This is a genomic window from Cohnella pontilimi (assembly GCF_005049045.1).
In the GTDB taxonomy this organism is placed as follows: domain Bacteria; phylum Bacillota; class Bacilli; order Paenibacillales; family Paenibacillaceae; genus Cohnella; species Cohnella pontilimi.
Genome location: NZ_SUPK01000002.1, coordinates 402,427 through 517,769, shown reverse-complemented (window position 1 = coordinate 517,769; position 115,343 = coordinate 402,427). Strand labels below are relative to the sequence as shown.

The following is a 115,343-nucleotide window of genomic DNA, read 5'->3' as shown; positions in this document are numbered from 1 at the left end:
TCCCCTTGACTCAGGTCGTCACCACACGGTGTCTCGATCTCCCAGGCTTTTAGCCTTATCCCCTTCACTCAGGCGGAATTATTTGTGCTGGGTAACTGTCAAGAATGACAAGCAGGAAAAGAACACTTAAGTTAGCTGAGCGGACGGGATAAAGGCCAAAGGTAGGGGTTAGGAGAGGCACTTTTATGTAAACTGAGCCAACGGGATAAGGGTCAAAGGCGGGACAGAGGAGAAGGCACACTTATGTAAACTGAGCGGACGGGATAAGGGCTAAAGGTAGGAGTGAGGGGGGGCACTCTTATGTAAACTGAGCCAACGGGATAAGGGCCAAAGGCGGGACAGAGGAGGAGCGCACTTATGTAAACTGAGCGAAAGGGATAACGGTAAAAGGGGGGATAGAGAGGTTGGTCATCCGTTAAATGCGACAGTTGTAAGAAAAGAAAAACAGCGCTCCCGAAAGGAAGCGCTGAGTTGAGCTGTTACCCTCAAACCTTCGAGGCGGCCGGCTCGAGTTTGTGGACTTTGTCGATCGTACCGCCGCCAAGGCAGACGTCACCGTCGTAGAAGACGACGGCTTGACCCGGCGTGACCGCCTTTTGCGGCTGGTCGAAGTCGACGCGGTATTCGCCGTTGCCGAGTGGCGTGAGTGTAACGCCTTGGTCCGGCTGGCGGTAGCGGAATTTCGCCGTGCAGCGAAGCGGTTGATCCGGCTGCGACGGGCTGATCCAATTGACGCCGGTGGCGGTCAAGCCGACGGAGTACAAGCTGGGATGGTGGTCGCCTTGTACGACGTACAAGATGTTGCGCTCCAAATCCTTATCCGCCACGAACCACGGTTCCCCGCTGCCCGAGCCGCCGATGCCGAGCCCCTGACGTTGACCCAGCGTGTAATACATCAGGCCGTCGTGACGACCTTTTACTTCGCCGGACTCAATGTCCACCATGTCGCCCGGTTTGGCGGGCAGGTACTGGCTCAAGAACTGCTTGAAGTTGCGCTCCCCAATGAAGCATACGCCGGTGCTGTCTTTCTTTTTCGCGGTGGCCAGCCCGGCCTCTTCGGCTATGCGGCGCACTTCGGGCTTCGGCAAGTGGCCGATCGGAAACATGGCCCGCGACAATTGTGCCTGGTCCAACTGATGCAGGAAATACGTCTGGTCTTTGTTCCCGTCAACGCCGCGCAGCAGACGATATTCACCGTCTTTCAACTCGACGCGCGCATAGTGGCCCATCGCCACCATATCCGCACCCAGATCCAGCGCCTTTTGCAAAAACTCGCCGAACTTGATTTCACGGTTGCACATGACGTCCGGATTCGGAGTCCGGCCGCGCCGGTATTCCTCGAGGAAATACTCGAACACTTTGTTGTAATACTCTTCTTCGAAGTTCACCGTATAGTAAGGGATCCCGATCTCATCGCAAACGCGCCGTACGTCTTCGGCGTCTTCCTCCGCCGTGCATACGCCGTTCTCGTCGGTATCGTCCCAGTTTTTCATAAACACTCCGATGACGTCAAACCCTTGCCGCTTGAGCAGAAGCGCCGTAACCGAAGAATCGACGCCGCCCGACATGCCCACGACGACGCGTACTTTGGAAGGGTCCGCAAACCGGTTGTCGTCCATCCGTTTAACCTCCTATCCTGCGGTTAAAGGCCGCATGTCCCATTATTTTATCACAAACAGCCGCCGTACTCACCAGATCTCCCCATTCATGAATATGTCAAGTTTTTTTTGACCACAAAGGAAATAGTTGTGTTAACATAGATGTGAACTGGGGGATTCCCCTTTATCAACCGGATGGGCAGACAGTGAAGAGACAGCTACCATTCCGTGCGCAGGCAAGAAAGCGGGTGTTTTACGTTTGAAAATATCGACTAAAGGCCGCTACGGCTTAACGATCATGATGGAACTCGCGGCCAAATTCGGCGAAGGACCGACGTCGCTGAAAAGCATCGCCGAGAAAAACGGGCTTTCCGAGCATTACCTCGAACAATTGATCGCTCCCCTCCGTAACGCCGGGTTGGTGAAAAGCGTCAGGGGCGCTTATGGCGGATATGTGTTATCCAAAGCTCCTGAAGAAATTTCTTCGGGCGATGTCATCCGTATTTTGGAAGGGCCGATCAGTCCGGTCGATTTTACCGAGGAAGACGATCCGGCCAAGCGGGATTTATGGCTTCGAATCCGGGATAGCATCGCGGATGTGCTTGATTCCACCACCTTGTCCGATTTGATCCAATACAAAGGGGAACAAAAAGACAGCTACATGTTTTACATCTAAGTGAGGGTAACGGCATGACCTCTATTTATTTCGACCACGCGGCCACGACCCCGATGCGGGCGGAGGCGATATCCGCTTACGCGGATGCTGCGGGAGCGGGACCGGGCAATCCGTCCAGCCTCCATGCCTTCGGCCGATCGGCCAGAGGACGCGTCACCGCGGCGCGGGATACGCTCGCGCAATTGCTCGGCTGTTCGCCGTCCGAGCTTGTGTTCACGGGCAGCGGCACCGAAAGCGACAATACCGCCCTGTTCGGCGCCGCCCGAGCCCAACGTGCCAAAGGCCGCACGGGAATCGTGACTTCTTCCGTGGAACACCACGCAGTTCTTCACGCTTGCGACAAGCTGAAGGAGGAAGGGTTCCGCATCACGCTGCTTCCGGTTGACGAGACCGGACGGGTTGCGGTCTCCGAAGCGGAGCAAGCGATTGACGATACGACGGCGGTCGTAAGCATCATGGCCGGCAACAATGAGACAGGCACACTTCAGCCTTATGCCGAGATCGCGCAGATCGCCAAAAACCGGGGCGCCGTCATGCACGTCGACGCTGTGCAGGCGTTCGGCTACGAGCCGATCGACTTGCAGAGCGTGCCGGTTGATCTTCTCAGCGTATCGGCTCATAAAATCAACGGTCCGCAAGGCGTCGGGCTGCTGTTCGTCCGCCGGGGGACACCGTTTCAGCCGCTGCTATACGGCGGTAACCAGGAACGCGCGCGCCGCGCCGGAACGGAGAACGTGGCCGGCATCGCGGCTTTCGCTGAAGCGGCGAGACTTTCCGCAGGCGACCTCGACGCGCGTCGAAGCCATGCCGAACAGATTCGGCAAGCGTTCCTGCAAGCGCTCGAAACCGAACTCGGCCGCGACGCGTTCGTGCTGAACGGGAATGCCGTGCACCGGCTGCCGCACATCGCGAATATCAGCTTTCTCGGCCTCAACTCCGAGACGATGCTGATGAACCTGGACCTCGCCGGCGTGGCCGCCTCGGCTGGCTCCGCCTGCACTTCGGGCTCATTGCAGCCGTCACACGTACTTACCGCGATGAACCTGCCCCGCGAAAGGGTGCAATCCGCCATCCGCTTCAGCTTCGGATTGGGCAATACTACAGCCGAAGCGGAAAAAACGGCGAAAATCGTTGCAACCATTTCGGCGCGGCTACGTAATAGATAGCAGGCGCCCGCGATAGGGGGTGCCGGCGATGCTTCAAGTTCAATTGATGATTGGATTGCCCGTTCTGCTGCCGAGCGGCAAGAGAGTGGGCAAAGTGAAAGACGTCTGGCTTGACGAGTTTTGGTCCATGGCAGGCGTCGTGCTCGACAACCGTGTCTGGTTCCGGAAAGCCGTTCAGGCCGTCCACATGCAAGATATTACGACCTGCGGCAAAGACGCCTTGTTGATTCGCGACAGGCAAGCGGTCGTTACGATGCACAAATCCCGGCTGCTACGTTCGTTTCTATGCGGAGCCGTCCGCCTTAAGGACATGCCCGTATTTACGCTGAGCGGACAGCTTTTGGGCCGGGTTTCGGATGTTTATTTTAAAGAATCGCAGGGTACACCATTAGTAGGCTATGAGCTGACGGACGGTTTCCTTGCGGACGTGCTGGAAGGCCGGCGCCGGCTGTTGATGCCGGACGGGCCCGATCACGTCACCATGGGCGAAGACGCCATTTTTGTGCCCGCGTCGTATGATCGGGTGCTGGAGAGAGACCATACGCGGAATGCGGAAAGTGACAGGTGAATACGGATGATGAGATGCCCCAATTGCAACTCCAAAGATATAGGGAAGATCGGTTCCCATCAATTCTATTGCTGGAGCTGCTTTATCGAATTGACGGTAAACGGCGAAAAAATGTCGGTCTACCAAGTAGAAGAAGACGGTACGTTGAGCTCACTGGACGATCTGTTCTTCAGTGAACCGATGGCTCCTCAAGTACAAGTCAACGGAATGTAAGCGGTAATGCTATACCGCTTTGGCGGAACACCCCGGTTTCCCGATGAGGAGAAGCCGGGGTGTTCTTTCGTCTTCGACGGGTTTAACCGGCGGGACAAGTACATATACTGAAAATGGAACGGTGCCGTGGACTGCCAATTCGGCCGCGAACGTCCGGGGGTGGAGGAATGAACCGGTTTGCCCAAAGTCGGCTGTTCGCCGCTCTTGTCTATATCATTCTCGGTTTTACCGCGCTTTACATGCTCTCGCTCGTTCGGCCCATGCTCTTTTCGGTGTACGGATTCTTTAAAGCGGTGCTCGCTCCTTTCGCGATTGCGATGATCATCTCGTATGTGCTGAATCCGGTGGTGAACCTGCTTCATGACCGGAAGGTGCCGCGAACGGCGGCGGTTTTGCTCATTTACGCCGTTTTCATTACGTGCTGCGTCGTCATCCTGATGAACGTCATCCCGATGTTCGTCAAGCAAGTGGATGAGCTGAACGAGCATTTGCCCGAGCTGACCGCACGTGCGCAGCAGCTGGCCGATCGGTTCAACAACCATACGATGCTTCCGCCCAGCGTGCGGGAAGGGATCAACCGTTCCGCAGCCGGCATCGAGAAACAAATTTCCGAGAGAATCGCCCACTTTCTCAACAATATCGGGGCGCTCGTGAACATGTTTTTCATTGCGATGATCGTGCCGTTTCTCGCCTTCTACATGATGAAAGACATGGATGTGTTCGAGCGGGCGGCGCTGCAATACGTACCGAGGGGCAGCCGCAAGCACGTGGTCCGGCTCATGAAGGATATCGACGAAGCGCTCGGCAGTTACATTCGCGGACAGTTCCTCGTGTCGTTCTGTACCGGAATTTTCGCCTATATCGGTTATCTGATCATCGGCATGCCTTATCCTTTGCTGATGGCCGGCTTCGTGGCGTTGTTCGACATTATCCCTTACCTGGGACCGTTTTTCGGTGCGCTGCCGGCGCTCATTATGGCGACAACCATCTCCTGGAAAATGGCGTTGTTCGTCGTGATCGTCAATATGGCCGTTCAAAACCTGGAAAGCAATGTCGTCAGTCCGCAGGTGGTCGGCAAAACGATGAGAATGCATCCGCTGACCATTATTTTCGTGCTATTGGTCGGCGGGGAGCTGGCGGGCGTGGTGGGGATGATTTTGGCGGTTCCTTTTTACGCCGCGTTAAAAGTAATCGTGCAACACGTTTTTGCATATTATGTCAAGCGAAAAACCGTTTGACAGCGTGGAAACCGGCTCGATATAATTGTAGTGCTTGTTCATAGAGCAAATCGATGACGAGACAAGAGTATCCTATAGACCGCGAACCAGAGAGAAGGTTTCGTGCACTGCCGCCGACTCGGCGCCGGACGCACGGCTGAAAGAACCTTCGGCGCGAAGGATAGGAGAAGCCGGTTTCGGAGTGCGGCCGTACAGCCGCCGGATGGGTCCGTTACAGCCCGCTCAAGGAGATCCGCCTGTATTCGTACATAAGGGCGAGATAACCAGGGTGGTACCGCGAAGCTTATTCGTCCCTGACACGTTCAGGGGCGTTTTTTATTGGCGTAAACCATTGAAGGAGGAAGTTTACCGATGAAACCGATGAAAGCAGCCGAGATCCGCGCGAAGTGGCTCGCGTTTTTTGCAAGCAAAAACCATAAAATCGAGCCGAGCGCATCGCTCGTCCCGCACAACGACCCATCCCTGCTTTGGATCAACGCCGGGATGGCGCCGCTGAAGCCGTATTTCGACGGCCGGATCAAACCCGAGAATCCGAGAATCGCCAACTCGCAAAAATGCATCCGCACCAACGATATCGAGAACGTAGGCAAAACGCGCCGGCACCACACGTTTTTCGAAATGCTGGGCAACTTCTCGATCGGCGACTATTTTAAGGAAGAAGCGATCACCTGGGCTTGGGAGTTTCTGACCGGACCCGAGTGGATCGGCTTCGATCCGGATCGTCTGTCCGTGACGATTCATCCGGAAGACGACGAGGCGTTCAAGCTGTGGAACGAGAAAATCGGCATTCCCGCGGAGCGCATTTTCCGGCTGACCGACAACTTCTGGGATATCGGCGAAGGGCCGTGCGGACCGTGTACGGAGATTTTCTACGACCGCGGTGACAAATACGGCGATCTGAGCGATCCCGAGTGCGTACCGGGCGGCGAGAACGAGCGCTTCCTTGAAGTGTGGAACCTCGTATTCACGCAGTTTAACCACAACAAAGACGGCAGCTATACGCCTCTTCCGAACAAGAACATCGATACGGGCGCGGGTCTCGAGCGTTTCGCTTCCATCGTACAGGACGTCGATTCCAACTTCGATACCGATCTGTTTATGCCCTTCATCGAGCGTACATGCGCCATTGCCGGCGTAAAATATAAGCAGCGCGAAGAATATGACGTCGCTTTGAAAGTTATTGCCGATCATATCCGGACGGTGGCATTCTCGGTGGGCGACGGTGTGCTTCCCTCCAATGAAGGACGCGGTTACGTCATCCGCCGCTTGCTGCGCCGTGCCGTACGATACGGGAAAGTGCTCGGCGTCGACCGTCCTTTCCTGTGGGAGCTGACATCCATCGTCGGAGAGATCATGGGCATTTACTACTCGGAAGTGCTGGAGAAGCGCGAATTTATCGAAAAGGTGATCCGGACGGAAGAGGAGCGCTTCCACGAAACGCTGAGCGAAGGCTTGGCGATTTTGGCGGAGCTGTGCGAAAAAGCGCGCGCAGCCGGTGAAAAGGCGATTTCCGGTCCGGATGCGTTTAAATTGTATGATACGTACGGCTTCCCTTTCGACTTGACGGAGGACTACGCGGCGGAGCAGGGCATGACCGTCGACCGCGAAGGCTTCGATGCGGCGATGGAAGAGCAGCGCCAGCGCGCCCGCTCGGCCCGCCACGAGTCGGAGAGCATGAAGGTGCAGGGCGGCGCATTGTCCGATTACACGGTCGAAAGCGAATTTGTCGGCTATGACACGTTGACGGCTGAAGTCCGCGTGCTGGCGATTGTCGCAGACGAGCGCTTTGTGGACGCCGCAGGCGACGATGAGAAGGTGTTGGTCGTGCTGGATCGCACGCCTTTCTATACGGAAAGCGGCGGTCAAGTGAGCGATACGGGTTCCCTGAAGGGCAGCGGAGTGACCGCGACCGTAACCGGCATGAGCAAGGCGCCGCACGGGCAGCCCGTTCATCATGTTGTCGTGACGGCGGGAACGCTGCGTGTAGGCGATACGGTCGCAGCCTCGGTCGAGTCCGCGGAACGGGCGGACATTGTGCGCAACCATACCGCCACCCACTTGCTGCACAAAGCTTTAAAACAAGTGCTCGGCGAGCACGTGAACCAGGCCGGCTCGTTGGTGGAACCGGAGCGCCTGCGCTTTGATTTCTCTCATTTTGGTGCCATTTCTCCTGAGGAACTGGCGGACGTGGAGCGCCGCGTGAACGAGCAAATTTGGCTCGGCACCGAGCTGGATATCGGCTTCAAGCCGATCGCCGAGGCGAAAGCGATGGGCGCAATGGCGCTCTTCGGCGAGAAATACGGCGATATCGTCCGCGTCGTGCGGATCGGCGACTATTCGCTTGAGCTTTGCGGAGGCTGCCATGTGCGGAACACTTCGCAAATCGGTTTGTTCAAGCTCGTCAGCGAGAGCGGCATCGGCTCGGGCGTACGCCGGATCGAAGCGGTGACCGGACGTCATGCCTATGCCTATTTGGATGAGCAGTTCTCGACGTTGAAAACGGCGGCTTCGCTGCTCAAGAGCAATACGGCGGACGTGCCGAAGCGGATCGAGACGGTGCAGGGCGAAGTCCGCCAGCTGCAGCGCGAGGTCGAATCGCTTCAGGCGAAGCTCGGCCGCCTCGAGGCAGCCGAATTGGCCGGCAGTGCGCGATCCGTCGGAGGCGTGACGCTGCTCGCCACCCGGGTGAACGTCGGCGGAATGGATGCGCTGCGCGGTGTCGCCGACGAACTGAAGGCCAAGCTGGGCTCGGCTGTGCTGGCGCTGGGAGCGGTGGACGGCGACAAGGTGAATCTCGTGGCCGCCGTCACGCCGGACCTGACCGCCAAAGGACTGCACGCCGGCAAGCTCATCAAGGAGCTGGCGGCGATTTGCGGCGGAGGCGGCGGCGGCAAGCCTGAGCTGGCTCAGGCGGGCGGGAAAGATCCGGCCAAGCTGGGCGAAGCGCTCGAAGCCGCGGAACGGCTCGTGCTCGCGCAATTGGCGGGTCAATGAAGAAGGATGAACAAAGGGGACAATTTCCTGTCCGGGCGCGAGTGTGGTATGATGGGACTTAGGAGAGAGAACTGCTGGATTTTCGAAATAGCGAGGTGCCGGAAATGAGCATGGCGGACAAAAACCAACTGGACAAAACGGTCAAATTCGACGTCGTAGCGGATTCGCAGGAGGTATCGTCCCGGGATATCCTGCTCACGGTATACGACTCACTCGTGGAGAAACAATATCACCCCATCAACCAAATCGTGGGTTATCTGCTATCCGGCGATCCGGCTTATATACCCCGTCATAACAACGCCAGAAGCCTGATCCGCAAAAAAGAACGCGACGAATTGATCGAGGAGCTCGTCCGCTTCTATTTGCAGCATCAACGGTAATTCGATGCGCATTCTCGGGCTTGACTACGGAGACCGGCGCATCGGGGTTGCGCTGAGCGACGCGTTCGGATGGACCGCACAAGGGCTGGAGATGATCGAGCGGAAACGGGAAGGCGAGGATATACGCCGGATCGCCGAGCTGGTGAAACAACACGAGGTAGAGGCCATCGTGGTTGGACTGCCGAAGAACATGAACGGCACGATCGGACCGCGTGGCGAAATTTGTATCGCATTTGCAGATGAGCTGCGGCAGACACTATCCGTGCCTGTCCATCTTTGGGATGAAAGGCTGACCACAGCAGCCGCAACCCGTACGCTGCTGGAAGCGGACGTCAGCCGGCGCAAGCGCAAGCTGGTGGTGGACAAAATGGCGGCGGCCCTGCTTCTGCAAAATTACTTGGACGCCCGAGGAAAGTGAGGAAACACGATGAGCGACGAAAAGAAAATGCCCGAAGAAGAGGCGGAAATCATCTATATTCCGGACGATGAGGGCAACGATGAAGCGTTCGAGGTCATCATGCGCTTCGAGCTGGACGACGGCAGCGACCGCAAATATTTGATGGTGGTGCCGGCGGAAGAAGACCCGGACGAAGAGCAGGAAGTGTTCGCTTTCCGGTACGAGGAAGAGAACGACGAAATCAAACTGTTCGCCATCGAAGAACAAGAAGAATGGGACATGGTCGAAGAAACGTTCAACACCCTGATGAACGAATTCGGCGACGCCGAGGCGGATGCTGAGGGCAAGAGCTGATTGACAGGAGGAGCGCCTGCTTGAGTCAAGACGCACATAGGCAAAATCCCGAACCGGGTTCTCTGAAGGACAGCTACGGACCGTTCGTGGAATTAACCGGCGACGGGGATATCACGGTCACTTACCGCATCGAAGCTGAGCTTGCGATTGACGGCCGGCTGTACGCGATTCTGCAGTCGGAGTCCATGCGGGATGAAGGCGATATCGAGGTGTTTCGCGTCGATCGGGACGCGCAAGGCAGCCTTCACCTCGAAACGGTCGAGGACGACGAAGAATGGGAGCGCGCGGCCGAAGCTTTCGATGATTTGCAATTCGGCAGCGACGAACGGCCCTGAAACAGGCGGACGAAGAGCGGGCAACCGCTCTTTTTGCGCATGCGTGGGATTTTTTCGGAGGGGGAACAGACGTGGATAGAGACAATGGTCCGAAAACGGACGGCTGGAAATCGGTTTACGGCAATGAGGCGATTACGGACGGCAGCTCCAAACCGGAGGAGCCGGCGAATGCAGGGGATGCCGGCCAACCGGACCGCGCGGGAGCCGGAGAGGCCGCCGCGGCGACGGAGCCGGCAGTATGGACGCACGGCGGCACGGATGCTTCGGCGAATCGTACGGGATCCCGCTACGGTAACGGCGGAGGGGAAGGCTCCGGCGAATCCGGCCGGCAGGCCATTTACGGCGCGGCGGCCAAGCGGAAACCGCGTGTGCTGCTCTGGTCGTTCTGCATCGCGCTCGGGCTTGTGCTGGCCGTCGTTCTCGGCACTCTTCTCTATGTATGGAACGGACTCCGCCCCGTCTCGGCGTCGGAGAAGCCGGTGCGCGTGACCATCGACAAGGGTATGCGCGCATCGAAAGTGTCCAAGCTGCTGGAGGATAACGGATTGATTCGCAACTCGTTTTTGTTCGGCGTTTGGATGAAGCTTCAGGACGAGGGCTCCAAGTTTCAGGCCGGCGTGTATGAATTGACGCCGGGCATGACGCGGGAGCAAATCGTAGCGAAGCTGAACAGCGGAGATATCGTGGCGGCTGCTTCCGTCCGCTTCACGATACCGGAAGGGTTCACCGTACAGCAAATCGCCGACCGTTTGGCCAAAACGGCCAATGTGAACAAAGAGTCGTTCCTTCAGACGGCCGCGGATCGGGCCAAATGGACCGGCTCGGCGTGGGCGGGCCAAATTCCGGCCGACGTCAATCTGCGCTATCCGCTCGAAGGGTATCTGTTCCCGGATACCTATGAAGTGAGGAACGGAAGCTCGGAAGCCGAAATCATCAACCGCCTGTTGGCCGAATTGGACCGAAAGCTCGACCAGCTGCCGGAGGATTGGCAAACGACGCTGCAGGAACGCGGCATGACAGTTCACCAGATGCTGACGATCGCTTCGTTGGTAGAGCGGGAGGTCGTGGTTGACGAGGAGCGCGCGATCGTTTCGGGTGTGATTCAGAACCGGCTGGCGAAAACAATGCCGCTTCAAATTGACGCCACGATCCAGTACTTGCTCGACAAGCCGAAAGAGAAACTTTCGACGGATGACCTCAAGGTACAGAGCCCTTATAACACGTACTTGAACCCGGGACTGCCACCGGGACCGATCGCCACCCCGAGTCTTAAGTCGATCGAGGCCGCGCTGTATCCGGCAAAAACTGATTATTTGTATTACGTGACGAAAAAAGACGGAAGCAACACGCATTTGTTCGCCGTCACTTACGCCCAGCATCAGAAGAACATCAAGCTGAGCGAAAAAAACGTCAAAAAATAACGGCCTTGCGTGCCCCTCGGCACGCACCGACCCGGCAACCCTGCGGAACCGCCAACATTCAGGCGGGAGAGCGGGGGGGCCGGGTCGAAAAATTACCGGAGGTGCGATACCATGTCTTCCTCTCCCGCCAAACTCCCCGAGCTGCTGATCGCGGCGGGTTCGATCGATCAAGCGGAACGATATATTCGAGCCGGCGCCTGCGCGGTGCTGATCGGAGAAGCCGGATTCGGCATGAGACAGCCGGGTTCGATCCCGGCGGCACGGTTCCATGAAGCCGTTTCCCGCATCCACGCGCTGGGCGCGAAGGCTTACATCAACGTGAACAAGCTGTTCCGCAACGGAGAGCTCCCAGGCCTCCCGGCTTATTTGCGCGCGGCGGCCGAAGCCGGCGCCGACGCCTTGGTATTCGGCGATCCCGCCGTCGTACTGAACGCCCGGGAGTATGCGCCGAACGTTCCGCTGCAATGGAACGCCGAGATGGTTGCGACGAATTCCGCGGCTGCCGCCTATTGGGGCAAACGGGGAGCCGTCCGGGCAGTGCTCGCGCGTGAATTAAACGAAGTGGAAATCGCGGATTTCAAGCGGAACACGACGCTGGAAATTCAAGTGCAGGTTCATGGTACGACCAACATTTATTACTCGCATCGGAACTTGCTTCAGAGCTATATGGAACATCTCGGACGGGAGGCTTCCTTGATCGACCGCGGACCCGATGAAGGTTTATATTTGGTTGAGGCCGAGCGGCCGGGCGAACGGTTTCCCGTTTACGAAGACGACACGGGCACCCATGTGATGAGCCCGGACGACATTTGTTTGCTCGAGGCTCTTCCCGAGCTGATTGCGGCGGGTGTGGACAGCTTTTACATCGAGGCGCTGCTGAAATCCGAATTGTATAACGAAACCGTTCTGAGAAGTTATCGTGCCGCCATGGAGCGCTTTGCTTCCGATCCCGGCGCTTATGAGGCGGATCCGGAATGGCTGGATGCGATTCGGGAGCTGCAGGATCCGGAAAGAGAACTCGGCTTCGGCTTTTTATATAAGGAGCAGGTGTACTGAACATCACCACCTCTCACGGATAGGAGAAGAACGGCATGACGCTGCTGCAACAATCGCCCGGCCTGCGCGGGCAGAGACAAAGGCTGGTCAAGCCCGAGCTGCTGGCTCCGGCGGGCAGTCTGGAGAAGCTGAAATTTGCCGTCCACTACGGGGCGGATGCGGTTTACATCGGGGGCCAAAAATACGGCCTTCGTTCCAATGCGGACAACTTCAGCATCGAGCAGATGAGGGAAGGTGTCGAATTCGCTTCGCGTTACGGAGCCAAGGTGTTCGTTGCGACCAACATTTTTGCGCACCAGGAAGATTTGCCCGGCATCGCGGATTACTTGCGGGAACTAGATTCCGCCGGCATCGCCGCCATTATTACCGCGGATCCAGCGATTGTGGAGACCGCGCAAAAAGTGGCACCCCGGCTGGAGGTTCACCTGAGCACCCAGCAGTCTACGATGAACTGGCAGGCCGTTCAGTTCTGGAAGGAAGAAGGCCTTCCGCGGGTCGTGCTCGCCAGGGAAACGACCATGGACGAAATCCGCGAGATGAAGTCACGCGTCGATATCGAGCTGGAAGTGTTTATTCACGGGGCGATGTGTTCCTCCGTCTCCGGTCGGTGCGTGCTGTCGAACCATTTTACCGACCGCGATTCCAACCGGGGCGGCTGTTGCCAGTCCTGCCGATGGAAATACGATCTGCATGCCGACAACCGGTCCGTGGCGGATCCGGGGCAAAACCTGTTCACGATGAGCTCGAAAGATTTGTGCATGATCCATCACCTGCCGGAATTGATCCAGGCCGGGGTGGACAGCTTTAAAATCGAAGGCCGTATGAAAAGCGTTCACTATGTAGCGTCGGTCGTGAATGCCTACCGTCAGGCCATTGACGCCTATTTTGAGGACCCGGAGGGCTACCTGCTTCGTCCCGAGTGGGTGGAGGAAATCGGCAAAGCGGCCAACCGTCCGCTTAACACCGGCTTTTTTTACGGAACGCCGGGTGCCACGGAACATATTTATGAGCCCGAAGAGAAGCCCGCTCCCTACGATTTTGCCGCCGTCGTTACGGATTACGATGAATCGGCGGGGATCGCGACGGTCCAGCAGCGGAGTCCTTTCCGGCCGGGTATGGAGGTCGAATTCATCGGCCCGGGCGGACGATGCTTTAAGCAAACGCTCGGAGACCTGACCGATGCCCAAGGTCAACCCTTGTCGGTGGCCCGTCACCCTCTTCAAACGGTGAAGATTCATACCGTCCAACCGGTCTCTCCGCTCGATCTGATGCGAAAACGAACGGATTAGTTCCCGTGAACTAAAATTCATCCCGCAAAAAAATCCAAATGCTTCCGCGAAAACTAGAGGATTTTACCTATAACTGTCGAATGAACAGAGATAAAGAAGATCGATGCCGAACAGGGCGCGATCGGATTATCGGTTCGCTCGGCAGTTTTTTTCTACTTGCCTGGAATCGGTATTTTAAAGCCGGAGGGGCATGCACAGATGAAGAATGTTTGGCACAAAATAGCACAGGCGACCGGAGGCATGTGGCGGGCGATTCAATGGAAAAAAGGGCTTAAAGACTTGGGTGAAATGACTCAAGCAACGGGGAAATCGCTCCGCGGGACGAAGCTGCAAAACCCTGTTCGTTCCGTAGGAATGAAACTGTTTTTACTCATTTTTTGCAGCATTCTTGTTTGTGTCGCCTCGTTAGGCTGGTTTTCGTACAACAAATCCAGTTCGATCATTCAGCAAAAAGTTGCGGACGCCAGCGCCCAGACGGCGCAGCAGACGGCCGGGAAGCTCGCGCTGCTCCTCAGCGGTTATGAGCGGCAATCCTTTCAGTTCCTTACGGACATTCAATTTATGCAGTTGCTCGAAAACATGGGACGCGCCAAAGACGACTATGAACTCTACGACACCTCACGCAAGATCACCGAGAAATTGTCCACCGTCTTGATGGCAGATAACAGCTTGGAATCCATCACCATGCTGCCGGATGGGCACGATGGACCTCTCATGACTACGGCCACTACGTCTAAACCGGAAAATATTTCGAAAGCGGTATTGGAGTCGATTAAAGCCGCCGGCGGGAAAGCGGTATGGATTCCGACACAGCCCAATGGCCTGGACGGTGCCAGGTTGGGACCGACGTTCGCGGTGGCAAGGTTTATCAACCAAGGGAAGCCCTATACCTTGATCATTGAAGTAAAAGCCGGAGCACTGTCCGAGCAAATGAGGAGCGTCAGTTTCGGTGAAGGCGACGATACCCATATTGTGGCTCCGGACGGCTCAATCGTTTATGACAAGGATGGAACGGACGGCGAGAAGTACACCAGCCCGATTCCGGCAACCTCCGACACAATCGATTTTCACGGGGAACCCATGCTGTCGGCGGTTGGAACGATCAATACGAACAATTGGAAAGTTATCGGCAATGTTCCAGTGTCTTCGCTTGTTAAAGATGCCAAACAAATCAGCAACCTCACCCTGATCATGTGTGTCGTTGCCGCCGTCATCGCGGCTGCTCTTGGCTTGGTCGTCCTCCGCACGGTCGGCCGCCCTCTCGCACAGCTTCGCACGCTGATGAATGAAGGCGAGAAAGGCAATCTGACCGTCCGATCGACGCTCCGCCAGCGTGACGAGATCGGGCAGGTCGCGGACAGCTTTAACCGGATGATGGAGCAGATCACCGGCCTCGTTCAACAGACCAATCAATCTGCGAAGGAAGTGCTCGAAACCGCCTCGTCTCTGTCTGAGGCTTCCCAAAAAACGGCCGGAGCGGCGAAAGAAATCGCGATCGCGACCGAAGAAATCGCGGGCGGCGCCACGAATTTGGCCGTCGAATCGGAGAAGGGCAGCGAGCTCACCGTAGAAATCGGCTCGCAGGTGCAGAGTGTCATCGCGTCCAACGAGCAAATGGGGAATGCGGCTGGCGAGGTTGAGGAAGCGAGCCGCAAAGGCTCCGACTTCATGGGCACGCTGATCCAGAAAACCGGGCAAACCGAAGACATGACCCGTTCCATGGTCGACAAAGTGGACAAGCTCAAGGACAGCACCCGTTCCATTCGCAAAATATTGGACGTGCTCGGGAACGTCTCCAAGCAAACGAACATTTTGTCGCTGAACGCGACCATCGAAGCTGCGCGTGCCGGCAACGCCGGCAAAGGCTTCATGGTCGTGGCCGACGAAATCCGCAAACTCGCCGATCAGTCACGCCAGTCGATCGGGGTGGTCGGGGAAATCGTGGAGAACATCCAAAAAGAAATTGATGAAACGGTGTCCGTTTTGTCCGAAGCGTATCCGATTTTCCAAGAGCAGATCGAATCGGTGCGGGAAGCAAATCAAATATTCGTCGTCGTGCAGGAGAACATGGGCAGCTTCGCAGATAGACTGGATAAAGCGACCGAGTCCGTCCGCCATCTGGAGGAAGCGCAGTCGACTTTGTCTCTGGCGATGAGCAACGTGAGCTCCGTCGCACAAGAGGCCTCCGCCACTTCCGAGCAGGTCGCTTCGCTGAGCAATGAACAATTGAGTGTCAGCGAAGGGCTCGTGGAGTTGTCCTCCAAGCTGGAGAACGTATCGAACCGGCTTCGCGAGTCTTTGTCCAAATTTACAGTCGCTTGATTCGCGCATAAGAGAGCCGCCTGGGAATTCCCGGGCGGTTTTTTTGTTTTGCTCCGAGCCGTCGATGGAAACGATAGGAGAGAGAAACGGCGGCGGAGGGAACACACCGATGAAGGAATTGCGGATCCGGAGGCTGTTGCAGGTGCTGCTTGCAATCGCGGTTCTGTTCCTGGCGGCAGGAGGCCGGCTGGCCTGGCTGCAGCTGGGATTCGCCGGGGCAATGGCTGCAGAGCCCGCGATAACCAGGCAAGCGGTGCTGCAAAGATCGGACGGGCTTACGGTCGATGATGGGCGGGGGCAGTTTCGGGACCGGACGGGAAGGCCGATTACCGGACTCCCGGTGATGAGTCTGGCCGCATTTCCGAATTATGGCATGCCGAGAGGTACACCGCAAGCGCTGAAGCGGTTGGCGGACTCACTCGGTACTTCCCGGGCGGAGCTGGAACGCTGGCTGCGGGATTTGAAGGAGCCTCGCGTTTGGACGAAGCCGGGTACGCAGTCGGCCGCCGCTCTTTCGGAGGAGCAAATTCGAACCGTCGACGAAACGCGCCTGGTGGGCGTGACCGTGCTTCCATACCGGAACCGTTACGCGCAAAATCTATCCCCCCTGCATGCGATCGGTTACGTGTCGCAGCATCCGGAGCGGCTGTCCCGCCTTTACGCGGAGCGATTGGCTTCGCATCGGCTGCAAGCGACGGATGTCATCGGAGGAGCCGGGTTGGAGAAATCGATGGACCGGCTGCTCAGAGGAGTAGGCCCGTCCGTCGTCCGGCAGCTGACCGATGCCGGACGGCTGCCGCTTGCCGGGCTCGGGCTGCGCATGACGAAGCCGGACAACTCCCACTTTCCGGTGCAAGTGTACACGACGCTCGATCTCGGCATTCAATCCTCGGTCGAACAGGCCATGCGGACAGCCGGTGTCCGCGAAGGAGCCGCGGTCGTACTTGATGCGGCCAATGCGGACATTTTGGCGATGATATCGCTGCCGGGACTGGATCCGCAAAATATCGGAGGCAAAGGGACGGATGAGCGGAACCACGCCATTACCGCCTACCCTCCGGGGTCGGTGTTCAAGATCGTGACGTTGGCGGCAGCGCTGGAAGCTGGCGAAGCCGATCTCGGACAGCAAATCCGATGCGACGGCGAGTATCACCGCTACGGACTGAGATGCTGGCGCCGCGAAGGACACGGACAGCTGACGCTGGAGCAGGCGTTCGCGGAATCGTGCAACGTGGCTTTCGCCGGCTTGGCGGAAAGGCTGGATCCCGCCTGGATCCACATTACGGCACAGCGACTCGGGCTCGGGCGGCAAGTCGGCTGGCGCGCGGAGCGGTTCCTTGACGGCCGTCCGCTGAAGCTGATGGGCGAGGAAGAGGCCGGTGCCGTTTTCCGGGACAAAAAAACGGCGCGAGACGGAGGCGTAAGAGCGGGTACGGGCATCGGCCAGCGGGATGTCCGCATCACGCCGCTTCAAGCTGCCAATATGGTCGTCACGCTGCTTCACGGCGGTCAAGCGGCCGCACCCCGGCTGGTGAAAGAAATTCGTTATGCCGACGGTGAATTCATGGCGGAGCTGCGGCCGCAGCCGGCCCCTTCCAAGTATGGAGAGATCGGCAAAGAAACGGCGGCCGCGGTTCTGAAGGCGATGAGATCCGTGGTGACGGAAGGAACGGCGCGTCAAGCGCTGGCTTCTTCCGTGTGGCCCCTGGCCGGCAAATCCGGTACCGCGGAGCTCGCTGGCGCGCAAAAAGCCCGTAACGACCATTGGTTCGTCGGTTACGGGCCTGTCAATGAGCATCCGCGGTATGCGGTTGCCATACTGATCGAGAATCAGCCGGCGGGTTTGCGAAACCGGGCCGCTTCGGTATTCGGCGACGTCATGGAGCGTCTGCGGCTTCTGGAGAGGAGCGCTCTACCGGATCGTCCGGCCGCGGTATTAACGGAGACACGGTGAATTCGTCGTGCGGAACGCGAATCCAGCGATGAAAGTAGCCCTGATCGTAAAGAGCCTTGAGCAAAATCATGATGATCGGTGCCAAGATCAGACCGGCCACCCCGAACAACGAGAGCGAAATCATCATGAAGGCCAGCATCGTGAAAGCGGACACCCCCACCGTCTGTCCGGTGATGCGGGGCTCCAGGAATTGTCGGGTTGTCGTGACGACAACGAGAAGTACCGTCAACCAAATCGCCAATTCGTTGTCTCCCACAATGAACAGGTAGATGATCCAGGGAATGAACAGCGTGTTGACGCCGAGCAGCGGGAGCACGTCGAAAATGCCGGCGAGAAGCGCGATCGCGAACGCGTTAGGCACACCAAGCGCCAGCAGCGACAGGAAAATGACGGCGAATGTGATACTGATGAGCTTGCCTTGCGCCTTCAAATAAGCGCCGATCCCTTTAAACACATTGTCCCGCAGAAATTGGAAAGCTTTTCGGAATGTTCGGGGCGAGCGCTCCGCTCCGAGACGTTTCCAGTTGTCAATTTCCAGACTCAGGAAGTAAGCGAGAATCAACGCGACCGAGAAATTAAACAGGAACGACGAGGTGGATTTGAGGGAACCGATCAGCCAGCCCAGCAGCAGCACGGCAGCGTTGCTGCCCCATTCCGTCACTTTGGAAATTGCGGTCGTCAGCCTTTCGGCTACATCCGGAGGGAGTGCCTTGTAGCGAGTCTGCAATTCTTCAGTTATGGCGGCGACTTGCTGTGATAACTGGTTTTGATATTTCGGCAGCGCATGCCACAACTGGTCGATCTGCAAATAAAAGATCCAGCCCAGACCGGCGAGGACACCTAGCACGACGATGATAAACAAGAGCATGCTGATGCCTGTGGCGATCGATTTTTTCATCCCCCACCGGTGCAGCCGTTTGGCGAGCGGCTCGATACAGAGGAAGATCACGAACGAAAGAAAAACCGGAGTGGCAATTTGGTACAAGTAGCTGAACACGAACATCGTGAGCCACACGGTAAAAGCGATGACCGCGATGTCGAAGGCCGTGCGCCAATATTTCTGGTAAAACGTGAACATGTTGGGTTTCTCCCTTGTCCATTTTGGAATTAACAAGATGATACCAGTTTTCATGCCCGCAAAAAAGATACGATTCGAAAGCCCCAAGCGGAGGCCGATATGGTAAAATGAAACGAGGCACGAACCGCTTGCGCTCTCAATTTGCTACAAGATGGTGGGGAAGGCATGGAAATCATCCTCTGGATCGGTTTTTATTTTTTTTCTTTTTACGCCCTAATACCGGCGCTTATCAGCCGGATTTTCGGATTCCGGGTCTTTTTGCGCGGCCGGACGGAACGGGAAATCGCCCTGACGTTCGACGACGGGCCGGATCCGGACTATACGCCCAAGCTGCTTGATTTGTTGAAGCGGTACGGAGCGAAAGCCACGTTTTTTGTCGTTGGCTCCCACGCGGAGCAATGGCCGGAAGTGGTAGCGCGAATCCACCGGGAAGGCCACGTGATCGGCATTCATAACTACGTTCATCACTCGAACTGGCTGATGCGTCCCAAAACGGTGAAAAAACAAATTGAGCGCACGTCGGAAATTATCAACCGTATTACCGGCGTTCGTCCGCATTACTATCGTCCTCCCTGGGGGATCGTAAACATATTCGACTACCGCCGGCTGGGCCATCTCCAGATCGTGCTGTGGACGTCCATTTTCGGAGACTGGCGCAAACGCATGGGGGCGGACCGGCTCTACAGGCGCATGCGCCAAAAGCTTCGTCCCGGAGAAGTGTTTGTGCTTCACGACTGCGGCCGTACGTTCGGTGCCGATATCGAAGCGCCGGCCCAAACGATCGTAGCGCTGGAGCGCATTTTGCAGGACGGCCAGCAAGCGGGGTATCGCTTCGTCGGAGTGGATGAGATGATCTCTTTGACGGAAAACTACCAGAAAACCAGGAGGCCAGATGCAATGGCGGCATCCGATTCAGGAACGGAAGAGCGTCCGAAACCGGCTGAGCTCCGGAAGCCGGCACATCGGATCGGTCCATGGAAGAAAGTCGTCGTGAGCGTCTGGATGCTGTGGGAGAAGTTGTTCCACGTGATGTTCCGCTTGCAGAAGGTCGGCGACGATGACAAGTTCAATTTCAGGATTCGAAAATATACCGGTCCGGCTGTGCAGCTTCGCGATAACAAACGGTTAAACCCGGGCGATCTTGTGATGGAGATGCATTTTGAAAACCGGATGCTGTTCGATATGGGCATGAGCTCCCGGTCGTCTGTGCATACCGCCATCCGGCTCATTCGTGAAGTGGAAGGCATTCTGCCTCACATGGCCAGGGCTCTGGATTATGCTCCGAACGGCGATCGTGTGAAGGCGTTATACGGCGTCTCCATGATTCACCGGGGCTCGGAAGGTCTGGGCTTTCAGACGTTTGAATTGCCTCGCGGCGTTTTTTCCTGGATGACCAATCTGTATTTGCGGTTCATGCTCTCGGTCATCAATCCGGAGGGCGGCAAACGCGTAAAGGATTACGGAGAGCGGCTGACGGCCAGAATGCTGATCATGGAGCGCGACGATCTGCTGTCCTGGAAAGACCGCACGGGGAAACAACGCCCTTCGCGTTCGGCCCGCTCGAACGTGCCCGAAGCGGCGGTATCGAGGGAACCCGGCATCAACCCGGATCAGCTAGGGCATTCGATGTAAAGGCAACGGAACCCCCGGCGCAAGCTGGGGGTTCTTGATTTTTCGGCTTAGCGCAGCTATCAGTTCCCCAATTCTTTTCGCGTTATCCCCTTCGCTCAGGTATCAACTCACGATGTCTCAGATTTCCCTCCTTTACGCCTTATCCCCTTCACTCAGGTATCAACTCACGATGTCTCAGATTTTCCTCCTTTACGCCTTATCCCCTTCACTCAGGTATCAACTCACGATGTCTCAGATTTCCCTCCTTTACGCCTTATCCCTTTCGCTCGGGTGGGAGAATTTGCGCTGGGAAATGACCAAAAATGACAACCAGGAGAAGCGGATTATGTTAACTGAGCGGACGGGATAAGGGCCAAAGGTGGGAATCAGGAGAAGCGCACTTATGTTAACTGAGCGAACGGGATAAGGGCAAAAGGTGGGAATCAGGAGAAGCAGTGTATGAGCGAAATAGATACGGTATGAGGGGGAGAAGGAGGGGGAATTGCGGCAATCCAGGCAATCCATTTGGATTGAGAGGTGAAACAAATAAGTCGCCCATTGGGGACGCCTGTCCTTGCCAAACTCAAGTTTGCGTGGAGGCGATCGAACCGATGAAAAACCCCCGTCCATGCGGACGGGGGCGGAGATAAGAGGCGGTTTACATTTTCATGACGCCGCCGGTGCTGGCGGAAGTGACGAGTGCAGAATAGCGGGCAAGGTAACCGCGCTTAATTTTCGGTTCGAAGCCTTTCCATTCGGAACGGCGGCGTTCCATCTCTTCGTCGCTGATTTCGAGCGTCATCTTGTTGTTGTTCATGTCGAGCTCGATGATGTCGCCGTCTTGGACGAATGCGATCGGTCCGCCTTCCGCCGCTTCGGGCGAAATGTGGCCGATCGAGATGCCGCGGGAAGCGCCGGAGAAACGACCGTCGGTGATGAGCCCGACTTTCGCGCCGAGACCCATGCCGACAATTTGCGAAGTCGGAGCCAGCATTTCCGGCATGCCCGGACCGCCTTTCGGGCCTTCGTAGCGGATGACGACCACATGGCCTTCTTTGACTTTCCCGTTCGCGATGCCTGACAGCGCCTCCTCCTGTGAGTCGAAGCAGATCGCCGGACCGCGATGATAGCCGCCGACCGACTTGTCAACCGCGCCGACTTTCACAATGCCGCCGTTCGGCGCCAAGTTTCCGAACAGTACCGCCAAACCGCCGCGTTCGCTGTGCGGGTTGTCCAGTGTATGGATGACGTCCGTATTTTGGATCTCGCAGCCGGCGACATTTTCGCGCAGCGTCTTGCCGGTCACCGTGATGCAATCTCCGTTGAAGGCTCCCGGCTTTTTCAGCAGCTCGTTGATGATGGCGCTGACGCCGCCGGCATTATGCACGTCTTCGATATGATAGTCCGAAGCCGGTGCGATTTTGGCCAGGTGCGGCACGCGGGCCGCGACTTCGTTGATCCGTTCGATCGGATATTCGATGCCGGCCTCATGTGCGAGAGCCAGCGTGTGAAGAACGGTATTGGTGGAGCCGCCCATCGCCATGTCGAGGGCGAACGCGTTGTCGATCGCTTCTTTGGTCACGATATCGCGCGGCTTGATATCCGCTTTGATGAGTTCCATGAGCTGTCTAGCAGAGCGCTTGACGAATTCTTTGCGCTCGGGAGCGACCGCAAGAATGGTGCCGTTGCCCGGCAGCGCGAGGCCGAGACCTTCGGCCAAACAGTTCATCGAGTTGGCCGTGAACATGCCGGAGCAGGAGCCGCAAGTCGGGCAGCCGTAGGATTCGAGCTCCAGCAGCCCTTTATCGTCGATTTTGCCCGCTTGATAGGCACCGACGCCTTCGAACACGCTGGACAAGGAAATGCTTCGTCCGTCGGACGTTTTGCCGGCTTTCATGGGGCCGCCGCTCACGAACACGGTCGGGATGTTGACGCGAAGAGCGCCCATCATCATGCCGGGGGTGATTTTATCGCAGTTCGGAATGCACACCATGCCGTCGAACCAGTGGGCGTTGATCATCGTTTCCACGGAGTCGGCGATGATCTCGCGGCTGGCCAAAGAATAGCGCATGCCGATATGGCCCATGGCAATGCCGTCGTCTACGCCGATCGTATTGAATTCGAAAGGAACGCCGCCCGCTTCACGGATGGCTTCTTTGACCAGCTTGCCGAACTCTTGCAAATGCACGTGGCCCGGAATGATGTCGACATAGGAATTGCAGACCGCGATGAACGGTTTGCCGAAATCCTCTTCCTTTACGCCAGCCGCACGGAGCAGGCTGCGGTGGGGAGCACGGTCAAACCCTTTTTTGATCATATCGGATCTCATTTTGGGGGCGGACATCTCGATTCCTCTCTTTCGCTAAGCAATATCAAAATAATTAACTTTCAGTCTATCATATCGGAAGCGGGATTGACCAGATGAAATGCTTGGCCGAATCGTTCACTTCGTGGGGATTTTAGGCCGTGCCGGGTCCAATAAGGGAGAGTTTCCGAAAAGCGGTTCCAGCCGCGCGCGCTGTGTGCGAAGCGAGATTCCATCGATGTGCCGCCGGTCCATGCGGAGCATGCCGTCTCGGAAAGAAAGGAAAGGCTGCGGGCCGACGGAACAAAACACGACGAAACCTTGGCTGCGCAAAAAAGCGAGCTTGGGATCTTCCGGCGCAACAGAGCTGCCGTACGGATACACAAATACGTCGGTCGAACCGACCAGCGAACCTACTTCCTCCTTCCAGCGCGCCGTATCTCTTTTCAGCCGCGCGAGAGACGATTTTTTCACGTCCATGTGGCCCCAAGTATGAGAAGCGAATGTCCAGCCGTTCTTTCTCAGACGTTGGATCATGTCCAGCGCCTTGGCTTTCTCTCCCTTGTAATTCGGGCTTTCCCTTTCATTGGTCCTATAGCCGAGAACGCCTTCGTAACCGGTAAGAGCGAGAATGCCTTTGGCTCCTTGCCAAGAAAAATCGGGGTGCCGCTTCACGAAATCATCCAACAACGGCACGATCTCCCACTCTCGCGACGACTTTTCTTGACCGTCAGGCGTACGGGCCCAAGCCGTAACACCGTCCTCGCGGTCGGGGACGAGCCGCCAGGCGTTGCCGTTCGCCCTCATGTACTCGTAATAATTGAGATCATCAATGGAGAGGACCAGCGGTTTTTTGCCCGCGGGTAGAGATAATGGCTGCTGTACCGCCGTCAATTTCCCATTTACCGTCTCAAGACGATATAACGAGTGGATGTCGACCAAAATATAATTTCGCTCGTATAACAGCGTCAGCATTTTTTGAAACTCCGGGACGGTGACGAACCAGTCGTCGTAGACGCGTGTTATCGAATCACCGTCGAACGCAAGCTCGGGAAACAGGATGAGTGGATGAAAGAAAATGTGTTCGATGGGACCGTGATAGGGAACGGCCTTAACTTCGGGTTCCTTGGATGGAGATGGGGAAGGAGATGGCGACTGCGGCACAGGATCACCAGTAGGCGCAGCGGAAACCTCCGGCGGTACGGAATGCGGAGCATTGACGGGCAGCGGCGAAGAATTCGAACAGGAGGCAAGAACAAGCCAGGCTGCCGCCAACAACAAGCGCAGAAAAAAGGGGGAGGACAAGGGGATCGCTTCCTTCCGGGGAGGATACTCATTTGACGAGTAAAAACGGAAGAAGTTGGATCCCAAGTATAAACAGTTATTGCCGTCTTTCTGACAGGCGATTAATGGTTATATCGGAGTTCAATCAGAGGTGAATATACGAAAGTGGTTGACCCTGATTGACAAACAAAAACCGCCTCAGTCTTCATGACGAGGCGGTTTGGCTTCCGGGAGCAGGCGGGCGAGGCCGGCAAACGGCAAATTTTCGAAATGCTCGGTTTTATAGACGACTTCCGTTTCGACCTTCGCTTCCTCGCTGATCTTGTTGCGGCGAAACTGCAGCTGGTCGAACAGCTTGGTGAAAATTTGCGCCGTGTTCAGCGCGTCGTCGAGCGCTCTATGGTGAGAGCCGGAGAAAGGAAGTTCCAGCATTTCCAGAGCGGGCTTCAAGCCGAGCTGCTGGTGCTTCTCCAGCTTAAACGCTTTGGACAGCATCTTCTGCAGGTTGTTGTGGTTGAGGATCCAGTCCGTCGAAATGCCGTGATGCCGGCATTCCTGCACCAGCTGCCGATGGTCGTCGGGTCCCCAGGCGATGAGAAAATATTGTTCCGGCCCCATCCATTCCACCCACGAGCGGATCGCTTCCGCCAGCGTGCCGGCGCCGTTCACGTCCTGCTGGGTGATCCCGGTGAAAGCCGTCGTATCCGCTGACAACTGTGGCACGATGACCGGCCGGACGAACGACTGGAACGTCCCGGCCAGCTTCGGGGCTCCGTCTTCCAATTTCAATTTTACGGCACCGATCTCGATAATTTCCGCGACCTGTCCTTTTTTGCGTCTCACAGTCATTTCGAGATCGTATACGATATAAGACACGGTATGCACCTCTAGCTTCATCCGGGGGAAAATGGTGTGCTTTTGTTATTATAGTCTTCCGCCCGATTTTTGTCAGGGCGCAAAAAAAAAAAAGAACTCCGTTTGGAGTCCCAGGTTGCAAGCGGTTTGATGAAGGGGAGCTGGTCTTCAAATCGGGATCCGGCACCGCACAACCGTCCCCCAATGAGTTTTGCTCCGGATGATCAGCCCGTAATTCTCTCCATAGGTGATCACGAGCCGCTTATGCGTGTTGGATAGGCCGATATGCGAGGCTTGCAGCGCGTCGTTGTCCTGAGCCTGCTGCCGCAGCTGCGTCTCCACCTCGCGCAGTTTTTCCCGGCTCATGCCGATCCCGTTATCCAGCACCGTGACGATGAGCTCGTCCCCTGATTTTCGGATTTTGACTTTGATTTTGCAGGGGCCTTCCTTTTCCTTAATTCCGTGATATAAGCTGTTTTCAATTAGCGGCTGCAGCAGGAGCTTCGGTACATTGTACTTTAGGACATCCGGAGAATAGGCCCACTGCACATCGAATTTGTCCTTGTACTGTACCTTTTGAATATCGATATAGCTTTGGGTAAACTTGATTTCCTTCTGCAGAATCGCATTTTTTGGGTTCCCGTCCAGCGCATACCGCAATATTTTAGCCAGGTTGTCGATCATTCGATTGGCTTCATTGGGCTTGCCCGTGAGACTGACGACTTTCCAGGATAGCGTCTCCAACGTATTGAACAGAAAATGAGGGTTCAATTGGGCTTGCAGCGCCTGTAATTCCATGACGCGTGCCCGTTGCTTCCTTTCGGAAAGCATGGCGGTGAGGTAATGCTGCTCAATAAATTTTGTCAGAATGCCGTGCGTGATATAACTGTAGACATCTTTCACCTGCTCCGGCGGCTCGGGCAACGGTTTGCCTTGCTGTGCCAGTTGAAGGATGTTCACGATATGGCGAAGATCGTTGCGGTTTTTGCGATTGAGCATGAATGTAATCGTTGTGCCGATGAGCAACGATATGAGAATAACGCCCAGCGTAATATTCGTCAATGTGTTGGGGGCACTGTACAACGTGCGGCGCGGAACGGTTGAATAGAAAGTCCAGCCGTATTTGTCGGAGTGCGCTTTGAATACGTACAATGGTTCCATCCCAGAGTCCGAGCGATAGATGGAGCCGTAGGGCACACTTGCAAGAGCTGCGGCGTCGGCAGCTTGCGGGAAGCTCGAATTCCCGCTATTGGCCAAAATTTGACCATCCCGGCTGATGATGAAGATTTGTTGGTTTTGCAGGGTGGAGAGCGGATGGAACAAATTCTCGATATACTTGGGATCGATATTGAGCACGATGACGCCGTCTTCCTGTGAGGACAAGGACAGTTTACGGTAAATGGTGATGAGCTGTGTGTCCGTAACGGAAAAGGTGCTTTTTTTTACGCTGCGCATTTCGGTCCATATCAAATTCGGTTCGTTATGGTCTAGATAGCTTTGATACCAGCCGTCGTCATAATACGAATCGACCCTTTCAAAGCCTCCGGATGACGAGGTGATAAACTGTTTTTTGTCATTGTCCAAATAAATATAGATGGAATCGATGAAAGGCCGCGCCATCGCGGGGGCGTCGATGTAGTTTTTAATCGTCGCCAGAGCCGCATAATCGTCCAGTTCGAATTTTGGCTTTTGCAGCAAAGCCTTTAGTCGGACAAACTCGACCGCGTTGGTCATAAAATAGACGTTTAAAGAATCGAGCTCGTTCAGAATCAGCTCCACGTTAGATTTCGTCTGGTTCAGGATGTTCGAGCTTTCCGTCTGGATGTTCGATTTCACGTACTGCTGAATAATAACGCTGGACAAAGTGCCCAGAAGCAAGACCGGAATGAGCGTGGGCAACAGAAAAGTCAGAAAATTTCGCAGCAGCAGGCGGCGTTTCATTTGCGTCATGGGGGACCTCTACTCCGGTTGTCGGTAGCTCTTCGGGCTCACACCGTAAAATTTCTTGAAGCTGCGGGTGAAGTTTTTGGCGTTGCTGTATCCGGTCAATTCGCTGACTTCGTAAATTTTGTAGTCGAGGCTTTCCAGCAGCGAGGCAGCTCGCTGCATTTTGATTTGGTTGACGTAATCGGAGAAGTTCATTTTCGTTTTTTGCTTGAAATATTTGCTCAAATAAAAGGGATTCATATGCACCAGCTTGGCGGCATCCTCCAGCGTCGCCCGATCGAATTGCTCTTCGATATAGGCTTTGATTCGGGCAATGACCTTGTTATCCTCCGCGAGCACAGCCTCTTTAGGCGCAATCTTGCGCTCTTGATCCAACTGCAGCTTGATCTCTCGAAACACTTGCCTCAGTTCATCATGCTGCGTCGGTTTGACGATATAGTTTTTGACACCGTAAATGATCGCCTGCTTGGCATATTCGAAATCTTTGTAACCGCTCAGGAACACAACTTTAACGGGGGAGCCCATCTCATGCAGCTGCCTCGCCACCTCAATGCCTGTCATGATCGGCATACGGATATCGCAGAGGAGCACGTCGATTTGTTCGTCCTCCAGCAGTTGCAGCGCCTGGCTTCCATTCTCGGCCAATCCGGCGACCTCAAAGCCGATTTCCTTCCAGGGAAAGTAGCTGCTCAGGCCGTTTCGGATTTCAAATACGTCTTCGGCGATCAAGAGCCGGTACATAGGCTGCCTCCCTTTGGAAATCCTTGTATTTTCATCTTATCATCGTTTGCTGTGATTTGAAAGCGCTTAAAAGGAGATTCAAAAACGCAAATAGGGATACCTTTTCTAAATTTGTGCCTGAAATTGACCATGAAATGATACAAAATCCCAAATCCGGTTCCTATGATCTTTGGAAGTGATTCTTTATATTAAGTAGCGAAAGGCCGGTATGAACATGAAAAAAGGAGTGAACCGCCATTAAACGATCAGGTTTTAGCATGATGGCATTGGCTTTAGCGGCCGTGCTGCTGTTAGCAGGCTGTTCCAGCTCCAAATCGAATTCATCCTCCAGCTCGCCCGCGGCGTCAAACAACGAGACCAAGCCAGCCGATACGTCCAACGGATCGAAGGAGAAGTTCGTTTTTTGGGACAAGGGAGAAGCGGCCGAAGCGTACAACAAGCTCATGAAAGCGCGTGTGGAGCAGTTCGGCAAGGACAACAACATCGATGTGGAATATGTCGTCGTATCGCAGAACGATTTGAAAGCGAAGCTGCTGGCGGCAATCGAAGCCAAAAATCCGCCGGATTTGATCGTCGCCAACGATCCGGTCGCCAAGCAATTCATCGAATCGGACCAACTGGTTGACACTTCGGACATTATGAACAAAATCGATTTCACGGACGCGGCCAAGAATATCGCCGTCACGAGCGACAAATTTTTCATGGTCCCTCATTCGTTGCAGCTCAACGGCGTGTTCTTACGCAAAGACATTTGGGATCAGCATAAGCTGCCGATTCCGACGACTTGGCAGCAACTTTACGAGGATGCCAAAATCGTCAACGATCCGAAAAATGGATTTTACGCGACGGGACTTCCGCTCGGTGCATCTGGCGGCAACGATGCGGAAAATATGGTGCGTGACGTGATCCGCGAGTACGGCGGCGTCATTATCGACAAGGACAACAACGTTACCGTCAATTCGAAGGAAACGCTGGAAGCCTTGAAGTTCATCGCCAAGTTCTGGCAAGAAGGGCTCACGCCTCCGGCATCCGTAACGTGGGACGATAACGGCAACAACAAAGCCTATTTGGCAGGAACGGTCGGATTCGTCATTAACTCCGCGAGCATCTATGATTCACTGAAGAAAGACAATCCGGACCTGGAGAAGAAAACCATCATGGTTTCGCGGCTCGGCGGACCGATAGGTGAAAGCTTCGTCGCCACCGGCAACGTATTCGCGATTTTCAAGAACGGCAAAGGCACCAAATGGGCCAAAAAGTTCATCACGGAATTTTACGAGAAAGATTTCTACAACAATCTGATCGAACAAGTCGGCGGCAAATACGTTCCGGTCATTAACGGCACGATGGATACGCCGTTCTGGAAAGATCCGAATAACAAAGCGGCCGGCTGGCTCGACATGACGAAATCGATCAAGGGCTCGGGCAACTATCCGGGGCCGGAAGACGATCTCGGCTCCAAGGCACAGACGATGCAGCTCGCGACGAAGGCGGTCGCGCGCATCGTGGTCGAGAAGATGGATCCGCAGAAGTCGCTGGATCAGCTGGAGCAAGAGCTGAAGCAATTGTACGGCAAGAAGTAAGAAAGGGTTGTCCGGCGCACCGTTCAGAGTGAGCGGTGCGCCTTCTTATCACAAAGGTTGGTGATGAAACTTGAAGGCAGCGATCATCAAGCGGCGGAGCGACAAGGCATTGGGTTATGGGCTGCTCATTCCGGTTGCCGTCATCGTATTTGTTATTATTGGGGTTCCTTTTATTAACTCGATTTATCTCAGTTTTACGAATAAAGTCGTCGGCGTAGATCCGAAATTTATTGGCTTCGGCAACTATGCGCATATTTTTTCGGACCCGGAATATTGGAAAGTGCTGAAGAACACGGTTTATTTTACGGTGGGCAGCGTCAGCTTCAAGTTGGTCATCGGATTGCTGCTGGCCGTTGTGGTCAATCAGGCCTTCTTCGGACGCGGCTTTGTGCGCGCCATTCTATTGGTGCCGTGGGCGCTCTCAGGCATGGTCTCCGCAATCACCTGGCGCTGGATGTACGACGATACGTACGGCATCGTCAATGCACTGCTTATGCGATGGCATGTCATTTCGCTCCCGATCGCGTGGACTTCGGATCCGAGTATTGCGCTGATCTCCGTTATTATCGTGAACATTTGGAAGGGGCTGCCGTTCTATATTTTCAGTTTTCTGGGCGGCTTGCAAACGATAGACAGCCAAATGTACGAAGCCGCAACGATCGACGGAGCCGGCAAAATCCGCCAATTTTTCTCGATTACGATCCCGTCCATATCGACCGTCATCTCGATTACCGTGCTGCTGTCTACCATTTGGACGTTCAACAGCTTTGAGATTGTCTACTTGATTACCGGAGGAGGCCCGCTTCACGCTTCGGCGATCATCTCTACGTACACCTATGAGGTGGCTTTCCTGCAAAATCAAATGGGGCAATCGCTTGCGGTAGCCGGTTCCGTCATCCCGATCCTCGTTTTGTTGATCGTGTTTTCGATGCGGAAGCTGGGCAAGGATGACTAAACGGGAGGGACCGGCATGATCTTGAGCACTCGCATGAAAATTCGCAAATATGCCGTTTTGTACGGGGTCAGCGTGATTGCGGTCATTTGGACGCTGTTCCCGATCTATTGGCTTGTCAAATCTTCCTTGACGCCCAATCGGCTGATGTATACGCCAAAACCGAAGCTGCTGTCCGAGCAATGGACGTTCAGCCACTACCAGGAGCTGTTTCACGAGACGGCATTTATGGGATTTATGAAAAACAGCATGTACGTAGCCGTTCTCGTTACCGTGATTTCCGTGGTGATCAGCGTACTGGCTTCCTACAGCCTGACGCGGCTGCGGTTCGTGGGGCGCGGCTTTATGATGAAAAGCATCATCTATACCTACCTGCTTCCCGTCGCCGTGCTGTTCATCCCGATGTATGTGACCATCAGCCGTTACGGCTTGAACGATAACAAAAATGCGCTGCTCTTCGTTTATCCGACGATTGTGGTGCCGTATTGCTGCTACATGCTGATCAGCTATTTCAAAGCGATTCCGAAGGAGATGGAGGAAGCGGCGCTGATCGACGGCTGCAGCCGGCTGCAAACGCTGACGAAGATCATCATTCCCATTGCGTCCCCCGGGATCGCGGTAGTCAGCACGTTCGCCTTCACCCTCTCATGGAACGAGTACTTGTACGCGCTGGTTCTGACGACAAGTCCATCCCAGCAAACCGTCACCATCGGCATTGCCAGCTTTAACTTCGGGGATCAGACAATCTGGGGATTGCTCACCAGCTCGTCCGTGATTGCTTCCATTCCGGCGGTCGTGTTGTATTTTCTGGCGCAGCGCTTCTTAAAGAGCGGACTTGCGGCCGGCGGTGTGAAATAGGAGGGGACGGGAGGATATATGACCATGAATGGAGAATCCGCGCAAATGTCCTTGTCTTCGGCCGAGCATCTCCCGGGGACGCCGGTCATTACAGAAATGTCGGTTGTCCCGGTTGCAGGTCGTGACAGCATGCTGCTCAACTTGAGCGGGGCACACGCGCCATACTTTACGCGAAATATCGTGATTTTGCGGGACAGCGCTGGAAAGACAGGGGTAGGCGAAGTTCCCGGAGGGGAGCGCATTCGCCAAACGCTGGAGGATGCGCGACCGCTCGTAATCGGCGCGCCCCTCGGCCGCTATCATGCGGTTTTGAATACGGTTCGGCAAACTTTCGCGGCTCGCGATCAGGGGGGGCGCGGGGAACAAACCTTCGACCTGCGCATCGCCATTCACGCGGTGACGGCTTTGGAATCTGCGTTTCTGGATTTGCTCGGAAAATTTCTCGGCGTTCCGGTTGCGGCGCTGCTCGGAGATGGGCAGCAGCGAGATGAAGTCGAGATGCTCGGGTATTTGTTCTATATCGGAGACCGCGGGAAAACCGATCTGCCTTATGCGAGCGATCCGGATGCCGATAACGATTGGTTTCGGCTTCGCCATGAGCAAGCGCTGACTCCCGAGGCCGTCGTTCGGCTCGCGGAAGCGGCGCATGAGCGGTATGGCTTTAACGACTTCAAGCTGAAGGGCGGCGTACTGCGCGGAGAGGAAGAAATAGAAGCGGTGATCGCGCTGTCGGAACGATTTCCGCAGGCGCGCATCACGCTGGACCCGAACGGAGCGTGGTCGCTGGAGGAGGCGGTCCGTCTCTGCCGCGGGATGAACGGTATCCTGGCTTATGCCGAAGACCCGTGCGGCGACGAGAACGGCTACTCGGGCCGTGAAGTGATGGCTGAATTTCGGCGGGCCACCGGGCTTCCGACCGCGACGAACATGATCGCGACCGACTGGCGTCAGATGAGCCACGCAATGCTGTTGCAATCCGTCGACATTCCGCTGGCCGATCCTCACTTCTGGACGATGCAAGGCTCCGTCCGCGTCGCTCAAATGTGCCGGGATTGGGGGCTTACCTGGGGATCTCATTCGAATAACCATTTTGATATTTCGCTGGCTATGTTTACCCATGTCGCCGCTGCGGCGCCGGGAAAGATCACCGCAATTGATACGCACTGGATTTGGCAGGAGGGGCAGCGGCTGACCCGGCAGCCGTTTCAGATTGTCGGCGGCAAGGTCGCCGTGCCGGATCAGCCGGGCTTGGGTGTGGAAATCGACGAGGAACAGCTGCGGAAAGCTCATCAGCTATACTTGCAGCAGGGGCTTGGCGCGCGGGATGACGCGGTTGCCATGCAATATTTGATTCCGGGCTGGCAATTCAATCGCAAGCGTCCGTGTTTGGTTCTATAGAAGGATATCGAATGGCAGACGGAGAGGGAAGGTGAGGGACCGGATGGACACGAGTTTTATTCGCGGCGTGATCCCGCCGATCGCAACGCCGGTGGACGCCGACGAATGTGTGGATGATCAAGCGCTTCGCCGTGTGGTGGAACATGTAATCGCGGGGGGCGTGCACGGCATTCTGACACTGGGCACGAACGGCGAATTTTATGGGCTTGACCGGGAGCAGCAGCAGCGGGCGGCCGAGATTACGATCGATCAGGTGAACGGCCGCGTTCCGGTGTATTTTGGCATCGGAGCGATTTCCACGAAAGAATGTGTCAAACTGGCCGGCATGGGGGAAGCGCTGGGCGCACAGGCGATCACGATATTGCCCCCGATGTTCATCACGCTGACCGAGGAGGAGCTTTACCAGCATTTCCGCAGGGTGGCGGAGTCGACCTCTTTGCCGATTCTGCTCTACAACAACCCGGACCGGGTCGGGAACAACATTTCCCCCGGCTTGCTGGAACGGCTGGCCGGCATCCCGAATATCGCGGGGGTTAAGGACAGCAGCGGGGACTTTACGTTGACAGCCGAATATATCCGCAGAACGCGGACTCAAGGTTTCAAGGTGCTGGCGGGCAGGGATACGATGATCCTTGGCTCCTTGGTATATGGAGCAGTAGGATGCGTGGCTTCGACGGCGAATATGGTTCCGGCTTTGGTCGTGGACATTTATCGTCGATTTATGGCCGGCGATCTGCAGGGTGCACTGGATGCGCAATTTACGCTTGCTCCCCTCCGCATGGCCTATAATCTCGGCAGCTTTCCGGTGGTGACGAAGGATGCGATGAATTTGCTCGGCCTTGAGGTCGGGCGTCCGATCGAGCCGATTACTTCCTGCTCGGAAGGGAATCTGGGCAAGCTGAAAGCGGTTTTGCAGCAAATAGGAGCGCTACAATAGGCTGAAAGAAGAGGAGGCGGTCGTCCGATGAAAATCGGTTTTATCGGTCTGGGCATTATGGGCAGACCCATGAGCAAAAATTTGCTGAAAGCAGGTTACGACATCGTTGTTCTGGAGAGAAGCAAAGCTGCCACCGAGCTGACGGCTGCCGGGGCTGGGGTGGCGCCGAATCCGAAGACGCTGGCGGAGCAGACCGACGTCGTGATCACCATGCTGCCCAACTCTCCTGAAGTCAAAGAGGTCATATTGGGAGTGAATGGGGTGATCGAAGGCGCGAAACCAGGCGCCGTCGTGATCGACATGAGCTCGATCGCCCCGCTCGTGAGCCAGGAGATCGCCGGGCGGCTGGAGGAAAAGGGTATCGACATGCTGGACGCGCCGGTGAGCGGCGGCGAACCGAAAGCCATTGAGGGAACCTTGTCGGTGATGGTCGGCGGGAAGCAAGAGGTGTTCGACCGGTGTTATCCGGTCATAAAGGCGATGGCGGCATCCGTGGTACGGACCGGCGAGATCGGCGCAGGCAACGTGACGAAGCTGGCCAATCAGGTGATTGTGGCGATTAACATTGCCGCCATGTCGGAGGCTCTGGTGCTGGCGAGTAAAGCCGGTGTCGAACCGGAGCTCGTTTATCAGGCGATTCGCGGGGGGCTTGCGGGCAGCAACGTGCTGGATGCGAAAGCGCCTCTTGCGATGGATCGGAAATTTGACCCGGGATTCCGAATCGACTTGCATATGAAGGATTTGGACAATGTGCTCGCGACTTCCCATGAGGTAGGTGTTCCTTTGCCTCTAACGGCATCGGTGATGGAAATGATGCAGGCTTTGAAGATCGACGGGATGGGCGATCGTGACCATGGGAGCTTGATTCAATATTATGAGAGAATGGCACGGGTTGAAGTGAAACGCAAGTGAAAAGGATGCACATTGTGATAGCGCCGGATTCATATAAAGGCAGCCTGACTGCGAAAAGAATGCCTGACGCCATGGCGGCAGGCATTCTTTTCGTATTTACGGCCGCCAAGGTCAGCGCAGTTGTCTACAGCCTCACTGCCGAGCCTTATAAAATTCGTGATATAGCTTCATCAGCGCGCGCTTCTCGATCCTCGACACGTATGAACGCGAAATGCCGAGCTCACGCGCGATTTCCCGCTGGGTCCGCTCGTCGCCTCCGCCGTCGAGACCGAAACGGCCGCGGATGACTTCTTGCTCCCGGTCGTCCAGAATGTCGAGATTGCGGTAGATTTTACTTTTTTCGATTTTCAGTTCCACTTTGTCGACGACCTCGTCTGGCTCCGTTCCGAGAATATCCTGCAAAGTGATTTCGTTGCCTTCCTTGTCCGTTCCGATCGGATCGTGCAGGGAAACGTCCTTTCGCGTTTTTTTGAGGGAACGCAGATGCATCAGAATCTCGTTCTCAATACAGCGGGCGGCGAAGGTGGCCAGCTTGGTGCCTTTGCCCACCTGAAAGCTTTCGATCGCCTTAATGAGCCCGATCGTCCCGATCGATATGAGATCCTCCAAGTCTTCTCCCGTATTGTCGAATTTTTTGACGATATGGGCGACCAGGCGAAGATTGTGTTCGATCAGCACGTTGCGGGAATGGGGGTCGCCTTCTCCCATTTTCTTGAGATGAAACGCTTCCTCGTCGTCGGTCAGGGGCTGGGGGAACGCGTTGTTTTTGACATACGACACGAGGAGCGAAAGCTGCTTCAGAAACAGGGCGACGGAAGCGATGAATCCAGGCACGCCAAAGCCACCTCCGGCAGTAGGATCGATGTTGCGGAAAGGAGCATTACCATTGTATGTGGATAATGGCCTATGCGTGCCTGTCATTTTCAAGTATGATAAGCATGATTTTAGGCACGCGGGTCGGAGGAACAGCGGACGAATGAAGAATTACATCGCAGACATGATTGGAGATTTATCACCGGGTGTACGGAGATTTATCGCGACGGAGAGTTTGTTCGGACTCGGCGCCGGGATGTTGGCGCTTATTTTGAACCTGCATTTGCTCGCTCTTGGATTCAATGAAGAGGAGATCGGCAAAGTGACGTCCGTCGGAGCGCTCGCCATGGGTTTTCTCAGCCTGCCCGCCGGTCTTCTCGTGCGAAAAGCCGGAAGGAAAAAAATGCTGGTGCTGGGCATGGCGCTGCTCGCGCTGGGCTTGGCCGGTTTCGCTTTCGGTACGAGCAAGCTGGATGTGATGGCTTCCCAGCTCGCCTGGTCGGTGGGGATGACGGCCGTCGTCACGTCGGAAATTCAGCTGATATTCCAATACTGCCGCGACAAAAAAGAGGAAACGAGAGCTTATTCTCTCCTTTTCGCGGTATTCACCTTATTTACCGGAGCGGGTACGCTGCTCGGCGGGTTTTTGCCGAAATGGCTCGGCGGATCCTCTACCGTGTACCAATACACCTTTCTCGCGGCCGCCGGCTGTTTGGGATTGGCGGCGGTTCTCCGGGGGCTGCTTCTGCCTTCGCAGGCGACAAAAATTCCGAAGGCGGAAAACACCGCTGTGCAGGCTCACGAAACACACGGGGCCGGCGCGGGGAATAAGGTTCCGCTTTTTGTGCTGTGCGTCATTATTTTTCTTTCCGGAGCGTTGTTCGGCCTATTGAATCCTTATCTGAACGTCATTTTGAAGGGGCGGTTCGGCTGGGAGGACGGGGCGATTTCGATGCTGCTTACCGTCTCCGGCGTTTTCTTGTTTTTCGGCTCTTTGCTGGTGCCCTACCTGCTCGAAAAACTCGGGCTGCGCAAGGCATTCGCGGTGTTGTTTGCGGGCAACGCGCTGCTGGCGTTCCTCATGGGACTTACGGTTCCGGCGGCCGTATTTTCCGTCTTGCTGTTATTCCGCGGTGGTTTGTTCACGATGCTCAGCAATGTGATCGACAGCGAGGCGATGTCGGCCGTACCGGAGAACGACCGGAATTTGTTTGCCGGCTTGCGCACGATCGCGCGGAGCTCCGGCAATTCGCTGGCCTCTTACGCCGCCGGATGGATGCTGTCGACCTCCGATTATTCACTCCCCTTTCTCGTGACCGGCTGTCTGTTGGTGCTCGGTTACGGCCTGTATGTTTGGACGGCTCAGCCGATATTGGAGAAGCGGCGGCGGTCCCGCTTCACCTAGTTCGAGAGGAACCGATTCGTCGGTTTCTTTTTTTTGCTCCGGAAATTTCAGAAATCTAAAATTTACGACAGCATCCATATTTCGGTATAATAAGAAAGATACTTTCATTTACATTCGGATTCCATAGGAGGAAAGGGAATGGATCATGCTGCAGCGGCGCAATTACTGGATCGAATTCGTAAAAATATGGAATCTTGCGTCTATGGGAAAAAGGAAGAAATCGCGTGGATGCTGACCGCTTTGTTAGCCGGCGGGCACGTCTTGATCGAGGACGTTCCCGGAACCGGCAAGACGCAGATGGTGAAAGCGCTTGCCATGTCGATCGGCGGAGTGTTTCACCGGATTCAATGCAACCCTGACTTGCTGCCTACCGATATTACCGGTGTATCGATCTATCATCCGAAACAAGAAGAGTTCGTTTTCCGGCCGGGTCCGGTGATGGCCAATTTGCTGCTTGCCGATGAGATTAACCGGGCGACGACCAAAACCCAATCCGCGCTTCTGGAGGCGATGGAGGAACGGCGGGTTTCGGTGGACGGCGCCACTTACGAATTGCCTCATCCATTCATGCTTTTTGCGACCCAAAATCCCATTGATTTCGAAGGGACGTACAGCCTGCCCGAAGCCCAGCTCGACCGCTTCCTGATGAAGATCAAGCTCGGCTATCCGGACGAAGCGTCGGAGCGGCGGCTCGTGCTCGAACCATCGGCGTCCCGCTCCGCAGAGTCTCTCGAGCCGGCCGCCACGGTCGAAGACGTCGCGCGGATGCAGAAGCTGGCCGAAGGGATCCATTTGGATGCCGGCGTCGCGGATTACATGATTTCGATCATCCGCCGCACCCGCTCCCACGCGTCGATCCTTCTCGGCGCGAGCCCGCGTGCCGGTGTCGCCTTGGCGTCGGCGGCCAAAGCCTATGCTTTCTTGCAGCACCGGCCGTTCGTTCTGCCCGACGATGTGAAGGCGATGGCACCGCTCGTACTGGGACACCGGCTGCATGTTCGTTCCGAAGCCCGGATGCAAGGGGCGACAGCCGCCAGCGTGCTCCAGGATGTGCTGAGGCAGCTGCCCGTACCTGTCGGCATGGAGCGCTGAGATGAACCGGATTTCCGTATTCCGCGTTTGGTGGATGGGCGCGTTCTTGTACTTAAGTTCCGCTTTTTATTTACTGTTTCAAGGCGGCAAAACGTCGCTCATGCTTTTCGTCATGCTGAATGCGCTGGCCCTTTACTTGCTGCTCGGCCGGTGGAGCGGCATCGGCGGTGTGCAGGGTACGAGGTCGCTCGGTGCGGACGACGCGCAAATGCCCGTGCTGTCCGCGGGGATGCGGCTCAAGGTGCGTCTAAGAATGCACGTTCCCGGCTTTTGGCCGGTTCCTTACATTATCGTCCGTGACACGCTGGAGCGTCCGAGTTCGCAAGAATCGCAAATTTACGAGCTGTCCTTCGTGCCGGATTACCGGCGCAGGGGCGAAGTGACCTACGAGACGGCGCCGCTGCGCAGAGGGCGATACCGGTTTCAGACAACGGAGTGCTCGACGCGCGATATTTTCGGCTTATTCGAACATCAAGGCAAATTTACCGAAGAGAAGGAACTCTTGGTTTACCCCCGCAAGGTGGAGGTGAGGGACTGGCAGATGCTGCGCCGCACGCAAAGAGGCGTGTTCCAGCAAACCTTTACCTCTCTCTGGGCCCGGGAAACGACGCAAATCGACGGGGTGCGGGAATACATTCACGGCGACCGGCTGTCCCGGATCCATTGGAACGCAACGGCCAAGACCGGGCAATGGAAGTCCAAGGAGTTCGAAAGGGAGGCGCTTCCCCGTTTCGTCATTTTGCTGGATTGCAGCGCCGCTTCGTACCGGTCGGCGGATACGTTCGAGCTGGCCGTTTCGGCGGCCGCTTCTTTGCTTGATTTGATCGTACAGCGCGGAATGCCGCTCGGCTTCGTGTCGTCAGGCAGCAATGCGGCCTGGTTCGGCACCGATCGGGCTCCGGTTTCCCGGGACGACATCCTCCGCCATCTGGTCGAGGTGGAAGCGGACGGCCGGCAGCCGTTGTCCGAATGGATTTGCGAGACGGCCGAGCGGTTCGAGCCGGGCGTTCAGGTCGTCGTCATCAGTCCGCTCGCCGACGAACAAACTTCCCAGGCTTTCGAAGCGTTGGAAGCGAAGAGAATGGCCCCTTGCCTGCTGCATATCTCGGAACCGGTTCCGACGGATGAACAATCGCGCCGGCTTCGGCAATGGCAGCAGTTTTCAAGGGCGAAGCAATGGGATTTCAGTTCGGTCGCCCGGTTGGAAGACCTGCCTAGAGCGCTGGGGGTGGGATCCGCATGAGCCGTTCCTACGCGCAATGGCCGGCCGGGGTGAAGCCTGGCGCCGGTTTTTGGGGCAGCCTGGTCATCGAACGGCTGCATCGCTTATTCGTGATCGTTATTTTGCTTCAATTGATTCAGTGCTTTGGGGATTACTGGTGGAGTGAAACATACAGCGTACTTTACGGCGTTCTGGCGGTGACGGCGGTATGCGAGCTGGCGTTTAGCCGGCATTACGCACTCCGCTTCACGGTGGAAATGTTGGCGGCGATGCTGTTTTCCCTTGCCTACTCTCCCTACTTCGAGTGGGTGGGTTTGCCGGGCAACTGGCACAGCGGGGATCAGTGGGATTATTTCTACCAAAATCATATCGCCTCTCTGCACCCCTTCTTCGAGATGGCGGCGGGAGCGATCCTCTTCGTTCATGCCGTTTCGTGGCTGGGCCAAAAACGCGCCGCGGCGGTCACGGTTCTTCTCTCCGCCATCGGGATTATGGCGACGGTCGATTCGTTTTTTCCGCTGGAGCTGTGGAAAAACATCGCTTGGCTGGTGACGGCCGGACTCGGCTGGCTGGTCGTTCTTCACCTGCGCCAGCTGCGCAGCCGGCATCCCGAAAGCTGGTCGGCGCTCGCGGAACGCCCGCTGGAGCTCGCCCTGCCGGCAGTCGTCGTGATCTCCCTGCTGCTGTTGTCGGGCATCTTCATGCCGCGTGCTCCGGCGCTTCTCGAGGATCCGTACACGATATGGAGCGAAGCGCAGGGCATCGAAGTGCGCTCCGTCGCCGGGGAAGGAGGCGTGCTCAGAGCCGGCACGTCCTTGATCGGCGGCCTCGGTGGAAACGCTTCGTCGGGTTACGGACGGGACGATCTCACGATCGGCGGAGGCTTCGATTTCGACTATTCACCGGTCATGACCGTCAACGCCAGCAGAAGAAGTTACTGGCGGGGAGAGACGAAAGCCGTTTACAGCGGCAAAGGTTGGTCGGATGTGAGGAGCAATGTGTCGGCAGTAGAGCCGAATCCATACGGTATATTGGTCAGGCAGGAGAAGCTTGCGCCCGGCGTGAAGATGGAAAAAGTGACGCAGACCATCACGTTGATCCGGAAAGACCGGATTCCCGTCTTATTCGGCGCCGGGCCGATTACGACACTGATCGATGTGAAGAGCGACGGCAGAGCCAATTTGGGCTGGAATCCGGAAGAATGGGAGCTGCGATGGAGCAGACCGTCCCGGGTCGAATCGTATACGATCGAATCCGTGGTGACCTTGCTGGATCGCGAGGCACTGCGCAAAATCCAGAGCCCGCCGGCCTCTTCGTCGATTGATCTGAACCCATACTTGCAGCTGCCGTCGAGCCTGCCGAAACGGGTATCCGACTTGGCGGCCCAGGTGACGGCATCCGGTACCAACATGTTCGATAAAGCCGATCTTCTGGAAAGCTATTTGAAGAACACCTATCCGTACACGAACGAACCGGACACGAGCAAGCAGAAGAGCGGGGATATCGCGGACGCCTTTCTGTTTGAAATCAAGGAAGGTTACTGCGATTATTACTCCACGGCTTTCGTCGTGATGGCGAGATCCGTCGGCCTTCCGGCCCGTTGGGTGAAGGGATACGCCTCCGGCTACGATCCCGCGCTGGTGGAGCGGGGACGCTTCGCCGGCGAACTGATCAACCCGGACGGCGCTGGCACGTTTACGGTACGCAACGCCGACGCGCACTCCTGGGCGGAAGTATACTTCGAAGGGTACGGATGGATTCCGTTCGAACCAACGTCCGGCTTTACCGTGCCGCGGCCGATTGCGGCGGATACGGCTGCAGTCGACTTGCAGCAGCCGGAAGCTTCGGACACACCGGCTGCCTCCGACCCGGCCGCCGGCCGAATCGCCTGGTGGATGCCCGCTCTCGGTGCGGCGGGGTTCCTGTTCGCAGCCGCATTTTGGATTTTGCGCAAACGCCGGGTGAAAGCGTCCGCGATCTGGAAGCGAATCCGTCATGCCGGATCGACACCGAACCAGCGGATCGTCCGGGAAATGGAGAAGCTGCTGCGATTCATGAATCGCCGGGGGATGCGGAGAGAAGACCACGAAACGATGCGCGAGACGTTCAAAAAATGGGGCGACAAGTTTTCATCGCTGCGGCCGGAATTTGAAGGCATCGTGAACCGGTTCGAGAAAGCCCGCTACGGGCGCCATGGCGGTGCCGAATTGGATGCGAGAGAGTTCGCCGAAGCGGCCGCCAAAATTCGAAAATCGTTCTGATCGGAAAACGGGAAAGTCCGGAGGCGGACTTTCCCGTTTTTTTTGCACGCCCCGATGGGGTATGGTATATTTTGTTCAAGTATGAAAGCCTACGACAGGAGATTTGCGGATGTTTCAACGATTGCTGCCCGATCAAATCGTGCACACCGTTTTCGATATTGATTTGGATGCTTTGCAAGCCCGCGGGGTCCGGGGCATCATTACCGATTTGGACAACACCCTGGTCAGCGCGAAAACGCCGCTTGCGACCCCGGAACTGGTGACGTGGCTGGAACGGGTCAGAACGATCGGATTTAAAGTCGTTATTCTTTCCAACAATAATTCAACCCGCGTTGCCAAATTTGCCGAACCGCTGGACATCCCGTTCGTGCCCGCGGCGCGCAAGCCTTCCAGTATCGCGTTTCGCAAAGCGCTGGACAAGCTGGAGCTGGTGCCCGAGCAGGCCGTGGTGGTCGGCGATCAAATGCTGACCGACGTGCTGGGCGGCCGCAGGATGGGCTTGCATACGATTTTGGTGACGCCGATTGCGCCGGCGGAAGAAGGATGGACGACGCGGATCAACCGGCTGATCGAGAAAATCGCATTGAAACGGCTTCGCCGCAAAGGTCTATGGCCGCAGCAAGGGGGAACGCGCAAATGACGGCATCATCCGCCAAGTTCCGCTGTGCCGGTTGCGGAATCCAGCTGCAGCACGAGCACCGCGAATCGCCGGGCTATGTGCCGGCAAATGCCATGGAGCGGGAACCCGCGATTTGCCAACGGTGTTTCCGGATCAAGCATTATAATGAAGCCTCCTCTGTCACGGTGGATCAGGACGAATTTCTCCGCCTGCTCGGAGGGATCGCTTCCACCGACAGTCTCGTCGTGCACATCGTCGATCTTTTCGACTTTCAGGGCAGTCTCATCTCCGGCTTACAGCGGTTCGTGGGGCACAACCCGGTATTGCTCGCGGTGAACAAAATCGACCTGCTTCCCCTCGTCACCAACTGGAACCGAATCCGCAACTGGGTGCAAAAGCAGGCGCGCGAGAACGGGCTGAGAGTCGTCGACGTCGTGCTGTGCAGCGCCAAGCGCGGGATCGGGTTCGACCGGGTGGTGGAAGCGGTGTCCCAGCTGCGCGGCGACCGCGACGTTTATGTCGTGGGAGCGACGAACGTCGGGAAGAGCACGCTGATCAACCGGTTGATCAAGGATTACAGCGATTTGGAACGGGAGCTTACCGTTTCCCGGTACCCGGGTACGACGCTGGACGCCGTCCACATTCCGCTGGAAGACGGGAAACATATCGTCGATACGCCCGGCATCGTTTACGAGTCGCGGCTCACGGAACTGATCCCGCGCCGCGATCTCGCATCCGTATTGCCGGACAAGCCGCTCAAGCCGCTCACGTATCAGCTGAACGAGAAGCAAACTTTGTTTTTCGGCGCCATGGCTCGATTCGATTTTGTCGAAGGGGAAAGACAGTCGTTCACCGCGTATTTGTCCTCCGCTGTCCCGGTGCACCGGACGAAGCTGGAGCGTGCGGATGAGCTCTACGCCGAGCATAAGGGGAAAATGCTGGCTCCGCCGGATGAAGAGGGACTGGCGGAGCTGCCTGCATGGACGAGACATCGTCTGCGCATTCCCCGAGGCGCCCAGCAGGATATTTTCGTGTCCGGCTTGGGCTGGCTGAAAGCGAACTCCGAAGCGGGAGCGCTTGTCGATGTGTGGGCTCCGAAAGGCGTGAAAGTGTTGCTTCGCGAGTCTTTGATTTGATAAAATGTGCCGTCCGCGGTCTGCGGCAAACCGGGAGAGGGGAACAGTTGCGGCATGGACAGCCACACGGTGTTGTACGGAGTCATCGGGGATCCGGTCCGGCATTCCAAATCGCCGACTATGCTGAACCGGGCTTTTCGGGAATCCGGCGTGAACGGAATTTACGCCGCTTTCCATGTGAAGCCGGAGCAGCTGCAGGAGGCGATCGCGGGCATTCGCGCACTCGGTTTCCGGGGATTGAACGTTACGATTCCCCACAAGGTGGACGTCATGGCCTGCCTGGACGAAATCGACGAGGCTGCCCGGTCGATCGGAGCGGTCAACACGATCGTCCATGATAACGGCCGGCTGATCGGACGCAATACCGACGGGATCGGTTATGTCCGCTCGCTTAAGGAAGAGGCGGAGCCCGACCTGGCGGGCAAGAAGATTGTGGTGCTCGGAGCCGGTGGAGCGGCCCGGGGTATTGTATGGGCGTTAAACCGCGAAGAGCCGTCGGCAATCTGGCTGGCGAACAGGACCTGGGATAAAGCCAAGGAGCTGGCTGGAAGCTTCGACGGCGGTCCGGCCTCCCGTGTGTCGGCTCTTCCGTGGGAACAGGTTCGCGATGCTTGCGCGGAAGCGGACATCGTCGTCAACACGACGTCAGTCGGAATGTCCCCGCATATAGCCGATACGCCGATCGATCCTTCCTGGCTCAAGCCGGGCGCCGTCGCCAGCGATCTGATCTATAATCCGCTTACGACTGCATTTTTGCGTCAGGCGCAAGAACGGGGATGCCGGATTCACGGCGGGCTCGGCATGTTTGTTTACCAAGGCGCATACGCCTTTGAATATTGGACCGGTCTTCCGGCGCCTGTCGCGGCCATGCGGGAAGAAGTGCTGACCTCATTTACAGGAAAGTAGGAAAATCATGATGCTGACCGGAAAACAAAAACGTTACCTGCGTTCGCTCGCCCATCATCTCGATCCGATTTTTCAAGTCGGCAAAGGCGGCGTGAACGACCATCTCATCCGCCACATCGAAGAGGCGATTGAGACGCGTGAATTGATCAAAGTTTCCGTGCTGAACAACTCGCTGGAAGACGCCAGGGAGATCGCGCCTGAGCTCGCGGAGCGTTCGGGCTCCGAACTCGTGCAGGTCATCGGCAAAACGATCGTTTTGTATAAGGAATCGAAGGACCATAAAAGCATCGAGCTTCCGTGACACGGAACAGGAGGTCGGAATCCTATGCGGCGCACCGGTTTGATGGGAGGCACTTTTGATCCGATTCATTTCGGCCATCTAATTGCGGCCGAAGCGGCCCGGGATGCAGCCGGTTTGGAGGAAGTGTGGTTCATTCCGACTTTCGTTCCGCCGCATAAAGGTGAGCCGGGTACCGATGCGGAGACGAGATGCCGGATGCTGGAAGCCGCTTTGTCCGACTCCCCGCATTTCCGGGTAGAGCGCATCGAGCTGACCCGGCAGGGCGTGTCGTATACGATCGATACGGTGACCGCCTTGCGGGAACGGCATCCCGATCGCAGCTTTTATTGGATTGTGGGCTCGGATATGGTGATGGATTTGCCCAATTGGCGAAGACCGGAAGAGGTGGCCGAACAAGTGACTTTCATCGGCCTGGAACGGCCGGGCCAGTCGATCGAGGATCGCGATTTGCCCGACTATATCCGCCGCAAATTGGTCCGCGCTTCGATGCCGCTCATCGGCATATCCTCCACCGAAATCCGCCGGCGGCTGAGGGAACGGCGATCCGTCCGTTTCATGGTGCCGGACTCGGTGTACGAGTTTATACGGAGGAATCATCTCTATGAATCTTGAGGCTTTAAGAGAAGCGACGCGCGCGCAAATGCCTGAAAAAAGATGGACCCATACGCTGGGCGTGGTGGATACCGCTTTGGAGCTGACAAGCCGTTTCGGAGGCGATCCGGCCAAGGCGGAGCTGGCGGCGCTCCTGCACGACTACGCCAAAGCGTGGCCGATTTTGCGGCAAGAACAAGTCATCCGGGAGCAGGGGCTGCCGAAAGAGCTTCTCGACTACGGCAAGGAACTGTGGCACGCGCATGTCGGGGCATGGGTAGTTCGGCACGAGCACGGCATCGAGGACGAAGAAGTGCTGAACGCGATCCGTTACCACACATCCGGCCGGGAAAACATGACGCATCTCGAAAAAATCGTTTGTTTGGCGGATTATATCGAGCCGGGAAGAGACTATCCGGGTGTGCATAAGATCCGGCAACTGGCGGAGCATAATTTGGACGAGGCGCTTACGGCGGGATTGGATTCCACCATCGGCCTGCTGCTGGAGCGCGGGGAGTGTATTTTTCCGCTCACCGTACTGGCACGGAACGATCTGATCCGCCGTCGGAAACAAAAAGAATAACAGGGAGGCTGAGGCATGGCGGGAAAAACGGAGCAATTGCTCAAGGCGGTCATCGACGGAGCGGAGGACAAAAAAGCGAACGACGTCGTGGCGCTGAATCTGCAGGGCATTTCGCTTGTTGCGGACTATTTTGTCATTTGTCACGGGAACTCGGACACACAAGTATTAGCCATCGCGACTGAAATCCGCAAACGCGCCGAGGAAATGGGGATCCGCGTACGTCTCGAGGGAGTGGATACGGCACGCTGGGTGCTTGTCGATATGGGCGACGTCGTGGCGCATGTGTTTCACCGGGATGAGCGGGAGTACTATCATTTGGAGCGCCTCTGGTCGGATGCCAAGGCTGTGGAAAGCGTATGATTTTGGAAGCGGGAACGACCGTTACCCTTCGGGTGCGCCGGGAGACGCCGCCTTACGGCTGGTTCGTGGGGGTCGGCGAAGACGGCGGTCCGGATATTTTACTTCCTTATGGCGAAGCTGTCGTCCGCCGTCCCCAGCCGGGAGACGAGGCGGACTTGTTCCTGTTTCACGACGATAAAGGCCGTCTGACCGCCACACAGCGCGCGCCGCTGATCCGGCTGGGCGAGATGGCGCGGCTCGCCGTGGCGGATTTTCATCCGCGGTTCGGCTATTTTCTCGAGATGGGCATAGGACGTCAGCTTTTGCTGCCGCTTAAGCAGCTGCCCGAAGAGCGCCGGAACGTATGGCCGCAGACCGGGGACGAGCTGCATGTCGTCATGAAGCACGACAAGGAAGGCCGGATGCTCGCCCGTCTGGCGAAAATCGAAGATTTCGAGCAAGTCGTCTTCCGCGCGCCGGGCAGCTGGAAGGGTGAGTGGAAGGAAGCTTGGGTCACCGACGTTTTTCGGGATGGCGTGTTTGTGTTGGTCGAAGGCGGCGTGCTCGGTTACGGCGCTCTGGGCTTTGTTCATGAGTCGGCGATGAGCCGCCCGCTGCGCATCGGAGAGAAATTCAGCGCGCGTGTTACGCAAATCCGTGAAGACGGGCGCGTAACGCTGAGCATGCGACAGCCTAAGGAGACCGGGCGCATGGAAGACGCCGACCGAATCTTGGCTTTCCTGCGCGAACGGCCGGGCGGCGGCATGCCGTATTCGGACGAAACGCCGGCCGACATTATCCAGAAGCGCTTCGGTCTCAGCAAATCTGCCTTCAAACGCGCCCTCGGCAAGCTGATGAAGGATGGTCTGGTGACACAAAAAGCAAGCTGGACTTATTTGGAAGAGGCATCCGGCACCGACACGGCCGAAAAAGCCGGGGAAACGTCACGCAACTGATCCTCGAACGACTGCAAAGACATACGAAAAAGGGGGGGTCACCTTGCGTTCCTACCGAGAATTTGCATCTGTATACGACCGGTTGATGGAGGACATGCCGTATTCGGATTGGATGTACTTCGCCCGGGAATGTTTTGACAAATACGGCATCCCCGAATCGGTCGTCGACCTCGGCTGCGGTACGGGCAACATCTCCATTCCGCTGGCCAAATCCGGCTTTCAGGTATTCGGCATCGACCTGTCGGCCGAGATGCTGGCTGTTGCGCGCAGCAAATGGGACGATCCGGCGCCCGGCCGCGGTGTGCGGGGGGAGCGAGGCTCCATCCGCTGGCTTCAGCAGGATATGCGGGATTGGGACTTGCCGCATCCGGTCGACGCGGTGATCAGCTTCTGCGATTGCCTCAACTATTTGACCGTGAAAGAGGACATCGTGCGGACCTTCAAGCAGACTTACGCCGGCTTGAAACCCGGCGGCTTGTTCGTGTTCGACGTTCACGCGCCGCGCCAGCTCGAAAGGTACGCGGAAGAGCAGCCTTTCGTTTACGATGAAAAGGATGTTGCGTACTTGTGGACTTCGGATTACGATCCCGTCGGCCGGGTGATTCGGCACGATTTGACTTTTTTTGTTCGCGACGAGTCTTCTCCGCCTTTTTCCGGCTTATACCGCAGGTTCGAAGAATCACATGCCCAGCGTGCTTACGATCCGGACTGGCTCGCCGCTCAACTCGCCGCTGCCGGGTTCGAGCTGCTGGACCGCTGCGCCGATTTCGAATGGCAGCCTCCGAACGATAACTCCGAGCGTCTCTTCTTCGTCGCGAGAAAACCGCGAGGCTGAGATACAGTGATAAGGCCGACGGTAGTACGTTTCAGCATGCGCACGCTTGACATCTTTTGCATGCAGTGGCTATAATCATGGCATATCTTTCAGGCTGTGAAGAGGAACAGTAGTCGAAGGGTGTCCCCCAGAGAGCCGGCGGACGGTGCAAGCCGGCGGACGACCGCGACGAACTCGCCTTGGAGCTTCTGCACGAAACGGGCCATGCAATCGGCCCGCCAATTGCGGCGTTTCCCCCACGTTACGGGGCAGAGTGGACGGGATCCCAAGAAGGGGACCGTCAACTAGGGTGGTACCGCGGGAATCGAATCCTCCCGTCCCTAGCGTCGACGCTGGGGGCGGGAGGTTTTTATTTTTCACTGGCAAAGGAGTTTTCGGCATGAGCCACGACCACAACCAACAAGGCTATAATCCCCAAGCCATTGAACCAAAATGGCAGAAGTACTGGGATGAGCACCAAACGTTCCGCACGACGGAAGAACCGGGCAAACCGAAGTTTTACGCGCTTGACATGTTCCCGTATCCTTCGGGTGCGGGTCTTCATGTCGGCCACCCGGAAGGCTATACGGCCACTGACATCGTGAGCCGGTACAAGCGGATGAAGGGCTTTAACGTGCTTCATCCGATGGGCTGGGACGCTTTCGGCCTCCCGGCGGAGCAATATGCGCTGCAATCCGGCCGGCATCCCCGGGATATTACGATTGAGAACATCAACAATTTCCGCCGGCAGATCAAATCGCTCGGTTTCTCGTACGACTGGGACCGTGAGTTCAGCACGACAAATCCGGATTATTACAAATGGACGCAGTGGATTTTTATCCAGTTGTATAAGAGAGGTTTGGCCTATGTGGCCGAGGTGCCGGTGAACTGGTGTCCGGCTCTCGGCACGGTCTTGGCGAACGAGGAAGTGATCGACGGTAAGAGCGAGCGCGGCGGCCATCCGGTCATCCGCAAGCCGATGCGGCAATGGATGCTCAAAATCACCGAGTATGCCGATCGACTGCTGGACGATTTGGAAGAGCTGGATTGGTCGGAGAGCATTAAGGACATGCAGCGCAACTGGATCGGCAAGTCGACCGGCGCGGAAGTGACTTTCGCCATCGAGGGCCATAACGCCGCGCTCACCGTGTTTACGACCCGGCCGGACACCTTGTTCGGTGCGACATATTGCGTACTCGCTCCGGAACATGAACTGGTCAAGACCATTGCATCAATGGAGCAGAAGTCCGCAGTCGAAGCCTATATCGACCAAGCCGCCCGCAAGAGCGATCTGGAACGGACGGATTTGGCGAAAGATAAAACCGGCGTATTCACGGGTGCGTATGCGGTGAATCCGGTCAACGGCGCGAAATTGCCGATTTGGATTGCGGATTACGTGTTGGCCGGTTATGGCACGGGTGCCATCATGGCGGTGCCGGGTCATGACGAACGCGATTGGGAATTTGCCAAAAAGTACGGGCTGCCGATCGTGGAAGTCGTTGCCGGCGGCAATGTCGACGAGGCGGCGTTCACCGGAGACGGCGAGCATGTGAATTCGGGCTTTTTGAACGGCATGTCCACCCCGGATGCGATCCGCGCGATGATCGATTGGCTGGAGGCGCAAGGCAAAGGGCAAGGCAAAGTGACGTACCGCTTGCGCGACTGGCTGTTCAGTCGTCAGCGGTATTGGGGAGAACCGATCCCGGTGCTGCATTTCGAGGACGGCACGATGGAGACGGTTCCGGAAGAAGAACTGCCGCTGCTGCTTCCCGATGTCGATGCGATCGAGCCTTCCGGCACGGGAGAGTCTCCGCTGGCTAACGTGGAAGACTGGCTGTACGTGACCGATCCGAAGAGCGGCCGCAAGGCGCGCCGAGAGACGAACACAATGCCGCAGTGGGCGGGCAGCTGCTGGTACTACTTGCGGTTCATCGATCCGCACAACGAGAAAGAAATTTGCTCACCGGAGAAACAACGAGAATGGCTGCCGGTCGATCTGTATATCGGCGGAGCCGAGCATGCGGTGCTTCATTTGCTGTACGCCCGCTTCTGGCACAAGGTGCTCTACGATATCGGCGTTGTGTCCACCAAAGAGCCGTTCCATAAGCTGGTGAACCAGGGCATGATCTTGGGCATGAACAACGAAAAAATGTCCAAATCCCGCGGCAACGTCATCAATCCGGATGACATCGTTCATGAATTCGGCGCGGATACGCTGCGGGTGTACGAGATGTTCATGGGACCGCTGGAAGCCACCAAACCGTGGAATACGAACGGCGTGGAAGGCGTATACCGGTTCCTCGCCCGGGTATGGAGGTTGTTCGTCGATGACAGCGGCAAGCTGAACGCACGGATTCAGGACGCGGAAGGCGAAGAGTCTTTCCGCCGGACGTGGCACAAAACGGTCAAGAAGCTGACTGAGGATTATGAGGGCTTGCGGTTTAACACGGCGATCAGCCAGCTCATGATTTTCGTCAACGACGCTTATAAAGCCGAAGTGCTGCCGAAGAAAGCGATGGAGAACTTCGTCCAAATGCTTTCTCCGATCGCTCCCCATATCGCGGAAGAATTGTGGGAACGTCTCGGCCATACCGGGTCGATCTCCTACGAACCGTGGCCGGTTTACGATCCGGCGCTCACGGTTGACGCGGAAGTCGAAATCGCCGTGCAGGTGAACGGCAAGATCGCCGACCGCGTGAACGTGCCGTCCGATCTGGACGAAGCGGGTATGCAAGAAACCGCGCTGGCGCTGGACAAAGTGAAGGCGCTGATCGAAGGAAAAACGATCCGCAAAGTTATTGCGGTAAAAGGCAAGCTCGTCAACATTGTGGCGAACTAACCGAGAAAAGGGCGGCCTCTCAGACATCGTCTGAGATCCGCCCTTTCTTTTGTTTAGCAGGTATTCGGGGGCTCCCCCTTACTAACTCCCCAAAAAGTGACGACAGCCTTCGAAGTTGATTCCGATTACTTTTTGGGGACCCCGGTCAGGAAGCTCGTCACTTTTGGGGGATTGAGTTATGGGGGCCCCACTAACCATTTTCATGGCGAATCAGTGCCTTCCGGTCCGAAGAGCGAGTTGTTCACACGTTCGATATCGTCCGCGAATTTCTCGTGGGTGACGTTCAGCACTTTCTGAAAGGCGTCGGCCGTCTCACCGCGCAGCACTTCGAGCGCAGCGGCGGTAATGCCGCCCGGTACGGTCACTTTGGTTTGAAGCTCCTCAGTAGACAAACCGTGTTCCGTGAGCAGCCGCGCGGTGCCGAGAAGCATCTCGGAAGCCAGCGCGTCCGCCTTGGCACGGTCCATGCCGGCGGTCTGTACCGCGGCATCTACAAATTGACCGATCAGGTACGCGAAAAAAGCCGGACCGCAGCTGGACAAATCGGAAGCGGCGCGAACATCCTCCTCTTGGATTTCCACGGGCCGGCTGATGGAAGAGAAAAGTTGCATCAGCCGGGATTTATCCTCAGAAGCCAGACGGCTTCCCCACATACATAACGAAGCTCCAGCACCGGCCGCGTTCACGACGCTCGGAATCATTTTGGCGATTTTACACGGAAGGAGTTTCTCCAGTTGATCCAACATCACCGGACTGGTAATGGAGATGACGATTTGCCGTGCCTTCAGCTCCGGGGTAATCTCCGTCAAAACCGCGCGATAATCGGATGGTTTGACGCACAAAAACAGCAGATCGGCATCCTTCGCCGCTTCTGCATTGGAGGCCGCATGCTGTAACCCGGGAAACCGCTGCGCCAACTTCGCTACCTTGGAGGAAGTTCGGGATGATACCGCGATGTGTTCGGGAAGCATGGAGCCGGCTTGAATGAAAGCTTCGATCAATAAGCTTCCCATGCTGCCGGCCCCGATGAAGCCGATTTTCATCCTCCGTACCTCCTAACCATAGTTCGCTTCCTCCATTGTATGAATTTCGAAAACGAGACATGACGGCTTTCAACCAATGAATAGAAAAAGGAGAGAGGTGCGATGTCCTATCCCGTGAACGGGAGCAAGCGAAGCTTTACGCCGACACGGATGGCCGCATGTGGAATTCTTGCCGCCGGCGGCATCCTGCTGACGTATTCGTTCGCTCAATCGTCTGACGAAGCCATTCCGGGTTGGCAGCCGGTAGATGTGTCTTTGCAGTCTGAACTGCCGACACAGGCTCCGCTTCACCCGCAGAAGGACGCTTCTCCGCCTGAGTCCGTTCCCGCTGCTCCGGCTCCAGCCACAGATTCCTCAAAAGCCGCTGCTCCGGCTCCAGCCACAGATTCCTCCGCGCCGCAAGCGCTGGATCTGAACGCTGCGACTGCTGCAGATCTGGATCGTCTGCCCGGCATTGGACCCGCCAAAGCGAAATTGATCCTGGCTTATCGGGAGTCTCATCACGGATTCGGTTCGGTGGAAGAGTTGCTCCAGGTGAAAGGGATCGGCCCCAAGCTGCTCGATAAAATCCGTCCGCACCTGATCGTGCGCAAAACAGGAAACGCGCCGTAAAGGCCGCAGTATTTACAACCGTGCGAAATATGCGAAAATAGAATCAACTCATTCACCGGAGGTTTTGCACATGCCGTCATCCTCGCGTAAAGACTGGGACACCTATTTTATGGACATCGCCTTCATGGTCTCGACCCGTTCCCGTTGCCCGCGGAGGCATGTTGGTTCGGTGCTGGTTCAGGGAAAGAAGTTGTTGGGCACGGCGTACAACGGCGCTCCGATGGGCGTTCCGGACTGCTCCGAGGCGGGCTGCATGGTCGTCGAAGAATACGAGCAGGTACCCGACGCTGAATCGGGAATCAGCTTGAAAAAGAAGCAGCGATGCATCCGCACGATTCACGCCGAGCAAAATTTGCTCATGTTCACAGACCGGGTTGACCGGGAAGGCTCCACCGTGTACGTCACGGACCAGCCTTGCTGGACTTGCGCGAATATGCTGGCCAACAGCGGCATCTCGGAGATCGTGTATCACCGGATCTATCCCAAAGATTACGAGAAGGTCGCCGCCCTCATGCAGCAGCGCGGCATCCGATTCCGCCGGATCGACGATTACGTCGCGCCTCCCGACACGGAAGCGCAGGTCAGCGGCTCATGACATTTTCGAACGAGGAAGCACCTCCTTCGCCTGACGGCGGAGGAGGTTTTTTTGTGCACCATTCTGCATTTATAAGTTTTACTTGGGCTGAAAAAGAAAACGGAGGAACGCCATGAATCGCAGACCGTTGGTCGCTTTTGTTTGCTGCTGGTTAACCGGCGTATCGATTCCGTCACTTTGGCAAGGGGGTACGCAATTCGTCGTCCTTGCCGCAGCTGCGCTTCTGCTTATCGCAGCACGGCTGGTCGGCCGCATCAACGGCCGCTTGGCCGCAGCTTGTGTCCTGGCGCTCTTACTTGCGTTCGGCGAAAGAATGCTGGTCGACAATGGACGCGTTTCCGATCTTAGCGCTTTATGGGAGACAGAGCAGCTGCCCATACAGGCCGATGTAACGGGCCGGTTGTCAACGGGGGCGCAAGTGGACGGGGATGTCGCCACATTTCAAATGTCGGCGTCGGGCGTCCGTTATCGGCCCTCGGGCGGGGTCCTCCCAATCAGCGAACCGATCCTTGTCCGGGTAAAGCTGAAGACGCCCGATGAACAAATCCGGGCCGCCCGGTGGAAAAGAGGCGATCTCGTCAAAGTTTCCGGCGCGCCGGAGCGACCCGCGGATGCGGGCAATTTTGGCGCCTTTGATTACAAACGGTATCTCGAGCGGCAAGGCGTTTATTGGATATGGTCGGTTCAGGGGGCGGATGGTGTGATCCGCCAAGATGCCGCGGTTCCCATTCTCGTCCGGCCGCTTCGCGCGGTCGACGAACTCCGGACGACCATTGGCGGACTGACAGACCGGTTGTATCCGGGAGACGACGCCGGGTATATGAAAGGATTGGTGGCGGGCATCACGGAAGACATAGACCCCGCGCAATACGATGCGTTTTCACGGCTTGGACTTACGCATATTCTCGCGATTTCGGGACTTCATGTGGCCGTTGTGGTCTTTATCATCCTTCGGCTGGCGGCTTTGGCCGGGCTCACCCGCGAACGCGCGATCGATTTGGCATTCTCCGCGATGCCGGTCTACATGCTGCTCACCGGCGCATCCCCCTCCGCCGTCCGCGCCTGTCTGACCGCCATGATCGCGCTCGCGATGGCCCGCCGGCACCAATTGAAAGACGGGCTGCATTTGCTGGCCGCCGCCGCGCTGATCATGACGGTGTGGGACCCGCACACGGTGGAGAACGTCAGCTTCCAGCTTTCATTTGCGGTGACGGCCGGGCTGCTGCTGTTCACGCCGCTCGTGACGGGGCTGCTCAGCTTTATTCCTTCCAAAATGTTTCGCGAGACGTTGGCTGTCGGCATGACCGCGCAGATCGTCTCGTTCCCGCTATCGGCATATTATTTTCATGGCTTGCACCTGCTGTCACTGCCGGCCAATCTGGTGCTCGTTCCTTTTATCAGCTTTGTCGTCCTGCCTCTCGGCATGGCTTCGGTCGCGTTAGGAGCCGCTTGGTTTCCGCTTGGGTGGTTCCCCGCGAAATTGGCTTCCTACGCGAACATTCTGACGTTCGAGATTGTCCGTCGAATGGACGAGTGGCAGGGACTGAGAACGGTATGGCCGCAAACGGCTTGGCTTTGGGTCATCGCCGCTTTTGGCTTACTCCTCGTTTCGGCTTCGTTGCTGCGGCGGAGGGAAGCGTTCAAACAAGAACAGGAGTGGAGCAGCGCCGAGCTGGAAAAGGAGACCGTACCTCTGGGAACGTCGGCTGTCGGATCGATGCGCATGTTGTATTGGCGCCTCGCCGTCGTGCTCTTATGCTTGTTGTGGACCGGATGGCTGGTTTGGGGCTATCGTCCGGTCTGGCTTGATCGTGACGCTTACGTTCAATTTCTGGATGTGGGTCAGGGGGATGCCATCTTGATCCGTACGGGAAAAGGAAGGCATATCTTGATCGACACGGGGGGAACGGTCACCTTCCGCAAACCGGACGAAGCGTGGCGCGAGCGCCATGACCCTTACGAAGTCGGCCGCAAACTGTTGGTCCCGCTGCTGAGGCAGAGAGGAGTGCGTGAGCTCGATGCGCTCGTGCTGACGCATTTGGACAACGACCACATAGGCGGTGCGGAAGCCGTCATCCGCGGCGTTCCGGTGCGGGCGGTCATTTGGAACGGAACGCGCAAACCGGGTCAGTCGGCGGAACGATTGCTCCATCTGATTCGAGAACGAGGGATTCCTCTCTATGCGGCACGGCAGGGGATGAAATGGCAAGCCGACGCTTCATGTGAATTGGAAGTTTTGTATCCCGGCGGCAGCAGCGCTCCGCCATTGCTTGCTTCTATAGCTGAGCAAAACTTGCAGAGCGTCGTATTGATGATCAATTTATACGGCAGACGCTTTCTTTTTCCGGGCGATCTGGAGTCTTCCGGAGAAGCGGAAGTCGTGGAGGCGGCATCTCATCGCTCTACTGCCACCTCCTCGCGTACTGTAGACGTTCTGAAAGCGGCCCACCACGGCAGTAAAACGTCCACCGGCGCGCTTTGGCTGCATTATTGGAAGCCGGCCCAGGTAGTGGTGTCCGTCGGGCGCCGCAATCTGTACGGCCATCCGCATGAGACGGTCGTTGCGCGAATCCGTGATGCGGGCATTCCGATGTTCCGCACCGACCGCGACGGAGAGATCCAGTACCGGATCCGGCCGGACGGAGCCTTGCAGCGCAGGCAAAAAAGATAGCAAGACCAAATGCTCATTCCTGCCGGACAAAAGACTGTGCGCATGCCGCCATTTTTGCTAGACTGAAAGTATTGTTCCGACGGCGGAAAAGGAATTCCGACCGGAGGTGCAACCTTTCGGGAGGAAAGAACGTCTGGGGGGTTGCAGGGGAGGAGAGGATCTTCTGTGGTGGAGCCGGCGCTGATCAAAGCCGCCCAAGCAGGCGACCGGGAAGCACTCGTTTCGCTGCTCCGCGAGATCGAGCATCAAGTGTACCGCACCGCTTATTATTTGTTAAACCATGAGCAGGATGCGCTGGACGCGGCGCAGGAAGCTCTGATCCGCATTTATACGAAAATCGGTTCTTACGAGGAAAAAGCACAGTTTCGTACTTGGGTGCAGCGGATCGTCACGAACATCTGTATCGACAAGTTCCGCCGCAAACGCCCCTCGGTATCGATCGACGAGCACGAGCTCGTGTTCCAGGCGAGGGACAATGTGGAAGGAGAGGTTCTTTCCGCTTATGCGGCGGAAGAAATCCGCGAAGCGATCGGCAAGCTGCCGGAGCATCACCGAACGGTTGTCGTTCTTCGTTATTTACAGGACTTCTCCTACAACGAAATTGCCGATTCGCTCGGGCTGCCCCTGAACACGGTCAAATCGTACTTGTTCCGGGCAAGGCAGCAGTTGCAAGTTCTACTTCACGATTATCAGAAAGGTGGTGTCCGGGGATGAATTGCGAAGAGGTGATGGAGCTGATGCAGCGTCATATCGACGGGGACCTGAATGCTGAGGAAACGTCGCGCATGCTGGATCATGTCGGACATTGCCCGGATTGCGCCGCCATGCTCCAACGACTGACGAATTTGTCCCGCGGGCTTGAGCAGCTGCCTCGGGTCGTGCCGCCATACAGTCTCGTCGATGCCATTCTTCCGCAGCTTGGAGATTGGGAAACGGAAGCGGCAGGTGCGGAAGCCGCCGAGGAACAAGTCGTCACGGCACCGAGAGCACGCCGGGCCGCCAGGAAACGCAGCGAATGGATCGGGCGTTTGGCGGGGGTTGGCGCGATTGCAGCCGTCGTGCTGCTGCTGTTGATCGGCGGACCGAACTTCCTGCCCATGGGATCGGCTGACAGGAGCAAAGAAGCCGGTTCTGATCTCAACAACGATCGGATAACAACGAAAATGGCCGGCGATAACGGTTCGCCAGCCGCTTCTTCCTCCGGTGCAAACATGGGGGATAGGTCGGTGACAACGGATTCACCCGTAACTTTTGGCGCCTCGACGTCCCCTGAGGATGAGCCGTCAGCGAGTACAAAGAAAGATGTCGGCACGAATCCCGGCGATCCCACGAGCCCGCACCCGGATCGTAATGCGGCCGCGAGTCCGTCTGCCTCGGGCGATCAGACGGTAGAGCCGAGAGCTTCGGCCGACGCGCAAGAGAAGGGTCCGCATGTTCCGTCGACGAACCCTGTCACGCCTCCCCCTACGGCGATGATCATGCAGCAGCCGCCGGACGAGGAGGTGCTGTCGCCCGACGGGCAATGGAGAGCCGTGATTCTCGAAGGTTTATTTCAATTGTTCCGCACGGACGACGGTACGTTGGCGTATGAATCGCCATCGAACGGAGGCAAACGCAGCGGAATCGTGTGGAAAGAAGACAGTTCGGCCGTCACCTACACCTATGTGGACGCCGATGGGAACAAGTCCTTCCGGTACGTAGACGTATCGGAACTGAAGGAAAAGCCGGCGCCGTAAAGCCATTGTCACCTTTTACAGGCCGGGTGCGTATGTTATACCAAGAGTGTCGACGCCGTCCCGAAGGACGTCGTGACGGTCGTTCGCGCACGGTACCATGGGCCGGCCGGCGAACGTTGATATAGATGTCCGAGGACGAAGGGATCATGTCTCGCAGAAGACGTGATCTCTTTGTCGTTTCTATGATACGATAAAGGGGAACGCAAGGAGAGGCAGGAGGAACCGGAATGGAAGCGAGGCAGGTTTTTCGGGAATTGAGGGAAGGAAAAATCCGCCCGTTTTATGTGGCTTTCGGTACGGAATCTTATTTGATGAACGATTTCGCCGAGCGCCTGACGGAGCAAGTGGCTGAGCCCGAACACCGGGACATGGCGGTTGTGCGGTTCGATACGGGGGAAACTCCGCTGGACGGCATCCTGGATGAAGCGGAGACGCTTCCGTTTCTTGTGGAGCGGAAACTGATCCTCGTTCGCGACACCGTATTGTTCGCATCGGGCAAAGAATCATCCAAAATCGAACACCGGCCGGAGCGGCTCACCGCTTATATGGCGCAGCCGATGGACAGCACGGTGCTTGTTTTTATGGTACCGAACGAGAAGCTTGACGAACGCAAGAAGCTGGTGAAAACGGTCAAACAGTACGACGCGGCGGTGAATTTCGCTCCGCTTGCCGCCGATGAGCTCGTCAGCTGGCTGGCGAGAAGGGCGGAAAAGCAAGGGCGCAGGATCGATCCGGCGGCGGTCGAGGAATTACTGCGGCGGGCGGGTACCGACATGCACGTGCTCGCCTCCGAGACGGACAAGCTGTGTCTGCATGCGGGAGCGGAAGGAACAGTGACGGTGGAAGCGGTGCATGCCCTCGTGCCGGTCGCGGCTGAGCAAAACGTTTTCCGCCTTACGGAAGAACTGGCGGCGCTCCGTACCGAGAAGGTGATGACGCTGTATTACGACCTGCTGAAGCAGCGGGAGGAGCCGATCAAGCTGATGGCGCTGCTCGTCCGGCAGTTCCGCAACATGCTGTACGTGAAAGAGCTTGGCGGTCAAGGGTATTCTCCCCAGCAAATGGCCGGGCAGCTCGGACTGCATCCGTACGCGGTTAAGGTGACGGCCGATCAGGCGCGTAAATTTACCGTCGACCGGCTGGCCCGGCTGCTGTCCGAGCTTGCGGAGCTGGATTTTGCCATGAAGACGGGCCAAGTAGAAAAAACGCTGGGGCTTGAGTTATTCCTTCTCCGGACCGCTTCGGCAGGCGCCGGCTAAAACCAAAAGAGCCATCCCTTCACGGGATGGCTCTTTATTGATTCGCAAAAGGCAAGCGATTAACCTTGTGCGGACATGGCGTTCAGCTTTTTGGCCAGACGGGATTTTTTGCGGGCAGCTGCATTTTTGTGAATGAGGCCTTTGGTCACCGCTTTGTCCAATTTTTTCTGAGCCAGGACCAACGCGTCTTTCGCCGCGGTTGCGTCCGTGCCGACGACCGCTTGGTCTGCTTGTTTAACGGCCGTACGCAGTGCGGATTTCTGGGATGCGTTGCGCAGGCGGCGTTTTTCGTTTGTTTTGGTCCGTTTGATCGCGGATTTGATGTTCGGCATTCTTTTCACCTCCTGAAAAACAAGAGTATTTCTCCACACAACTTGTAACATTCTATCATGCAAGGGGGTAAATAGCAAGCTGAACTCCCCACTCCATCCGCATCCGAAAGGGGCTGACTCAAACCCGATGGATCTTGATTTGAGTAACTACAACGTAAGAACGGATCTGGCGCTGGAAGCCAGAGATTTGGCGGCTCCGGGCGGCGGGCAAATCCCCGGACTATGGTCCGAAGACGTGCAGGACGGCGGAGTTTACGTCAACCGCATGCAGATCCAAACACCGCAAGCGTCGCAGCAGATCGGCAAAATGATCGGTCATTATGTCACCCTTGATGTGCCGGGCCTTCGCAAAGGGGACGCCGATCTCCAGGATCGTGTCGCCACTGCTTTCGCGCAAGAATTTGAGGGGTTCCTCAGGCGTGTCGGCGTAAACCCGAACAGCAACGTGCTCATCGTCGGATTGGGCAACTGGAACGTGACCCCCGATGCGCTTGGCCCGATGGTGGTCGAAAATGTCGAGGTCACCCGCCAGTATTTCGAGTTGATGCCCGGTCAAGTAGACCCCGGTTACCGTCCGGTAAGCGCCGTGGCACCCGGCGTGATGGGCACAACGGGTATCGAGTCCAGCGATATCGTGGCCGGGATCGTGCAAAAATCTAGGCCCGATGTCGTGATTGCTATCGATGCTCTGGCCGCCCGGTCGCTGGAGCGGGTCAACACGACGATCCAGATCGCCGACACCGGCATTCACCCGGGATCCGGGATTGGGAACAAGCGGCGTGGACTTACCCGGGAAACGCTCGGCGTCCCTGTAATCGCGATAGGCGTTCCAACGGTGGTATACGCTTCGACGATCGTCAACGATTCGATGGATTTGGTTTTTCAACACATGAAGCAGCATACGAACAATTTCCAGCCGCTGTTCGGCGTATTCGGCGGCATGCAGGAGCAGCAGCGTTTGCAGCTGGTCAAGGAAGTATTACAGCCGCTCGGTCATGATCTCTTGGTCACGCCGAAGGAAATCGATGATTTCATGGAAGATATCGCCAACATTATCGCCAGCGGTCTGAACGCCGCCTTGCATGAAGCGGTCGACAGCAGCAACGTGGCAGCCTACACCCACTAACCGCAAGTGCAGTCGCCAAACCAGCCTTTCGTCTGTTCATCTGGCTCTTTCTGCGTAACAATTGATGAGCCTTAATATGAATAAAGGGAGACCCGGGGTGACACAGCCGCTGCGGGTCTTTTCTTGCATTTCCTATTTTTTGAACGGATCGATTTGCTCTTTTGAAAATATACATTGGACGTCGTAATCTTATAATTTTTGGATTTTAAAATTTCAACAATATCTTCTAGTTTTAGAGGTAATGGAGTAATCTTAGTTTCCCCTGTATCCCGAATGATAACTGCAAATTGGTCATTTGATTTGTTCTTTGCAATGGTAATAAAGGGACTTTTGAAATAGGGCATTGGCGCAACTTCAGCTAAATCTTTTTCTTTTAGAATCGTTTTATATCCAGACGGTGTTAAAAGGGCTTGTGCTTGCAACCATAGGTTTTGAGCCTTGGTTTCCGCAACCCAACAATGAAGTCGTGAAAATACATAAGCAGCAAATGCCAAGTGTTATTTGTATGGACTTCCTCATTATGATCACCTCGATAATCGCCACCTTTGAGTTAGACTTACCTCTTAAACGATCCAGCTCAGCAAAATGTTTAGATTGCAATTAAAACCCCGTTAATTCTATAAATCTTTCAACCAGGATGGTCTATCAGCTGCCTCTCTCTCATATGATTCATTACCTGTACAAACAGAGATTGGTCCCTGCAGGGACTTGGCAGGAGGATGAATCATGAAGCGTATCGTCGTGTCAGTCCATTGGCCGCAGCTGCGGTCGAGATGGCGCAAAGTTCTCGTCACCGGCCGTGCCTATGTTGTCCTAAGCTTCTGTTCCATGGCGGTGTTCGTGCTGCTGGGATTGGCCGGTATGCTGCAAAATGCGGCATCCGCCTCGCCGGTTCAATCAATGAAAGGGTTCGCGTCCTCCGTTTCGGGCTCCTTCTTCCGGTCTCTGCTCGGTATGGAGCTGCCGCATATGCAATCGGATCCGAAAGTTTCCCCGCTGCAGGCGGACCGGGTGGCCGGTTTTCTGCTCCGTTTTCTCACCGAACTGAATCCGAACGATCCGAAAAGTTTGCTGGCCCGCGAAATGCCCGGCATGAGCGCCGATAAATCGGTGCTGCTGCGGCAAGGCTCCGGCGGAGCCGACGAGGCGCCGGTCGATCACAGTCCATGGGAAGACGACGTCACAGCACCAGCCGATTCCAACTCGCCGGTTCCCGGCACACCGGCCGCGCCGGAAGACCGAAGATACTCGGAACAGGGTGAACCCGCCGAGCCGGGAACCGGCAGCGATTCTCCCGTCGAGCCCGTTCGCACAACCGGAGAAAAGAAAGTGGTGTTCATCTATCACTCTCATAATAGAGAATCTTATTTTCCCGAGCTGAAGCCGGGCGCCAAAGATGCAAGCTCCGGCTCCGTCAACGTGACGCTGGTCGGCAAAAGACTTGCGAGCCGGCTGGAAGCCAAAGGGATCGGCGCTTCTCACTCGTCCCGTGATTACCCGGTCACCGTCACGGGATTTAACTACAACTTGTCTTATAAATACTCACTCCAGACGCTCAGCCAAGCCGTGGCAGCCAATCGCAGCCTGAAGTTTTTTTTCGATATTCACCGGGATTCGCAGCGGCGCAGCAAAACAACGGCCACGATCAACGGTGTGGATTATGCGCAGGTGTATTTCATCATCGGGCACCGGAACCCCAGCTGGAAAGAAAATGAGGCATTCGCGAGCAAGATCCACGATATTTTAGAGAAGCAGTATCCGGGGTTGTCACGCGGCATTTGGGCCAAAGCGAACGGCAACGGAGAGTACAACCAGTCGATTTCGCCCGACAGCGTGCTGATCGAAATCGGCGGAGTCGACAACACGCTGAAGGAATGCTACCGGACGGCGGATGTGCTCGCGGATGTGATTGCCGATCTGTACTGGCAGAGTCAGGATGCGGTCAAAGCGGATGCCCAAACAAGCGCGTCTTGAGCGGGCACGGCATAAAAGGATAGGAGGTAGGGGTGCGGTATGCGCAGAGATTCGTTCAAGCTGCTGATCGTGGCGGGGATTGTTGCCTTTGCGGTTTTATATGGAATGGAACTGGCTTCACACGGGATCTCCACGGTCTACGGCCCGATGGATTCCCCTACGGTGGCGGAGGATCCCGCTTCGGCGGAAGAAGATTGGACGCTGCCGCCCCGCCGGACGGCCCCGGATGCATTCGGAGGCGCAGCGGCCGTGCAACCGGAAGCCCCCTATCCTTGGGGCGGTCAAGAAGAGCCCGTCATCCCCCGCAATGATCGGATACCGGTCGTGGACCGGATATCGGGCAAGACCGCGGAAGTACTCCACGGCCTGTCCAGCGGCGGCATCCGGTTTGTCGTTTCCTTGTTTGATAAAATGACGGGCTCCTGATCAAAATAAAGCCGGCCGCTTGACGACCGTGCTTTGGCTGGCATATGATGGTACTAATCCATTTCGATAGGGGAAATTTTGATGTTGGTGTCCGTTCTGATCTGATCAACTCCATATCGCTGCTTAGGGTTCATCGGAAGGCCGCGCGCGCAGCGCAGGTCGAATTTCGTGTCCTCCTGAAGCGGCTTGGAATGGCCAGAGAAGAACCGGAAGACCGCCCTGTCGTACGTTAAACGTATCGGGGAGATCCGCCGTGCTCATTCGGGCACGGCTTTTTTGCGTCTAGGCGCGAATACCCCGCCCCTTAAATCGAATTGGAGGAATACACGTTGAGAGAACATTCCCTGAAAAAATTAGAATATCCCCGTATTGTGGATACTTTGACCGGATATACGTCGACGTACGCCGGACGTAGGCTGGCGGAAGAGATCCGTCCGATGACCGACGTTGCCGTTATCACCCGAAGACTGCAGGAAACCGAGGAGGCACGCTCCTTGCTGTCCCGCGGAGGACATCCTCCGCTTCCTTTGCTTGAAGGGATGGAGACGATCATGGCGCTGCTCGGCACAGGATATGTGCTGTCCGAGCAACAATTCGGCCATCTCGCCCAATTCGCGCGCAGCTGCGGACAGCTGCGGCAATATATGGCTTCCAAGAGAGCGGATGCGCCGAATGTGGCGGGCTATGCGGCGTCGATGCACGATTTGGGCAAGCTGAAGACCGCCATCGAGGAATGTGTCGACCGCGGCAGTATCGTGGACAGCGCCAGTGCCGAGCTGCACAAAATCCGTAAAAAGCTCCGAACCGTCGAGGAACGCCTGCATAAGAGACTGGAAGGACTTTTGTCCAAACATGCGGCGATTTTGCAGGAGCGGCTGGTTAGCCAGCGCAACGGCCGCTACGTGCTGCCGGTGAAGAAGGAATTTCGGAAGCGGATTTCCGGCGTCGTATTGGACGAATCCGCCAGCGGCCAAACCGTGTTCCTTGAGCCGTCCGAGCTGGCCGAGCTGCAAATGGAGCTTTCCGGCTTAAGAGCGGAGGAGCACCGGGAGGAACTGCAAATTCTCGCGCAGCTCAGCGGGGTAGCTGAATCTTATTCACACGAGCTGTCTGTGAATGTGGAGACTGCCGCGCATTACGATTTCCTGTTCGCCAAAGCCAAATGGGCGCTCGCGATCGGTGCGACAGCCGTGGAAATGAACGACGAGGGCGTAATTCGTCTCCATCAGGCAAGGCACCCTTTCTTGCCGGGCAAGCCGGTTCCCCTCAGCTTGGAAATCGGCACAGGCTACCGGTCGCTGCTCGTCACCGGTCCGAATACCGGCGGCAAAACGGTGTCGTTGAAGACGGTCGGCATCTTGACGCTCATGGCGCAGTCCGGGCTGCTTATTCCCGCCGGGGAAGGAAGCCGGCTCGCCGTGTTTCGTTCGGTGGAGGCGGATATCGGCGACGACCAAAGCTTGGATGCATCTCTCAGCACCTTCTCCGCCCATATGCGAAATGTGATCGATATTTTGGGCGTCGCCGGTTCGGGCACTTTGGTGCTGCTGGATGAATTGGCCACCGGGACGGATCCGGGCGAAGGCGTCGGCCTGTCCATCGCCGTTCTCGAGGAGCTTTACCGCCGCGGGTGTCTGGTAATGGCCACGACCCATTTTAACGAAATCAAGGAATATGCGCGGGTGACGCCAGGTTTCCGCAACGCGCGGATGGCGTTCGATGAGGATACGCTGCAGCCGCTTTATCGCTTGGACATGGGAGAGGCGGGAAACAGCTATGCGTTCGTAATTGCCGCCAAACTGGGCATTCCTCCCGGTATCGTGGACCGCGCGCGGGTTATCGCGCACACTTTGAAGCAAGGACGGCCGACTTCGGCGGAGGGCATCCCCGCCGCTATCGCCGAGGGACAGCCGCATCCCCATGCATCACAGCCAAAAGAACAACGCAGCAGAGCGGAGCGGGAACCGGGACAGTTGCCGAATTTTGAGGTCGGAGATGTCGTGTTTATCCCTCAACTGAAAAAAACCGGCGTCATTTACCGGCTGCCCGATGAACGCGGCAATCTGATTGTCCAGGTGCAGAAGGAAAAGCTAACCCTTAATCACAAGCGTGTCCGGCCCTATATCGAACGCAAAAATTTGTATCCGGGCGAGGATTACGACATGGATATCGTCTTCGAATCGGTCGAGAACCGGAAAAAACGCAAGCTAATGAGCAAACGCCACGTCCCCGGACTGACGATCGAGAAGCCGGAAGAAGATGAAAACAATGACGATTGATGGCCTCGGACTCCCTTGATATAATGAAGTGATCGGCTCATTGACGCAAGGGACCGGGTGGAGGTACTCAAATTCATGGCAGAATCTAATGTCAAACAAAGCCATATTCGCAATTTTTGCATTATCGCGCATATCGACCACGGCAAATCGACGCTGGCCGACCGCATATTGGAATATACCGGCGCCTTGACTTCCCGCGAAATGCAGGAGCAGGTGCTCGATTCGATGGATCTCGAGAGAGAACGCGGCATCACGATCAAACTGCAGGCCGTTCGTCTGCAGTACAAGGCGGATGACGGAGAGACGTACACGCTGCATTTGATCGATACGCCCGGACACGTCGACTTTACGTACGAAGTATCGCGAAGCTTGGCGGCTTGCGAAGGCGCGCTTCTTATCGTGGACGCCGCCCAAGGCATTGAAGCGCAGACGCTGGCGAACGTCTATCTCGCCTTGGACAACAATTTGGAGATTTTACCGGTCATCAACAAGATCGATTTGCCGAGCGCGGAGCCGGAGCGCGTGAAGCAGGAGGTCGAGGACGTCATCGGGCTCGACGCCAGCGAAGCGGTGCTTGCCTCGGCGAAGAACGGGATCGGCATCAAGGAAATTCTCGAGCAGGTCGTGTCGAAAATTCCGGCTCCGCAAGGGGATCGGAACAAGCCGCTGAAGGCGCTCATTTTCGATTCCTATTATGACGCGTACAAAGGGGTCATCTGCTTCATCCGGGTGATCGACGGCACCCTCAAAGCCGGTTCGCGCATCAAATTTATGGGCACTGGCGCATCGTTCGACGTCGTGGAAGCCGGCACCTTCCGGCCGCGCGCCACAGCCGTTGACGAATTAGGCCCGGGCGATGTCGGTTATGTGACGGCTTCGATCAAGAACGTCAAAGATACACGCGTCGGAGATACGATCACCGATGCTCAAAACCCCGCGGCGGAAGCTCTCCCGGGATATCGGCGCACCAATCCGATGGTGTTCTGCGGTCTTTACCCGATCGACTCGACCGATTATAACGATTTGCGGGACGCGCTGGAGAAGCTCGAACTGAACGACGCCTCCCTGCGCTTTGAGCCGGAGACTTCCCAAGCGCTCGGCTTTGGATTCCGCTGCGGCTTCCTCGGAATGCTCCATATGGAAATCATTCAGGAACGGATTGAGCGGGAGTTCAACATTCCTTTGATCACGACGGCGCCGAGCGTTATTTACAAGGTGACGCAGACGAACGGCGAGGTGCTGGAAATTTCCAACCCGTCCGAATATCCGGAGCAGGGCAAGATCGAGCAGGTGGAGGAGCCCTACGTGAAGGCGTCGATCATCGTGCCTAACGATTACGTCGGGGCGATTATGGAGCTTTGCCAGGGCAAGCGCGGCGATTTTCTCGACATGCAGTATTTGGACGCCAACCGCGTCACGCTGAAATACGAAATTCCGCTGGCGGAAATCGTCTACGACTTTTTCGATCAGCTCAAGTCCAGCACGAAGGGCTACGCGTCTTTCGACTATGAGTTGACCGGTTACAAGGTTTCCAATCTGGTCAAAATGGACATTTTGCTTAACGCCGAGAAGGTGGACGCGCTGTCGTTCATTGTTCACCGCGACCGGGCATATAACCGGGGACGGGTCATTTGCGAGAAGCTCAAAGATTTGATCCCGCGCCAAATGTTCGAGGTGCCAATCCAGGCGGCCGTCGGGCAGAAGGTCATCAGCCGGGAAACGATCAAGGCGATGCGCAAAAACGTGCTGGCCAAATGTTACGGCGGCGACATTACGCGGAAGCGCAAGCTGCTGGAGAAACAAAAAGAAGGCAAAAAACGCATGAAGCAGGTCGGCAACGTGGAAGTGCCGCAAGAGGCGTTCATGGCCGTTCTGAAACTCGATAACGATTGACGGAGGCGGGCTTCGGCCCGTTTTCTCTCTTATTCGGATAGATCAGGAGGTGTGACGAATGGATACGAAAACACCGTCCGTCGCGGTTCCACCCGTTCATACGTGGACCCCGAGGGCGCTTTATCTTCATATTCCTTTTTGCACGAACAAATGCTTCTACTGCGATTTTAACTCCTATGTGGCGGAAGGGCAGCCGATCGATGCCTATCTCGACGCGATCGAGCGGGAGATGGCGCAAACGGCGGAGCTGCTCCCGCCGGAGCGGATCGAGACCGTTTTCGTCGGCGGGGGTACGCCCACCGTGCTGACTCCGGCGCAGTTGAGGCGATTTTTGGCGGATGTGCGCAAACATTTTCCGCTTGCTCCCGGCGTCGAATTCACGATGGAAGCGAACCCGGGTACGACCGATCCGGCAAAACTGGCAGCGATGCTGGATGGCGGCGTGAACCGAATCAGCTTCGGCGCGCAATCGTTCGACAACGAACTGTTGAAAGTGATCGGCCGTATTCACGAGGCGGACGATGTGGTGAAAAGCATCGCCAATGCGAAGGCTGCGGGATTTAAGAATTTGTCCATTGATCTCATGTTCGGGCTTCCCAATCAAAAGCTCCGGCATCTCGAGGACAGCGTGTCCCGGGCGCTGGAGCTTGATCTTCCGCATTATTCGCTTTACAGCCTGAAAGTGGAAGAGAACACGTTGTTCCATCGCCTCTATGAGCGCGGAGAGCTTCCCCTTCCGGAAGAGGAAGAGGAGCTGGCGATGTACCGTCATCTGATGGAACGTCTCGGAGGCGCCGGTTACCGCCATTACGAAATCAGCAATTTCGCACGACCCGGATTCGAGAGCCGTCATAACACGACCTACTGGCGCAATGAGCCGTATTACGGCATCGGGGCGGGTGCGCACGGTTACGCGCACGGCCGGCGGCATATCAATATCAAAGGCGTTCAGCCGTACATCGATGCGGCCCGCAAAGGGCTGCCGAGGCTGGAAAGTCACGACGTGGACGCGCATGAGGCGATGGAAGACTTCATGATGGTGGGCCTGCGGCTGCTGGAAGGCGTGAAAGCTTCCGATTTCCAGTCGCAGTTCGGGCGGCATGAGTCTCTGGAAGGCAGGTTCGGCGCCACTTTGGAAAGGCTGCTGTCGCAAGGGCTGCTGGAGCGGGCGCTTGTGGAGAACAAGACGGGCTACCGGTTGACGCCGCAAGGCGTTTTTCTCGGCAACGAAGTGTTCGGCGCGTTTGTGTGACTACACCAAGAAGTATAGCGCCACAACGGCCACGGACCCGTGAAACAGCACTTCGAGCCAGTTTTTTCGAGGCAAATGGGTTTGTACGAGGACGTAAAACGAACGGACGATAATGACGATCAGCGCGATCTGAAAAAGGAGCAGCGGCATGTGATCCCCCTCCTTACAGATAGATTCCTAATATTTATGTGAATCAGGCACAAATCATACTGCAGCAAAAACCGCCGGTCCCTTGGGCCGGCGGTTTTGGTGAGGAGCGGGTGCGTGTTTTGCGGCAAGCGGTGGATTACACGGTCGGGCGCAGCCTCGCTAGCAGGCTCGTGCCACCGCCCGCCTGCAAAGCAATAAAATTGCTTTACAGCACGGTTCTCGTCCGATCGTCGGCCTGCAAAGCAAATAAATTGCTTTACAGCACGGTCCTCGTCCAATCTTCGGCCTGCTAAGCGATAAAATAGCTTTACAGCACGATTCGTCCAATCGCACCTTCGCACGAAGCAAATAAGCCTGCGCGACAGTCTTATTTGCCGAACTGCTCGTTCATGCGCTCGTTAAAGCCCACGGATCCGCCCTTGGGGATGCTCAGCGTGCGCCAATCGGCGGATTTGCGAGCTTTGGCGACATAGACCAACTGGCCGGTGTGGTAAGCATAGTGCGAGATTTGGCGATGGATCGCCTGAAGCACGGTGTGGGGCTGTCCTCGGATGGTCACTTCGCGCATCAAGTCTTCCGGAGCCAGCGGTTCCAACGCGCCGAACACGACGCTCCATCCGTTTTCCCAAAGCGCTCGCAGCGCTTCCAGGTCCGCTACATCGTCCACAAATTCATGATCGCGGTTCCGGTACGGCTTCTCCCCGTCCGAGTTCAGGAAATCGGTCCAGCGGGAAATCATGTTTCCGGCCAAATGTTTGACGATAACGGAGGCACTGTTGCTTTCCGAATCCGGAGCCCAGCCGATGCTTTCGTCGTCCAGTTGGGCAAGCGCGCCGTCGCCTAACTTCTTCATTGCGCGAAAATCGTACAGTACCGTTTCAAGCGTATGACGGGCCAAATTTTCATATAGATCGTAACTCATCGGGAACACTCTCCTCTTTTCCCTCATCATAACCGTCTTAGCCCTCTGTTGTCCGAATCATTTTTTTACTCGGCCCGATAAACAAAAAAGAGAAAGAATGTACAATTCACACTTGAGGATTCATTCATCATAATGTATATTTATACACATCAACCTGAGGGAAAGCCGGAGAGAAGGGATCCCGTGAATACGACCATCGCCTGCCGGAAGGCACAACTTTCGGATGTAGAAGCTCTTTACACGCTAATTCAAGGGTACGCGGAGAAGGGCATTATGCTTCCCCGCTCCAGAGAAGCACTGCAGCGGCATATTGAATCGTTCATCGTCGCGGAGGAAGACGGAAGGCTGATCGGCTGCGGCTCCTTGTTCCGGCTCGGTGCCGATTTGGTGGAAATCCGCTCGCTCGGCATGGCGGAAGGCTACAAAGGCAAAGGCCTCGGAAGCCGGATTGTCGACGCATTGATCGAGGAAGCCAGGAATATGGGCGTGCCAAAAGTGATGGCATTGACGTATGCCGTCGATTTTTTCAACAAAAACGGATTCGAGGTGGTCGATAAAGAAATTTTTCCGGAAAAAGTGTGGACGGATTGCGTGCATTGCGCGAAACAAAATTGCTGCGACGAAATCGCCGTCCTCAAGACGCTCGCCTGACCGCCGGGGTGTACGCCCAGGCGGTTTTTTCATGCCCGCGGACCGTCCGGATCGTCCTTGACAAGGACCGGAACGGTTTGGTATTTTTGTAATAGTCATTAGCACTCTTCTCAATTGAGTGCTAACGAGGCGAATAAGCAGCAGCAAGGAGGGAAGCCCAGGATGTTAAGCGAGCGCCAAAAAATGATTTTGACCGCGATTGTAGATGATTACATTCGTTCCGCAGAACCTGTCGGATCGCGCAGCATCTCGAAGCGGGCAGATGTGTCGTTCAGCCCGGCCACCATACGCAACGAGATGGCGGATCTGGAGGAGCTCGGCTATCTCGAACAGCCGCACACTTCCGCGGGACGGGTTCCTTCTAATAAAGGGTACAGATACTATGTGGATCACCTGGTCACCCCGGGCGGCGTTCAAGAAGAAGACGTCCGGAGAATCCGGTCTTTTTTCGCGGAAAAAATGACCCATTGGGAAGACGTGATCGGGCATGCATCGACGATCTTGTCTCAGCTGACGAATTATACGTCGATCGTGCTTGGCCCCGAGATGTTCACCACTTCGCTGAAGCACTTCCAGCTCGTGCAGCTCAACGAACACTCTGCGGTCGCGATCATCGTGACCAACACCGGTCATGTGGAACATCGCCCGGTTACGATCCCGGAAGGAATCGAAATCCACGATCTTGAAAAAATGGTGCGCATGCTGAACGATAAGTTGATCGGCGTACCGTTCATCCGCGTCAAAAGCGTGCTCCACAGCGAAATCGCCAGCGAGCTGGCGCGTTACGTCGACCGCTGCGAGGAGATTTTGAACGTACTCGAGCAATCGCTCGCCGATCAGAAAGATCCCCGCGTGTACTTGAGCGGTGCGGCCAACATGCTGTCGCAGCCCGAGTTCAAGGATGTGGACAAAGCAAAGAATATCCTCGATGTGCTCGAAGAAACGACGAAGCTTTCGCAGCTGTTCTCTTCGGCGCCAGGGGGCATTCAAGTCAAGATCGGTACGGAAAATACGATGGAAGCGATCAATCAGTGCAGCTTGATCACCGCGACCTACACGCTGGATGGACAATCGCTCGGCACGATCGGCATTCTCGGGCCAACACGCATGGAATACGGGAAAGTGATCAGCCTTCTCGATTATTTGTCCCAAGACATCGCGGTTCTGATGTCCCGCTGGTACAAGTAACGAACGTTTGGTATTCGGATGCGGCCCGGAATGTTAGGAGGTGAACGCGGCGTGAAGACGAATGAGACGAAGGAGCAACAGCAGATGGAAGAGCATTTGGAAGAGCGTCAAGAAGAGCGCACGGAAACTTCCCCTGCGGAAGCGGAAGAGACCTCGGCGCAGGATCCGGCCCGACAGCCGGAGGATGACCGTCTGAGCGAACTTCAGCGGCAGGCGGAGGAGAACCATAGCCGTTTCCTGCGGGCACAGGCGGATTTCGACAACTACCGCCGCCGTACTCAGAAAGAGAAAGAAGAGCTGGCGCAATACGCGTCATTGAAGCTTGTCGACCAGCTGCTGCCGGTGCTCGACAATTTCGAGCGGGCGCTGCAGTCGGGCGGGGAAGCGGCGGAATCCCATTCTTTTTCCAAAGGTGTCGACATGATTTTCCGGCAATTCTATCAGGTGCTGGAGAACGAAGGGCTGAAAAAAATCGAGGCCGTCGGACAGCCGTTCGATCCGGAATTACATCAGGCGATCATGCAGGTGGAAAGCGAAGAACACGAATCGGGCACCGTCGTGGAGGTTGTCCAGAACGGCTATTGGATGAAGGACAAAGTACTGCGGCCTGCCATGGTGAAAGTCAGCGGCTAACGACTGCCAGTTTCGATAGGAGGACTTTATAATGAGCAAAGTAATCGGCATTGACTTGGGAACGACGAACTCTTGCGTAGCGGTCATGGAGGGCGGAGAAGCCGTCGTCATTCCGAACGCGGAAGGCAACCGCACGACTCCTTCGGTCGTCGGCTTTAAGAAAGACGGAGAGCGCATCGTCGGTGAAACCGCGAAGCGCCAAGCGATCACGAACCCGGATCGTACCGTGATTTCCGTTAAGCGTCACATGGGTACGAACCACAAGGAAACGATCGACGGCAAAGACTATACGCCGCAAGAAATTTCGGCCATGATTCTGCAAAAGCTGAAAGCCGACGCCGAAGCCTATTTGGGTCAATCGGTCAAACAAGCCGTTATTACCGTTCCAGCCTATTTTAATGACAGCCAGCGTCAAGCGACTAAAGATGCGGGCGCTATCGCCGGGCTTGAAGTGCTGCGGATCGTGAACGAGCCGACAGCGGCCGCTCTGGCTTACGGGCTGGAGAAGAACGAAGATCAAACCATCTTGGTATTCGACCTTGGCGGCGGTACGTTCGACGTCAGTATTCTGGAGCTGGGAGACGGCTTCTTCGAAGTGAAAGCCACGAGCGGCGACAACAACCTCGGCGGCGACGATTTCGACCAAGTGGTCATGGAATGGCTGTCCGGCGAGTTCAAAAAAGAGCACGGCGTCGATCTGCTGAAAGACAAGGCGGCGGTCCAGCGTCTGAAGGATGCGGCCGAAAAAGCGAAGAAAGAGCTGTCCGGCACGCTGTCCACGACGATTTCGCTGCCGTTCATCACCGTGGTTGACGGAGTTCCGCAGCACTTGGAGCTGAATTTGACCCGCGCGAAATTCGACGATCTGACATCCAATCTCGTCGAACGCACGATGGGTCCGACCCGGCAAGCGATGTCCGATGCCGGCCTCACGGCGGCCGATATCCACAAAGTGGTGCTGGTCGGCGGTTCCACTCGTATTCCTGCCGTTGTGGAAGCCATCAAGAAGCTGACCGGCAAAGAGCCGCACAAAGGCGTAAATCCGGATGAAGTCGTTGCGCTCGGCGCTGCGGTTCAAGCGGGCGTACTTACAGGCGACGTGAAAGACGTCGTTCTGCTCGACGTTACTCCGCTGTCCCTCGGGATTGAGACCGCGGGCGGCGTCATGACGAAAATGATCGACCGTAACACGACAATTCCAACCAGCAAATCGCAGGTGTTCTCGACATTCGCGGACAATCAGACGCAGGTGGAAATCCACGTCCTGCAAGGCGAACGTGCGATGGCACGCGACAACAAGACGCTCGGACGCTTCATTCTGAGCGATATCCCGCCGGCTCCGCGCGGTATTCCGCAAATCGAAGTCACGTTCGATATCGACGCCAACGGCATCGTGAACGTAAACGCGCTGGACAAAGGAACGGGCAAAAGCCAGAAAATCACGATCACTTCGTCCAGCGGCTTGAGCAAGGATGAGATCGAGCGCATGCAGAAGGAAGCCGAGCTGCACGCCGAAGAAGACAACAAGCGCCGCGAATTGGTCGAGGTGAAAAACAGCGCCGACCAGCTCGTGTACACGGTGGAGAAAACGATCAAAGACCTGGGCGACAAAGTCGACGCAGGCGAGATCCAAAAAGCCGAAGAAGCGAAAGAAAAAGTGAAAAAAGCCGCAGAAGGCGACAACCTGGAAGAAATCAAGGCGGCGACCGACGAGCTGACCCAAATTGTGCAGCAGCTTTCCGTCAAGCTGTATGAACAGGCCGCTCAAGCGGGACAAGGCGCTCCGGGTGCGGAAGGCGCGGACGCCGGTGCCGGTGCCGCGAAGAAAGAAAACGTGGTCGACGCCGACTATGAAGTCGTAGACGAAGACAAGAAATAAGAAGTAAATCTGGGGGTGGAGAGTTGGCCGACAAAAGAGACTTTTACGACGTTCTCGGCGTGAGCAAGGGAGCCTCCGCGGAGGACATCAAAAAAGCGTACCGCAAGCTCGCGCGCCAATACCACCCGGACGTCAACAAGGCAACGGACGCGGAAGAGAAGTTCAAAGAAGTGAAGGAAGCTTACGACGTCCTGAGCGACGATCAGCGCCGGGCCCGGTACGACCAGTTCGGTCATGAAGACCCGTCCGCCGGCTTCGGCGGAGGCGGGTTCAACGGCGCCGATATGGGCGGATTCGGCGATATATTCGATATGTTCTTCGGCGGCGGCGGACGGCGGGATCCGAACGCTCCGCAGCGAGGCAACGATCTTCAATACACGATGACGATCGAATTCAAGGAAGCGGTGTTCGGCAAGGAAACGGACATCACGATTCCCCGCACCGAAACGTGCGACACCTGTCACGGCAACGGCGCGAAGCCCGGGACGAGGCCGGAAACCTGCTCCGTCTGCCACGGTACCGGCCAACAGGAAGTGGCACAGAACACCCCGTTCGGCCGCATTGTGAACCGCCGCGCTTGTTCGGCGTGCGGAGGGCGCGGACGCATCATTAAAGAGCGCTGTCCGACATGTGCAGGCAGCGGTCAAGTGAAGAAAAACCGTAAAATTCACGTCAAAATTCCCGCAGGCGTCGACGACGGTTCCCAGCTCCGCATGACCGGAGAAGGGGAAGGCGGCCAGCGCGGCGGGCCGCCGGGCGATTTGTACATCGTACTGCGCGTCAAGTCCCACGATTTCTTCGAACGGGAAGGCGACGACATTTATTGTGAGATTCCGCTTACCTTCGCGCAAGCGGCATTGGGCGACGAGATCGAAGTGCCGACGCTAACGGAGAAAGTGAAGCTGAAAATTCCAGCCGGCACCCAGACGGGCACGTATTTCCGCCTGAAAGGGAAAGGTGTCCCGAAGCTTCGCGGATATGGGCAGGGTGACCAGCACGTGAAAGTGACGGTCGTGACCCCGACTTCCTTGACCGAGGAGCAAAAAAACCTGCTTCGTGAATTTGCGGCTACGGCTGGCGAGTCCACGCACGAGCAGCACGGCGGCAGTATTTTCGACCGTATGAAAAAAGCGTTTCTGGGCGACTGATTCCCGGTCGTCCTTCATCAGACCGTCCTTACGGGCCTTACCGGCTCTGGAGGACGGTCTTTTGCGCATAACCTGAACGCTGCGTGTGCAATATAGGGGAGTCAACCATATATTGCCGGAATTAGACACTTGAACCGGCAGAAGGAGGTTCCCCATGAACGTATCCCGAATGATCCGTGAGCCGGTTTACCGACAAGAGGAAGACTATGATCAGCTGCCTATGGGTTCGGCGGAAGACGTGGAATATTCCGAAGAGCTCGCCGACCATGAGGACATCGAAGCGCAGCAGAGGGCGGCCGAAGCCGACCGGCGGGCAGCCGCGTATGAGGGGGACTGACCTGTGGACACCCATACGATACAAGCGCGATTTGCCACGCAGGAAGAGGCCGAGTCTGCGGTGCGCAAGCTGTCCTCGCTGCGCGGAGACCGGTTTCGTCTGGAACGGGAATCCGGCGGGTATACGAGAATGGCAGCATCCGAGATGGCATCCGAGCCAGCGCCGGGTGCCATGAATGCATCCGAGCCGGCGGGCGCTCCCGTACAAAATTTCAGCGGTACACTGGCGAACGAATTCGCCTCCGATGTTGGAACGGCTCCTGCGGCCGCTTTTACTTTGTCGGCGGATGTACCGGCTTCCGTTACGGAGCAGGCCCGCAGGGTGATTCAGGATGCCGGCGGTGAATTGAAATAACCGCCGCGGCGCCAACTGAGTGTAATCCCCGCCCTGCCCCTGTCTGGGCGGGGTATTTTCCTTTGTGGATATTTGAAAAGCTGATAATTGTATTTTCGTATGATAGACTATGGTGGAACTTGCCTCCCAGGCTTGTGATTATATCGATTTAGGAAGTGAAGTTCCCATGATAGATATTCATACGCATATCCTGCCCGGACGGGATGACGGAGCGGCCGATTGGGAGGAGACTTTACGGATGGCGCGTACAGCCGCTGCAGAGGGAATTACGAAGATTGTGGCAACGCCGCACCACGCGAACGGGCACTATTGGAACACAGCGGTCGAGGTAGAAGAGCACACCTTGCGTGCGAATGAGCGGTTAATAGAGGCGGGTGTGCCGGTTACGATTATGCCAGGACAAGAGATTCGGGTACACGATGATCTGTTGGAGGCATGGTATAGGCAAGAACTGCTGCCGCTTGCCGGCTCCAGCTATGTATTAATTGAAATGCCATCCGGACATTTACCGCCGAAGATGGAAGAATTGATTCATGAGCTCAATGTGATGAAGCTAAAACCGATCATCGCCCATCCAGAACGTAATGCGGAAATCATCAAGCAGCCTGGGCGGCTTGCCGAGTTGGTCGAGATGGGAGCTTTGGCACAAGTGACTACACATTCGCTGCTTGGCGGCTTCAGCGGACGCATCCAAAAAACGGCTTGGTCGCTTTGCGAAAGGGGTCTCATTCACCTTGTTTCGTCGGATGCTCATCATCTCCGAACCAGGGGATTCCGTTTGCGAGAGGCATACGATGCGGTTCGCCGCCGTATGGGAGAGCCTTGGGAAACTTATTTTCGAAACAATGCGAAGTGTGTGGTTGAAGACAGACCTTTCGGCAGTAAACCTGCCTCGGCTGCCAATGGCTCAGGTGTTTTACGCCGTGCCATATCCTTTTTTTACAGTAAATAGCATTCATATGACGCTCTTCAAGAACCTGCTCACCGTGTCGCCGCGGAAATGATCGGGTTTTTCTTCTTATGAAGGTTAAAATTTCCGCATTTGTACGTAAAATTTTTCATTTCAAAAACGTTGCATGCCAAGTTGGACTATTTTTTCGTCCCGCTTTTCTAGGACGCTCGTCATTGGTCCTTCCTTGACCCATGCTTTCGCGCGTAATTTCCCATGCGGATAATATGTTTTTCTCGGTGCTGCAAGCATTTTATTTCATTTTGGGATATAAGACCAAAGGTGGAAACTGAACTCGGTAATGAGTGCTTTGATTAGAAGGATGAGAAATTTATCCATGTTAAAATGAGTATATTATCATTCTACTAAGCTCAAAAAATAGGAGCTTATGCTTATGAAAATTCACATGTGAGCCCCTAGAAGCCCTGTCTTTCTTCCCTCAAGAATTTGTTCGACCTGTGGCATACTAAAAACCGAAAGGCATTCACGGTTCGACGAGGTCTGCAGGTAAGTTCATGAGTGGAGGGGAGAAACACAGGTGATGTCTTCGAATTTGGAGCAGAAGCAAGCAAGGCTGAAACAATTTTTGTACAGATTGTCCGAAGATCCTTCTCTATCGAAATCGGCTGGATTGACGGATTGGAGACCGCTGTCCGAACTCCTTCTGATCACCGGTTACCAGTCGCGAAATGAATCCGTTGATATGGCGGAGTTGGTATCCTTGATGTTGAAGAAGAAAGGGCTTGAAGAAGGCTCGGAAGACATGATGGATTACATAGTGAAAGGCGGAACGGTTGATGATTTTATGACCATAGCGAGACATTCGCATCCCTTATCGTAGTTAGGAACTGCTACATGTGGCTCGTTTTGGGCAGAGTCATGCCTAGATGTTCGCATAACGAATAACTATTTGCACTAAAAAATGCAAATCGCGACAATGCCATCTTCGGAGACTCGGTGACGCAGGTGACATCTGCTGAGACTGCAGAGGGAAGTGTGCGAACCCGATAAGCTCTCTGTGTCACCTTGTATGCCCGAAAGTTCTCGAATTGAATAGTGAAATGAAAATATGTCTTCATATCGAATTAAATGCTTAGATAGAGGGCGAATCGTAACGGGGGAAACACGATGGAATTAAAACAATATTGGATGATCGTCAAAAGACGGCTGTTGTTGATCGCGTTGTTGATCACCGTAAGCTGTCTGGCCGTCGGCATTTATTCGTATTACTTCATCCAGCCCAAATATGAAGCCTCCGCGAAACTAATCGTCAATCCGTATAAGGACAGCAGTTCATTGTTACCGAGCATAGACGTCGGATCCATTAACTCCACAATCGGATTGATCAAAACGTATAAAGAAATCATCAAAACGCCGCGACTAATGAAAAAAGTTGTCCATGAGTTTCCGGAGCTTGAAATGTCGTACGGGGAGCTCATCGGCAAAGTAAAGATAAGCTCGGTGAATGAAACGCAAGTCATGTCCATAACGGTTCGGGATGAGTCCTATGTCAGGGCGGCCAAGGCCGCAAACGCCGTAGCGGAAGTGTTTCAAAAAACAGTTCCCGGACTGATGAAGGTCGATAATGTTTCGATTTTGGACTATGCCGATCCGCGGGAGCATCACGCTCCGGTCGCTCCGAATCCCGTGATGAATATTGTCGTCGCGTTCATGCTCGCATTCATGATGGGCGTCGGCATTGCCTTCCTGTTGGATTATTTGGATGACACGATCAGGACCGAAGAAGACGTCGAATCGCTGCTTGGGGTTCCCGTACTTACTTCGATACCGAGGCTAAAGGAAAGTGATGCCACCGAAGGAATTCGCAAAACTCCGATCATGAAAACCGCCGGGAGGGAAAAAAGTGTCTCATTCGACTCCTAAATGGAATCTGATTACGGAAAAAAATCCGCAATCGCCTGTCTCCGAAGCTTATCGGATGCTGCGGACCAATATCGAGTTTTCTTCGGTCGACCGGCCGCTGCAAATCATTTTAATCACTTCGACCAAACCAAGCGAAGGGAAAAGCACAACTTGCGCCAATTTGGCGGTCGCATTCGCTCAAGCCAACAAGCGGGTGCTGCTGATCGATGCCGATCTTCGGAAACCGTCACAGCATCGTATATTCAACAAGTCCAACCGATTCGGCTTGACGACTGCTTTGTTCAATCAACAAGGGTTGGAGGAAATCGTTCAGCATCCCAACACCGACAACCTGGACATCATTTTTTCCGGGCCTACACCTCCCAATCCTTCAGAGCTGCTTTCTTCCAAGCAGATGGCCGCTCTTCTGAAGAGTTGCAGGGAAATCTATGATGTGATCCTAATAGACACTCCACCGATTATTTCGGTAACGGATGCTCAAATCGTGGCGACCCAAAGCGACGGTGTCGTGCTCGTGATCGACTCGGGCAATGTGAAGAAAGAAGCCGTACGCAGAGCGAAGGCGTCTCTTGACCATGTGAAAGCAAAGCTGCTCGGCGCCGTTCTGAATAACGTCCAACGAAATAGCAAGGACTCATACGCCTATTACTATCAAGAAGAAGTAGCGCATACCTCTTCCGAACGATAAACAACCCGGATCGTTAAGGTAATGTCTCCTGCACCTCTATCACCGGAGGCACTCGGTCATGCTGTGGGTCAGCCGACCTTAGACGTTCATCGTCAAGGGTGTGACGTGAGGAAGGGTTCGATGCCCTTGTCATAATAAACAGGATAGGGTGAAGCCAAAGTGAAAAAAGTGACAAAAGCTATCATTCCTGCCGCCGGACTCGGTACCCGCTTTTTGCCGGCAACGAAGGCCATGCCGAAAGAAATGCTTCCAATCGTCGATAAGCCTACGATTCAGTACATAGTAGAAGAAGCGATTGAATCGGGCGTGGAAGAAATCATTGTTGTCACCGGTAAAGGAAAGCGGGCGATTGAAGACCACTTCGATATTGCGTTCGAGCTCGAATATGTTTTAGAGGAAAAAGGGAAATACGACATTTTGGAAAAAGTCAGAAAGTCGTCTCATGTGAATCTTCATTATATCAGGCAAAAAGAGGCGAAGGGGCTTGGGCACGCCGTATGGTGCGCGCGCAATTTTATCGGGGACGAGCCGTTTGCCGTTCTGCTCGGAGACGATATCGTGGAGGCCGAAATACCGTGCACCAGACAGCTGATCGAACAATATGAACGTACGGGGCGTTCGGTCATCGGTGTGCAGACAGTAGGCGTCGATCAGACACACCGATATGGAATCGTGGATCCGGGTCCGGGAAAGGACAATCTTTACGAAGTGAATTCTTTCGTGGAAAAGCCGAAGCTTGGACAAGCACCTTCCAATTTGGCCATTATGGGACGCTATATTTTGACGCCCGAAATTTTCGAATATTTGGGTCGGCACGAAATCGGTGCGGGCGGGGAAATTCAGCTTACCGATGCGATTCAAAAGTTGAATGAAGACCAGGGCGTGTATGCTTACGACTTTGAAGGCACTCGCTATGATGTGGGAGAGAAGATCGGATTTATAATGACGACAATCGACTTTGCGCTTCGGAATCAAGAGCTCAGGCACCAATTGATGACGGGGCTCGAGGAGTTGGTGGAGCGTGAACTAGGCAAACAATTATTCGCCGGATGGAGTGATCGAGCATGAGATCCGGACCCTATCGGGATGAAGCGGTAGTGCGCGGCGCGAATTATTCCTCGAATACGGCGGTGCGGAAAGAAAACCGCGGCGATTCTACGCTGTACTCGATCCTCAAACGTACCATGGACATTATCGTATCTTTGGTCGGATTAATTTTGCTAAGCCCGCTGATCGCCTTCATCACTGTCCTCATCAAATGGGAGGACCCGAAAGGTTCAGTCTTCTTCTACCAGACAAGGATCGGCAAGAACGAAAAGACGTTTCGCATGTACAAGCTCCGGTCTATGTATACGAATGCCGAAGAAATGTTGAAAGATCTGCTTGATCAGAACGAAATCAGCGGTGCCATGTTCAAAATGAAAGACGATCCGCGAGTGACGAAAGTCGGCAAGTTTATACGAAGAACGAGCATCGACGAGCTGCCGCAGCTGGTTAACGTTCTGAAAGGCGATATGTCCATCGTGGGTCCGAGGCCCCCGCTGAGGAGGGAAGTGGCGGAATACACGGAATACGACAAGAAGCGCTTGTCCGTCACGCCGGGCTGCACCGGGCTTTGGCAGGTGAGCGGAAGAAACAATCTCAGTTTTAAAGAAATGGTTGAACTGGATCTTGCTTATATTGAGAAGCGGTGTATTTGGTTCGATATCCAAATTATGTTCCGAACGGTAAAAACCGTTTTCAAATCTCAAGATGCGTTTTAATCAGGAAACGGGGGCGAAATCATGGCAAGAGTACTTCATATCTCGGAGTTTACAAAAGGTGGCATCGAAACCCATCTGAATGAGGTGTTGAAGTACCAGTCGGCAAGTCACGATATTTATCTCATGGCCTCTGAGCAGAATACGAGCCGGGACAGCCTGCGGATCAGTCCTGAGCGGCTGTACCTGTATCCGTACAAGAGGGAGCCGAAATATTTTCTCCGGGCTATGCGGTCGATCCAAAAGAAGATGAATGAAATTAATCCGGATATCGTGCATGTTCACGGAACGTTCGCGGGGTTTTTCCTGCGAACGTTGCTTTTTTTAAAGAGGAAACGCCCCGCCGTTATATATTGCTCGCACGGATGGGCTTTTTTAATGGACACGCTGCCGTGGAAACGAAGACTGTTCGCTTGGGTGGAAAAGGTGCTGTCGCTTCGGACGGATTTCATCATTAACATTTCCCAGCATGAATATCAGATGGCCATGAATTACGGCTTGCCGCCCGACAAATCGGTCGTCGTATACAACGGAGTGTCGGATGCGCTTCCCGCGAATCGTTTGCCGATTGCCGTCAAGAAGGACAAGATCAATTTGCTATTCGTCGGCCGCTTCGACCGGCAAAAAGGCTTCGACCTGCTGCTTGAGGTGTTTAACGAGAATCAGTTCCCGAATGTCAATCTTTATTTGATCGGAGATACCGTATTGAAACGTGTGGATTATCAATATCCCGACAGTGCGGTGAAGATCGGCTGGGTGGACAATTCGGAGATCGACCGTTACATGCAAGCATGCGATGCGCTGATTGTGCCGTCACGCTGGGAAGGGTTCGGTTTAGTCGCGATCGAGGCGCTGCGGAACAAGAAACCTGTCATCGCAAGCAACCGGGGCGCACTTCCGGAAATTATCCTGCACGGCGTCAATGGTTATATTTTCGATTTCGACAAGAAGGAAGAACTGGTCGGCATTATCCAATCGCTGAGCAAAAGTAAGCTGGAGAAGATGGGGCAGACCGGTGGGAAAATTTTTTACCAAAAGTTCCATTCCGATCAGATGAATGAACAAATCGAACGGCTGTATGCGGGTGCGGGGATGGAGCGACGATGAATGCGAGCTGGCTAAGCAGCCCAACGCCGGATGAACCCATTGCTCAGCAACCGGTGAAAGGACAATTCTTTCTCGCTTTATATCTCTGTCTTTTGCTGCTGCTGACGATCTATCAAGATTTCCCGCTTGTCAACATGATCGGCGAAATCGGCAGGTCTCCTATCATTTTGCTGTTTCCTGTTTTTATATTTTGTGAAGTTGCCATGCTGGCCAAACACAAGAAAGTGACGTATGCGTCGAAGCAGCAGAAGTATTTGTTTGCTTTTATTCTTTATTTGAGTTTTGTGAGCATGGTGTATATTCTCGTTCAATTCGTGCAGGGCACTTACAGCTTCGGTACGGAGAACCTGCTCGTCAAATCGATGAAAGTATTGATGTATTTCGTGTTGATCTTGTTCTACATCAGACATATGTACCTGGTGTTCTCGAAAATCAAAAGCTTGAAAGTGATTTACGGCTGCTTTTTCGCCGTGGTCACGCTGCTGCTCGCCATTATGGTTTTGGAGCTATTGAGCATCCCGGATGCGCTGACCTATTTGCATTCGGGGAGCAGTCCGTATTGGAGGGTGAGGCTGCTCACCTCGGAAAGCAGTACGACGGGAACGATAATCGTCGTGTATTCCGCGATCATGGTTTATTTGACCCGGTATTTGAGCGGCGGTTTCGCCCGGACGTTGTCCTTCTTGTATGCGGCCGGCTTTTTTCTCTTCTATACGTCCGTAACAGGTTCGAAAGGGTTTTTAATCGTCATGCTGCTTACGCTTCTCGTGACCATGATCAAATTTCTGGATTTCAGAAAGAAGAAAAACTTCATTTTGCTTATTGCCATTGTTTTGGCCTTGTACTGGTATATTGCCTCTTTCTCTGCAGGGCTTACTTATTCGTTCAGTAACGATATCGAAAACTACACGTCGTCGTATACGCGAATGGGAACGATCATCATTGCACTTGCTACGGTGTTCCATCATCCGCTTGGCGTCGGAACCGGAGCGTATGTGACTTATTTCAATGAGTACATGAATGATGCGATTGAATTGATGTCCCGTGTTACTTACAACGCTTTCGGTTTAAGCCAGATCAATGCCGGGGAGCTGCTTCTGTATGAGGGTTCCGATAAAAATCTGGGCGTGAAATCGGGATTTTTCCAATGGGTGATGTTCGGCGGGATTGTCTCGATCGCGTTCTTCTTCCTGCTGGCCAAAAATCTGATCGTGAAAGTGAAATCCACATCCAGCTTGTTTCTGGCCCTTGTGTTTATATTGTTTTCTCTGATCTTCGTTGCGCTGGAAATCAAATACGAGGTTTGGCTGCTGTTTGCCTTTATCAGCTTTTTTATGGGCCGGAACGAGACGAACCATACCAACATGCCGAGGGTATCGAGATGAAAATACTTGTCGTGTGCAGCGATTTTCCGTTTCCTGCCGACCATGGCGGAAGGGTCGATACTTGGGGAAGAATTAAAGTTTTGTCCGAGCTCGGATGGAAGATTCATCTTGTCGTATGCGGCAAACAACTTCCTTCCGAGACGGACCTGGCGGTTGTCAAAACCTATGTTGAAGAAATCAAGATTTGTTCCCGAAGAAGCAAGTTGGCGGATCTTCTGCATGCGATCCCCATGCAGGCCCGTTCGCGAAACGAGCTGCGATACGTCAACTTCGATGCGGACTATGACTATGTGCTGCTCGAGGGCGACTATGTGTATCCGATTCTGAACAACCCGAATATTCGGAAAGACAACGTCATTCTGCGGGTTCACAACGATGAAGCGGTCTATTTCAAGGCGCTTGCCAGAAGCGCCAAAAATCCGATTCACAAAATGTATTACTACATGGAGAGCGGCAAGTTCGGCCTGCTGCAGAAGAAAATTCTGGAAAAGGTGAACAACTATTTGTTTATTTCCAGCAAGGAGTTTGAAAGCTTCCAGAGGCGACATCCTTCTGCCAACAGCTTGTTTTTGCCGCCGCCTGTCGATAATGCCGCATTTCGTTCCAACACGTTTCAGACCAAGCACGTCGTGTTTATCGGTTCGTTGTTCATGCCGAATAACCGGGAAGCGATCCAATGGTATCTCGAGTATGTTCACCCTCTGATGCTCAAGGAACCGGGTTACAAATTCATCGTGGCGGGCAACAGCAGGAAACAGAGCTTAAGTTGGCTCGAATCGTTCGATTTGACCCATGTGATGATACACGACAGCCCGAAGAGCTTGGACGATATTTACAAAAGCGGGTATTTGTTCGTCAATCCGATGCGGAACGGCGCCGGCGTCAAGTTAAAGACAATCGAAGCGATCCGGAACGGTTTGCCTGTCGTTTCGACGACGATCGGGAATGAGGGCACGGGACTTGCGGACGGTGAGCATATCATGATTGCCGACAAGCCGGACGATTTTTACCGGAAGATCAAGCGGCTGTTCGAGCATCCCCGGGAGGCGAAAGCGCTGCTGGAGTCATCGCAAAATTTCCTGCGGAAGCATTACAACCATAAAGAGGTGCTGAAAGGTTTTATCGAATCGTTAAATCCCGGTTATCCCGTAAAGCAGGTGCTTTGAATGAACGGAAAAACGAACGTCATGTTTGTTACCCACGCGGATCGGAAGGGAGGCGCCGAACAAAGCCTGATCCATTTGATCAATTACTTGGATACGTCAAAATACAATCTTTTTTTGCTCAGCCCTCCCGACACCGCCTATTTGAATGAAATAAGAACGAAGTACAAGCACTTCCCGCTCCGCTTGAACAGCATCAAAAAACGATTCGGCTTCGGCTATCTGGAAACCGTGTTTCGGATCAAGTCGTTCGTGAAGAAACACCGAATCGAGATCGTGCATGCAAACGGATGGCGGGCACCTTGGTATACGGCTCCGCTCAAATTTATGACGAAGTGCAAACTGGTGTGGCATCACAGGGACTATACGCATTTGCGTATGTTTAACCATGTGCTGCCAAGGTTTTTTGACCGGGTGATTTGCATTTCGCGCTTTGTGGCCAACTCTCTGCAAGGCGGCAACAAGACGATCATTTACAACGGTGTCGATCCGGAATTGGCCGTAACGTCAAAAAGCCGTGTCTTTATGCAGGACGATACGCTGGTCATCGGGACATTCGGACGAATTGTGGAGTGGAAAAGATATCATCTCATCATGGAAGCCGTCAAGAAGCTTGCCGACGCCGGCATCTATAACTGGAAGCTGTTCATTGTGGGCGACGCATCCGTGGACGGGTCGGAAGGCTATTTCAACGATTTGATCCGGAAGGCAATCGAGTATGGCTTGGAGGAAAACATTATCTTTTACGGCCACAGCAAGAATCCGCTGGACTTGATGAAAGAGTGCGATCTTACGATTAATTTCTCGCTCAACGAGCCGTTCGGCAGAGTCATCATCGAATCGTTGCTTGCGCAGACGCCCGTCATCGTTTCGGATTCCGGCGGGGCGCCGGAAATCATCCGGGAGACAAGAGGCGGGTTCATCGTGAAGGATGGGGATGTAGAAGAGTTATATCGAACCATCCGGCGTGTGTACAACAAGGCCGTCAACCATCAAGAGCTTTCCAGGCGAGGTCATGCCAGCGTCATGAACGACTTTCACATGAGGATGATCGCCGCCAAGGTAGAGCACACCTACAACTCGATAATGGCGCCGAGCTTCAAGCCGGATCCGGCGGGATGACCGCATGAGCATCCCTTTGCATCAAATCACGATCGGCAAGCTGCTGGCTGTGCTGAAGGGCGCCGTCGTTCTGCCGTTCAAAGCCGACTCCGTCGGCAAACTCAGCCGGATTAGCGGGAAATTGACGGTCAAAAACAAAGGCGAGTTCATTGTCGGACGGAATGTTTCTTTCCACGCCAAACCTTTTCCGTCTTCCATAACGATCGATAAACAGGCCAAGCTGTGGATCGGAGACAACGTGTTTTTCAACTATGGTTTGGATATCGGCTGCACGAAATCGATTCGGATCGGTGACCATACCATCATTGGCCCCATGGTGAACATTATCGATTCGAACTTTCATCCGGTGGATCGGCAGGACCGCTCCCGGAGCAAAGACATTGTCATTTCGGACAACGTCTGGATCGGCAGAGGGGCCGTCATTCTTCCGGGCGTAACGATCGGCCCCAATTCCGTGATCGCGTCCGGCAGCATCGTGACGCGGAGCATACCGGCAAATGTACTGGCAGGAGGCACTCCCGCCAAAGTCATCCGTGATATCGACGTTCCGCAAGATTGGATACGCCGGTTCAACTGATGCTGGAAAGGGGTCTCGGATTGAGGATTAGCGATGTAAAGCATGTCATCAAAAAAGCAAACCGCGTGCTGAGAGGTGCATTCTTTGCGCTCAGAACGACGAAAAGCGGGTCATGGATCCAAGTATCCGGTTCTCATATCGTCTCGAAATGCAAAGATACGAAATTGATACTCGGCGATAAGGTCATGCTCTATGACAGAGTAAATTTTTATCTGGATCAGCCCGGAGCGGAGATCGTGATCGGTGACCGGACCTATATTAACCGCCGGACGGAGATTATGGCCAAGGATTCGGTTCGGATCGGCAAGGCGTGCGCGATCTCATGGGACGTCGTCATTTCGGATACCGACTACCATGAAATTGCCGGCACCTCGTCGACGAAGCCGATCGTCATCGGAGATGAGGTCTGGATCGGCTGCAAATCGACGATTTTGAAAGGGGTGGCGATCGGCAACGGAGCCGTCGTGGCCGCAGGGTCTGTGGTCACGAAAAATGTCCACCCCCATACGCTCGTAGCGGGAATACCTGCGAAGGAGATCAAGCGGGACGTCAGGTGGAAATGATTTCTGCAAGGCTAGGGAGAGTATGGGATGAAAGTATGGATGTGGCCGAAAACGAGCCAGTTGAATCGGTACAGTAATTTATTGTCGGATTCACTGTGCGCCGCAGGTTTGGACATTAGAGATTTGAAGCACGGCAAGCTGATGCTGCACATCGGTCCAACGAAACCGGGGGACATCGTGCACGTGCACTGGGTGCATCATGCGTATCAGCATCGCAATCCACTGTTGTTTATCGTCAAATCTTTCATTTTTGTCTTGACCATGGTGTGGTTGAAGCTGAAAAAGGTTCAGTTGATATGGACCATTCACAACCTGTACCCGCACGAAGTCAAGTTCCGAAAGATGGAGCGGTTCATGCGAACGCTGATTTGCCGATTTTGCGGCAAACTGATCGTCGCTTCCGAGTCGATCAAGAAGAAGGTAATGGCGGAGTTCAACGTGCCGGCAAACAAGATTTACGTTGTGAAGCACGGACATTATTTGGGCGTATACAAACCGCAAGGAGTCGATTTCAGAAGCCGTTACCATATTCACGAAGCTGACGGAGTCTATTTGTTTCTCGGTGCTATCAAAGCATACAAGGGTGTCGAGGACTTGATCGAATCCTTCCAAGCGATCAAAACCCCAAATCGCTATTTAATCATAGCGGGGAAAGCGGACCGTGAGATGGAGGCCTACCTCAAACGCTTGGACAATACCGAAAATATCATTCCGGACCTGCGGTTCATCCCGGATGAAGAGGTGGCCGATCTGATCCGCGCTGCCGACGTCATGGTCATGCCGTACAAAGAAATTACGACGTCCGGTACGGCGATCCTCGGACTGTCGTTCCAGAAGCTGATCGTGATGCCGGAAAATGATTTCATCGACGAGTACTTTCGGGAAGATATGGTCGTCCGTTATGATCCGGCCGACGGCAGCGGACTCGCGAACGCGATGAAAGCGGCCTTAAATGTGAAAAAAGCAGAAACAACGGCCAAGTATGAAGAGGTGCTGAAGGAGTTGGATTGGAGTACGATCGCGCAGAAGATGAAAAACGTTTATCAAGGATGGGAATAGCGATGAAGGTTACGGTTGCGATCTGTTCTCATAACCGGGCCAAGGACACCGGTGAGGCGGTCATGAGCGTCCTTGCGCAAAGTTATGATCCGAATGAAATCGAGATTGTCGTCATCGACAACCGATCGACGGACAATACGGTCCAAGTGGTCAACGACTTGCGGCAACGGCATGGTCCGAGGATACGCTATCTTTTCGAAAATAAGCTGGGTCTCTCGGTTGCCCGGAACCGGGCGATCAGGGAAGCGAAAGGCGAATACATACTCTTCCTGGATGACGATGCGCTCGCTTCAAGCCATTGGGTGCGGCACATGGTCGACGTCTTTGAGCGTGATCCGGCCATCGGCTGCGTCGGCGGCAAAATCGATCCGATCTGGGAGGCCGGGGAGCCGGATTGGGTTCCCGACGAACATCGATCGGTTTTCACCATCCTTGATTATTCCGGGGAAGTGACGGAGATGCCGTCTCCGGCGATTCCTTACGGCGCGAATGTTGCCTTTCGGAAGTCGGTCTTCCGTCATATCGCACCGTTTCGCGAAGATTTGGGACGAGTAGGTACAAACTTGCTTTCGAGTGAGGAAAGCGAGCTGATCGCGAGACTCCGCGATCGCTATAAGGTGTACTACACGCCGTTCGCACGGGTTCAGCACAAAATCGCCAAAGAACGAACGACCAAGAAATGGTTCTTGAAGCGGATTTTTTGGCAGGGGGTGAGCGATGCAGTGAAGCGGCAGGATAGAAGCGTTCTGGCCGTCGCCAAGCATACGGTCCGTATGCTGCAAGCTGTCGCAAAGTCGCTGTTCTCGATTTTTCATTTTAAAACATTCATCCGGCAGGTCGTTCACGTTTATTACCGCAACGGATCGATTATCGGTATTCTGCGCTACAACAGCAGGGGTTGACTGGAAATCATGACACAATTGGCCATTCGTAAAGCGTGGAAAAGCGGCGGTCTTGCCCAGACGATTCTTCGCACCAGCGCAACGAACCTCCTGATCATGGTTGTAAGCACGGTGACCTCGATCGTAACGGCACGCATGTTCGGGGTCGTCGGCAAAGGCGAGTTTTCGGCCATTCTTTTTTGGCCGACGTTGTTGGCGGGGCTCACAGGATTCGGGCTGCCGACTTCGCTGATTTACAACATGAAGCAAAACAAAGGAAGCGCGGGAGACTTTGTACAGGCAGGCTTTCTGTTCCAAATTCCCGTCAGCATCGCCGCCGGCATCATCGCCTGGATTTGGCTTCCGGTCTGGCTGGGGAACTATCCGGATGTCGTCATTGAGATCGCGCGCTGGTACACGGTGTTGATGCTTCCGATCATACTGGGCGTTAATTTGATCGCGGCGCTGGCTCAGAGCACCGGCCATTTTCATGTGTATAACGGCGTACGTTTATATGCTCCGCTGTTCAACGTGGCCGGACTGATCGCACTAGGCGCGATCGGTCATGCAAGCCTTCAAGCGGCTTCGCTTGTTTTTCTGGTGACCAGTGTGCTGGTGATGGTTTGGGCGTTATACAGCCTGCGGGCATTCATTCCTGTCGCTCGGTTCACAGTCTTGGTCAACCGGATGGCGGCGAAGGCCTTGTTCGGATACGGCAGCAAAGTGTTCGGCGTCGAACTTCTCGGCACGCTGTACGCCCAATTCGATAAAATCATCATCCTGTCGATGCTTACCGCGAAGGATCTTGGCCTTTACACGGTCGTCTACGCGCTGTCCCGTGTATTCAACGTCGTTCAGATGGCGATCACCAATGTCATTTTTCCGAAAGTAACCGGCATGGACAAGGATAAAATCATCGCAACGGTCGGCCGGGCGTTTCGGCTGTCTCTCCTTCTCATGACGATCGTCGCCATCCCGAGCCTATTCATCGGACGGTTCCTGTTGTCGCTTTTGTTCGGCACGCCGTTTCTCGAGGCGACAACCGCATTTTACTTGCTTTCCGCGGAATGTATTCTCGGAGGCGGCTCGTGGATTCTGGCTTCGTCGTTCAATGCGATGGGGCGGCCCGGTCTTGTGTTGGCGCGCCAAATGATCGCCATTGCGGTGACGATCGGATTCCTGTTCTTATTCACCCCGATATTCGGACTGAACGGAATCGCGCTTGCTTTACTAATAGGCGCTGTCATCCGGATGATTGTGACCATGGCCGCGATGCGAATCGTCTTCCATGTCCCCATGAGCGGGCTGCTGTTTGAAAGAAACGATTTCCGTTTTTTAGCGGAGCGTTTACAGAGGAAAGAACTAGGCAAAGGAGAGCGTTGAATTGCACATGGCATCGAACGTTCACCCGATGAATGAGCTGAAAAAGCGGCTAAACCAAATTTTAAACGTCATTCCGCAAGGCTCTGACATTTTCTATTTGGATTATCCCGTTCATAGCAACGGCGGAGACTTGTTGATCATGAAAGGCACGGAGGCTTTTTTCAAAGAGCATGACATTCGAGTCCGTGCCCGTTACAGTGTCCTTGATTTTCCCGACACGCTGAAGATTCCGAAAGACCATATCATCGTCCTTCACGGCGGCGGCAACTTCGGCGACCTGTATCCGGCGCACCAAAAGCTGCGAGAGAGAATCGTTGCCCGATATCCGCACCATCGCATCGTGATCCTTCCGCAAACGATATTTTACAGGAAGGAGTCCGAGTTCGACCGAACGGCGCAAATTTTCAACGGGCATCGTGATGTCCATCTGTATGTCCGCGACACCTTGTCTTATGAGATGGCTACGCGTAAATTCCATCAATGCCGAGTCTATTTGTCGCCGGACATGGCCCATCAATTATGGCCGATCCGGTCCAAAACGACCCCGGGCAAAGACCTGCTCTGTTTCTTCCGAACGGATATCGAGAAGACGACAGAGCAGCAGTCGCTGGAAAAGACCGGACAGGGCGATATGCTGGACTGGACAACGCTTTATAACCGGATAGAAAAAAAGGCGATTCATATGATGATGAACATGTTCAGAAAAGGAAGAGGGCCAGTGCTGATGCAGGCAATCTGGGGCAAGTATACCGATTACCTGGTGGGCAAAGCCGTCAAACGCTTCAGCGGATATCGGACCGTGCAAACTTCCAGGCTGCATGGCCATATTTTGTCCTGCTTGATGGACAAGCCCCATACGCTGTTGGATAACTCCTACGGCAAAAATTCCAACTACTATCATACTTGGACGAGCGGAGTAGAATCCGCGCGATTGGTCGTCATGAACGACGGGGTATCCGACCGCCGGTCGGTGATTACATAACGTAACGGGAGGAAACGCCATGAAAATTGTCCTTCTTTCAGGAGGCTCGGGTAAACGGCTCTGGCCGCTTTCGAACGATTCACGCTCCAAACAATTCCTGAAGGTGCTGAATAACGCCGACGGTGAACGGGAGTCCATGGTTCAGCGTGTGTGGAGGCAAATCGGCAATGCCGGGTTACGCGAACATGCTTATATTGCGACCGGCAAACCGCAGGCAGATATGATATACAGCCAGCTCGGGAGCGAGATCGAAGTGATCATCGAACCGGAAAGAAGAGATACCTTTCCGGCCATCGCGCTGGCGGCCGCCTACTTATATTCCATTCAGGGAGTCAGTCTGAACGAAACCATCGTCGTGATGCCTGTCGACCCGTATGTGGACGACTCCTTCTTCCGGAAGGCCAAAGAGCTTGATCTTGTTCTGAACGACACCGGCGCGGATTTGGCCCTGATCGGGGTGAAACCGACGTATCCTTCGGAGAATTATGGTTATATCGTACCGGACAGCAACACACGAGCGGATGAAAGATTTGTAAAGGTGCACAGTTTTAAAGAGAAGCCGCGCAAAGAAGAAGCGGCGGCCATGATGGAACGGAATGCGCTTTGGAATTGCGGCGTATTTGCGTTCAAGCTCGATTTTCTCATTAATATTTTGATTGCGAACAATTTACCGATTCAGTACGAGGAGATGTCGAAGCGGTACAGTAAGCTTCCGAAGATCAGTTTCGACTACGAAATCGTAGAGAGAGCTGCTCATATTGTCGCGACGCCTTATGAGGGAGATTGGAAGGATCTCGGAACGTGGAACACGCTGACGGAGGAAATTGAAACCGCGTTAATCGGCAAAGGAATTATTAGCGGCGAGTCGCACAATACGCACGTGATCAATGAACTCGAAATTCCCGTAACGCTGCTTAATTTATCGAATGTCGTCGTAGCGGCAAGCCCGGACGGTATTCTCGTGGCAGACAAATCGTCGAGTCCGGCGGTCAAAGAAGTCATGAAGCATTCGGATCAACGTCCGATGTATGAGGAGCGGCGGTGGGGACGTTACCGGGTGCTCGATTATTTGAAATATCCGGACGGCAACGAAGTGCTGACCAAAAGAATTCGCGTCGCGCCCGGCCGGAACCTAAGCTACCAGTACCATCAGCTGAGAGACGAGGTGTGGACGGTCGTTTCCGGCCAGGGACAGATGGTGCTGAACGGCGAACGTTTTCCGGTTCAGTCGGGTGACGTCGTCAAGATCTCCAGAGACAGCAGACACAGTTTGCGGGCGGAAATCGAAATGGAGATCATCGAAGTACAGACGGGGACGGAGCTGATCGAAGAGGATATCGTGCGGCTCGCGTACGATTGGAACGAGATTATGCAGTTGTGCACCGAAAAATGGATCTCAATGGAGGGATTAGAATGAACATTGCGGTTATCGGAACCGGTTATGTCGGACTCGTATCGGGCGTTTGCTTTGCGGAGCTCGGCAACCGGGTTATCTGTGTGGATAAGGATACCCGCAAGATTGACATCTTGAATTCCGGCGGCATTCCCATCTATGAGCCGGGATTGAAAGAGTTGTCCGAGGCGAACCGGGCGGCGGACAGACTTGCGTTCACGAGCGATTTGCCTGGTGCCGTACGGCAATCAGACATTATCATTCTGGCGGTCGGAACCCCACCGCTGCCGAACGGTGAGGCGAATCTCTCATACATCGAAGAGGCGGCGCTTGAAATCGCGGAAGCGATGAACGGCTACAAAATCATTGTGGTGAAAAGCACGGTTCCGGTCGGAACGAACGAGCGGCTCTCTGACTTGATCCGGCGCCGCACGAAGCACCTTTTTGACAGCGTTTCTCTGCCGGAGTTTTTACGGGAAGGCTCGGCGATCAAGGATTCGCTGCAGCCTGATCGCATCATTATCGGAGTCGACTCTCCGTTGGCAGCCGACACGATGGTAGAGCTGCATAAGCCTCTGACCGAACAAATCGTCGTAACGGATATACGCAGCGCGGAGATGATCAAATACGCTTCCAATGCGTTTCTCGCCACGAAAATATCGTTCATTAACGAAATCGCCAACATTTGCGAGAAAGTCGGCGCGGACGTCACGCAGGTAGCGGAAGGAATGGGCTATGACAAACGGATCGGCCCCGCCTACCTGAAAGCCGGTATCGGCTACGGCGGGTCTTGTTTTCCGAAAGATACACGCGCCCTTATTCAAATCGCCGGCCACGTCGATTACGATTTCAAGCTGCTGCGCTCGGTCGTCGAAGTGAATCAGGGCCAGCGGTTCAACGTCATCCGGAAGCTGGAGACGATCTTCGGCGGCGAGCTGCAAGGCAGGACGGTTGCCGTCTGGGGACTGGCGTTCAAGCCGAACACCGACGACGTCCGTGATTCACCAGCTTTGGAAATTATCCAGTTCTTGGTGGAGAATGGCGTGAAAGTCAAAGCCCATGACCCTGTTGCCATGGGCAATTTTCAAGCTTTATTCGGGAAGGAGGGGGTCGAATGGTGCAATGATGCGCTTGAAACGGCACAAGGCGCGGATGCGCTCTGCTTGCTGACGGAATGGGAGGAATTTGCTGATGTGGATCTCAAGCAATTGCAGTCCGTTCTGAATAGGCCGATCCTGATTGACGGACGAAACGTTTTTGAAGAGGAAGATTTGCTTGGAACGAATTTCGTTTATTACTCCGTTGGCCGTCCCAGCTTGAATCAAGGCGTGAAAGAGCAGCTGCCCGCTCTTCCATTCGTCCAAAATTTGTGACCAGAGGTGACCAGGATGTCTTTGACGAAAAAAGTGACCGTGTCCGCACTTGCCGTTTCGATGCTTTCCGCTTCGCTTGGCGTTGTGCCGCTAAGCCAGAAAGGGTTAATAGAGAAGTTCGGAGTGGTTCATAGGGCGTATGCCGCAAACGCGGGGCTGCCGTCCCCAGCTTTCTTGCAGCGGATGAACGAAGTGCACGCCGCGCTCGTTGCCGGTGATGCGGCGGATGTGCAGAATGTGAGGAATCTCCGCGACGAAATCGCCCGACTCGACGATCAAACTGACCAGTATCTGCTGGATCCGATCTGGAACAAAATCAGCGGCAAACTGCCGGAATCCGTCGACCAGGCGGAATTAAAGGAGAGCTTGTTCCGGCTCGTCAAGGCAGTTGGCTCCTTCCGGTACGACCCGAAGGCATCGGATTTGGAGGCGATTCGCACCAATCCCGAATTCCGTGCGACGCTTCAAACGATTGCGGCGGCCGGGGGCCACGATAATTTAAAGATGGATGATTTCCTCGTGTTCTTGTTCGGTGATGGCGACAAGCTGAAAGGATTAGAAGGCACGATCGTCGACGTGCTGAAGAGCAAACCGCCGCTTGAGCTGGCCCGGTTGTTCGTAGATCGGCAGGGCATTCACGCGGTTTTGACGGAGGCGGCGGATAAGCTGTTGCGCCAAACGGACGACTACACATTCAGCTCGATCTTGAACAACCTGGACGTTACGGCAACGGATGTGCGCGCCACCGTTCTGGGATTCCAGATGAAGTTGGACCATGCTGTTCCGGCGACCCATGCGATGGCGATCGCCTATATTCGCTCGGCAGCGAAAGCCGATGTCGAAATAAGCGACGATGGCCGTATGCACCGGTACAGTCTGAATGTGTTTGGAATCAAGGTGCCGAACATGGTGCTGAATTGGGTGAAAGTATCCGGAAGCCCGGACGTAACGGTGGAACCCGATGGAGTCGTCTCCATTCCGGAAGACGTCCCAAGCGCCTCGGCGGTCATTCGGGCGATGCTTATTTCCCCTTCCGGAGGGACGCATAAAGTCATCTTTGAGCAAGAAGTGACATTAACCGCGGAACAGTCGGGCGACGTCTTCCCGGTGAAGCCATTCCTGGAACGAATGAACAAGATTCGCGCGGCTCTACTTGCAGGTGATCCCGCGGATATCCTGGATGTGCGCAAGGCACGCGATGAAATTGCCGGCCTGAATGCCGTGGAAGATCAAAAGCTGATCGATCCGCTGTGGAACCGCATATCGCCTCATCTGCCGGATTCCGTGGATCGAGCGGAGCTGAAAACGAAGTTATTCAACATGCTGCAAGCGCTCGGTTCATTCCGATACGACCCGCAGGCGTCGGATTTGGAAGCGATACGGAACAATCCCGAATACCGGGAAGCTTTGAAAACGATAGCGGCGGCAGGCGGCGTGAACAGCTTGACGATGGACGATTTCCTTATTTTCCTGTTCGGGGATGCGAAGGATCGCATCGGTTTCGAAGGAACGGTGCTCCGTACCGTAGCGGACATGAAGTCCAAAGAAATTGCAGCCCTCTTGGGCAACCAGGATAAAATGAATGCGGTCTTCGGGAAAGCGATGACCGAGCTCTTGTCCAAGAAGCAAGACTATGCACTGACCCAAACGCTGCGCAATCTCGGCGTGAAGCCGGCTGATCTCATGTCTACGGTTGAAAATTTCCAGAACAAGTTGAAATACGACCTTCCGGCCATGAATGCGATTGCCGTGGCTTATGTGCGGGCGGAAGCGAAATCGACGGTGAAAATCACCGCGAACGGACGCCATCATGAATATCAATTGTCATTCATGGATATTCGGATTCCTTCCTCGATCTTGCAATGGACGAAAGTGTCCGGGGACAAGGATGTTGAGGTGAAGAAGGACGGGAAAGTCTCGATTTCGAATAAAGTCGCACAAGGGACTGCGGTGATTCAAGCCGCATTGATCAATCCTTACGGGGGGCCGGCGAAAGTGGTCTTCCAACAAGAGGTGACGCTAGTCAACGGAAGCAAGAAAGAAAAGGATGATCCGAAAGACGAGGTTCGAGACATCATCAAGGAGCTGGAAGAAAAGCTTGACGAGCTCAAGGAGGAACTACTTGCCTCCACCGGCGATTTGCAAAAAGTAAAGGTATTGTTGGAAGTCGTTCAGACGGGCAAGGACACGGTCAATCGGATCCAGGAAACCGATGCGCCAAAAGCCGTCAAACATGAAGCGCTCCGTGACGTGAAGAATCAAGTGAATCAAACGGTGTTCTTTATTATCGAGCATATGATGGGCGTATAACTGAAGGGGCTGTTCGGGGGTCGTGTCTTGACTTCTCGGACAGCCCTTTTTTCTCATTTCGCTTTGACTTCTACCATGAGCGGAAGGCGGGGAGGAGATCACGATGGAACAACGACGCAAACGAAAGAAGAGACGGCGGAAATTCCGGAAACCGAATGCCGCCATCGTTACCCTTGCTTCCTTAACGGTTATTCTTCTTCTCACATGGGCAGTCTTGCACTCGCAGAGGTCAACGGAACAAGCGCTGCAAGATGCTGAACGCGTGATGGCACAAGCGGAGCAAGAGCCTTCAGCGGCAGAAGATTCTCCCGCCGCTTATGAACAATCGAAGGAAGAAGCGGATGCCGCCGAAGTCGAGCCGCAGCTGCCGGACGCGGACGAGCCGTCTCCACAGCCGGGCAAGGATAAGCCGTCTCCGCAACCGGATACAAAGCCAAATCTGTCTGTGCCAAGCCCGGAGCCATCTCCAAAGCAAAGCATGAAGAAATCCGACACACCAAGGCGTGAACAGCCAAGCGCAAGTCCAACCGATCCGCCGATCAATCAGATCCAACGATATGAACAACGATTGAAGCAGGTTCAAGCGATTTGCACGAAGGAAATGGAAAATGTGCTGCAAGAAGCGGAATCGAGCATGAGGAAACTGGATAAGGCAGATGCCGCCGCTGTCGGGGCATGGAAACAAAAATGGACGAAGGAGTTGGCATCCGCAGAAGCCGTATGTAACGGCAAGTTCGAAGATGTCGTCCAGAAAGCGGAAAACGACTCTGTGCCTTCGCGTGATACGGAGAAGTGGCGGCAAACCTTCTTCGCTTTCAAGGAAAAGCTTAATGCCAATTTGCAAACCAGGCTGCGGAAAGCGATGGGGGGATAAATCATTCATCCTTGGGTAAGGTCCGGTCACGGAGCAGGCGTTCGAGCAAACTGCGAATCAAAGCCAAGTCTTCCTGTTGCAGAGGAACTCCGTCCCAATGAAGCTGTTCGTAATTCAAATATTCTTTTGCATTATGGTTAGGTTGAACGGGAGGCTGCGGATCATCGGTCAGCCCCAGAAGATAGTCCGCCGACGTTCGAAGTTTTCTGGAAATCGTTTGAATGGACTCGATCGTCGGCTGGCGATATCCGGATTCATACCCCGCATACGTGCTTTTTGCCACCCCTACATAATCGGCCAATTCTTGCATCGTCAATCCCCTCTTTTTACGCAGTTGCTTGAGCCGCGCAGCGAACATCTTCAACCCTCTCCCGGAACGCAGTCATTTTTACAGCGGTGGTGCCGGAAACCATGTATTTTGCTAGTATGACAAATAATTATAGCACGATTACCAGTTGCTTGCACCCGATAGACGGGGCCTCGCAGCGCCGCTGGGAGCCGGTGAGTCCGGCGTTTATTTTGCCTAGCCAAAAGGGAAACGTGTATAATGGAGGCTGATATCCAAAGGACGGACGAAACGGCGTCGGAAGGGGCAGCAAACGTGTTATGGCATGAAATCACGGTATTGGCGACGGAACCGTCGCAGGAAATGATCGCGCATTATATGAGTGAGCTCGGGGCCGGCGGAGTAGCCATCGAAGAATCCTGGTCTCCCGACAAGCCTTACGATACTTCGCTGGGCCAATGGTTCGACAAGCCTTTGAACGATATCCGGCCGGGATATGCGGTGATCAAAGGTTATTTTGCGGAGGGCACCGATTTCGAACGCGTTCGAGCCGAGCTGGTCGAGCTTATTCAAGGTTTGCCGGAATTCGGCTACGATCCGGGAGAGTTCACCGTGCAGACCGGAGAAGTGAAGGAAGAAGACTGGGCGGACGCCTGGAAAAAATATTTTAAGCCTTTGCGCGTTTCCGAACGATTGACGATCAAGCCCACTTGGGAGGAATATACGCCGGAGGATGACGAGTTGATCATCGAACTGGATCCCGGCATGGCCTTCGGCACCGGAACCCATCCGACGACCGCGCTGTGCCTTCGTACGTTGGAGAGCGCGATTCGGGCAGGCGATGCGGTCATCGATGTGGGAACGGGATCGGGCATTCTGTCCATCGGCGCGATCAAGTTGGGCGCTTCCCGGGTGCTGGCGCTCGATCTGGATCCGGTGGCCGTCTCCAGCGCCACGGAGAATATTAAGCTGAACGGCTTGCAAAACGAAATCCAAGTCCGGCAGAGCGACCTGCTCGGCATCCTGAATGAACGGGATACCGCCGCAGGCAGCGCGCTTGCCGTCAAGCCGCCCGTGGACCTCGTCGTGGCTAACATTCTGGCGGAAATCATTTTGCTGTTCATTGCCGATGTGATGGAAGTGCTCAAGCCCGGCGGCATCTATATTGCATCGGGTATATATAAGAACAAAGAAGAAGACGTGGAGGCCGGCCTGCTCGCGGCTGGATTCGAAATTATCGACCGTGTCCGGCAAGACGACTGGATCGCGTTCGTAGCGGGTAAGCCGAAGGAGGATGAGGAGGAAGCATGAGTTTACTTCGGTTTCCTCTCGAGGAACTCCCTTTCTTTATTTTGGTCATGCTGGTTTCCTTCAGCGTACATGAATTTGCCCATGCATGGACGGCATACAAGTTCGGAGACAAGACCGCGTACAGGGAAGGCCGCGTGACGCTCAATCCGATGGCGCATCTGGACTGGATCGGCATGATTTTCCTGGTCCTGGCCGGATTCGGCTGGGCCAAACCGGTTCCGGTGGACCGGCGCAATTTCCGCAGTCCGCGGTTGATGACGATGCTGGTCACCGCCGCGGGACCGGTCAGCAACTTGCTGCTTGCCTTTCTCGGATTGTTGATCATCGCCATCCTGAATGCCTCCGGCGTCTCGATGTCAGATGCGGCGGCTGCAACGCTGGGTACCTTTTTTAAATATTGGCTGCAGATCAATATGGTCTTATTTTTGTTTAATCTCATTCCTCTTCCTCCGCTGGATGGTTACCGCATCCTCGAGGAGTTCATGCCGCTGCGGAGTCGGATCCAAATGATGAAGTACGAGCAGTGGAGCGTTTATATTTTCTTGTTGATCCTGTTTCTGCCGCCGCTCAGAAGGATCACAATTGATCCGTTATTCTCTTTGAGTGGTCCGATTCTCATCGGAATGAATCGGTTTTTGGCGTTGTTTTTCGGCTGATCGGAAACAGAATCCGGTGGCGCAACCGGGCTCAACAAGTTATGATGGAGGATGGACGTTTCAGCGGGAGGCTTTGAGACATGCAGCGTTATTTCGTACAGCCGGAACAAATGACGGAAGACTCCGTGACGTTGACCGGCGAGGACGCCCGTCATCTGGGATCCGTCATGCGCGCCAAGCCGGGGGATGAATTCATCGCCTGCGACGGCAGCGGACGGGATGTGCTGGCGAAAATATCGGCAGTCGGCAAAGAGGCGGTTCTCGCGGCTATCGTCCAAGTGCTGACCGGCTCGGCGGAGATGGCTTGGCGGGTAACGGTCGCTCAAAGCCTGCCCAAAGGGGACAAGCTCGAGACGGTCATCCAGAAAGGGACGGAAGCGGGAGCGTTTGCTTTTCAACCGTTTCTCTCGCGCCGTACCGTCGTGCAATACGACGAGCGCAAGGAAGCCAAGCGGCTGGACCGGTGGCGCAAAATTGCCAAAGAAGCCGCGGAGCAGAGCCACCGAAGCCGGATTCCGGAAATTCGTCCGGTATGCGGGTGGAAAGCGTTGATCGGCCAATTTTCTTCCTATGATCTCGTATTGTTTTGTTACGAGGAAGAAGGACGGACCGGCCAAGGGCTGCGTCCGACGCTTGCCGATTTTCACGGAAAAACGAAGGGGCAGTCGCCAAGTGTGCTGCTCGTCGTCGGACCGGAAGGCGGATTTGCACAAGAAGAAGCGGAAGAAGCTCAAGCCGCCGGAGCCGTTCCGGCCGGGCTGGGCAAACGAATATTAAGAACGGAGACGGCGGCGCTGTACGCGCTCGCCTGTCTGGCTTACGAAGCCGGAGAGATGGGAGGATAACCGATGCCTAGCGTGGCATTTTATACATTGGGCTGCAAAGTCAATTTTTACGATACCGAAGCGATGTGGCAGCTGTTCAAAAACGAAGGCTACGAGCAGGTGGATTTCGAGACAACGACGGCAGACGTCTACGTCATCAATACGTGTACGGTCACGAACACGGGCGACAAAAAAAGCCGCCAAATTATTCGCCGCGCCGTACGCCGCAATCCGGATGCCGTAGTCGCGGTGACAGGCTGCTACGCCCAGACTTCGCCCGCGGAAATCATGGCGATTCCCGGGGTTGATCTGGTCGTCGGAACACAAGACCGCGAAAAGCTGATGGACTTTGTGGCGGACATTCAAATCAATCGCCGGCCGGTGAACGCCGTGCGCAATATCATGAAGACGCGCGAATTCGAGGAACTGGATGTACCGGATTTCGCCGAGCGTACGCGTGCGTTTCTGAAAATCCAGGAAGGCTGCAACAACTTCTGCACCTTCTGCATCATCCCCTGGTCCCGTGGACTGTCCCGCAGCCGCAAGCCGGAGAGCGTGCTGAACCAAGCGCGCCAGCTCGTGGCGTCCGGCTACAAGGAAATCGTGCTCACCGGGATTCACACGGGCGGTTACGGCGACGATCTCGAAAATTACCACCTGTCCGACCTGCTGCAAGATTTGGATAAGATCGAAGGACTGGAGCGCATCCGCATCAGCTCGATCGAAGCGAGCCAAATCGATGACGAAATGATCCGCGTGCTCAACTCCTCGCCGAAAATGTGCCGCCATCTTCACATTCCACTTCAGGCGGGTGACGACGAGATTTTGAAGCGCATGCGGCGCAAGTACACGACCGCCGAGTTTGCCGAGAAAATCGCGCGAATCCATGAAGCAATGCCCGGCGTCGCAATCACGACGGACGTCATTGTCGGCTTCCCCGGGGAAACCGAGGAACAGTTCGAGAACGGCTACCGGTTCATGCAGCAAATAGGGTTTGCGGAGATGCACGTGTTCCCTTATTCGAAGCGTACCGGAACACCGGCCGCGCGGATGGACGATCAGGTGGACGAGGAGCTGAAGCACGAACGCGTGCACAAGCTGATCGAGCTGTCCGAGCAAATGCAGGCGGCATACGGCCGTGAGTGGCTGGGCCGCGAGCTGTCCGTCATTCCGGAACGGGAAGCCAAAGGAGCCGAAGGCCAAGGGCTGTTGTCCGGCTATACGGACAACTACCTGAACGTCGTGCTGAACGGGGATCCTTCGCTGATCGGCAAGCTTTGCCGCGTCCGCATCACCGATTCGGGCGTCAACGAATGCCGCGGCGAGCTGCTGCACGTGGAGGAAGATACGCGGGAAGCTGCGCTGCAAGCATAATCACCGAGGAAAGATTTCATCCGGAAGGATGGAATCTTTTTTTTCGGGGTGGTCGGGAACGCGCAGATGTAGGTTAGTCTCATTGACTTACAAACGCCAGCCCCTCCAATTAGTAGCTCACCGCTACCAGTTCCCGCCGAATGGGCGACCGCGAATAGTAGCTCTCTGCTACTTGTTCCCGTCGATTGGGCGGGCTGTGACTGCGAATAGTAGCTCTCTGCTACTTGTTCCCGTCGATTGGGCGGCCGTCGACTGCAAATAGTAGCGCTCTGCTACTTGTTTCCGTCGATTGGGCGGCCGGCGACCGCGATTAGTAGCGCTCTGCTATTAAATCCCGCCGAATGGGTGGTCGTCGACTGCAAATAGTAGCGCTCTGCTACTTGTTTCCGTCGATTGGGCGGGCAAACCCGAACGTACTTAGCGACCACGCAAAACGAGTTACTTTTGGAGGATTATTGTTACATAGGGGGTTCGACTTAACATGAAAGAGATTTCCGCAGGCGGCGTCGTGTACCGAAACCGGAACGGCTCGCTGGAAATTCAAATGATTGAAGACCGGTTCGGCAAAATGACACTGGCGAAAGGTAAGATGGAGCCGGGGGAAACGGTCGAGCAAACCGCGCTTCGCGAAATTTTGGAGGAAACGGGAATTGCCGGCCGGATTGAAGCACCTCTTTGCGTCGTCGGTTATCAATATGATGCCGGTGAGCGGGGCACAGTGGAGAAGGAAGTTCATTATTATTTGGTCGAGGCGGAAGAGGGACAGCTGCAAGCGCAAGTGGAGGAAATCTCCGGAGTCGCCTGGTACTCTCCTCAAGACGCATGGCAGCTGCAGCTGTCGTCCGGCTATGACAACAACCGGGAAGTATTGGCGAAGGCTCTCGCCCGGCTCGGAATCGAAAGCGTCGGCTCAGCGTTTGGGCTATAATGGAAAAGTGAGCCGTTACATGAGAAAGGCGTGATCTTACCTATGACGAATCAACCCCGCGCGGTGTTGACCCGCACCAGACGGCCCCGGCTGGAAGAAGGGCATCCGTGGATTTATGCCAACGAAATCGAACGCTGGGAAGGAGAGCCTGAGCCGGGCGGACTGGCCCAGGTGACCGATCATAAAGGGAAATTTCTCGGAATCGGCTTCGTCAATCCGGCTTCCCAAATCACCGTGCGCATCGTCTCCTATAAGCCGCTTGAAGCGATGGATGCGGAATTTTTCCGCCGCCGCTTCGAATGGTGCGCCACTTACCGAGACCGTTTTGTCGGAGCGGAGGAATCGTGCCGCGTCGTTTATGGGGAAGCGGACTTTTTACCCGGATTGATCGTGGACCGGTTTGCCGACGTGCTGGTCGTGCAAGTATTATCTCTCGGCATGGAGGTAACGCGCGACGTCTGGCTTCCGGTGTTGGTGGAGGTGTTTCGCCCCAGCGGCGTATATGAGCGCAGCGATGTCGGCGTGCGTACGCTCGAAGGACTGGAGGAGCGCACAGGGGTATTGTACGGTGAATGCCCAAGACATCTGGAGATTCTGGAAAATGGGCTGCGAATCGAGGTCGATATCGAGGGCGGGCAGAAAACAGGTTATTTTCACGACCAGCGGGAAAACCGCGCATCGATCGCCCCGCTCATGAAAGGCTGGGGCGTTAGAAGCGGGATCCGGCTTGAAGAACGGGACACGGAGGACGGCTCGCGTCTTGTGCCGGTCAATCCGAACGGCAAGGTGGTGTCGTTCCCTTACTGGGATGGGGCGACCGTGCTGGAATGCTTTGCGCATACGGGCAGCTTCACCTTGCACGCATGCCAATACGGCGCGAAAAAAGTAACCTGTCTGGACGTTTCGGCTCACGCCATCGAAACCGCCAAACGCAACGTCGCGCGCAACGGGTTCGACGACCGCGTGGAGTTCGTCGTGGAAGACGCGTTCGAATATTTGCGCCGGCAGGTGGCGGGCCGCGACGAGCGGACGGCGAGAGCGCAAAAAGGGACGGATACGTCAAAGCCGCTTACGGCGGAAGGCCGGACTTGGGACGTCATTATTTTGGATCCTCCGGCTTTCGCCAAAACGAAACGAGCCGTGCCCGGCGCTGTGCGGGGCTATAAAGATATCAATCTGCACGCCATGAAACTCCTCAACGAAGGCGGGTTTTTGGTCACCGCGAGCTGCTCTTACCATGTGCGGCCGGATTTGTTTCTGGATACGATTGAGGAAGCGGCGCGCGATGCGGGCAAAATTATCCGCCTGATCGAATGGCGCGGAGCCGGGAAAGATCATCCCCAGCTGGCGGGCGTCGAGGAAGGCCACTATTTGAAGTTCGGCATCTTTGAAGTTAGAAGCCGGGACCAGCTGTAAAATCGGAAACGCCGGAGTCCGCTTGGACGAAACCCGGCGTTTTTTTGTTGCGGACTCTGCCATATGCAGATGAATCGTCGATAAGAAATAGACAAGCTCTAATTGCAATTCACGATCTCCGTACTGCCCATCTGCCCCAGCCCCGCCAGTAGGCCAGCGGCAACGCCAGTATAGAGCAGGCCACGTTGAAAATCGTTTGTGCGTGTGCAATCTGCGAGGAGGCGTCATCGGGCGCGATCAAGGCGGCCGAGCTGTGCAGCAGCGGCATCAGCGGGAAAAAGAGCGCCGCACCGGCCACATTCAGCGCAAGCTGGGAGAGCGCGACGAAGCGTCCGCCCGGACCGCCGCTAAGCGAGGCTACGAGCCCGGTGAAACAAGTGCCCACGTTGGCGCCGAGTACGATGGCGATGCCGGTTTCCGGCGACATCGCGCCGGTTGCCGCCAGGCCCATGGCCATCGCTATGACGGCGGAGCTCGAGTGCACGACGGCCGTGAGCGCGGCTCCGCCGAGCATACCCCATACGGGATTGGCCGAGGCGTGATCCATGAGCAACAGGAACGTTCCGCTCTTTTGCAGCGTAGGACCGATTCCGAGTAAGATTTGAAAGCCCAGCAGCAGCAATCCGAACCCTGCCAAGGCCACCGACGCATACCGCAAAGACAGCATCCCCCCGGCAGGACGAGCGGCAGAGGAGCTCATTTCTCCTCTCATCGCCGTCCATATCCAGCCTGCGCACGAAATGCCCAACACCGCCCAGCCGTACCGGTGGATATGTAAACTCATTAACTCCGTCGTGAGACACGTTCCGACATTCGTGCCGAGAATAATCCCGAAGCTTCGCGCTCTGCTCAGCCATCCGGCGTTCACGAAGCCGATTGTCAGCACGATGACGGCGGTGCTGCTTTGCAGCCCGGCCGAAGCCGCCGTTCCGAACAAAAATCCGCGAAGCGGCGTGGCCGTAGCCTTCTCGAGACCGGTTGACAACCGGTTGCCCGCCCATCGGCTCAGCGCCATTTCGGTCAGCATCATCCCTCCGATCAACAGCACAAAACCGGCGACCGACGCGAATAAAACACCTGCGAGCATGAACGTCCCCCTTTTCGCTGCGCACCCGTTATTTGAACGTATGCCCGTGAGGGACAAGGTATGTCGAGAGGGCGGGACGAACCTCGTTTCGATTGAGGTCTTTTATCGTTAAGAAATGGTAAGCGATCAATCGGCACATTTTGAACTCCTTGGCGATAATCTGATTACAAACTGTCGAATCGGGAAGATACAAGGGGGAAAATGATATGGTTCAAGATGTGATTTTATTCGGCAATCGAGCGGTTAGGCTGGACAATCGGACGCATAAACCGGAAAGCCGCAAGCGGCTGAACGACCGGGTGCGGGAACTCGCGTATGACCTTGAATTCAGGAGACGCTGGAAACAGGTGAAGACGATCGAGCTCTGGTCGGACGCCGCAATTTTCCACCTCCCAGACGGCACGAAATGGTACTTGAACATTTCTTGAAACGGGCCTTCGGGCCTGTTTTTTGTTGCCCTGGAACGGGGTGATGGCGGAAAGTGTTAACGGCGAACATCTGTGCGCCTCCCCTCGGTTATGGTACAATGACGGAGACAAATCTATCAGCGGAAAAGGCGTTAGGAGGAGGACACGGACATGTCTCTGCGGCTCGTGACGGGTCGTTCCGGGAGCGGGAAAACCCGATTCGGACTGGATGAAATCCGCGATCGGCTTCGGCAGGATCCCCAAGGCCATCCGCTTGTGCTGATCGTGCCGGAGCAGGCTACGTTTCAAACGGAATACGCGATGGTCACCACTCCGGGTCTCGGAGGATTTCTCAGGGCGCAAGTGCTCAGTTTTCGGCGGCTGGCGTTCCGGATCATGCAGGAGACGGGCGGTTTGGCCGTCATTCCGATTCACGATAACGGCAAAGCGATGCTTTTACATAAAGTGCTGGAAGCGCGTCGGGAACAGCTTCGGCTGTTTCGCGGGGGACCGTCGGAGACGGGACTCATTTCCCGGGTAAACGAATTGTTGACGGAATGGAAAAGGTACGGGATCACAGGGTCCCGCGTGGCGGAAGTGTCCGAACGGACGGCTGCCGTCGGCAGCGATGCGGATGCTCCATTGATTCCGGACAAGCTTCACGATTTATCCTTGATCTTCGAAGATATGGAACAAGAGCTGGCCGGAAAATGGATGGACGGAGAGGACATGCTGGCCCGTCTCGCTTCGGGCTGCGCGTCTTCGGAATGGGTGGCGGAAGCGGAAATTTGGCTGGACGGCTTTCACGGATTTACGCCGGGCGAATACGCCGTCGTGGAAGGCTTGCTGCGCCGTTCCAAACGCGTGACGGTGATGCTGTGCACGGACCGGCCCTTTGCGGCGGGCGAAAGACCGGACGAGCTGTCCACGTTCCATCAGACGGCGGAAACTTCGGCGAAGCTGTGCGAGCTGGCGGAAGCCGCCGGTGTGCCGGTCGAGCCTGCTGTTGTGTTGGAGCCGGATCTCGCTCCCCGATTTGCTTCGAATCCGATGCTGGCTTTTCTGGAGAAGAACTGGGATCGCCGGGACGTGTGGGACGGCCCGGCGGAACTGTTGAAGCCGGATCGTCCGGGCAGCGGAATATCGCTGCATGCCGCTTCCAACCGGCGGGCCGAGGCGGAAGCCGCCGCGAGGGACATGCTGCGGCGCGTCCGCGAGGAAGGCTGCCGTTGGCGGGACTTGGCGGTCTTTGTGCGCCGGATGCCGGATTATGCCGATTTGTTGTCGGCCGTTTTCTCGGATTACGGCATTCCTTTTTATTTGGACGGCAAGACCCCCGTCGCCCATCATCCGTTCGTGGAGTTCGTTCGATCGGCGCTGGAATGCGTAACCGGCGGCTGGAAAGCCGAAGCGGTGTTTCGCTGCGCGAAAACGGATTTGCTGGGCACGCCGGACCGGCGCATCAGCCGCGATGAAGTGGACCGGCTGGAGAACTACGCATTGGCGGCAGGCATTGACGGCTGGCGGTGGCATGATGACCGGGTATGGAGGCCGTTGTCGCGCGGCGATCTGGAGGACGAGGCGGCCAGCGGCACCGGGGAAGGCGGATCGGCCATGGCCCGGCTGCTGCAGGTCCGGGATGCTTTGCTTACGCCGCTCCGCGCGTTGGAGCAGCGCTTGAAGAAAGCCGGCTCGGTTCGCGATATGTGCGAGTCGTTGTACCGGTTTTTGGAACAAACGGGTGCGGCCGATTGGCTGGAGCGCCGCAGTCTCGAAGATAGGGAAGCCGGCCAGCCGGGACGCGCCGCGATGCATCGTCCGCTGTGGGACGGCGTCATGAATTTGCTCGACCAGCTTGTCGAGCTGATGGGCGATGCGAAGCCCGAGTCGGCCTTGTTCGCGGGGATGATCGATTCCGGTCTGGAAGAGATGAAGCTGGGTACGGTGCCGCCGTCTCTTGACGCCGTGCTGATCGGCAGTCCCGAGCGAACGCGTTCCGACCGCGTGCAAGTCGTCTATTTGCTTGGGGCAAATGACGGCGTGCTGCCGATGCGTATTCCGGAAAACGGCCTGCTGACCGAGACGGAGAGGGAGAAGCTGGCCGACAAAGGCATGCCGATGGCCCCGGGCGCGAGACGCCGTTTGCTGGACGAACGGTTCATGGCTTATTTGGCCTTCACGACGCCATCACGGCATCTGTGGATCAGCTGGGCGCTGGCGGATGACGAGGGACAAGGGATGCTGCCGTCGGAGTGGATCGGCCGATTGCGCCGTCGCTTTCCGGGCCTTCCGGTTCGGCTGGAGGCGGGCGAGCCGCAATTCGGCGATTCGGAGAAGGAGCAGCTCGCTTTTGCCGTTCCGCCGGGGCGTGCGCTCACGCATTTGCTGACGCGCCTTCGCCTGTTCCGGCAAGGAGAGCTTCCGGCTGCCGGCTGGTGGTCCGTTTACAATTGGCTTCGCGAGCAGCCGGAGTGGAGCGGCAAATTAAACCGGCTGCTCGCTTCTTTGCAATATACGAACGAGGAAAAACCGCTGTCCCCCGAAACGAGCCGGCTCTTATACGGCGATCGTCTGCTGGCGAGCGTATCCCGGATGGAGAGGTTCGTCGCTTGTCCGTTCCGGCATTTCGCTTCGCACGGACTGCGCCTCCACGAGCGGCGGCTGTACCGGGTCGACGCGCCGGACATCGGACAGCTGTTCCATGCGGCCCTTCGCCAAACGACGGAGAAGCTGTTCACGGAAGGGCCGGCGGCGGCCGATGCGGCACGCTGGCAGGCCGAGGCGGCGGCCGCGGTGGAGAGATTGCTGCCCAACGTGCAGTCGTCGATATTGCTCTCCTCGCACCGGCACGGCGTCATGGCCCGCAAGCTGCGGGAAATTGTGGCGCGTGCCTCCGCGATGCTGGGTGAGCAGGCTCGCTTGTCGGGCTTTAAGCCGGTCGGGCTTGAGCTCGGGTTCGGACCGGACGCCATACTGCCTCCACTTACACTTGATCTCGGAGCCGGGCGGGTGATGGATATCGCCGGACGGATCGACCGAGTAGATGCGGCAGAGACACCGGAGGGACTTTTGCTTCGGATTATGGATTACAAATCGGGTGCGGTGAAGCTGAAGCTGGATGAAGTGGCCCATGGCTTAACTTTGCAAATGCTGACGTATTTGGACGTGGTGGTCACCCACGCCCCGCATTGGCTCGGAAGGCCGGCGGAGCCGGCGGGCGTGCTGTACTTCCACGTGCGCAACCCGCTCATTCCGAGTGCGAACGGATTGTCCCCGGCAGAGGCGCAAGCCGCGATGCTCAAGCAGTTCCGCATGCAGGGACTGGTCCTCGCCGACGGAGAGGCTGTTAAGCTGATGGACCAATCGCTGCCGGTAAGCGCCAAGTCTTCGGTCATTCCCGTGGAATTTAAAAAAGACGGTTCGTTTTCCGCCCGGTCGCAGGTGGCGGACCGCAATCAGTGGCAAGTTCTCCGTTCTTCCGTGCGGGGGCAGATCAAGAAGATCGGCAAAAGAATCGTGGAGGGCGACGTGGCGATCGCGCCGTATCGTATGGAACGCCGCATCCCTTGCACGCACTGCGAGTTCCGGCCGGTGTGCCAGTTCGATCCGCAGCTGGACGGAAACGATTATCAGGCTTTGGCCAAGGCGGGAAGCCGGGATGAGCTGTGGCGGAGGCTCAGCGATAACGAGGAGAGGAGGGAGCCGTTATGAACCGAGAGCCGGGTTTATGGCCCGTGAAGCCGGAAAGCAGCCGCTGGACGGACGAGCAGTGGGCCGCCATCGCGGCGGAAGGCTCCCATTTGCTCGTTGCGGCCGCGGCCGGATCGGGGAAGACGGCGGTGTTGGTCGAGCGGATCATTTCGCGGATTGCGGATCCGGACCGACCGCTCAGCGTGGACGCTTTGCTGGTGGCCACCTTCACGAAAGCGGCGGCAGCCGAAATGAAAGAACGGATCCGGCACGCGCTGGAGGAAGCGCTGGAGAAAATGCCGGATTCGCGGCATTTGCAGCGCCAGCTGGCGCTGCTGTCCCGGGCGTCGGTCACGACGCTTCACTCGTTTTGTATGGAAGTGGTGGAGCGGTATGCGCCGCTGATCGGGCTCGATCCCGGCTTCCGGATCGCCAACGAGACCGAGGCGGAATTGCTCCGGATGGATACGCTGGACGAGCTGTTCGAGGAGACATACGAGAAAGAAGGCGAGTCCGGCACGCTGGCGCGATTGGCCGACCGCTTCGGCGGAGAGCGCAGCGACGAACCACTGCATCGTCTCGTGCTGGAGCTGCACGAATTCGCGGGCAGCCACCCGTGGCCGGAGCATTGGCTGCGTGAGATGGCGGCGCGATTCGACGTTCGGGATGCGGAAGAGTTAATTCGCTCCCTGTGGGTGCAGAGCTTGCGGCAAGACGCCCGGCTCCAGCTGCAAGGCGCCCTTCATCTTCTGCGCGCAGGTCTTCGGGTGTGTGGGGAAGCCGGCGGGCCGGCGCCCTACGCCGATACGCTGAGCGAAGACGCGGCAGCTCTGGAAGCATTGCTGGCCGCGCTGGACAGCGATACATGGACGACTTGGCAGTCCGCTTTCGCGGGCTGTTCGTTCGGGCGTCTGAAGCCGTGCCGGGGAGACGATTACGACCCGGCTTTGCAAGAGCGTGTAAAGGGCTTCCGCGACGCCGCCAAAAAAATTGTGGGGAAGCTGTCGGAAGAATGGCTGGTGCGCTCGCCCGAGCGGTATGCGGACGAAATGCGTCAGCTGGCCCCGGATATGGAGGCGCTCGCCGGGCTGGCCATCGAATTCGGGCAGCGCTATGAAACGGCGAAACGCGCCAAAGATTTGCTGGACTTCGGCGATTTGGAGCACTATGCGCTGCGCATTTTACGAGACCCGTCCTCCACGCCGGAGCAGCCCGTTCCTTCCGCCGCCGCGTTGGATTACCGGAACCGTTTTGCCGAGATCTATTTGGATGAATATCAGGACACCAACGAGGTGCAGGAAGCGATCGTCACGCTGATCGCCCGGTCCAATCCCGGCAACGTCTTTATGGTCGGGGACGTCAAGCAGAGCATTTACCGGTTCCGCTTGGCGGAGCCAGGTTTATTCATGGCCAAATACAAGCGATACGATATATGGACGCCGGAAATCGCGGACTCGGATTCACCCGAGGGGCTTCGCATCGATTTGGCCCGGAACTTCCGGAGCCGCCGGGAAATTTTGGAGTCGGTCAATCATGTGTTCCGGCTCATCATGCGGGAGCCGGTCGGCGAAATGAATTACGACCGCCGCGCGGAACTCATTTACGGGGAGGGTTATCCCGATTGGACGGCATCGTTCGTCTCCGACCCGGTGAACCATCGGGGCGTGGAGCTCATCGTCCTCGATCAAAGCTCCGCCGGTGCAGGCACGGAAGGCAGCGCAGGAGAAGGCGGCGCCATGGATTCCGGCGGGTCGCCGCGTCACCCGGATGCCGGAACCGAGGACAGCGAAGCTTCGGTCTCTGAAGGAGATTCCGAAGAGGAAGAACTGGAGACGGCGCAGCTGGAAGCCCGGTGTGTGGCGGGGGAAATCCGCCGGCTCATGGGGCAGGACGGCAGCGGTCATCCGCCGTTTTCGGTATATGACGGCAAATCCGGGTTGTACCGTCCCGTTCAATACCGGGACATCGTCATCCTGCTCCGTGCCGCGACATCGCTCGCTCCGGCTTATTTGGACGAATTGAAGGCCGCCGGGATTCCGGCTTACGCGGATTTGGCGACGGGGTATTTTGCGGCCACGGAAGTGGATGTGATGCTGTCGCTGCTCTCGGTCATCGATAATCCGCGGCAAGACATCCCGCTTGCGGGCGTGCTGCGTTCGCCCATCGTCGGCCTCTCGGCCGACGAGCTGGCGCAAATCCGGCTGTGCGACCGCCGGGGAGATTATTGGGATGCGGTCAAGGCGGCGGCAAAGACCGATTCGCTGCCCGGGAAGCTGCGGGGGACGGCGAAGGCTTTCACGGAGCAGATGTCCGCCTGGCGCGATTTTGCCAGGAGGGAGCCGCTAGGGGAGCTTCTTTGGTCGATCTACCGCGAGACCGGCTACTATGATTTTGTCGGCGGCATGCCGGGCGGTACGCAGCGGCAGGCCAACCTTCGCGCATTGGTGGACCGGGCCCGTGCTTACGAGAACTCCTCGCGTTTTCGCGGGCTGTTCCGTTTTCTTCGTTTTCTCGGACGCATGCGGGACACCGGCGCGGATTTGGGAGCGGCACGCGCGCTGGGCGAAGGAGAAAATGTCGTACGCATCGTCTCGATTCACAAAAGCAAAGGCCTCGAGTTTCCCGTCGTTTTCGCGGCGGGACTGGGGCGTACGTTTAACCGCAGAGATTTGAACGGCATGTTCTTGAAACATAAGCAGCTTGGCTTTGGTCCGCGAATGGTCGAGACGGATACGCGCGTCACGTACCCGACGCTGCCTCAACTCGCGATTCGGCGCCGGATGGCGGCCGAGATGCTCGCGGAAGAAATGCGGGTGCTGTATGTGGCGCTGACCCGTCCGAAGGAGAAGCTGTTCCTCGTCGGAACGAGCAAGGACGCGGCCAAGCAGTGGCAGCAATGGCAGGAGACCGCTTCTTTAGCCGAAGAAGGACTGCCCGATCACGCGGTGGCTTCGGCTTCCAAATATTTGGACTGGCTCGGACCCGCCGCTGTATTGGCCGGCGCCGAGTGGTCCTGCCGCGTTGTTCCAGCGTCCGCTTATACGCGGATGACGGCCGACGAGCCGAGTGCGGATCCCGCTTGGGACCGGCAGTGGAACGCGGTCATTTCGGGAGAACAGGCGGTTGTGCCGGACAACGAAGAAGAGCAGCGCATCCGGGCGGTCTTGTCGTGGACGTATCCTTATGAAGGGGCCTCGAAGTCGGCGGCCAAAACGTCGATTACGGCGTGGAAAAGAAGGCTGTCCGAGGAAGAAGCGGCGGCGGACTCGCTGTTTGCGGCTTCAATGGAGCCGGTGACGGACGCAGCGGACCGATCCGATGCCGAAGGCTGGAGCGAGGAGCCGGCGGACGCCGGGAACACATCTGCCGAAGCTGCGGCTGAGGCCGCTGCCGCGTCCGAGGTGCCGCGTGTTCGGTCCGAGCTCAGCTTCCGCTTGAGGCGGCCGCAATTTATGACGGAGAAGAAATTGACCCCCGCGGAAAGAGGCACAGCCTTTCACCTGGTCATGCAGCATCTTCCTCTCCAAGCCGATGTCGGCACGGAGGAGATTGCGGCGCTCCTGGACCGGATGGTCGAGCGACTGCTGCTGACGCCGGATCAGAGGGCGGCCGTTCAACCGGCCGATCTCGAGGCCTTTTGCCGCAATGCGCTGTTCGGTCGAATGTGCCGGGCCGACCGGGTATGGAGAGAAGTGCCTTTCACCTACGGCATTCCCTCCGACGTGATTTATGCCGCGGCAATGGCCGGCGGGTCGGATGAGACGGTGATCATCCAAGGGGTGATCGACTGTCTGTTCGCGGAATCGGACGGGCTTGTACTGGTCGATTACAAAACGGACGAGCTGAAAGGCCGAAGCGCGGCGGAAGCCGCGGAAAAGCACCGTTTTCAGGTGGAAAAGTACGGAGAAGCCGCAGGCCGCATTTTAGGCCGCCCCGTCACGGAAGCTTATGTCTATTTCTTTGACGGAGGACAGGCGGTCCGGCTTTGGTAGATTCGGAATGAAGGAGGAAACGCGCCGATGCGTGTTTTACATACGGCCGACTGGCATCTGGGACGGACGTTGGAAGGCAGAAGCCGGCTGTCCGAGCAGGAAGCTTTTTTGGAGCAGTTGGCGGAGATCGTCAAGGAGGAACAGGTCGATCTCGTGCTGATCGCCGGAGATGTGTACGATTCGGTGAATCCGCCTGCGGCCGCGGAAAGCTTGTATTACGACGCGCTGGCGCGGTTGTCCGATAACGGCCGCCGGGCGGTTGCCGTCATCGCGGGCAATCACGACCATCCGGACCGGGTGGCGGCGGCTACGCCGCTTGCTGCCCGGCACGGCGTTTCCATGCTCGGCATGCCGCAGGGCGAAGCGGTCCTGGTGAACGTACCGCGCACGGGAGAGCAGGCCGTTATCGCGGCGCTTCCTTACCCGTCGGAGGCGCGTCTCAACGAGCTGCTGCAGGCTTCCTTGGATGAAGAAGCGCTCCGTTCCGCTTACTCCGACCGGGTCGGCCGCCTGCTGGGCACGATGTCCGCCGCTTTTCGTCCGAACACAGTGAATCTGGCGATGAGCCATATTTATGTGCTCGGCGGAAGTGAATGCGAGTCCGAGCGCCCCATCCAGGTAGGCGGCGCCTACACGGTACATCCGTCGGCTCTGCGGATCGACCAGCAATACACGGCACTTGGGCATTTGCACCGTCCGCAGCGGGTGGACGGCGATGAGACGATCCGGTACAGCGGCTCTCCGCTGGCTTATAGTTTTTCGGAGGCGGGACAAGCGAAGTCGGTTGTCGTTTTCGACGCGGCTCCGGGTGCGCCGGTCGTGCCGAAGGAATTGTATCTCACATGCGGCAAGCCGCTCGTCCGGTGGCGGGCAACGGGCGGCTTGGCGGAGGTGCACGGCTGGTTGGACGAAGGGCGGGATTCCTCCGCATGGATCGAGCTGGAGCTTTCGCTGACGGAAGCGTTGACGATGGAGCAGATCGCCGCTTTGCGTCTGGCACGCGAAGGTCTTGTGCAAATACGCCCGGTTTATGCCGGCAAAAGCGAGCAAGCCGAAGACCGGGAGGATCGCCGCCGCGGCGCGGTGCCCCCGGACGAGCTGTTCCGACGTTTCTACAGCCGGCAGAACAACGGAGCGGAAGCGGATGAAGCGCTGGTGTCTCTCTTTCTCGAACTTTTGGGAGATGGAGAAGAAGAAGGCGAAACGCCTGGGGATGCGGGCGCCGCGAAAGGGGGAGCGACCGCATGAAGCCGATCCGGTTGGATATCGCGGGCCTCCAAAGCTATCGCGAAGCGCAGACCGTGGATTTTGATTTGCTTTGCCAAGGCGGCGTATTCGGCATCTTCGGCCCTACCGGCAGCGGGAAGTCGTCGATCTTGGACGCGATGACGCTGGCGCTGTACGGCAAGGTGGAGAGGGCTGCCAAAGGTACCCAGGGCATTATGAACGGCGCGGAAAATAAACTGTCCGTGTCGTTCACCTTCGAGCTGTCCGGCGCGGGGGAAACGGAACGTTACCGGGTGGAACGTCAATACAAGCGGGCAGGCGAGACTTCGGTTCACGGCGCGATCTGCCGGCTCGTTCACGTACGGCCGGAAGGCGATGTCGTCCTCGCCGATAAGCAGAACGAAGTGGACGCGGAGGTGGCCCGGCTCATCGGGCTCGAGATGCCGGATTTTACCCGCGCGGTTGTGCTCCCTCAGGGCAAGTTCGCCGAGTTTTTATCATTAGCCGGCAAAGAGCGCCGGCAAATGCTGCAGCGGCTGTTCCGGCTCGAACGATACGGGGATATGCTGGCCGCACGCCTCAGTGCACGAAGCGACAAAGTGAAGCTTGAGCTGAAGGAAACGGAAGCGGAGCAGCAAGGATTAGGCGACGCATCGCCGGAAGCCCTTCAAGCGGCGGCCGCGCGTCTGGCCGAGCTGCGGGAAGCAGCTGCAGGGCTGCGTGTTCGCTTAACCGAAGCGGAAACTTCCCACGCTGAGTTAGGACGCCGCAAGGAGCGGCAAGAAGAGCTTCAACGGATTGAGAACGAACTGTCCGTTTTAACCCGGCGAGCAGAAGAGATGGTGGAACGAGAAAGGCGGCTCGATAGGCTGAACCGAGCGGCCGGGCTCGAGGCTGTGCTTCGAGACGCAGACGAAGCCCGCGATGCGGCGGCGTCCGCCAACGCAGCCAAACGCGAAGCGGAGCAGCGATTGTCCGTACATACTGCGGAAGCCCGGCGCACAGCGGACGAATCTCAGCGGCTGGGCGAGGAAGCGGCGCGGCGGGAGCCTGAGCTGCTCGTAAGGCTGGAGAGGCTGGAACAGGCGTTGCAGCTCGAGCTCGAAACGGAAGAGCTGGCGCGCCAGCAAGCCGGTTTGGCGGAACAGCTCGCCCGATTGGAGCAAGAAAGCGTCCGAATCGCCGCGGCGGTAACCGAACAGCAAGATTTGCTGGAGCGCGGCAAATCGAGGCAGGCGGCACTGAAGGAACAGTTGGCCGCACTTCTTCCCGCGGCGGAACTTAGCGTCCGCCTGCAGACGGCCGCCGCCAAAAGGCAGCAATGGGCGTCCTTGACTGCGCAGGTAACCGATGCTGCGAAGGAAGCGCGGGAGACATCCGATCGAGTGGAGATGGCGGAAGCCCGCTGCCGGCAAACCGAGGCGGGAGCCGCCGATTATTACCGCGAAGGCCTCATGCTGCAAGCGTGGTGGAACGGGGTGTCCGCCGAGTTGGAGAAACTTCGGGAAGAAGCCGCGGCGTACTCGGCGGAGTCGGCTTCGGCCGCCGAACGGCTGCGCGAATGGGAACGCGGGCGGGAACGGGAACAGCTCGCTCATTTACTCGCGGACAGCTTGACCGATGGTCAGCCATGTCCGGTATGCGGCTCGACCTCCCATCCCCATCCGGGCATGCGTGCCGTGCCGGTGGACGGCGAACAAGCTGTGTCGAATGAGACGAAAGCGGTCGCCGATGCCGGTCAACGGATCGCCCTGCTCCAGCAAGAGTTCAAGTCGTGGATGGAACGCAGCGTCTGGTACCGGAATCGCCTGACGGACAAGCTCAAAGATTCAGACTTCGACATTACGACGGATGTTGAGGCGCTGCAACAAGCGGCCCCGTCCGTACCGCCGGCGGAAGCGGCGCAGGATCTGCAGGAATGGAGCGGCCGCTG

101 protein-coding genes and 1 other annotated feature (1 of these 102 running past the window's edge) are annotated in these 115,343 nt (G+C 56.0%); of the genes, 86 read left to right on the top strand and 15 right to left on the bottom strand.

Translation table 11 applies throughout. The features are described from left to right. Window positions 1–485: 485 nt before the first annotated feature. On the bottom strand, window positions 486–1,619 hold the full coding sequence (mnmA, locus tag E5161_RS06495) for a tRNA 2-thiouridine(34) synthase MnmA (protein ID WP_136776883.1): 1,134 nt from the start codon (window positions 1,617–1,619) through the stop codon (window positions 486–488). A gap of 238 nt (window positions 1,620–1,857) precedes the next feature. Between mnmA and cymR the strand changes: the two genes are divergently transcribed. The 15 genes from cymR (at window position 1,858) to E5161_RS06420 (ending at window position 17,961) form a co-directional block, all read left to right on the top strand. Beyond that, window positions 1,858–2,274 (top strand): cysteine metabolism transcriptional regulator CymR, encoded by a 417-nt coding sequence (gene cymR, locus E5161_RS06490; RefSeq protein ID WP_136776882.1) that lies wholly within the window; start codon window positions 1,858–1,860, stop codon window positions 2,272–2,274. Window positions 2,275–2,288: 14 nt separating this feature from the next. Then, entirely contained in the window at window positions 2,289–3,440 is a 1,152-nt protein-coding gene (locus E5161_RS06485) for a cysteine desulfurase family protein (RefSeq protein ID WP_136776881.1), read from the top strand. A 28-nt stretch (window positions 3,441–3,468) separates the two neighbouring features. Next, window positions 3,469–4,008, top strand: coding sequence for a PRC-barrel domain-containing protein (locus E5161_RS06480; RefSeq protein ID WP_136776880.1), 540 nt, complete (start codon window positions 3,469–3,471; stop codon window positions 4,006–4,008). 6 nt (window positions 4,009–4,014) lie between these two features. Continuing rightward, a complete protein-coding gene (locus E5161_RS06475) occupies window positions 4,015–4,221 on the top strand; it encodes a hypothetical protein (protein WP_136776879.1) in 207 nt (68 codons plus the stop codon). Between the two features lie 167 nt (window positions 4,222–4,388). Then, the gene (locus E5161_RS06470) at window positions 4,389–5,459 is read left to right on the top strand and encodes an AI-2E family transporter (protein WP_136776878.1); all 1,071 of its coding nucleotides are present in this window, start codon (window positions 4,389–4,391) and stop codon (window positions 5,457–5,459) included. Window positions 5,460–5,819: 360 nt separating this feature from the next. After that, on the top strand, window positions 5,820–8,453 hold the full coding sequence (gene alaS, locus E5161_RS06465; RefSeq protein ID WP_136776975.1) for an alanine--tRNA ligase: 2,634 nt from the start codon (window positions 5,820–5,822) through the stop codon (window positions 8,451–8,453). A gap of 104 nt (window positions 8,454–8,557) precedes the next feature. Further along, on the top strand, window positions 8,558–8,833 hold the full coding sequence (locus E5161_RS06460; protein ID WP_211246695.1) for an IreB family regulatory phosphoprotein: 276 nt from the start codon (window positions 8,558–8,560) through the stop codon (window positions 8,831–8,833). Between the two features lie 4 nt (window positions 8,834–8,837). Continuing rightward, complete coding sequence (gene ruvX, locus E5161_RS06455) at window positions 8,838–9,251, top strand: Holliday junction resolvase RuvX (protein ID WP_136776877.1); 414 nt, start codon at window positions 8,838–8,840, stop codon at window positions 9,249–9,251. Window positions 9,252–9,260: 9 nt separating this feature from the next. Further along, window positions 9,261–9,584 (top strand): DUF1292 domain-containing protein, encoded by a 324-nt coding sequence (locus E5161_RS06450; RefSeq protein ID WP_136776876.1) that lies wholly within the window; start codon window positions 9,261–9,263, stop codon window positions 9,582–9,584. 20 nt (window positions 9,585–9,604) lie between these two features. Then, entirely contained in the window at window positions 9,605–9,919 is a 315-nt protein-coding gene (locus E5161_RS06445) for a DUF1292 domain-containing protein (RefSeq protein ID WP_136776875.1), read from the top strand. A gap of 71 nt (window positions 9,920–9,990) precedes the next feature. Beyond that, complete coding sequence (mltG, locus tag E5161_RS06440; RefSeq protein ID WP_136776874.1) at window positions 9,991–11,340, top strand: endolytic transglycosylase MltG; 1,350 nt, start codon at window positions 9,991–9,993, stop codon at window positions 11,338–11,340. Between the two features lie 111 nt (window positions 11,341–11,451). Further along, window positions 11,452–12,396, top strand: coding sequence for a peptidase U32 family protein (locus E5161_RS06435; protein WP_136776873.1), 945 nt, complete (start codon window positions 11,452–11,454; stop codon window positions 12,394–12,396). A 35-nt stretch (window positions 12,397–12,431) separates the two neighbouring features. Then, a complete protein-coding gene (locus E5161_RS06430) occupies window positions 12,432–13,685 on the top strand; it encodes a peptidase U32 family protein (RefSeq protein WP_136776872.1) in 1,254 nt (417 codons plus the stop codon). Between the two features lie 198 nt (window positions 13,686–13,883). Continuing rightward, on the top strand, window positions 13,884–16,007 hold the full coding sequence (locus tag E5161_RS06425; protein WP_246042117.1) for a methyl-accepting chemotaxis protein: 2,124 nt from the start codon (window positions 13,884–13,886) through the stop codon (window positions 16,005–16,007). A gap of 109 nt (window positions 16,008–16,116) precedes the next feature. Further along, window positions 16,117–17,961 carry a peptidoglycan D,D-transpeptidase FtsI family protein gene (locus E5161_RS06420; protein WP_136776871.1) on the top strand — a complete coding sequence of 615 codons (1,845 nt, stop codon included), beginning with the start codon at window positions 16,117–16,119 and terminating at the stop codon, window positions 17,959–17,961. Here the strand turns inward: E5161_RS06420 and E5161_RS06415 are convergent. Next, window positions 17,885–19,039, bottom strand: coding sequence for an AI-2E family transporter (locus E5161_RS06415; RefSeq protein WP_136776870.1), 1,155 nt, complete (start codon window positions 19,037–19,039; stop codon window positions 17,885–17,887). The two genes, E5161_RS06420 and E5161_RS06415, sit on opposite strands and share 77 nt — an antisense overlap. A 165-nt stretch (window positions 19,040–19,204) precedes the next feature. Between E5161_RS06415 and E5161_RS06410 the strand changes: the two genes are divergently transcribed. Beyond that, window positions 19,205–20,671, top strand: a complete 1,467-nt coding sequence (locus E5161_RS06410; protein WP_136776869.1) for a polysaccharide deacetylase family protein — start codon at window positions 19,205–19,207, stop codon at window positions 20,669–20,671. A gap of 637 nt (window positions 20,672–21,308) precedes the next feature. Here the strand turns inward: E5161_RS06410 and ilvD are convergent. The 5 genes from ilvD to E5161_RS06385 form a co-directional block, all read right to left on the bottom strand. Next, window positions 21,309–22,994, bottom strand: a complete 1,686-nt coding sequence (gene ilvD / locus E5161_RS06405; RefSeq protein ID WP_136776868.1) for a dihydroxy-acid dehydratase — start codon at window positions 22,992–22,994, stop codon at window positions 21,309–21,311. 99 nt (window positions 22,995–23,093) lie between these two features. Further along, window positions 23,094–24,260 (bottom strand): polysaccharide deacetylase family protein, encoded by a 1,167-nt coding sequence (locus E5161_RS06400; RefSeq protein WP_136776867.1) that lies wholly within the window; start codon window positions 24,258–24,260, stop codon window positions 23,094–23,096. A 177-nt stretch (window positions 24,261–24,437) separates the two neighbouring features. Beyond that, window positions 24,438–25,115: a 3'-5' exonuclease gene (locus E5161_RS06395; RefSeq protein ID WP_136776866.1), complete on the bottom strand. Its 678-nt coding sequence runs from the start codon at window positions 25,113–25,115 to the stop codon at window positions 24,438–24,440. Window positions 25,116–25,262: 147 nt separating this feature from the next. Further along, window positions 25,263–27,044, bottom strand: a complete 1,782-nt coding sequence (locus tag E5161_RS06390; RefSeq protein ID WP_136776865.1) for a sensor histidine kinase — start codon at window positions 27,042–27,044, stop codon at window positions 25,263–25,265. Between the two features lie 9 nt (window positions 27,045–27,053). Beyond that, entirely contained in the window at window positions 27,054–27,782 is a 729-nt protein-coding gene (locus E5161_RS06385) for a response regulator transcription factor (RefSeq protein ID WP_136776864.1), read from the bottom strand. Window positions 27,783–28,039: 257 nt separating this feature from the next. Between E5161_RS06385 and E5161_RS06380 the strand changes: the two genes are divergently transcribed. The 6 genes from E5161_RS06380 to garR all read left to right on the top strand — a co-directional run bounded on the left by E5161_RS06380 (window position 28,040) and on the right by garR (window position 34,422). Continuing rightward, window positions 28,040–29,365, top strand: a complete 1,326-nt coding sequence (locus E5161_RS06380) for an ABC transporter substrate-binding protein (protein ID WP_136776863.1) — start codon at window positions 28,040–28,042, stop codon at window positions 29,363–29,365. Window positions 29,366–29,435: 70 nt separating this feature from the next. Then, window positions 29,436–30,320 (top strand): carbohydrate ABC transporter permease, encoded by an 885-nt coding sequence (locus E5161_RS06375; protein ID WP_136776862.1) that lies wholly within the window; start codon window positions 29,436–29,438, stop codon window positions 30,318–30,320. Window positions 30,321–30,335: 15 nt separating this feature from the next. Then, window positions 30,336–31,175, top strand: a complete 840-nt coding sequence (locus tag E5161_RS06370; protein ID WP_136776861.1) for a carbohydrate ABC transporter permease — start codon at window positions 30,336–30,338, stop codon at window positions 31,173–31,175. A 45-nt stretch (window positions 31,176–31,220) separates the two neighbouring features. Further along, window positions 31,221–32,573: a glucarate dehydratase gene (gene gudD / locus E5161_RS06365; RefSeq protein WP_136776972.1), complete on the top strand. Its 1,353-nt coding sequence runs from the start codon at window positions 31,221–31,223 to the stop codon at window positions 32,571–32,573. 43 nt (window positions 32,574–32,616) lie between these two features. Beyond that, complete coding sequence (locus E5161_RS06360; protein ID WP_136776860.1) at window positions 32,617–33,510, top strand: dihydrodipicolinate synthase family protein; 894 nt, start codon at window positions 32,617–32,619, stop codon at window positions 33,508–33,510. Between the two features lie 27 nt (window positions 33,511–33,537). Then, window positions 33,538–34,422, top strand: a complete 885-nt coding sequence (garR, locus tag E5161_RS06355) for a 2-hydroxy-3-oxopropionate reductase (protein WP_136776859.1) — start codon at window positions 33,538–33,540, stop codon at window positions 34,420–34,422. Window positions 34,423–34,554: 132 nt separating this feature from the next. On the opposite strand, the gene sigK is transcribed toward garR, so the two are convergent. Further along, entirely contained in the window at window positions 34,555–35,256 is a 702-nt protein-coding gene (gene sigK / locus E5161_RS06345; RefSeq protein WP_136776858.1) for an RNA polymerase sporulation sigma factor SigK, read from the bottom strand. Window positions 35,257–35,398: 142 nt separating this feature from the next. Here sigK and E5161_RS06340 point away from each other — a divergent pair, with 142 nt between their 5' ends. The 14 genes from E5161_RS06340 to leuS all read left to right on the top strand — a co-directional run bounded on the left by E5161_RS06340 (window position 35,399) and on the right by leuS (window position 50,299). Further along, window positions 35,399–36,640 (top strand): MFS transporter, encoded by a 1,242-nt coding sequence (locus tag E5161_RS06340; protein WP_169306586.1) that lies wholly within the window; start codon window positions 35,399–35,401, stop codon window positions 36,638–36,640. Window positions 36,641–36,778: 138 nt separating this feature from the next. Then, on the top strand, window positions 36,779–37,732 hold the full coding sequence (locus tag E5161_RS06335; protein WP_136776856.1) for an AAA family ATPase: 954 nt from the start codon (window positions 36,779–36,781) through the stop codon (window positions 37,730–37,732). A 1-nt stretch (window position 37,733) separates the two neighbouring features. Further along, on the top strand, window positions 37,734–38,975 hold the full coding sequence (locus E5161_RS06330) for a DUF58 domain-containing protein (RefSeq protein WP_136776855.1): 1,242 nt from the start codon (window positions 37,734–37,736) through the stop codon (window positions 38,973–38,975). Beyond that, window positions 38,972–41,215: a transglutaminase TgpA family protein gene (locus E5161_RS06325; protein ID WP_136776854.1), complete on the top strand. Its 2,244-nt coding sequence runs from the start codon at window positions 38,972–38,974 to the stop codon at window positions 41,213–41,215. Before E5161_RS06330 ends, E5161_RS06325 begins: the two co-directional genes overlap by 4 nt. Before the next feature lie 109 nt (window positions 41,216–41,324). Then, window positions 41,325–41,855, top strand: a complete 531-nt coding sequence (locus E5161_RS06320; protein ID WP_136776853.1) for a YqeG family HAD IIIA-type phosphatase — start codon at window positions 41,325–41,327, stop codon at window positions 41,853–41,855. Then, window positions 41,852–42,970 carry a ribosome biogenesis GTPase YqeH gene (gene yqeH / locus E5161_RS06315; protein WP_136776852.1) on the top strand — a complete coding sequence of 373 codons (1,119 nt, stop codon included), beginning with the start codon at window positions 41,852–41,854 and terminating at the stop codon, window positions 42,968–42,970. The genes E5161_RS06320 and yqeH overlap by 4 nt, the downstream gene beginning before the upstream one ends. Before the next feature lie 54 nt (window positions 42,971–43,024). Beyond that, on the top strand, window positions 43,025–43,876 hold the full coding sequence (gene aroE, locus E5161_RS06310; RefSeq protein ID WP_136776851.1) for a shikimate dehydrogenase: 852 nt from the start codon (window positions 43,025–43,027) through the stop codon (window positions 43,874–43,876). A 10-nt stretch (window positions 43,877–43,886) separates the two neighbouring features. Further along, complete coding sequence (gene yhbY, locus E5161_RS06305) at window positions 43,887–44,177, top strand: ribosome assembly RNA-binding protein YhbY (protein ID WP_136776971.1); 291 nt, start codon at window positions 43,887–43,889, stop codon at window positions 44,175–44,177. Between the two features lie 24 nt (window positions 44,178–44,201). Further along, a complete protein-coding gene (gene nadD, locus E5161_RS06300) occupies window positions 44,202–44,789 on the top strand; it encodes a nicotinate-nucleotide adenylyltransferase (protein ID WP_136776850.1) in 588 nt (195 codons plus the stop codon). Next, entirely contained in the window at window positions 44,779–45,351 is a 573-nt protein-coding gene (gene yqeK / locus E5161_RS06295; protein ID WP_136776849.1) for a bis(5'-nucleosyl)-tetraphosphatase (symmetrical) YqeK, read from the top strand. The genes nadD and yqeK overlap by 11 nt, the downstream gene beginning before the upstream one ends. Before the next feature lie 15 nt (window positions 45,352–45,366). Beyond that, on the top strand, window positions 45,367–45,711 hold the full coding sequence (gene rsfS / locus E5161_RS06290) for a ribosome silencing factor (protein WP_136776848.1): 345 nt from the start codon (window positions 45,367–45,369) through the stop codon (window positions 45,709–45,711). Beyond that, window positions 45,708–46,646, top strand: a complete 939-nt coding sequence (locus E5161_RS06285; protein WP_136776847.1) for a CvfB family protein — start codon at window positions 45,708–45,710, stop codon at window positions 46,644–46,646. The genes rsfS and E5161_RS06285 overlap by 4 nt, the downstream gene beginning before the upstream one ends. Before the next feature lie 43 nt (window positions 46,647–46,689). Then, window positions 46,690–47,481, top strand: a complete 792-nt coding sequence (locus E5161_RS06280; protein WP_136776846.1) for a class I SAM-dependent DNA methyltransferase — start codon at window positions 46,690–46,692, stop codon at window positions 47,479–47,481. An 87-nt stretch (window positions 47,482–47,568) separates the two neighbouring features. Beyond that, window positions 47,569–47,806, top strand: a binding site (T-box leader). Between the two features lie 54 nt (window positions 47,807–47,860). Beyond that, complete coding sequence (gene leuS, locus E5161_RS06275; RefSeq protein ID WP_136776845.1) at window positions 47,861–50,299, top strand: leucine--tRNA ligase; 2,439 nt, start codon at window positions 47,861–47,863, stop codon at window positions 50,297–50,299. 200 nt (window positions 50,300–50,499) lie between these two features. On the opposite strand, the gene comER is transcribed toward leuS, so the two are convergent. Further along, entirely contained in the window at window positions 50,500–51,342 is an 843-nt protein-coding gene (gene comER / locus E5161_RS06270) for a late competence protein ComER (RefSeq protein ID WP_136776844.1), read from the bottom strand. Window positions 51,343–51,444: 102 nt separating this feature from the next. On the opposite strand from comER, the gene E5161_RS06265 reads away from it, so the two are divergent. From E5161_RS06265 to holA, 6 genes are all read left to right on the top strand, one after another. Continuing rightward, window positions 51,445–51,954 (top strand): ComEA family DNA-binding protein, encoded by a 510-nt coding sequence (locus E5161_RS06265; protein WP_211246694.1) that lies wholly within the window; start codon window positions 51,445–51,447, stop codon window positions 51,952–51,954. Window positions 51,955–52,024: 70 nt separating this feature from the next. Then, the gene (locus tag E5161_RS06260; RefSeq protein WP_136776843.1) at window positions 52,025–52,549 is read left to right on the top strand and encodes a deoxycytidylate deaminase; all 525 of its coding nucleotides are present in this window, start codon (window positions 52,025–52,027) and stop codon (window positions 52,547–52,549) included. Window positions 52,550–52,661: 112 nt separating this feature from the next. Then, window positions 52,662–55,220 carry a DNA internalization-related competence protein ComEC/Rec2 gene (locus tag E5161_RS06255; protein ID WP_136776842.1) on the top strand — a complete coding sequence of 853 codons (2,559 nt, stop codon included), beginning with the start codon at window positions 52,662–52,664 and terminating at the stop codon, window positions 55,218–55,220. A 165-nt stretch (window positions 55,221–55,385) separates the two neighbouring features. Further along, window positions 55,386–55,934: an RNA polymerase sigma factor gene (locus tag E5161_RS06250; RefSeq protein ID WP_136776841.1), complete on the top strand. Its 549-nt coding sequence runs from the start codon at window positions 55,386–55,388 to the stop codon at window positions 55,932–55,934. Beyond that, window positions 55,931–56,956 (top strand): anti-sigma factor family protein, encoded by a 1,026-nt coding sequence (locus E5161_RS06245; RefSeq protein WP_136776840.1) that lies wholly within the window; start codon window positions 55,931–55,933, stop codon window positions 56,954–56,956. Before E5161_RS06250 ends, E5161_RS06245 begins: the two co-directional genes overlap by 4 nt. Before the next feature lie 227 nt (window positions 56,957–57,183). Further along, window positions 57,184–58,215 carry a DNA polymerase III subunit delta gene (gene holA, locus E5161_RS06240; protein ID WP_136776839.1) on the top strand — a complete coding sequence of 344 codons (1,032 nt, stop codon included), beginning with the start codon at window positions 57,184–57,186 and terminating at the stop codon, window positions 58,213–58,215. Window positions 58,216–58,274: 59 nt separating this feature from the next. On the opposite strand, the gene rpsT is transcribed toward holA, so the two are convergent. Then, window positions 58,275–58,547, bottom strand: a complete 273-nt coding sequence (gene rpsT, locus E5161_RS06235) for a 30S ribosomal protein S20 (protein ID WP_136776838.1) — start codon at window positions 58,545–58,547, stop codon at window positions 58,275–58,277. Window positions 58,548–58,674: 127 nt separating this feature from the next. On the opposite strand from rpsT, the gene gpr reads away from it, so the two are divergent. Then, on the top strand, window positions 58,675–59,673 hold the full coding sequence (gene gpr, locus E5161_RS06230) for a GPR endopeptidase (RefSeq protein WP_136776837.1): 999 nt from the start codon (window positions 58,675–58,677) through the stop codon (window positions 59,671–59,673). Between the two features lie 71 nt (window positions 59,674–59,744). Here the strand turns inward: gpr and E5161_RS06225 are convergent, their stop codons facing one another. Further along, window positions 59,745–60,167: a hypothetical protein gene (locus E5161_RS06225; protein WP_136776836.1), complete on the bottom strand. Its 423-nt coding sequence runs from the start codon at window positions 60,165–60,167 to the stop codon at window positions 59,745–59,747. 232 nt (window positions 60,168–60,399) lie between these two features. Between E5161_RS06225 and E5161_RS06220 the strand changes: the two genes are divergently transcribed. The 5 genes from E5161_RS06220 (at window position 60,400) to hemW (ending at window position 67,497) form a co-directional block, all read left to right on the top strand. Continuing rightward, window positions 60,400–61,647, top strand: a complete 1,248-nt coding sequence (locus E5161_RS06220) for a stage II sporulation protein P (protein WP_136776835.1) — start codon at window positions 60,400–60,402, stop codon at window positions 61,645–61,647. A gap of 39 nt (window positions 61,648–61,686) precedes the next feature. Beyond that, window positions 61,687–62,073, top strand: coding sequence for a hypothetical protein (locus E5161_RS06215; RefSeq protein WP_136776834.1), 387 nt, complete (start codon window positions 61,687–61,689; stop codon window positions 62,071–62,073). Between the two features lie 329 nt (window positions 62,074–62,402). Continuing rightward, the gene (locus E5161_RS06210) at window positions 62,403–64,352 is read left to right on the top strand and encodes an endonuclease MutS2 (RefSeq protein WP_136776833.1); all 1,950 of its coding nucleotides are present in this window, start codon (window positions 62,403–62,405) and stop codon (window positions 64,350–64,352) included. Window positions 64,353–64,427: 75 nt separating this feature from the next. Further along, entirely contained in the window at window positions 64,428–66,245 is a 1,818-nt protein-coding gene (lepA, locus tag E5161_RS06205; protein WP_136776832.1) for a translation elongation factor 4, read from the top strand. Window positions 66,246–66,303: 58 nt separating this feature from the next. Beyond that, window positions 66,304–67,497 (top strand): radical SAM family heme chaperone HemW, encoded by a 1,194-nt coding sequence (gene hemW / locus E5161_RS06200; protein WP_136776831.1) that lies wholly within the window; start codon window positions 66,304–66,306, stop codon window positions 67,495–67,497. Here hemW and E5161_RS20700 read toward each other — a convergent pair whose 3' ends face one another. Further along, window positions 67,498–67,647, bottom strand: coding sequence for a hypothetical protein (locus tag E5161_RS20700; RefSeq protein ID WP_169306585.1), 150 nt, complete (start codon window positions 67,645–67,647; stop codon window positions 67,498–67,500). Window positions 67,648–68,014: 367 nt separating this feature from the next. Continuing rightward, complete coding sequence (locus tag E5161_RS06195; RefSeq protein WP_136776830.1) at window positions 68,015–68,569, bottom strand: DUF1572 family protein; 555 nt, start codon at window positions 68,567–68,569, stop codon at window positions 68,015–68,017. A 183-nt stretch (window positions 68,570–68,752) separates the two neighbouring features. On the opposite strand from E5161_RS06195, the gene E5161_RS06190 reads away from it, so the two are divergent. The 27 genes from E5161_RS06190 to E5161_RS06065 all read left to right on the top strand — a co-directional run bounded on the left by E5161_RS06190 (window position 68,753) and on the right by E5161_RS06065 (window position 96,212). Continuing rightward, window positions 68,753–69,220: an N-acetyltransferase gene (locus tag E5161_RS06190; RefSeq protein ID WP_169306584.1), complete on the top strand. Its 468-nt coding sequence runs from the start codon at window positions 68,753–68,755 to the stop codon at window positions 69,218–69,220. A 162-nt stretch (window positions 69,221–69,382) separates the two neighbouring features. Further along, on the top strand, window positions 69,383–70,408 hold the full coding sequence (gene hrcA / locus E5161_RS06185; protein WP_136776828.1) for a heat-inducible transcriptional repressor HrcA: 1,026 nt from the start codon (window positions 69,383–69,385) through the stop codon (window positions 70,406–70,408). A gap of 30 nt (window positions 70,409–70,438) precedes the next feature. Continuing rightward, window positions 70,439–71,041 carry a nucleotide exchange factor GrpE gene (gene grpE, locus E5161_RS06180; protein ID WP_136776827.1) on the top strand — a complete coding sequence of 201 codons (603 nt, stop codon included), beginning with the start codon at window positions 70,439–70,441 and terminating at the stop codon, window positions 71,039–71,041. A 31-nt stretch (window positions 71,042–71,072) separates the two neighbouring features. Next, on the top strand, window positions 71,073–72,920 hold the full coding sequence (gene dnaK, locus E5161_RS06175) for a molecular chaperone DnaK (protein WP_136776826.1): 1,848 nt from the start codon (window positions 71,073–71,075) through the stop codon (window positions 72,918–72,920). 23 nt (window positions 72,921–72,943) lie between these two features. Continuing rightward, complete coding sequence (gene dnaJ / locus E5161_RS06170; protein ID WP_136776825.1) at window positions 72,944–74,068, top strand: molecular chaperone DnaJ; 1,125 nt, start codon at window positions 72,944–72,946, stop codon at window positions 74,066–74,068. Window positions 74,069–74,222: 154 nt separating this feature from the next. Continuing rightward, complete coding sequence (locus tag E5161_RS06165) at window positions 74,223–74,405, top strand: YfhD family protein (RefSeq protein ID WP_211246693.1); 183 nt, start codon at window positions 74,223–74,225, stop codon at window positions 74,403–74,405. Between the two features lie 3 nt (window positions 74,406–74,408). Continuing rightward, window positions 74,409–74,759: a hypothetical protein gene (locus E5161_RS06160; protein WP_136776824.1), complete on the top strand. Its 351-nt coding sequence runs from the start codon at window positions 74,409–74,411 to the stop codon at window positions 74,757–74,759. Window positions 74,760–74,868: 109 nt separating this feature from the next. After that, window positions 74,869–75,711 carry a tyrosine-protein phosphatase gene (locus tag E5161_RS06155; protein WP_342773838.1) on the top strand — a complete coding sequence of 281 codons (843 nt, stop codon included), beginning with the start codon at window positions 74,869–74,871 and terminating at the stop codon, window positions 75,709–75,711. A 538-nt stretch (window positions 75,712–76,249) separates the two neighbouring features. Continuing rightward, on the top strand, window positions 76,250–76,549 hold the full coding sequence (locus E5161_RS06150; RefSeq protein WP_136776823.1) for a hypothetical protein: 300 nt from the start codon (window positions 76,250–76,252) through the stop codon (window positions 76,547–76,549). A 287-nt stretch (window positions 76,550–76,836) separates the two neighbouring features. Further along, a complete protein-coding gene (locus E5161_RS06145; RefSeq protein WP_136776822.1) occupies window positions 76,837–77,592 on the top strand; it encodes a YveK family protein in 756 nt (251 codons plus the stop codon). Beyond that, complete coding sequence (locus E5161_RS06140) at window positions 77,573–78,280, top strand: CpsD/CapB family tyrosine-protein kinase (RefSeq protein ID WP_246042115.1); 708 nt, start codon at window positions 77,573–77,575, stop codon at window positions 78,278–78,280. The genes E5161_RS06145 and E5161_RS06140 overlap by 20 nt, the downstream gene beginning before the upstream one ends. A 159-nt stretch (window positions 78,281–78,439) precedes the next feature. Beyond that, the gene (galU, locus tag E5161_RS06135) at window positions 78,440–79,348 is read left to right on the top strand and encodes a UTP--glucose-1-phosphate uridylyltransferase GalU (RefSeq protein WP_136776821.1); all 909 of its coding nucleotides are present in this window, start codon (window positions 78,440–78,442) and stop codon (window positions 79,346–79,348) included. Beyond that, window positions 79,345–80,043 carry a sugar transferase gene (locus E5161_RS06130; protein WP_136776820.1) on the top strand — a complete coding sequence of 233 codons (699 nt, stop codon included), beginning with the start codon at window positions 79,345–79,347 and terminating at the stop codon, window positions 80,041–80,043. The genes galU and E5161_RS06130 overlap by 4 nt, the downstream gene beginning before the upstream one ends. Window positions 80,044–80,064: 21 nt before the next feature. Next, window positions 80,065–81,147 carry a glycosyltransferase gene (locus tag E5161_RS06125; protein WP_136776819.1) on the top strand — a complete coding sequence of 361 codons (1,083 nt, stop codon included), beginning with the start codon at window positions 80,065–80,067 and terminating at the stop codon, window positions 81,145–81,147. After that, window positions 81,144–82,532, top strand: coding sequence for a hypothetical protein (locus E5161_RS20695; protein WP_169306583.1), 1,389 nt, complete (start codon window positions 81,144–81,146; stop codon window positions 82,530–82,532). Before E5161_RS06125 ends, E5161_RS20695 begins: the two co-directional genes overlap by 4 nt. Further along, on the top strand, window positions 82,529–83,698 hold the full coding sequence (locus E5161_RS06120) for a glycosyltransferase family 4 protein (RefSeq protein WP_169306582.1): 1,170 nt from the start codon (window positions 82,529–82,531) through the stop codon (window positions 83,696–83,698). Before E5161_RS20695 ends, E5161_RS06120 begins: the two co-directional genes overlap by 4 nt. Then, window positions 83,699–84,817: a glycosyltransferase gene (locus tag E5161_RS06115; protein ID WP_136776817.1), complete on the top strand. Its 1,119-nt coding sequence runs from the start codon at window positions 83,699–83,701 to the stop codon at window positions 84,815–84,817. Between the two features lie 4 nt (window positions 84,818–84,821). After that, window positions 84,822–85,394 (top strand): LbetaH domain-containing protein, encoded by a 573-nt coding sequence (locus E5161_RS06110; RefSeq protein WP_136776816.1) that lies wholly within the window; start codon window positions 84,822–84,824, stop codon window positions 85,392–85,394. Between the two features lie 20 nt (window positions 85,395–85,414). Further along, entirely contained in the window at window positions 85,415–85,957 is a 543-nt protein-coding gene (locus E5161_RS06105; RefSeq protein WP_281279848.1) for an acyltransferase, read from the top strand. A 27-nt stretch (window positions 85,958–85,984) separates the two neighbouring features. After that, window positions 85,985–87,016, top strand: a complete 1,032-nt coding sequence (locus E5161_RS06100) for a glycosyltransferase family 4 protein (RefSeq protein WP_136776815.1) — start codon at window positions 85,985–85,987, stop codon at window positions 87,014–87,016. Between the two features lie 2 nt (window positions 87,017–87,018). Beyond that, window positions 87,019–87,918, top strand: coding sequence for a glycosyltransferase (locus E5161_RS06095; RefSeq protein ID WP_136776814.1), 900 nt, complete (start codon window positions 87,019–87,021; stop codon window positions 87,916–87,918). A 9-nt stretch (window positions 87,919–87,927) separates the two neighbouring features. Then, window positions 87,928–89,280 carry an oligosaccharide flippase family protein gene (locus tag E5161_RS06090; protein WP_136776813.1) on the top strand — a complete coding sequence of 451 codons (1,353 nt, stop codon included), beginning with the start codon at window positions 87,928–87,930 and terminating at the stop codon, window positions 89,278–89,280. A gap of 7 nt (window positions 89,281–89,287) precedes the next feature. After that, complete coding sequence (locus tag E5161_RS06085) at window positions 89,288–90,262, top strand: polysaccharide pyruvyl transferase family protein (protein ID WP_136776966.1); 975 nt, start codon at window positions 89,288–89,290, stop codon at window positions 90,260–90,262. Between the two features lie 19 nt (window positions 90,263–90,281). Beyond that, complete coding sequence (locus E5161_RS06080; RefSeq protein ID WP_136776812.1) at window positions 90,282–91,679, top strand: sugar phosphate nucleotidyltransferase; 1,398 nt, start codon at window positions 90,282–90,284, stop codon at window positions 91,677–91,679. Then, entirely contained in the window at window positions 91,676–93,028 is a 1,353-nt protein-coding gene (locus E5161_RS06075; protein ID WP_136776811.1) for a UDP-glucose dehydrogenase family protein, read from the top strand. Before E5161_RS06080 ends, E5161_RS06075 begins: the two co-directional genes overlap by 4 nt. Before the next feature lie 15 nt (window positions 93,029–93,043). Beyond that, on the top strand, window positions 93,044–95,338 hold the full coding sequence (locus E5161_RS06070) for a hypothetical protein (protein WP_136776810.1): 2,295 nt from the start codon (window positions 93,044–93,046) through the stop codon (window positions 95,336–95,338). A gap of 103 nt (window positions 95,339–95,441) precedes the next feature. Further along, window positions 95,442–96,212, top strand: coding sequence for a prolipoprotein diacylglyceryl transferase (locus E5161_RS06065; protein WP_136776809.1), 771 nt, complete (start codon window positions 95,442–95,444; stop codon window positions 96,210–96,212). A gap of 1 nt (window position 96,213) precedes the next feature. Here the strand turns inward: E5161_RS06065 and E5161_RS06060 are convergent, their stop codons facing one another. Beyond that, entirely contained in the window at window positions 96,214–96,570 is a 357-nt protein-coding gene (locus tag E5161_RS06060; RefSeq protein ID WP_136776808.1) for a helix-turn-helix domain-containing protein, read from the bottom strand. Between the two features lie 243 nt (window positions 96,571–96,813). Here E5161_RS06060 and prmA point away from each other — a divergent pair, with 243 nt between their 5' ends. From prmA to E5161_RS06030, 6 genes are all read left to right on the top strand, one after another. Continuing rightward, on the top strand, window positions 96,814–97,809 hold the full coding sequence (gene prmA, locus E5161_RS06055) for a 50S ribosomal protein L11 methyltransferase (RefSeq protein WP_136776965.1): 996 nt from the start codon (window positions 96,814–96,816) through the stop codon (window positions 97,807–97,809). Beyond that, window positions 97,806–98,465: a site-2 protease family protein gene (locus tag E5161_RS06050; protein WP_136776807.1), complete on the top strand. Its 660-nt coding sequence runs from the start codon at window positions 97,806–97,808 to the stop codon at window positions 98,463–98,465. Before prmA ends, E5161_RS06050 begins: the two co-directional genes overlap by 4 nt. An 80-nt stretch (window positions 98,466–98,545) precedes the next feature. After that, on the top strand, window positions 98,546–99,310 hold the full coding sequence (locus E5161_RS06045; RefSeq protein WP_136776806.1) for a 16S rRNA (uracil(1498)-N(3))-methyltransferase: 765 nt from the start codon (window positions 98,546–98,548) through the stop codon (window positions 99,308–99,310). A gap of 3 nt (window positions 99,311–99,313) precedes the next feature. Beyond that, entirely contained in the window at window positions 99,314–100,663 is a 1,350-nt protein-coding gene (gene mtaB / locus E5161_RS06040) for a tRNA (N(6)-L-threonylcarbamoyladenosine(37)-C(2))-methylthiotransferase MtaB (protein ID WP_136776805.1), read from the top strand. 481 nt (window positions 100,664–101,144) lie between these two features. Next, on the top strand, window positions 101,145–101,591 hold the full coding sequence (locus E5161_RS06035) for an NUDIX hydrolase (RefSeq protein WP_136776804.1): 447 nt from the start codon (window positions 101,145–101,147) through the stop codon (window positions 101,589–101,591). 42 nt (window positions 101,592–101,633) lie between these two features. Beyond that, the gene (locus E5161_RS06030; protein ID WP_136776803.1) at window positions 101,634–103,007 is read left to right on the top strand and encodes a class I SAM-dependent rRNA methyltransferase; all 1,374 of its coding nucleotides are present in this window, start codon (window positions 101,634–101,636) and stop codon (window positions 103,005–103,007) included. Between the two features lie 109 nt (window positions 103,008–103,116). On the opposite strand, the gene E5161_RS06025 is transcribed toward E5161_RS06030, so the two are convergent. Next, a complete protein-coding gene (locus E5161_RS06025) occupies window positions 103,117–104,094 on the bottom strand; it encodes a Na/Pi cotransporter family protein (protein ID WP_136776802.1) in 978 nt (325 codons plus the stop codon). 206 nt (window positions 104,095–104,300) lie between these two features. On the opposite strand from E5161_RS06025, the gene E5161_RS06020 reads away from it, so the two are divergent. From E5161_RS06020 to E5161_RS06000, 5 genes are all read left to right on the top strand, one after another. After that, window positions 104,301–104,522, top strand: coding sequence for a hypothetical protein (locus E5161_RS06020; protein WP_136776801.1), 222 nt, complete (start codon window positions 104,301–104,303; stop codon window positions 104,520–104,522). A 150-nt stretch (window positions 104,523–104,672) separates the two neighbouring features. Further along, window positions 104,673–108,212 carry a helicase-exonuclease AddAB subunit AddB gene (gene addB / locus E5161_RS06015; RefSeq protein ID WP_136776800.1) on the top strand — a complete coding sequence of 1,180 codons (3,540 nt, stop codon included), beginning with the start codon at window positions 104,673–104,675 and terminating at the stop codon, window positions 108,210–108,212. Then, on the top strand, window positions 108,209–112,183 hold the full coding sequence (locus tag E5161_RS06010; RefSeq protein ID WP_136776799.1) for a UvrD-helicase domain-containing protein: 3,975 nt from the start codon (window positions 108,209–108,211) through the stop codon (window positions 112,181–112,183). Before addB ends, E5161_RS06010 begins: the two co-directional genes overlap by 4 nt. Before the next feature lie 27 nt (window positions 112,184–112,210). Further along, on the top strand, window positions 112,211–113,431 hold the full coding sequence (locus E5161_RS06005; protein WP_136776798.1) for an exonuclease SbcCD subunit D: 1,221 nt from the start codon (window positions 112,211–112,213) through the stop codon (window positions 113,429–113,431). Then, on the top strand, window positions 113,428–115,343 hold the 5' portion of the coding sequence (locus E5161_RS06000; RefSeq protein ID WP_136776797.1) for an AAA family ATPase. The gene runs 1,495 nt beyond the window's last position; 1,916 of the gene's 3,411 nt are visible here — the first part of the coding sequence; the start codon lies at window positions 113,428–113,430; its stop codon lies beyond the right edge, outside the window. Before E5161_RS06005 ends, E5161_RS06000 begins: the two co-directional genes overlap by 4 nt.

Bases quoted from the DNA above. Each gene is read 5' to 3' on its own strand.
- mnmA (WP_136776883.1), bottom strand. From the start codon at position 1,619: ATGGACGACAACCGGTTTGCGGACCCTTCCAAAGTACGCGTCGTCGTG.
- E5161_RS06485 (WP_136776881.1), top strand. From the start codon at position 2,289: ATGACCTCTATTTATTTCGACCACGCGGCCACGACCCCGATGCGGGCG.
- E5161_RS06480 (WP_136776880.1), top strand. From the start codon at position 3,469: ATGCTTCAAGTTCAATTGATGATTGGATTGCCCGTTCTGCTGCCGAGC.
- E5161_RS06475 (WP_136776879.1), top strand. From the start codon at position 4,015: ATGATGAGATGCCCCAATTGCAACTCCAAAGATATAGGGAAGATCGGT.
- E5161_RS06470 (WP_136776878.1), top strand. From the start codon at position 4,389: ATGAACCGGTTTGCCCAAAGTCGGCTGTTCGCCGCTCTTGTCTATATC.
- alaS (WP_136776975.1), top strand. From the start codon at position 5,820: ATGAAAGCAGCCGAGATCCGCGCGAAGTGGCTCGCGTTTTTTGCAAGC.
- E5161_RS06460 (WP_211246695.1), top strand. From the start codon at position 8,558: ATGAGCATGGCGGACAAAAACCAACTGGACAAAACGGTCAAATTCGAC.
- ruvX (WP_136776877.1), top strand. From the start codon at position 8,838: ATGCGCATTCTCGGGCTTGACTACGGAGACCGGCGCATCGGGGTTGCG.
- E5161_RS06450 (WP_136776876.1), top strand. From the start codon at position 9,261: ATGAGCGACGAAAAGAAAATGCCCGAAGAAGAGGCGGAAATCATCTAT.
- E5161_RS06435 (WP_136776873.1), top strand. From the start codon at position 11,452: ATGTCTTCCTCTCCCGCCAAACTCCCCGAGCTGCTGATCGCGGCGGGT.
- E5161_RS06430 (WP_136776872.1), top strand. From the start codon at position 12,432: ATGACGCTGCTGCAACAATCGCCCGGCCTGCGCGGGCAGAGACAAAGG.
- E5161_RS06425 (WP_246042117.1), top strand. From the start codon at position 13,884: ATGAAGAATGTTTGGCACAAAATAGCACAGGCGACCGGAGGCATGTGG.
- E5161_RS06420 (WP_136776871.1), top strand. From the start codon at position 16,117: ATGAAGGAATTGCGGATCCGGAGGCTGTTGCAGGTGCTGCTTGCAATC.
- E5161_RS06415 (WP_136776870.1), bottom strand. From the start codon at position 19,039: ATGTTCACGTTTTACCAGAAATATTGGCGCACGGCCTTCGACATCGCG.
- E5161_RS06410 (WP_136776869.1), top strand. From the start codon at position 19,205: ATGGAAATCATCCTCTGGATCGGTTTTTATTTTTTTTCTTTTTACGCC.
- ilvD (WP_136776868.1), bottom strand. From the start codon at position 22,994: ATGTCCGCCCCCAAAATGAGATCCGATATGATCAAAAAAGGGTTTGAC.
- E5161_RS06390 (WP_136776865.1), bottom strand. From the start codon at position 27,044: ATGACGCAAATGAAACGCCGCCTGCTGCTGCGAAATTTTCTGACTTTT.
- E5161_RS06385 (WP_136776864.1), bottom strand. From the start codon at position 27,782: ATGTACCGGCTCTTGATCGCCGAAGACGTATTTGAAATCCGAAACGGC.
- E5161_RS06380 (WP_136776863.1), top strand. From the start codon at position 28,040: ATGATGGCATTGGCTTTAGCGGCCGTGCTGCTGTTAGCAGGCTGTTCC.
- E5161_RS06370 (WP_136776861.1), top strand. From the start codon at position 30,336: ATGATCTTGAGCACTCGCATGAAAATTCGCAAATATGCCGTTTTGTAC.
- gudD (WP_136776972.1), top strand. From the start codon at position 31,221: ATGTCCTTGTCTTCGGCCGAGCATCTCCCGGGGACGCCGGTCATTACA.
- E5161_RS06360 (WP_136776860.1), top strand. From the start codon at position 32,617: ATGGACACGAGTTTTATTCGCGGCGTGATCCCGCCGATCGCAACGCCG.
- garR (WP_136776859.1), top strand. From the start codon at position 33,538: ATGAAAATCGGTTTTATCGGTCTGGGCATTATGGGCAGACCCATGAGC.
- E5161_RS06340 (WP_169306586.1), top strand. From the start codon at position 35,399: ATGAAGAATTACATCGCAGACATGATTGGAGATTTATCACCGGGTGTA.
- E5161_RS06335 (WP_136776856.1), top strand. From the start codon at position 36,779: ATGGATCATGCTGCAGCGGCGCAATTACTGGATCGAATTCGTAAAAAT.
- E5161_RS06330 (WP_136776855.1), top strand. From the start codon at position 37,734: ATGAACCGGATTTCCGTATTCCGCGTTTGGTGGATGGGCGCGTTCTTG.
- E5161_RS06325 (WP_136776854.1), top strand. From the start codon at position 38,972: ATGAGCCGTTCCTACGCGCAATGGCCGGCCGGGGTGAAGCCTGGCGCC.
- E5161_RS06320 (WP_136776853.1), top strand. From the start codon at position 41,325: ATGTTTCAACGATTGCTGCCCGATCAAATCGTGCACACCGTTTTCGAT.
- yqeH (WP_136776852.1), top strand. From the start codon at position 41,852: ATGACGGCATCATCCGCCAAGTTCCGCTGTGCCGGTTGCGGAATCCAG.
- aroE (WP_136776851.1), top strand. From the start codon at position 43,025: ATGGACAGCCACACGGTGTTGTACGGAGTCATCGGGGATCCGGTCCGG.
- yhbY (WP_136776971.1), top strand. From the start codon at position 43,887: ATGCTGACCGGAAAACAAAAACGTTACCTGCGTTCGCTCGCCCATCAT.
- nadD (WP_136776850.1), top strand. From the start codon at position 44,202: ATGCGGCGCACCGGTTTGATGGGAGGCACTTTTGATCCGATTCATTTC.
- yqeK (WP_136776849.1), top strand. From the start codon at position 44,779: ATGAATCTTGAGGCTTTAAGAGAAGCGACGCGCGCGCAAATGCCTGAA.
- rsfS (WP_136776848.1), top strand. From the start codon at position 45,367: ATGGCGGGAAAAACGGAGCAATTGCTCAAGGCGGTCATCGACGGAGCG.
- E5161_RS06285 (WP_136776847.1), top strand. From the start codon at position 45,708: ATGATTTTGGAAGCGGGAACGACCGTTACCCTTCGGGTGCGCCGGGAG.
- leuS (WP_136776845.1), top strand. From the start codon at position 47,861: ATGAGCCACGACCACAACCAACAAGGCTATAATCCCCAAGCCATTGAA.
- comER (WP_136776844.1), bottom strand. From the start codon at position 51,342: ATGAAAATCGGCTTCATCGGGGCCGGCAGCATGGGAAGCTTATTGATC.
- E5161_RS06265 (WP_211246694.1), top strand. From the start codon at position 51,445: ATGTCCTATCCCGTGAACGGGAGCAAGCGAAGCTTTACGCCGACACGG.
- E5161_RS06260 (WP_136776843.1), top strand. From the start codon at position 52,025: ATGCCGTCATCCTCGCGTAAAGACTGGGACACCTATTTTATGGACATC.
- E5161_RS06255 (WP_136776842.1), top strand. From the start codon at position 52,662: ATGAATCGCAGACCGTTGGTCGCTTTTGTTTGCTGCTGGTTAACCGGC.
- E5161_RS06245 (WP_136776840.1), top strand. From the start codon at position 55,931: ATGAATTGCGAAGAGGTGATGGAGCTGATGCAGCGTCATATCGACGGG.
- holA (WP_136776839.1), top strand. From the start codon at position 57,184: ATGGAAGCGAGGCAGGTTTTTCGGGAATTGAGGGAAGGAAAAATCCGC.
- rpsT (WP_136776838.1), bottom strand. From the start codon at position 58,547: ATGCCGAACATCAAATCCGCGATCAAACGGACCAAAACAAACGAAAAA.
- gpr (WP_136776837.1), top strand. From the start codon at position 58,675: ATGGATCTTGATTTGAGTAACTACAACGTAAGAACGGATCTGGCGCTG.
- E5161_RS06220 (WP_136776835.1), top strand. From the start codon at position 60,400: ATGAAGCGTATCGTCGTGTCAGTCCATTGGCCGCAGCTGCGGTCGAGA.
- E5161_RS06215 (WP_136776834.1), top strand. From the start codon at position 61,687: ATGCGCAGAGATTCGTTCAAGCTGCTGATCGTGGCGGGGATTGTTGCC.
- lepA (WP_136776832.1), top strand. From the start codon at position 64,428: ATGGCAGAATCTAATGTCAAACAAAGCCATATTCGCAATTTTTGCATT.
- hemW (WP_136776831.1), top strand. From the start codon at position 66,304: ATGGATACGAAAACACCGTCCGTCGCGGTTCCACCCGTTCATACGTGG.
- E5161_RS20700 (WP_169306585.1), bottom strand. From the start codon at position 67,647: ATGCCGCTGCTCCTTTTTCAGATCGCGCTGATCGTCATTATCGTCCGT.
- E5161_RS06195 (WP_136776830.1), bottom strand. From the start codon at position 68,569: ATGAGTTACGATCTATATGAAAATTTGGCCCGTCATACGCTTGAAACG.
- hrcA (WP_136776828.1), top strand. From the start codon at position 69,383: ATGTTAAGCGAGCGCCAAAAAATGATTTTGACCGCGATTGTAGATGAT.
- grpE (WP_136776827.1), top strand. From the start codon at position 70,439: ATGTTAGGAGGTGAACGCGGCGTGAAGACGAATGAGACGAAGGAGCAA.
- dnaK (WP_136776826.1), top strand. From the start codon at position 71,073: ATGAGCAAAGTAATCGGCATTGACTTGGGAACGACGAACTCTTGCGTA.
- E5161_RS06165 (WP_211246693.1), top strand. From the start codon at position 74,223: ATGAACGTATCCCGAATGATCCGTGAGCCGGTTTACCGACAAGAGGAA.
- E5161_RS06155 (WP_342773838.1), top strand. From the start codon at position 74,869: ATGGTGGAACTTGCCTCCCAGGCTTGTGATTATATCGATTTAGGAAGT.
- E5161_RS06150 (WP_136776823.1), top strand. From the start codon at position 76,250: ATGTCTTCGAATTTGGAGCAGAAGCAAGCAAGGCTGAAACAATTTTTG.
- E5161_RS06145 (WP_136776822.1), top strand. From the start codon at position 76,837: ATGGAATTAAAACAATATTGGATGATCGTCAAAAGACGGCTGTTGTTG.
- E5161_RS06130 (WP_136776820.1), top strand. From the start codon at position 79,345: ATGAGATCCGGACCCTATCGGGATGAAGCGGTAGTGCGCGGCGCGAAT.
- E5161_RS06125 (WP_136776819.1), top strand. From the start codon at position 80,065: ATGGCAAGAGTACTTCATATCTCGGAGTTTACAAAAGGTGGCATCGAA.
- E5161_RS20695 (WP_169306583.1), top strand. From the start codon at position 81,144: ATGAATGCGAGCTGGCTAAGCAGCCCAACGCCGGATGAACCCATTGCT.
- E5161_RS06120 (WP_169306582.1), top strand. From the start codon at position 82,529: ATGAAAATACTTGTCGTGTGCAGCGATTTTCCGTTTCCTGCCGACCAT.
- E5161_RS06115 (WP_136776817.1), top strand. From the start codon at position 83,699: ATGAACGGAAAAACGAACGTCATGTTTGTTACCCACGCGGATCGGAAG.
- E5161_RS06110 (WP_136776816.1), top strand. From the start codon at position 84,822: ATGAGCATCCCTTTGCATCAAATCACGATCGGCAAGCTGCTGGCTGTG.
- E5161_RS06100 (WP_136776815.1), top strand. From the start codon at position 85,985: ATGAAAGTATGGATGTGGCCGAAAACGAGCCAGTTGAATCGGTACAGT.
- E5161_RS06095 (WP_136776814.1), top strand. From the start codon at position 87,019: ATGAAGGTTACGGTTGCGATCTGTTCTCATAACCGGGCCAAGGACACC.
- E5161_RS06090 (WP_136776813.1), top strand. From the start codon at position 87,928: ATGACACAATTGGCCATTCGTAAAGCGTGGAAAAGCGGCGGTCTTGCC.
- E5161_RS06085 (WP_136776966.1), top strand. From the start codon at position 89,288: ATGGCATCGAACGTTCACCCGATGAATGAGCTGAAAAAGCGGCTAAAC.
- E5161_RS06080 (WP_136776812.1), top strand. From the start codon at position 90,282: ATGAAAATTGTCCTTCTTTCAGGAGGCTCGGGTAAACGGCTCTGGCCG.
- E5161_RS06075 (WP_136776811.1), top strand. From the start codon at position 91,676: ATGAACATTGCGGTTATCGGAACCGGTTATGTCGGACTCGTATCGGGC.
- E5161_RS06070 (WP_136776810.1), top strand. From the start codon at position 93,044: ATGTCTTTGACGAAAAAAGTGACCGTGTCCGCACTTGCCGTTTCGATG.
- E5161_RS06065 (WP_136776809.1), top strand. From the start codon at position 95,442: ATGGAACAACGACGCAAACGAAAGAAGAGACGGCGGAAATTCCGGAAA.
- E5161_RS06060 (WP_136776808.1), bottom strand. From the start codon at position 96,570: ATGTTCGCTGCGCGGCTCAAGCAACTGCGTAAAAAGAGGGGATTGACG.
- E5161_RS06050 (WP_136776807.1), top strand. From the start codon at position 97,806: ATGAGTTTACTTCGGTTTCCTCTCGAGGAACTCCCTTTCTTTATTTTG.
- E5161_RS06045 (WP_136776806.1), top strand. From the start codon at position 98,546: ATGCAGCGTTATTTCGTACAGCCGGAACAAATGACGGAAGACTCCGTG.
- mtaB (WP_136776805.1), top strand. From the start codon at position 99,314: ATGCCTAGCGTGGCATTTTATACATTGGGCTGCAAAGTCAATTTTTAC.
- E5161_RS06035 (WP_136776804.1), top strand. From the start codon at position 101,145: ATGAAAGAGATTTCCGCAGGCGGCGTCGTGTACCGAAACCGGAACGGC.
- E5161_RS06030 (WP_136776803.1), top strand. From the start codon at position 101,634: ATGACGAATCAACCCCGCGCGGTGTTGACCCGCACCAGACGGCCCCGG.
- E5161_RS06025 (WP_136776802.1), bottom strand. From the start codon at position 104,094: ATGCTCGCAGGTGTTTTATTCGCGTCGGTCGCCGGTTTTGTGCTGTTG.
- E5161_RS06020 (WP_136776801.1), top strand. From the start codon at position 104,301: ATGGTTCAAGATGTGATTTTATTCGGCAATCGAGCGGTTAGGCTGGAC.
- addB (WP_136776800.1), top strand. From the start codon at position 104,673: ATGTCTCTGCGGCTCGTGACGGGTCGTTCCGGGAGCGGGAAAACCCGA.
- E5161_RS06010 (WP_136776799.1), top strand. From the start codon at position 108,209: ATGAACCGAGAGCCGGGTTTATGGCCCGTGAAGCCGGAAAGCAGCCGC.
- E5161_RS06005 (WP_136776798.1), top strand. From the start codon at position 112,211: ATGCGTGTTTTACATACGGCCGACTGGCATCTGGGACGGACGTTGGAA.